The organism is Nostoc sp. MG11, assembly GCF_014904695.1.
Lineage (GTDB): Bacteria > Cyanobacteriota > Cyanobacteriia > Cyanobacteriales > Nostocaceae > Komarekiella.
Genome location: NZ_JACXXN010000015.1, coordinates 1 through 111,213, shown reverse-complemented (window position 1 = coordinate 111,213; position 111,213 = coordinate 1). Strand labels below are relative to the sequence as shown.

At 43.5% G+C, this 111,213-nt stretch carries 138 protein-coding genes and 7 pseudogenes (1 of these 145 only partly in view); 84 read left to right on the top strand and 61 right to left on the bottom strand.

Annotated features, from left to right (window positions below; translation table 11 throughout):
• Positions 1–1,262, top strand: partial view of a CHASE2 domain-containing protein gene (locus tag HCR01_RS21000; RefSeq protein ID WP_193198005.1) — the 3' portion only. 700 nt of this gene lie to the left of the window's left edge; 1,262 of the gene's 1,962 nt are visible here — the last part of the coding sequence; its start codon lies off the left edge, out of view; the stop codon is at positions 1,260–1,262.
• Positions 1,263–1,308: 46 nt separating this feature from the next.
• Positions 1,309–2,070 carry a DUF928 domain-containing protein gene (locus tag HCR01_RS20995; RefSeq protein WP_193198004.1) on the top strand — a complete coding sequence of 254 codons (762 nt, stop codon included), beginning with the start codon at positions 1,309–1,311 and terminating at the stop codon, positions 2,068–2,070.
• Between the two features lie 52 nt (positions 2,071–2,122).
• Here the strand turns inward: HCR01_RS20995 and HCR01_RS20990 are convergent, their stop codons facing one another.
• From HCR01_RS20990 to HCR01_RS20960, 7 genes are all read right to left on the bottom strand, one after another.
• Positions 2,123–4,831 (bottom strand): CHAT domain-containing protein, encoded by a 2,709-nt coding sequence (locus HCR01_RS20990; RefSeq protein ID WP_320073147.1) that lies wholly within the window; start codon positions 4,829–4,831, stop codon positions 2,123–2,125.
• A gap of 377 nt (positions 4,832–5,208) precedes the next feature.
• A complete protein-coding gene (locus HCR01_RS20985) occupies positions 5,209–5,577 on the bottom strand; it encodes a hypothetical protein (RefSeq protein ID WP_193198003.1) in 369 nt (122 codons plus the stop codon).
• 318 nt (positions 5,578–5,895) lie between these two features.
• Positions 5,896–6,288 (bottom strand): hypothetical protein, encoded by a 393-nt coding sequence (locus tag HCR01_RS20980; protein ID WP_193198002.1) that lies wholly within the window; start codon positions 6,286–6,288, stop codon positions 5,896–5,898.
• 607 nt (positions 6,289–6,895) lie between these two features.
• Positions 6,896–7,264 carry a hypothetical protein gene (locus tag HCR01_RS20975; RefSeq protein ID WP_193198001.1) on the bottom strand — a complete coding sequence of 123 codons (369 nt, stop codon included), beginning with the start codon at positions 7,262–7,264 and terminating at the stop codon, positions 6,896–6,898.
• Between the two features lie 259 nt (positions 7,265–7,523).
• Entirely contained in the window at positions 7,524–7,934 is a 411-nt protein-coding gene (locus HCR01_RS38930; RefSeq protein ID WP_226889506.1) for a hypothetical protein, read from the bottom strand.
• 111 nt (positions 7,935–8,045) lie between these two features.
• Positions 8,046–8,189 carry a hypothetical protein gene (locus tag HCR01_RS20965; protein WP_193198000.1) on the bottom strand — a complete coding sequence of 48 codons (144 nt, stop codon included), beginning with the start codon at positions 8,187–8,189 and terminating at the stop codon, positions 8,046–8,048.
• Positions 8,179–8,436: a hypothetical protein gene (locus HCR01_RS20960; protein ID WP_193197999.1), complete on the bottom strand. Its 258-nt coding sequence runs from the start codon at positions 8,434–8,436 to the stop codon at positions 8,179–8,181. The genes HCR01_RS20965 and HCR01_RS20960 overlap by 11 nt, the downstream gene beginning before the upstream one ends.
• 386 nt (positions 8,437–8,822) lie before the next feature.
• Here HCR01_RS20960 and HCR01_RS20955 point away from each other — a divergent pair, with 386 nt between their 5' ends.
• From HCR01_RS20955 to HCR01_RS20945, 3 genes are all read left to right on the top strand, one after another.
• Positions 8,823–12,881: a beta strand repeat-containing protein gene (locus HCR01_RS20955; RefSeq protein ID WP_193197998.1), complete on the top strand. Its 4,059-nt coding sequence runs from the start codon at positions 8,823–8,825 to the stop codon at positions 12,879–12,881.
• Between the two features lie 110 nt (positions 12,882–12,991).
• A complete protein-coding gene (locus tag HCR01_RS20950) occupies positions 12,992–13,657 on the top strand; it encodes a Uma2 family endonuclease (protein ID WP_193197997.1) in 666 nt (221 codons plus the stop codon).
• Complete coding sequence (locus tag HCR01_RS20945) at positions 13,654–14,136, top strand: DNA polymerase III subunit delta (RefSeq protein ID WP_226889505.1); 483 nt, start codon at positions 13,654–13,656, stop codon at positions 14,134–14,136. Before HCR01_RS20950 ends, HCR01_RS20945 begins: the two co-directional genes overlap by 4 nt.
• A 182-nt stretch (positions 14,137–14,318) precedes the next feature.
• Here HCR01_RS20945 and HCR01_RS20940 read toward each other — a convergent pair whose 3' ends face one another.
• The 3 genes from HCR01_RS20940 to HCR01_RS20930 form a co-directional block, all read right to left on the bottom strand.
• Positions 14,319–14,573 carry a hypothetical protein gene (locus HCR01_RS20940; protein WP_193197996.1) on the bottom strand — a complete coding sequence of 85 codons (255 nt, stop codon included), beginning with the start codon at positions 14,571–14,573 and terminating at the stop codon, positions 14,319–14,321.
• Between the two features lie 81 nt (positions 14,574–14,654).
• Complete coding sequence (locus HCR01_RS20935) at positions 14,655–14,936, bottom strand: type II toxin-antitoxin system YafQ family toxin (RefSeq protein ID WP_193197995.1); 282 nt, start codon at positions 14,934–14,936, stop codon at positions 14,655–14,657.
• Positions 14,917–15,147, bottom strand: a complete 231-nt coding sequence (locus HCR01_RS20930) for a hypothetical protein (protein WP_193197994.1) — start codon at positions 15,145–15,147, stop codon at positions 14,917–14,919. The genes HCR01_RS20935 and HCR01_RS20930 overlap by 20 nt, the downstream gene beginning before the upstream one ends.
• A 648-nt stretch (positions 15,148–15,795) precedes the next feature.
• On the opposite strand from HCR01_RS20930, the gene HCR01_RS20925 reads away from it, so the two are divergent.
• The 3 genes from HCR01_RS20925 (at position 15,796) to HCR01_RS20915 (ending at position 18,994) form a co-directional block, all read left to right on the top strand.
• The gene (locus HCR01_RS20925) at positions 15,796–16,806 is read left to right on the top strand and encodes a hypothetical protein (RefSeq protein WP_193197993.1); all 1,011 of its coding nucleotides are present in this window, start codon (positions 15,796–15,798) and stop codon (positions 16,804–16,806) included.
• Positions 16,807–17,251: 445 nt separating this feature from the next.
• Complete coding sequence (locus HCR01_RS20920; RefSeq protein ID WP_320073150.1) at positions 17,252–18,373, top strand: ParM/StbA family protein; 1,122 nt, start codon at positions 17,252–17,254, stop codon at positions 18,371–18,373.
• Positions 18,374–18,517: 144 nt separating this feature from the next.
• Positions 18,518–18,994, top strand: coding sequence for a GNAT family N-acetyltransferase (locus tag HCR01_RS20915; RefSeq protein ID WP_193197992.1), 477 nt, complete (start codon positions 18,518–18,520; stop codon positions 18,992–18,994).
• A gap of 157 nt (positions 18,995–19,151) precedes the next feature.
• Here HCR01_RS20915 and HCR01_RS20910 read toward each other — a convergent pair whose 3' ends face one another.
• Entirely contained in the window at positions 19,152–19,355 is a 204-nt protein-coding gene (locus HCR01_RS20910; RefSeq protein ID WP_193197991.1) for a hypothetical protein, read from the bottom strand.
• Between the two features lie 489 nt (positions 19,356–19,844).
• Between HCR01_RS20910 and HCR01_RS38925 the strand changes: the two genes are divergently transcribed.
• Both HCR01_RS38925 and HCR01_RS38920 read left to right on the top strand, forming a co-directional pair.
• A complete protein-coding gene (locus HCR01_RS38925) occupies positions 19,845–20,555 on the top strand; it encodes a DEAD/DEAH box helicase (RefSeq protein ID WP_226889503.1) in 711 nt (236 codons plus the stop codon).
• Complete coding sequence (locus HCR01_RS38920) at positions 20,515–21,156, top strand: Zn-binding domain-containing protein (protein ID WP_226889502.1); 642 nt, start codon at positions 20,515–20,517, stop codon at positions 21,154–21,156. Before HCR01_RS38925 ends, HCR01_RS38920 begins: the two co-directional genes overlap by 41 nt.
• A gap of 62 nt (positions 21,157–21,218) precedes the next feature.
• Here HCR01_RS38920 and HCR01_RS20900 read toward each other — a convergent pair whose 3' ends face one another.
• Genes HCR01_RS20900 through HCR01_RS20890 form a run of 3 tightly spaced genes read right to left on the bottom strand, consistent with a single transcriptional unit; the run spans position 21,219 to position 22,213 of the window.
• Positions 21,219–21,566, bottom strand: coding sequence for a hypothetical protein (locus HCR01_RS20900; protein ID WP_193197990.1), 348 nt, complete (start codon positions 21,564–21,566; stop codon positions 21,219–21,221).
• Positions 21,567–21,572: 6 nt separating this feature from the next.
• Positions 21,573–21,935 carry a hypothetical protein gene (locus HCR01_RS20895; RefSeq protein ID WP_193197989.1) on the bottom strand — a complete coding sequence of 121 codons (363 nt, stop codon included), beginning with the start codon at positions 21,933–21,935 and terminating at the stop codon, positions 21,573–21,575.
• Positions 21,932–22,213, bottom strand: a complete 282-nt coding sequence (locus tag HCR01_RS20890) for a DUF5674 family protein (protein WP_193198039.1) — start codon at positions 22,211–22,213, stop codon at positions 21,932–21,934. Before HCR01_RS20890 ends, HCR01_RS20895 begins: the two co-directional genes overlap by 4 nt.
• Between HCR01_RS20890 and HCR01_RS40070 the strand changes: the two genes are divergently transcribed.
• Positions 22,198–22,326: a hypothetical protein gene (locus HCR01_RS40070; protein WP_264299930.1), complete on the top strand. Its 129-nt coding sequence runs from the start codon at positions 22,198–22,200 to the stop codon at positions 22,324–22,326. The two genes, HCR01_RS20890 and HCR01_RS40070, sit on opposite strands and share 16 nt — an antisense overlap.
• A gap of 149 nt (positions 22,327–22,475) precedes the next feature.
• On the opposite strand, the gene HCR01_RS20885 is transcribed toward HCR01_RS40070, so the two are convergent.
• From HCR01_RS20885 to HCR01_RS20875, 3 genes are all read right to left on the bottom strand, one after another.
• Positions 22,476–24,206, bottom strand: coding sequence for a ShlB/FhaC/HecB family hemolysin secretion/activation protein (locus HCR01_RS20885; protein ID WP_193197988.1), 1,731 nt, complete (start codon positions 24,204–24,206; stop codon positions 22,476–22,478).
• Between the two features lie 105 nt (positions 24,207–24,311).
• A complete protein-coding gene (locus tag HCR01_RS20880; RefSeq protein WP_193197987.1) occupies positions 24,312–24,488 on the bottom strand; it encodes a hypothetical protein in 177 nt (58 codons plus the stop codon).
• Between the two features lie 49 nt (positions 24,489–24,537).
• Entirely contained in the window at positions 24,538–24,708 is a 171-nt protein-coding gene (locus tag HCR01_RS20875; protein ID WP_193197986.1) for a hypothetical protein, read from the bottom strand.
• Between the two features lie 148 nt (positions 24,709–24,856).
• Between HCR01_RS20875 and HCR01_RS20870 the strand changes: the two genes are divergently transcribed.
• The 3 genes from HCR01_RS20870 (at position 24,857) to HCR01_RS20860 (ending at position 26,296) form a co-directional block, all read left to right on the top strand.
• On the top strand, positions 24,857–25,336 hold the full coding sequence (locus HCR01_RS20870; RefSeq protein WP_193197985.1) for a DUF6985 domain-containing protein: 480 nt from the start codon (positions 24,857–24,859) through the stop codon (positions 25,334–25,336).
• Positions 25,337–25,461: 125 nt separating this feature from the next.
• Positions 25,462–25,647, top strand: a complete 186-nt coding sequence (locus HCR01_RS20865) for a hypothetical protein (RefSeq protein ID WP_193198044.1) — start codon at positions 25,462–25,464, stop codon at positions 25,645–25,647.
• 88 nt (positions 25,648–25,735) lie between these two features.
• A complete protein-coding gene (locus HCR01_RS20860; protein ID WP_193197984.1) occupies positions 25,736–26,296 on the top strand; it encodes a GNAT family N-acetyltransferase in 561 nt (186 codons plus the stop codon).
• Between the two features lie 147 nt (positions 26,297–26,443).
• Here HCR01_RS20860 and HCR01_RS20855 read toward each other — a convergent pair whose 3' ends face one another.
• Positions 26,444–26,656 carry a hypothetical protein gene (locus HCR01_RS20855; protein ID WP_193197983.1) on the bottom strand — a complete coding sequence of 71 codons (213 nt, stop codon included), beginning with the start codon at positions 26,654–26,656 and terminating at the stop codon, positions 26,444–26,446.
• A 309-nt stretch (positions 26,657–26,965) separates the two neighbouring features.
• Here HCR01_RS20855 and HCR01_RS20850 point away from each other — a divergent pair, with 309 nt between their 5' ends.
• Positions 26,966–27,964, top strand: coding sequence for an alpha/beta hydrolase (locus HCR01_RS20850; RefSeq protein WP_193197982.1), 999 nt, complete (start codon positions 26,966–26,968; stop codon positions 27,962–27,964).
• A 430-nt stretch (positions 27,965–28,394) separates the two neighbouring features.
• A complete protein-coding gene (locus tag HCR01_RS20845) occupies positions 28,395–28,547 on the top strand; it encodes a hypothetical protein (RefSeq protein WP_193197981.1) in 153 nt (50 codons plus the stop codon).
• Between the two features lie 150 nt (positions 28,548–28,697).
• On the opposite strand, the gene HCR01_RS20840 is transcribed toward HCR01_RS20845, so the two are convergent.
• On the bottom strand, positions 28,698–29,177 hold the full coding sequence (locus HCR01_RS20840; protein ID WP_193197980.1) for a GNAT family N-acetyltransferase: 480 nt from the start codon (positions 29,175–29,177) through the stop codon (positions 28,698–28,700).
• 148 nt (positions 29,178–29,325) lie between these two features.
• Here HCR01_RS20840 and HCR01_RS20835 point away from each other — a divergent pair, with 148 nt between their 5' ends.
• Positions 29,326–29,502, top strand: a complete 177-nt coding sequence (locus tag HCR01_RS20835; RefSeq protein ID WP_193197979.1) for a hypothetical protein — start codon at positions 29,326–29,328, stop codon at positions 29,500–29,502.
• Between the two features lie 10 nt (positions 29,503–29,512).
• Here the strand turns inward: HCR01_RS20835 and HCR01_RS20830 are convergent, their stop codons facing one another.
• The 3 genes from HCR01_RS20830 to HCR01_RS20820 form a co-directional block, all read right to left on the bottom strand.
• Entirely contained in the window at positions 29,513–29,785 is a 273-nt protein-coding gene (locus tag HCR01_RS20830) for a hypothetical protein (RefSeq protein WP_193197978.1), read from the bottom strand.
• 156 nt (positions 29,786–29,941) lie between these two features.
• Positions 29,942–30,235, bottom strand: a complete 294-nt coding sequence (locus tag HCR01_RS20825) for a type II toxin-antitoxin system VapC family toxin (protein ID WP_226889500.1) — start codon at positions 30,233–30,235, stop codon at positions 29,942–29,944.
• Positions 30,235–30,390, bottom strand: coding sequence for a hypothetical protein (locus HCR01_RS20820; protein WP_226889499.1), 156 nt, complete (start codon positions 30,388–30,390; stop codon positions 30,235–30,237). The genes HCR01_RS20825 and HCR01_RS20820 overlap by 1 nt, the downstream gene beginning before the upstream one ends.
• 821 nt (positions 30,391–31,211) lie before the next feature.
• Here HCR01_RS20820 and HCR01_RS20815 point away from each other — a divergent pair.
• A complete protein-coding gene (locus HCR01_RS20815; RefSeq protein ID WP_190944368.1) occupies positions 31,212–31,445 on the top strand; it encodes a hypothetical protein in 234 nt (77 codons plus the stop codon).
• A 91-nt stretch (positions 31,446–31,536) separates the two neighbouring features.
• On the opposite strand, the gene HCR01_RS20810 is transcribed toward HCR01_RS20815, so the two are convergent.
• From HCR01_RS20810 to HCR01_RS20795, 4 genes and pseudogenes are all read right to left on the bottom strand, one after another.
• Positions 31,537–31,887, bottom strand: coding sequence for a hypothetical protein (locus HCR01_RS20810; RefSeq protein ID WP_193197977.1), 351 nt, complete (start codon positions 31,885–31,887; stop codon positions 31,537–31,539).
• Between the two features lie 408 nt (positions 31,888–32,295).
• Positions 32,296–33,561 (bottom strand): annotated as a pseudogene (locus HCR01_RS20805) (IS701 family transposase).
• Between the two features lie 157 nt (positions 33,562–33,718).
• The gene (locus tag HCR01_RS20800; RefSeq protein ID WP_193197976.1) at positions 33,719–34,003 is read right to left on the bottom strand and encodes a hypothetical protein; all 285 of its coding nucleotides are present in this window, start codon (positions 34,001–34,003) and stop codon (positions 33,719–33,721) included.
• A 229-nt stretch (positions 34,004–34,232) separates the two neighbouring features.
• A complete protein-coding gene (locus HCR01_RS20795; RefSeq protein ID WP_193197975.1) occupies positions 34,233–34,373 on the bottom strand; it encodes a hypothetical protein in 141 nt (46 codons plus the stop codon).
• Between the two features lie 111 nt (positions 34,374–34,484).
• Here HCR01_RS20795 and HCR01_RS20790 point away from each other — a divergent pair, with 111 nt between their 5' ends.
• The 3 genes from HCR01_RS20790 (at position 34,485) to HCR01_RS38910 (ending at position 35,480) form a co-directional block, all read left to right on the top strand.
• Positions 34,485–34,700, top strand: a complete 216-nt coding sequence (locus tag HCR01_RS20790; RefSeq protein ID WP_193197974.1) for a hypothetical protein — start codon at positions 34,485–34,487, stop codon at positions 34,698–34,700.
• A 27-nt stretch (positions 34,701–34,727) separates the two neighbouring features.
• Complete coding sequence (locus tag HCR01_RS38915) at positions 34,728–34,970, top strand: transposase (protein WP_226889498.1); 243 nt, start codon at positions 34,728–34,730, stop codon at positions 34,968–34,970.
• 159 nt (positions 34,971–35,129) lie between these two features.
• The gene (locus HCR01_RS38910) at positions 35,130–35,480 is read left to right on the top strand and encodes a hypothetical protein (RefSeq protein WP_226889497.1); all 351 of its coding nucleotides are present in this window, start codon (positions 35,130–35,132) and stop codon (positions 35,478–35,480) included.
• On the opposite strand, the gene HCR01_RS20780 is transcribed toward HCR01_RS38910, so the two are convergent.
• From HCR01_RS20780 to HCR01_RS20770, 3 genes and pseudogenes are all read right to left on the bottom strand, one after another.
• Positions 35,445–35,750: a nuclear transport factor 2 family protein gene (locus HCR01_RS20780; RefSeq protein WP_193197973.1), complete on the bottom strand. Its 306-nt coding sequence runs from the start codon at positions 35,748–35,750 to the stop codon at positions 35,445–35,447. The two genes, HCR01_RS38910 and HCR01_RS20780, sit on opposite strands and share 36 nt — an antisense overlap.
• A gap of 169 nt (positions 35,751–35,919) precedes the next feature.
• On the bottom strand, positions 35,920–36,180 hold the full coding sequence (locus HCR01_RS20775; protein WP_193197972.1) for a hypothetical protein: 261 nt from the start codon (positions 36,178–36,180) through the stop codon (positions 35,920–35,922).
• A gap of 114 nt (positions 36,181–36,294) precedes the next feature.
• Positions 36,295–37,251 (bottom strand): annotated as a pseudogene (locus tag HCR01_RS20770) (ParM/StbA family protein).
• Positions 37,252–37,559: 308 nt separating this feature from the next.
• Here HCR01_RS20770 and HCR01_RS20765 point away from each other — a divergent pair.
• Positions 37,560–38,745: pseudogene (locus HCR01_RS20765) on the top strand (RNA-guided endonuclease InsQ/TnpB family protein).
• A 246-nt stretch (positions 38,746–38,991) separates the two neighbouring features.
• Here the strand turns inward: HCR01_RS20765 and HCR01_RS20760 are convergent.
• Positions 38,992–39,477, bottom strand: coding sequence for a hypothetical protein (locus HCR01_RS20760; protein WP_226889496.1), 486 nt, complete (start codon positions 39,475–39,477; stop codon positions 38,992–38,994).
• An 82-nt stretch (positions 39,478–39,559) separates the two neighbouring features.
• Positions 39,560–39,979 carry a hypothetical protein gene (locus HCR01_RS20755; RefSeq protein ID WP_193197970.1) on the bottom strand — a complete coding sequence of 140 codons (420 nt, stop codon included), beginning with the start codon at positions 39,977–39,979 and terminating at the stop codon, positions 39,560–39,562.
• A 287-nt stretch (positions 39,980–40,266) separates the two neighbouring features.
• On the opposite strand from HCR01_RS20755, the gene HCR01_RS20750 reads away from it, so the two are divergent.
• Positions 40,267–41,058, top strand: coding sequence for a ParA family protein (locus HCR01_RS20750; protein ID WP_193197969.1), 792 nt, complete (start codon positions 40,267–40,269; stop codon positions 41,056–41,058).
• Between the two features lie 2 nt (positions 41,059–41,060).
• Positions 41,061–42,179 carry a ParB/RepB/Spo0J family partition protein gene (locus HCR01_RS20745; protein WP_193197968.1) on the top strand — a complete coding sequence of 373 codons (1,119 nt, stop codon included), beginning with the start codon at positions 41,061–41,063 and terminating at the stop codon, positions 42,177–42,179.
• A 57-nt stretch (positions 42,180–42,236) separates the two neighbouring features.
• On the opposite strand, the gene HCR01_RS20740 is transcribed toward HCR01_RS20745, so the two are convergent.
• Entirely contained in the window at positions 42,237–42,419 is a 183-nt protein-coding gene (locus HCR01_RS20740) for a hypothetical protein (RefSeq protein WP_193197967.1), read from the bottom strand.
• A 358-nt stretch (positions 42,420–42,777) separates the two neighbouring features.
• Complete coding sequence (locus HCR01_RS20735) at positions 42,778–42,927, bottom strand: hypothetical protein (RefSeq protein ID WP_193197966.1); 150 nt, start codon at positions 42,925–42,927, stop codon at positions 42,778–42,780.
• Positions 42,928–43,021: 94 nt separating this feature from the next.
• Here HCR01_RS20735 and HCR01_RS20730 point away from each other — a divergent pair, with 94 nt between their 5' ends.
• On the top strand, positions 43,022–44,053 hold the full coding sequence (locus HCR01_RS20730; RefSeq protein ID WP_193197965.1) for an NADP-dependent oxidoreductase: 1,032 nt from the start codon (positions 43,022–43,024) through the stop codon (positions 44,051–44,053).
• A gap of 260 nt (positions 44,054–44,313) precedes the next feature.
• Here HCR01_RS20730 and HCR01_RS20725 read toward each other — a convergent pair whose 3' ends face one another.
• A complete protein-coding gene (locus tag HCR01_RS20725) occupies positions 44,314–44,451 on the bottom strand; it encodes a hypothetical protein (protein ID WP_193197964.1) in 138 nt (45 codons plus the stop codon).
• Between the two features lie 175 nt (positions 44,452–44,626).
• Here HCR01_RS20725 and HCR01_RS40815 point away from each other — a divergent pair, with 175 nt between their 5' ends.
• The 4 genes from HCR01_RS40815 (at position 44,627) to HCR01_RS20710 (ending at position 46,395) form a co-directional block, all read left to right on the top strand.
• The gene (locus HCR01_RS40815) at positions 44,627–44,725 is read left to right on the top strand and encodes a hypothetical protein (protein WP_413773957.1); all 99 of its coding nucleotides are present in this window, start codon (positions 44,627–44,629) and stop codon (positions 44,723–44,725) included.
• Positions 44,726–44,793: 68 nt separating this feature from the next.
• The gene (locus HCR01_RS20720) at positions 44,794–45,336 is read left to right on the top strand and encodes a GNAT family N-acetyltransferase (protein ID WP_193197963.1); all 543 of its coding nucleotides are present in this window, start codon (positions 44,794–44,796) and stop codon (positions 45,334–45,336) included.
• Positions 45,337–45,429: 93 nt separating this feature from the next.
• Positions 45,430–46,065 carry a DUF1579 domain-containing protein gene (locus HCR01_RS20715; protein WP_226889495.1) on the top strand — a complete coding sequence of 212 codons (636 nt, stop codon included), beginning with the start codon at positions 45,430–45,432 and terminating at the stop codon, positions 46,063–46,065.
• 33 nt (positions 46,066–46,098) lie between these two features.
• Positions 46,099–46,395, top strand: coding sequence for a cupin domain-containing protein (locus HCR01_RS20710; protein ID WP_193197962.1), 297 nt, complete (start codon positions 46,099–46,101; stop codon positions 46,393–46,395).
• Between the two features lie 189 nt (positions 46,396–46,584).
• On the opposite strand, the gene HCR01_RS20705 is transcribed toward HCR01_RS20710, so the two are convergent.
• The 20 genes from HCR01_RS20705 to HCR01_RS20645 form a co-directional block, all read right to left on the bottom strand.
• Positions 46,585–46,866, bottom strand: a complete 282-nt coding sequence (locus HCR01_RS20705; RefSeq protein WP_226889494.1) for a hypothetical protein — start codon at positions 46,864–46,866, stop codon at positions 46,585–46,587.
• A gap of 38 nt (positions 46,867–46,904) precedes the next feature.
• Entirely contained in the window at positions 46,905–47,606 is a 702-nt protein-coding gene (locus tag HCR01_RS38905) for a hypothetical protein (protein WP_226889493.1), read from the bottom strand.
• A gap of 28 nt (positions 47,607–47,634) precedes the next feature.
• The gene (locus HCR01_RS38900; RefSeq protein ID WP_226889492.1) at positions 47,635–47,994 is read right to left on the bottom strand and encodes a hypothetical protein; all 360 of its coding nucleotides are present in this window, start codon (positions 47,992–47,994) and stop codon (positions 47,635–47,637) included.
• Positions 47,995–48,291 carry a hypothetical protein gene (locus HCR01_RS38895; protein ID WP_226889491.1) on the bottom strand — a complete coding sequence of 99 codons (297 nt, stop codon included), beginning with the start codon at positions 48,289–48,291 and terminating at the stop codon, positions 47,995–47,997.
• Positions 48,292–48,293: 2 nt separating this feature from the next.
• Positions 48,294–49,733, bottom strand: coding sequence for a DUF3854 domain-containing protein (locus HCR01_RS38890; protein WP_226889490.1), 1,440 nt, complete (start codon positions 49,731–49,733; stop codon positions 48,294–48,296).
• Positions 49,734–49,861: 128 nt separating this feature from the next.
• Positions 49,862–50,176: an alpha-ketoglutarate-dependent dioxygenase AlkB family protein gene (locus HCR01_RS38885; RefSeq protein ID WP_226889489.1), complete on the bottom strand. Its 315-nt coding sequence runs from the start codon at positions 50,174–50,176 to the stop codon at positions 49,862–49,864.
• Positions 50,177–50,203: 27 nt separating this feature from the next.
• Positions 50,204–50,482, bottom strand: a complete 279-nt coding sequence (locus HCR01_RS38880) for an alpha-ketoglutarate-dependent dioxygenase AlkB (RefSeq protein WP_226889488.1) — start codon at positions 50,480–50,482, stop codon at positions 50,204–50,206.
• Between the two features lie 17 nt (positions 50,483–50,499).
• On the bottom strand, positions 50,500–51,357 hold the full coding sequence (locus HCR01_RS20690) for a hypothetical protein (protein WP_226889487.1): 858 nt from the start codon (positions 51,355–51,357) through the stop codon (positions 50,500–50,502).
• Positions 51,348–51,833: a hypothetical protein gene (locus tag HCR01_RS20685; protein ID WP_193197961.1), complete on the bottom strand. Its 486-nt coding sequence runs from the start codon at positions 51,831–51,833 to the stop codon at positions 51,348–51,350. The genes HCR01_RS20690 and HCR01_RS20685 overlap by 10 nt, the downstream gene beginning before the upstream one ends.
• A gap of 283 nt (positions 51,834–52,116) precedes the next feature.
• Positions 52,117–52,371, bottom strand: coding sequence for a hypothetical protein (locus tag HCR01_RS20680; RefSeq protein ID WP_193197960.1), 255 nt, complete (start codon positions 52,369–52,371; stop codon positions 52,117–52,119).
• Between the two features lie 38 nt (positions 52,372–52,409).
• Entirely contained in the window at positions 52,410–52,868 is a 459-nt protein-coding gene (locus tag HCR01_RS20675) for a DUF1392 family protein (RefSeq protein WP_193197959.1), read from the bottom strand.
• Positions 52,865–53,056, bottom strand: a complete 192-nt coding sequence (locus HCR01_RS20670) for a hypothetical protein (RefSeq protein WP_226889486.1) — start codon at positions 53,054–53,056, stop codon at positions 52,865–52,867. Before HCR01_RS20670 ends, HCR01_RS20675 begins: the two co-directional genes overlap by 4 nt.
• A gap of 224 nt (positions 53,057–53,280) precedes the next feature.
• Positions 53,281–53,496 (bottom strand): hypothetical protein, encoded by a 216-nt coding sequence (locus tag HCR01_RS20665; protein ID WP_193197958.1) that lies wholly within the window; start codon positions 53,494–53,496, stop codon positions 53,281–53,283.
• Positions 53,497–53,577: 81 nt separating this feature from the next.
• The gene (locus tag HCR01_RS40480; RefSeq protein WP_320073146.1) at positions 53,578–53,868 is read right to left on the bottom strand and encodes a hypothetical protein; all 291 of its coding nucleotides are present in this window, start codon (positions 53,866–53,868) and stop codon (positions 53,578–53,580) included.
• Between the two features lie 71 nt (positions 53,869–53,939).
• A complete protein-coding gene (locus tag HCR01_RS40475) occupies positions 53,940–54,119 on the bottom strand; it encodes a hypothetical protein (protein WP_320073145.1) in 180 nt (59 codons plus the stop codon).
• Between the two features lie 21 nt (positions 54,120–54,140).
• On the bottom strand, positions 54,141–54,407 hold the full coding sequence (locus tag HCR01_RS40470; protein WP_320073144.1) for a hypothetical protein: 267 nt from the start codon (positions 54,405–54,407) through the stop codon (positions 54,141–54,143).
• Positions 54,408–54,522: 115 nt separating this feature from the next.
• Positions 54,523–54,720 (bottom strand): hypothetical protein, encoded by a 198-nt coding sequence (locus tag HCR01_RS20655; protein WP_193197957.1) that lies wholly within the window; start codon positions 54,718–54,720, stop codon positions 54,523–54,525.
• The gene (locus HCR01_RS38875) at positions 54,713–54,886 is read right to left on the bottom strand and encodes a hypothetical protein (RefSeq protein WP_226889485.1); all 174 of its coding nucleotides are present in this window, start codon (positions 54,884–54,886) and stop codon (positions 54,713–54,715) included. Before HCR01_RS38875 ends, HCR01_RS20655 begins: the two co-directional genes overlap by 8 nt.
• 241 nt (positions 54,887–55,127) lie before the next feature.
• Positions 55,128–55,256: a hypothetical protein gene (locus tag HCR01_RS40065; protein WP_264299929.1), complete on the bottom strand. Its 129-nt coding sequence runs from the start codon at positions 55,254–55,256 to the stop codon at positions 55,128–55,130.
• Between the two features lie 11 nt (positions 55,257–55,267).
• On the bottom strand, positions 55,268–56,167 hold the full coding sequence (locus HCR01_RS20645; RefSeq protein WP_226889484.1) for a hypothetical protein: 900 nt from the start codon (positions 56,165–56,167) through the stop codon (positions 55,268–55,270).
• A gap of 200 nt (positions 56,168–56,367) precedes the next feature.
• On the opposite strand from HCR01_RS20645, the gene HCR01_RS20640 reads away from it, so the two are divergent.
• From HCR01_RS20640 to HCR01_RS20450, 44 genes and pseudogenes are all read left to right on the top strand, one after another.
• Positions 56,368–56,595 carry a hypothetical protein gene (locus HCR01_RS20640; protein WP_193197956.1) on the top strand — a complete coding sequence of 76 codons (228 nt, stop codon included), beginning with the start codon at positions 56,368–56,370 and terminating at the stop codon, positions 56,593–56,595.
• A gap of 266 nt (positions 56,596–56,861) precedes the next feature.
• A complete protein-coding gene (locus HCR01_RS38870; protein WP_226889483.1) occupies positions 56,862–57,086 on the top strand; it encodes a hypothetical protein in 225 nt (74 codons plus the stop codon).
• A 32-nt stretch (positions 57,087–57,118) separates the two neighbouring features.
• The gene (locus HCR01_RS20635; protein WP_226889482.1) at positions 57,119–57,850 is read left to right on the top strand and encodes a hypothetical protein; all 732 of its coding nucleotides are present in this window, start codon (positions 57,119–57,121) and stop codon (positions 57,848–57,850) included.
• A 319-nt stretch (positions 57,851–58,169) separates the two neighbouring features.
• Complete coding sequence (locus HCR01_RS20630) at positions 58,170–65,240, top strand: PAS domain S-box protein (protein WP_193197955.1); 7,071 nt, start codon at positions 58,170–58,172, stop codon at positions 65,238–65,240.
• A gap of 12 nt (positions 65,241–65,252) precedes the next feature.
• Positions 65,253–65,882, top strand: coding sequence for a response regulator (locus HCR01_RS20625; RefSeq protein WP_193197954.1), 630 nt, complete (start codon positions 65,253–65,255; stop codon positions 65,880–65,882).
• Between the two features lie 242 nt (positions 65,883–66,124).
• Positions 66,125–66,805 carry an isochorismatase family protein gene (locus HCR01_RS20620; protein WP_193197953.1) on the top strand — a complete coding sequence of 227 codons (681 nt, stop codon included), beginning with the start codon at positions 66,125–66,127 and terminating at the stop codon, positions 66,803–66,805.
• Positions 66,806–67,022: 217 nt separating this feature from the next.
• Positions 67,023–67,103, top strand: a pseudogene (locus HCR01_RS40810) (DNA-binding response regulator); the annotation flags it as partial.
• Between the two features lie 222 nt (positions 67,104–67,325).
• On the top strand, positions 67,326–67,883 hold the full coding sequence (locus tag HCR01_RS20615) for a DsbA family protein (RefSeq protein WP_193197952.1): 558 nt from the start codon (positions 67,326–67,328) through the stop codon (positions 67,881–67,883).
• 192 nt (positions 67,884–68,075) lie between these two features.
• Positions 68,076–68,270: a hypothetical protein gene (locus HCR01_RS20610; protein ID WP_193197951.1), complete on the top strand. Its 195-nt coding sequence runs from the start codon at positions 68,076–68,078 to the stop codon at positions 68,268–68,270.
• Positions 68,254–69,000: an SDR family oxidoreductase gene (locus HCR01_RS20605; RefSeq protein ID WP_193197950.1), complete on the top strand. Its 747-nt coding sequence runs from the start codon at positions 68,254–68,256 to the stop codon at positions 68,998–69,000. The genes HCR01_RS20610 and HCR01_RS20605 overlap by 17 nt, the downstream gene beginning before the upstream one ends.
• 107 nt (positions 69,001–69,107) lie before the next feature.
• Positions 69,108–70,004, top strand: coding sequence for an alpha/beta fold hydrolase (locus HCR01_RS20600; RefSeq protein WP_193197949.1), 897 nt, complete (start codon positions 69,108–69,110; stop codon positions 70,002–70,004).
• A gap of 57 nt (positions 70,005–70,061) precedes the next feature.
• On the top strand, positions 70,062–70,736 hold the full coding sequence (locus tag HCR01_RS20595) for a glutathione S-transferase family protein (protein ID WP_226889481.1): 675 nt from the start codon (positions 70,062–70,064) through the stop codon (positions 70,734–70,736).
• 82 nt (positions 70,737–70,818) lie between these two features.
• Entirely contained in the window at positions 70,819–71,679 is an 861-nt protein-coding gene (locus tag HCR01_RS20590; protein WP_193197948.1) for an alpha/beta fold hydrolase, read from the top strand.
• Between the two features lie 71 nt (positions 71,680–71,750).
• Positions 71,751–72,812 (top strand): zinc-dependent alcohol dehydrogenase family protein, encoded by a 1,062-nt coding sequence (locus HCR01_RS20585; RefSeq protein WP_320073143.1) that lies wholly within the window; start codon positions 71,751–71,753, stop codon positions 72,810–72,812.
• 276 nt (positions 72,813–73,088) lie between these two features.
• Complete coding sequence (locus HCR01_RS20580) at positions 73,089–73,982, top strand: pirin family protein (RefSeq protein ID WP_193197947.1); 894 nt, start codon at positions 73,089–73,091, stop codon at positions 73,980–73,982.
• Positions 73,975–74,388 carry a hypothetical protein gene (locus HCR01_RS20575; protein WP_193197946.1) on the top strand — a complete coding sequence of 138 codons (414 nt, stop codon included), beginning with the start codon at positions 73,975–73,977 and terminating at the stop codon, positions 74,386–74,388. Before HCR01_RS20580 ends, HCR01_RS20575 begins: the two co-directional genes overlap by 8 nt.
• 55 nt (positions 74,389–74,443) lie before the next feature.
• A complete protein-coding gene (locus HCR01_RS20570) occupies positions 74,444–74,812 on the top strand; it encodes a cupin domain-containing protein (protein ID WP_193197945.1) in 369 nt (122 codons plus the stop codon).
• Between the two features lie 205 nt (positions 74,813–75,017).
• Positions 75,018–75,365, top strand: a complete 348-nt coding sequence (locus tag HCR01_RS20565; protein ID WP_226889480.1) for an SDR family oxidoreductase — start codon at positions 75,018–75,020, stop codon at positions 75,363–75,365.
• 135 nt (positions 75,366–75,500) lie between these two features.
• Positions 75,501–75,845 (top strand): annotated as a pseudogene (locus HCR01_RS20560) (cupin domain-containing protein); the annotation flags it as partial.
• An 82-nt stretch (positions 75,846–75,927) separates the two neighbouring features.
• Entirely contained in the window at positions 75,928–76,674 is a 747-nt protein-coding gene (locus HCR01_RS20555) for an alpha/beta hydrolase (protein ID WP_193197944.1), read from the top strand.
• Positions 76,675–76,730: 56 nt separating this feature from the next.
• On the top strand, positions 76,731–77,126 hold the full coding sequence (locus HCR01_RS20550) for a RidA family protein (RefSeq protein ID WP_193197943.1): 396 nt from the start codon (positions 76,731–76,733) through the stop codon (positions 77,124–77,126).
• 17 nt (positions 77,127–77,143) lie between these two features.
• On the top strand, positions 77,144–77,299 hold the full coding sequence (locus HCR01_RS38865) for a hypothetical protein (RefSeq protein WP_226889479.1): 156 nt from the start codon (positions 77,144–77,146) through the stop codon (positions 77,297–77,299).
• 76 nt (positions 77,300–77,375) lie between these two features.
• Positions 77,376–77,966 (top strand): ester cyclase, encoded by a 591-nt coding sequence (locus HCR01_RS20540; RefSeq protein ID WP_193197942.1) that lies wholly within the window; start codon positions 77,376–77,378, stop codon positions 77,964–77,966.
• A 34-nt stretch (positions 77,967–78,000) separates the two neighbouring features.
• The gene (locus HCR01_RS20535; RefSeq protein ID WP_193197941.1) at positions 78,001–78,402 is read left to right on the top strand and encodes a RidA family protein; all 402 of its coding nucleotides are present in this window, start codon (positions 78,001–78,003) and stop codon (positions 78,400–78,402) included.
• Between the two features lie 130 nt (positions 78,403–78,532).
• Positions 78,533–78,808: a UBP-type zinc finger domain-containing protein gene (locus HCR01_RS20530; protein ID WP_193197940.1), complete on the top strand. Its 276-nt coding sequence runs from the start codon at positions 78,533–78,535 to the stop codon at positions 78,806–78,808.
• A gap of 70 nt (positions 78,809–78,878) precedes the next feature.
• Entirely contained in the window at positions 78,879–79,820 is a 942-nt protein-coding gene (locus HCR01_RS20525; RefSeq protein WP_193197939.1) for a DUF5996 family protein, read from the top strand.
• Between the two features lie 48 nt (positions 79,821–79,868).
• Complete coding sequence (locus tag HCR01_RS20520; protein WP_193197938.1) at positions 79,869–80,468, top strand: TMEM175 family protein; 600 nt, start codon at positions 79,869–79,871, stop codon at positions 80,466–80,468.
• Between the two features lie 58 nt (positions 80,469–80,526).
• Positions 80,527–81,624 carry an alpha/beta hydrolase family esterase gene (locus HCR01_RS20515; protein ID WP_193197937.1) on the top strand — a complete coding sequence of 366 codons (1,098 nt, stop codon included), beginning with the start codon at positions 80,527–80,529 and terminating at the stop codon, positions 81,622–81,624.
• 17 nt (positions 81,625–81,641) lie between these two features.
• Positions 81,642–82,379 carry a CPBP family intramembrane glutamic endopeptidase gene (locus HCR01_RS20510; protein ID WP_193197936.1) on the top strand — a complete coding sequence of 246 codons (738 nt, stop codon included), beginning with the start codon at positions 81,642–81,644 and terminating at the stop codon, positions 82,377–82,379.
• A gap of 28 nt (positions 82,380–82,407) precedes the next feature.
• The gene (locus HCR01_RS20505) at positions 82,408–83,199 is read left to right on the top strand and encodes a CPBP family intramembrane glutamic endopeptidase (RefSeq protein WP_193197935.1); all 792 of its coding nucleotides are present in this window, start codon (positions 82,408–82,410) and stop codon (positions 83,197–83,199) included.
• 162 nt (positions 83,200–83,361) lie between these two features.
• Positions 83,362–84,015, top strand: a complete 654-nt coding sequence (locus HCR01_RS20500; protein ID WP_226889478.1) for a zinc-binding dehydrogenase — start codon at positions 83,362–83,364, stop codon at positions 84,013–84,015.
• Between the two features lie 42 nt (positions 84,016–84,057).
• On the top strand, positions 84,058–84,306 hold the full coding sequence (locus HCR01_RS38860; RefSeq protein WP_226889477.1) for a hypothetical protein: 249 nt from the start codon (positions 84,058–84,060) through the stop codon (positions 84,304–84,306).
• A 69-nt stretch (positions 84,307–84,375) separates the two neighbouring features.
• Positions 84,376–84,753 (top strand): hypothetical protein, encoded by a 378-nt coding sequence (locus HCR01_RS20495; protein ID WP_193197934.1) that lies wholly within the window; start codon positions 84,376–84,378, stop codon positions 84,751–84,753.
• Positions 84,754–84,819: 66 nt separating this feature from the next.
• Positions 84,820–85,233, top strand: coding sequence for a RidA family protein (locus HCR01_RS20490; RefSeq protein ID WP_226889476.1), 414 nt, complete (start codon positions 84,820–84,822; stop codon positions 85,231–85,233).
• Complete coding sequence (locus tag HCR01_RS20485; RefSeq protein WP_320073142.1) at positions 85,230–85,853, top strand: SgcJ/EcaC family oxidoreductase; 624 nt, start codon at positions 85,230–85,232, stop codon at positions 85,851–85,853. Before HCR01_RS20490 ends, HCR01_RS20485 begins: the two co-directional genes overlap by 4 nt.
• 26 nt (positions 85,854–85,879) lie before the next feature.
• Positions 85,880–86,398, top strand: a complete 519-nt coding sequence (locus HCR01_RS20480; RefSeq protein WP_193197932.1) for a peptidoglycan-binding domain-containing protein — start codon at positions 85,880–85,882, stop codon at positions 86,396–86,398.
• Between the two features lie 17 nt (positions 86,399–86,415).
• Positions 86,416–86,715 (top strand): hypothetical protein, encoded by a 300-nt coding sequence (locus HCR01_RS20475; RefSeq protein ID WP_193197931.1) that lies wholly within the window; start codon positions 86,416–86,418, stop codon positions 86,713–86,715.
• Positions 86,716–86,766: 51 nt separating this feature from the next.
• The gene (locus tag HCR01_RS38855; protein ID WP_226889475.1) at positions 86,767–86,913 is read left to right on the top strand and encodes a hypothetical protein; all 147 of its coding nucleotides are present in this window, start codon (positions 86,767–86,769) and stop codon (positions 86,911–86,913) included.
• Complete coding sequence (locus HCR01_RS20470; RefSeq protein ID WP_226889474.1) at positions 86,886–87,155, top strand: nuclear transport factor 2 family protein; 270 nt, start codon at positions 86,886–86,888, stop codon at positions 87,153–87,155. Before HCR01_RS38855 ends, HCR01_RS20470 begins: the two co-directional genes overlap by 28 nt.
• Before the next feature lie 104 nt (positions 87,156–87,259).
• A complete protein-coding gene (locus HCR01_RS20465) occupies positions 87,260–87,880 on the top strand; it encodes a prolyl oligopeptidase family serine peptidase (RefSeq protein ID WP_413773956.1) in 621 nt (206 codons plus the stop codon).
• 304 nt (positions 87,881–88,184) lie between these two features.
• A complete protein-coding gene (locus HCR01_RS20460; RefSeq protein ID WP_193197930.1) occupies positions 88,185–88,403 on the top strand; it encodes a hypothetical protein in 219 nt (72 codons plus the stop codon).
• Positions 88,404–88,414: 11 nt separating this feature from the next.
• Entirely contained in the window at positions 88,415–89,173 is a 759-nt protein-coding gene (locus tag HCR01_RS20455) for a transposase (RefSeq protein ID WP_320073149.1), read from the top strand.
• Positions 89,173–89,544, top strand: a complete 372-nt coding sequence (locus HCR01_RS40465) for a hypothetical protein (protein ID WP_320073141.1) — start codon at positions 89,173–89,175, stop codon at positions 89,542–89,544. The genes HCR01_RS20455 and HCR01_RS40465 overlap by 1 nt, the downstream gene beginning before the upstream one ends.
• Positions 89,545–89,866: 322 nt before the next feature.
• Entirely contained in the window at positions 89,867–90,706 is an 840-nt protein-coding gene (locus HCR01_RS20450) for a CDP-diacylglycerol diphosphatase (RefSeq protein ID WP_193197929.1), read from the top strand.
• A 281-nt stretch (positions 90,707–90,987) separates the two neighbouring features.
• Here the strand turns inward: HCR01_RS20450 and HCR01_RS20445 are convergent.
• A pseudogene (locus HCR01_RS20445) lies at positions 90,988–91,810 on the bottom strand (alpha/beta fold hydrolase).
• A gap of 535 nt (positions 91,811–92,345) precedes the next feature.
• On the opposite strand from HCR01_RS20445, the gene HCR01_RS20440 reads away from it, so the two are divergent.
• The 6 genes from HCR01_RS20440 (at position 92,346) to HCR01_RS20420 (ending at position 99,912) form a co-directional block, all read left to right on the top strand.
• A complete protein-coding gene (locus tag HCR01_RS20440; protein ID WP_193197928.1) occupies positions 92,346–95,966 on the top strand; it encodes an NB-ARC domain-containing protein in 3,621 nt (1,206 codons plus the stop codon).
• Between the two features lie 69 nt (positions 95,967–96,035).
• Positions 96,036–96,635 carry a class I SAM-dependent methyltransferase gene (locus HCR01_RS20435; RefSeq protein WP_193197927.1) on the top strand — a complete coding sequence of 200 codons (600 nt, stop codon included), beginning with the start codon at positions 96,036–96,038 and terminating at the stop codon, positions 96,633–96,635.
• 272 nt (positions 96,636–96,907) lie between these two features.
• A complete protein-coding gene (gene ycaC / locus HCR01_RS20430) occupies positions 96,908–97,549 on the top strand; it encodes an isochorismate family cysteine hydrolase YcaC (protein WP_193197926.1) in 642 nt (213 codons plus the stop codon).
• A 150-nt stretch (positions 97,550–97,699) separates the two neighbouring features.
• Positions 97,700–98,926 carry an iron uptake porin gene (locus HCR01_RS20425; protein ID WP_264299926.1) on the top strand — a complete coding sequence of 409 codons (1,227 nt, stop codon included), beginning with the start codon at positions 97,700–97,702 and terminating at the stop codon, positions 98,924–98,926.
• Positions 98,830–99,261: an iron uptake porin gene (locus HCR01_RS40055; protein WP_320073148.1), complete on the top strand. Its 432-nt coding sequence runs from the start codon at positions 98,830–98,832 to the stop codon at positions 99,259–99,261. Before HCR01_RS20425 ends, HCR01_RS40055 begins: the two co-directional genes overlap by 97 nt.
• A 69-nt stretch (positions 99,262–99,330) precedes the next feature.
• Entirely contained in the window at positions 99,331–99,912 is a 582-nt protein-coding gene (locus tag HCR01_RS20420) for an antibiotic biosynthesis monooxygenase (protein ID WP_193197925.1), read from the top strand.
• Between the two features lie 346 nt (positions 99,913–100,258).
• Here the strand turns inward: HCR01_RS20420 and HCR01_RS20415 are convergent, their stop codons facing one another.
• From HCR01_RS20415 to HCR01_RS20395, 5 genes and pseudogenes are all read right to left on the bottom strand, one after another.
• The gene (locus HCR01_RS20415) at positions 100,259–100,570 is read right to left on the bottom strand and encodes a hypothetical protein (RefSeq protein WP_193198043.1); all 312 of its coding nucleotides are present in this window, start codon (positions 100,568–100,570) and stop codon (positions 100,259–100,261) included.
• 179 nt (positions 100,571–100,749) lie between these two features.
• Complete coding sequence (locus tag HCR01_RS20410; protein ID WP_193197924.1) at positions 100,750–101,949, bottom strand: IS4 family transposase; 1,200 nt, start codon at positions 101,947–101,949, stop codon at positions 100,750–100,752.
• 147 nt (positions 101,950–102,096) lie between these two features.
• Positions 102,097–102,941, bottom strand: a pseudogene (mgtE, locus tag HCR01_RS20405) (magnesium transporter); the annotation flags it as partial.
• Between the two features lie 295 nt (positions 102,942–103,236).
• Entirely contained in the window at positions 103,237–105,990 is a 2,754-nt protein-coding gene (locus HCR01_RS20400) for a cation-translocating P-type ATPase (protein WP_193197923.1), read from the bottom strand.
• Between the two features lie 42 nt (positions 105,991–106,032).
• Positions 106,033–106,575: a hypothetical protein gene (locus tag HCR01_RS20395; protein WP_193197922.1), complete on the bottom strand. Its 543-nt coding sequence runs from the start codon at positions 106,573–106,575 to the stop codon at positions 106,033–106,035.
• Positions 106,576–106,971: 396 nt separating this feature from the next.
• On the opposite strand from HCR01_RS20395, the gene HCR01_RS20390 reads away from it, so the two are divergent.
• Together HCR01_RS20390 and HCR01_RS20385 are read left to right on the top strand one after the other, a co-directional pair.
• On the top strand, positions 106,972–107,400 hold the full coding sequence (locus HCR01_RS20390; RefSeq protein WP_193197921.1) for a universal stress protein: 429 nt from the start codon (positions 106,972–106,974) through the stop codon (positions 107,398–107,400).
• 82 nt (positions 107,401–107,482) lie between these two features.
• On the top strand, positions 107,483–107,926 hold the full coding sequence (locus tag HCR01_RS20385) for an SRPBCC domain-containing protein (protein ID WP_193197920.1): 444 nt from the start codon (positions 107,483–107,485) through the stop codon (positions 107,924–107,926).
• Between the two features lie 85 nt (positions 107,927–108,011).
• Here HCR01_RS20385 and HCR01_RS20380 read toward each other — a convergent pair whose 3' ends face one another.
• A complete protein-coding gene (locus HCR01_RS20380; RefSeq protein WP_193197919.1) occupies positions 108,012–108,398 on the bottom strand; it encodes a hypothetical protein in 387 nt (128 codons plus the stop codon).
• A 140-nt stretch (positions 108,399–108,538) separates the two neighbouring features.
• Here HCR01_RS20380 and rppA point away from each other — a divergent pair, with 140 nt between their 5' ends.
• The 3 genes from rppA to HCR01_RS20365 form a co-directional block, all read left to right on the top strand.
• The gene (gene rppA / locus HCR01_RS20375) at positions 108,539–109,219 is read left to right on the top strand and encodes a two-component system response regulator RppA (RefSeq protein ID WP_193197918.1); all 681 of its coding nucleotides are present in this window, start codon (positions 108,539–108,541) and stop codon (positions 109,217–109,219) included.
• Positions 109,220–109,229: 10 nt separating this feature from the next.
• Positions 109,230–110,510, top strand: a complete 1,281-nt coding sequence (locus HCR01_RS20370; protein ID WP_193197917.1) for a sensor histidine kinase — start codon at positions 109,230–109,232, stop codon at positions 110,508–110,510.
• 150 nt (positions 110,511–110,660) lie between these two features.
• The coding region (locus HCR01_RS20365) for a potassium channel family protein (RefSeq protein WP_193197916.1) at positions 110,661–111,213 on the top strand (553 nt) is incomplete at its 3' end.

The window sequence follows — 111,213 nt, the reverse complement described above, 5'->3', positions numbered from 1 at the left end:
TACAAATATTAATCAATTTTCGGCACAGAAATCAGCCATTTCGCGTCTTCTCACTTAATGATATTAAAACAGGTCAGACTCAAGAAGGTAAGATTGACCCTAATTGGTTACGTGACAAGATTATTATTGTTGGTAATTTATCTCCCAGTGTCGGAGATAATTTGTATACATTAGCAATTCCTGGAAGGAAAATAACTGGTCAAATATATGGAGTTGAGTACCACGCACACGCAACTAGCCAAATTGTTAATGCTGTTTTAAACAATCGCCCGATGTTGAAGTCTTGGTCAGAACTTTGGGAATATATATGGATAATAATTTTGGGAATTATTCCGATCGCAATTGGACGCTTTACCCAATCTATTACAAAAAATCTGTTGGGTGTGACAGTAGTGGGTTTAGGCGTTGCTGGTAGTGGTTATATCAGTTTGCTATTGTGGGGAGTTTGGGTTCCCGTAGTTCCTAACTTGCTAATTTTGGCAATGAATGGCGTGGGATTAAGTGCATTCGCATTTTTTCAGCATGATAAACTGTTGCGTGAAAAAAATGACCAACAAAAGCGCACAATTGAATATACATTTAATCTGATTCACAATGGGCCATTGCAAACCCTTGCCAACGGATTACAACAATTAAGAAAGCAGAATTTACCCAACGAACAATTAATTTACCAGTTTGAAAAGCTCAATTCTGAGATTCGTGAAATTGGCGAGTATTTAAGGGTAGAAGCACTGACAAATCATGACAGTTTAAGGCTAGGAAGTGGATTAAAAATAGATTTAAATCGTCAGATACACGATTTATTTTACGAAGTATATTCCAGCACTCTCGAACGCAACGATCTAGAATATTTAAAAACTCTTAAAATAAAAACACGCACATTTGAGCCAATTAATGATAAATACTTAAGTATGGAACTCAAGAGGGAACTATGCTTATTTTTAGAAGAAAGTTTGTGTAATGTGGGTAAACATGCACGAGGAGTAAAATGTATAGAAGCATCTGGGACTTGCGTAGACGGTGAATACTCGCTTTGTATCAAAGATGATGGCTCTGGGTTAACTGCACTCAGCGAAAACAAGGGTACAAAACAGTCTCAAAACCTTGCCAGAAAATTGAATGGCAGGTTTAAACGCGAGACTGTGAAACCACGAGGTACAGTGTGTGAATTGATCTGGAAATTAAATACAAACTTCCAGCAAATAAATTTTCAAAAACCTGATTTTAAATCTCGGCTTTTAAAAAGTTTTCATGTTCCTTAGCTCGATAATTAACCAATATTAGTAAACAAAAAACTAAGAAATACCTATGAAACTTCGTAATTTTTCGTTGTTTCAATCGTTGTCTGCAAAAACTAACCAACGCAGACTGGTAAGTATTTTTACTTTGAGCTTGTTTCTGTTTGTTATACCAGAAGCGATCGCCAAATTTAAACCTCGCACTCGCAAACCTCCTAAAGAATACTCCCTTGGTGGTGGTTCACGAGGATGTCCTGGTGATGTCGGAATTCCTCTGACTTTACTAGCACCGCAGACTTATGTGGGTGAAACTGCATCCAAGCGTCCTACATTTGCATGGTTTATGTCAACAGCACGTACCGTTGATTTCATGTTGTTTGAGGTGAAACCAAATCAAAATCCGCAGGTAGTAGTGAAAATGGAAGAATTAAATTCATCACCAGGAGTGAATAAATTTGTAGTTCCTTCCACGCAACCGGAACTTACGATGGGAAAAGCGTATTTCTGGCAAATTTCGATGCTTTGTCCCAATGGTTTAGCTTATGAACGTGCAGAGTTTGAAGTTATGAACATACCTTTAGCACTCAAAGAAAGCATTAAACCTGCTAATAATTCAACTAAAAAAGTTACCCATCTGGCAGAGCAGGGACTTTGGTATGATGCGTTTGCGGAAGCACTTAAATATTCCAGTCAAGGCAAATTAGGAGAATTAGGTTCTAATTTAATTCAGGAACTAATTGAGCATGAAAATACAGGAAATAAACCCAATGATAGCGAAAAAATTAATAGTCGTATCAAGAATTTGCAATTGATTTATCATCAAAAGAATTGATAGCAATCACATTATTTGTAGAGAGACGTTGCATTGCAACGTCTCTACATAATTAAACCCAATTACCAATCAAAATAAACGGCGACCAAAAAGCCGGACTTGCAAACTCCGATTGCTCTCCAGTTAACTTTATCATCTTAATTTGTGCTTGACGTAAAGCTTCAACTTTCGTCATCCCTGGCTTTTTCAAATTACGATAAAATTCCTCGACTAAAAGCGCTGTTGATTTATCTTGGACTGACCATAATGAAGCTACTGCACTTTTAACACCAACTTGTAATGCAACTCCAGCTAAACCCAATGTAGCGCGATCGTCTCCAAGTGCTGTTTGACAGGCTGTGAGTACTAACAACTCTAATGCATTTTCTTGACCACGAACGTTACTTAAAGCAGCTTCGAGTTCGTTAATTGTAAGTTTGCTGTTATTTCCAGTGACAATAAATGTATCTTCAGGAATTGTGCCAAATTGCGCGTGACTGACTATATGAACAATAGGGAAAATGTTTTTGTTACCTAGTTCTGTTCTCAAAGTTTCTGAAGCAAATTTTGTATCAATAAAAAATCTGCTATTGGGAAAAACTTGTTTAACAGCTTCGATTTCTTTATCAGCATAATCTAATGCTCCAAACTCTTGCTTATCTATAATTGCTGCTTTCGTTAAACCCAAGATTAGAGCTTTTTCTAGGTGGCGATCGCTCGATTTTGGTGCAGTCAAGCGGATACTAGGAGTCGTTCCAACTGCGTATTGTTGTATTAAATATTCTTGTGTTTTAGCATCGTAAAGTGCAGCCATTGGAATGCTACGGAGAAAGCCATCTTGAACAAAGACTAATGTTTTGATTTTTGCTGCTTTTAAATCTTTTACAAAAGGACGAATTATTAAATCGTAGAGTTGAATTGCTAAAGTGCGATCATAGCCATCAGGACGACCTTGACCCAAGATTAGCGACTTTTGAAATGCTTTAATCTGCTTTTGTAATTCTGATTTTTGGAGGATTTTATTATCTGCTTGCACCCAATAAATCAGCGTTTCTCCTGATTGATTTACCTTTGGCGGTAAGGTGAGCAACAGTGCTATCTTATCATCAAAAATAATTGAACTCAAAACTGCGGTGTTATTATCTACTATTTCATCTACTCTCTTCGGATTGAGTACATTAACAATACAATCACCACCAAAATAGTTTTGTAATTCTGCCAACTTTAGAGAATCAATTGTTTCTAAAGCATCCGATACGCCAGATTTTGAGCTATCTGACTTTACCGATGCTTGCAATATTTGCTGAAGCTGAAATTCTGCTAGTTCGCGGTACAAAGGTTGAACAACATCACGAAAGTCAAATTGAACATCGCGTGTACTTGTAACAATGTCACTGCGAATTGTTTCTAAAATTTTAAATGCTCTTTGGTATGCTTCTAGTGATTCTTTTTCTTGATTCTGTTTTTTCAATATTCTTCCTGCTTGCCATTCCCACAAATACAAGCCATCTTTTGCTGCTAATTTTTGGTCTGCTGCTATCAGTGCTTGCTGAGTATACTTGAGTGCTTGTAATTCATCACCTCGACATTCCCAGAAATGTCCTAATGCACCGTAAGTATATGATTCAACACGAGAATTTTGAATTTTTTTACTGACAATAATTGCTTTATTTAAAATATCAATAGCTTCTGTATTTGATAGTTTACCTAATTCACCTGTTTTCGAGCATTGGGTGATGGGAGAAGTAATTTTGAAATCACTTGGTAACATAGCTAAATCAATTGCTCCGTAGGCTTTTGTGGAAGAATCGGGAACTCGATCGATTAAACTTATAGCTTCTTGAATTTTACTATTTATTGCTGCATTGGGTATAATATTTAAATCATGGCTTTTATAACTAACTTGAATTGTGTTGAGTAAAGCTTGCAGTTGACTAAGAGAATTATTTTGTTTGCGTGCCAATTCCAGACTAATCTTAAAATATTTGATTGCTTGAGTAAAATTTACTATAGCATTTTGTTGAAATTCTTCTGCTTTGTTACCATTAGTTTGTTCTGCGGACTTTGCCCGAATATACCAAAGTTGTCCTAGATTTACATGGACATTTCCTAAACTGTTATTAATGAGAATTGCGTATCCTGAATCTTTAACTTTTGCTGCATCTTCTAAATATTGAATTGCTAAATCATAATTACCCACTAAACGCAGTGCTTCACCCAAAATACCTAATGCTGCAACTTCTGTACGACTATCTTTATTTGTCAAAGCAATTTGTAATGCACTATTGCTTTCACAGGGTTGTTTTGTATCTGACTTAATATCAAATTTATTACTGCACAATAAGGAAATTGCTTTTCTGGCTTGTCCTTGGTTGTTGTATGTCTGCGCTAGATCCGTCAGCATTCGTCCTACCTGACGCAAATCCTTTGCCTCACTATAGTAGGTTATGGCTTCATTAAAGAATGCGATCGCCTCTTTTGTATCACCCAATTGCTGATATGCTCTAGCAAGATTTTCACTGACAACTGCTGCATTCTTGGCATTGTTAGCTTTTTTATAAGCATCTAAAGCTTTCTGCCAAGTCTCTATAGCACCCCAGATATCTCCTGCTTCATAACTTTTAACACCTTGTTCCACTTGTTGGCTAATATCAGTATTTTGTGATGTTACGATATTTGCCATCAAAGGTGCATGGTTCAACCAGGTAAAAAATATCAAGCTGCACAAGAAGAGAAATCCGAGAAATCGGCGCTTGTTCAATTGGCGATCGCGATTTGACACAGCTTAACTCCTGCAAAATCCGGATGTAATCGGTGTTGTTATAAGTGAATGGAAAAATTACGAACCCCAAATTTATAACGTTGAGTAGTTATTGAGATTGTTACAGGAATTACTTTTATTTGTAAAATAGTCTTAATATTTCTGTAATACAAATAGCGATTCAAAAGTAAATCTCTTAATTTATTTGGTTGCTTGATTACCAATAATTGGTTGAGTCTTAAACAATTGTGCAGTATTGCTGAATTGAGGTATTAATTTGAATGTAGAGACATTAAATATAACGCCTCTATAAGGATTTTGGTATTAGGTAAAATCCTGCATCATACATGGAATCAGCAACGTAATCAAATCTGCTCTGCTGAGAATAAACTACTTAGTCATCCTGTACATCCAGCATCAGAACGCATTTGCATAATCTTATCACGTATTTTGATGTACTCACTATCTTGGGGCGAAAGTGAACCCTGATTGATTAGATCTTGTAAAGCAGCAAAATATACTGTTGCAGTAGTGCAAGCGTTACTTTTAGCTCCATTGCAAGAAATCTCATTGTCCAACTTTTCAAAACTAGGCAATAAATCACACATGGCAATCTTATTACTTCCAGCTAGTGCTAAATTTAGCTGAATGGTATACAAGTATTCTTGAACTCGTGGATCTAGTGCATAAGCATTACTGGATGCAAGGGTTAACGAACCGACGAATGTAGTAATGATTAATGCAATTTTGGTGAATTTTTTACGCATTGGTATGTCTTTGAAAAGTTGTACATTTATCAGTAACTTAGGGGTCTAGCTACTACGCATTTCAGACCTATCATAGTTGCGTAGATAAGAGTGATGCCTCTGGCAAGCATTTCAGATGCTAGGATTTACAGATATGATCGCTTTTGGATACATAAATGAATTATCGTTTTGGCAGCTAATAGCAAGTAAAATCAGCGTAGGTTTCTTGCAGAATTTCTCAACATAATTTAGTATCTCAAAATGTCTCATTGCTATTACGCAAATAGCTATCTGCAAGTAGCGTATCTCCATTTTCTTAATCTGCAACCTATGTTCGCATCACTGCCCAATCTGAGAACATTTTTGAGCTACTAAAAAGCTTATTGGAGAATAGGGCGGAGCTACACCGTAACCAATCCTAGAAGCCGCATTGGAAAGTTCCTCTGCAAATGAGTAAGCCATACGTGCAGAGCGACAGTATTGATATGGCTGACTTAAAGCAAATGAATCAATCTGTCCTATATAACCCTGCACTACTGAGTACTGGACTGAAGCAAAGGGGCTTTTCTGTTCCAAAATCTCTAGATAGTCTCGTCCCGCTTTATTCATACTCCGAAAAGTAGAAGTTAAGTCAACTACTACCTGTGCATTACTCGGCTTGATATAGAGACACAGAATAGTCATAGCAGTTGCTAAATTTACAAGCATTAGTAAAAAACGACGTAATGACATTTTTATTCTCCTTGAGGCTGTAAAATCTCGGTTGTAGCAGCTTGATTAACTGTTGATCTGCGATAAATTTAATTACAAGTTGGTTACAAGCTTGATTCAACAGATCAACTATATCTAGATGAGACTTGGCGAAGTATGCAGTTGACGTAGAGAAAAATATAGACGAATGCTGAAAAGCGCTAAAAACCGTATATTGCTTGCTGTTTCTTCTGGAGTTGTCAACTAAAACCTATATGCACTTCAGGGCGGTCATGCTTGCCTAGATAAAAGCGATGCCTCTAGCAAGCCGTAGAGCGTTTACGTATTTTTGATACCGCAGGTGCGATCATCTAGCTGCCTAAATCTGTAGAAGAACAACTTATCAAATCGGCATTGCTGAATTGAGGTATGAGTTTGAATAGACCTCTTGCAAAAGTCGTTCTTTTCATTCTCTTCTTTGCGTCTTTGCGCCTTTGCGTGAGGTAAAAAAATATTTATGCAAGAGGTCTAATGTAGAAACGTTACATTTAACACCTCTACAAGGATTTTGGTATTAGGTAAAATTCTACATCATACATGGAATCAGCAACGCCATCAAATCTGCTCTGCTCCCGAAGAAACTACCTAATCATCCTGCACATCCATATTTAGAACGCACTCCCATAATCTGCTTGTGTATTCTGGTGTAAGCGTTATCTTGGCGCAAAAGTAAACGCTGATTAATTAAATCTTGTAAGGCAGCAAGATATACTATTGTAATGGTGCAAGCGTTACCTCTAGCTCCTATACAAGAAATGCCATTGTCCAACTTTTCAAAAGCACGTGATAAATCACATATGCTGTCGGTATTACTTTCAGTCAATGCCAAATCTTGCTCAATGGTATTCAAGTATATTTGAACTTGTGGATTTTGTGCATAAGCATTACTGGATGCAAGGGTTAACGAACCGACGAATGTAGTAGCGATTAATGCTATTTCGGTAAATTTTTTACGCATTGGTATGTCTCCGACAAGTTGTACATTTATCAGTAACTTAGGGATCTAACTACTACTACGCACTTTAGACCTATCATAGTTGCGTAGATAAGAGCGATCGCATTTCAGATGCTAGGATTTACAGGTGCGATCGCTTGAAAGATTAGCAAGATTAGGGTTGTCGCCACCAAAAAATAGTTGCAGCAGTCTCCTAACTACAAAGTATCTCGAATTTGAACACCGTTTGTCTTAGTTGGAAACTGTCTATAGATGTGGAAACTTAATTGGCTCTTACGTATCGATGGACACTTGCTTCTTTTCCATTCCCAGTGTTGATTAATTTATAGAAATAGAGTGAAGAGCCAGATCCTTGATATGTGAGCGTAATCACCGAACCAACCTTTGCTTCAATCAAATTGTAGTACCATACAAAATATTGGTTACCGCTTCTAGATTGAATCAACATTTTGTATCCACCTTGGGAGGAGTCCCAGCCAAATGCTTGAATAATCGTAACGGGCATAGATTCTACAGCATGTGCAACCTCGGCAGTAAGCAATGCAGAAGATGTCAGCAGTAGGACAACAGGAATCGAAGCTTGCCAAGTTCCTGCTGCAAGAAGCAGTGCGAACAAATTGCGAGCCTTTTTGGAAAAGCTACCCATCAGTGTATTGGAACTTAAGTTCATCATTTTTGCTCTCCTTAAGTAAGTTAGAGAAGTTTTCAGTTTGTAAAATTTCGGTTCTGGCAGCTTGGTTGACTTATATTGCTCGCTGTTTCTTCTGATGTTGTCAACTAAAACTTATATGCACTTCAGGGCGATCGTGGTTGCGTAGATAAAAGTGATACCTCTGGCAAGCCGCAGAGCGTCTACACATTTCAAATATTCAGAATAAAAAGTGCGATCGCCTTCAACTTCTTGACGATTAAAAATCTTACTCACCACCTATCAACGTCGAGATCAAACCTGCACCCACAGCTAATATCCCTAGAGAACGAGTGGTTCCCATCGTCGAATCAGAGATAATATTTCCCTCTGTATCTACTACCATATGTTGCTGACCATTCGTTCCTTGATAGTAGACTATGAATCCATTCTCTCCTTCTGCATAACCCTGATACTCTGCGAAAGGATGGTATTCATCAATAATTTTGCTAAAGATATTGTGCATCACATATTCAGAGGCAGACATCTTCAAAACTCCTGATTTGTTGCTGGATATATTGGGAGTATCCGTTGACATTATTGACATTCAAGTATTGAATGAAATCACAATCAAAGGAAAAATCCAAATAAATAGAGTAATTTAGAAACGATGAAATTCATTAACAATCAATATTTGACTTGGTGTTTTTGTTTATTTATCGTTCCTGATAGTTCTTACATTAAACTGATTTTCAAAATAAATCCTTCAACTCGTTGCTCATGTAATTGCAGATTTCAGCCAAGCAGACTGCATAAAACTGCAAGCACCAATGTGCAGAACATTTCTGTCATGAATGCTTCCTCAGAAAAATCATAAGTTTATTATCTAAATAGCGATATACTACAAATTAATTATTATTTTCATCACAGCTTATGATTTTGCGATCGCCACAGCATCAAGCTATTATTGTGCAACTATCCTCAACAACACAATCTCTTAAGAAAACTGCTGCGATCAACAAAAAATTCTGCAATCTGTGTTTGAAAATAGCAAGTGTGTGGAGTTTATTTGGAATAGTCGCATTTGTTCAAACTCCTGTTTTTGCTCAAAGTGCGATCGCCCCCGACAACACATTAGGGGCTGAAAATTCCAATGTTGTAACTAATTTTAATGGTTTGCCCGTTGAAGTAATTACTGGTGGTGCAACTCGCGGAGTTAACCTGTTTCATAGCTTTCGAGAGTTTAACGTCAGCGAGGGACGGGGAGCTTATTTTTTGAGTCCTGGTGCAGATATTCAGAATATTTTGGCACGGGTGACAGGAAGTAATCGCTCTGAGATATTGGGTAGATTGGGTACTTCCCAGATTATTAACGGTAATATAGCTGGTTCTAATGCCAATTTATTCTTAATTAATCCCAATAGTATTATTTTTGGGCAGAATGCAAGTTTAGATGTGCAGGGTTCATTTGTGGGAACAACTGCAAATGGGGTGCAGTTTGGCAATCAGGGAAATTTTAGTGCCACAAATCCCCAAGCAGCAACTTTGTTAACGGTGAATCCTTCGGCGTTGCTGTTTAATCAGATTAATCAAAGCGGAATAATTAACCGTAGTCGTCAAATTGCAACACTAGGAAGTCTTTACTTAATAGGTGGAAATATTACATTTGATAGTGGTGTTGCAACTTCAGTAGGAAATCGTTTGGAATTAGGTGCAGTTGCAGGAACAGGAACTATTGAGTTAATTGGTAGCGGTAATCAAATGCAGTTAGCCTTCCCAGAAGGTATACCAAAAGCGGATATTGTCTTGCAAAATAACGCCTTTGCTGTGACAACTGGAGGGGGTGCAATATCAGTTAATACTGGAAACTTGAGCCTTTTTGGAAATAGTCTGATCACAGCAACTCTTGCTGCTGGAGAAGGTACACCGGGTATTTCTGCTGGAGATGTCGTAGTTAATGCAACTGATGATGTCACGCTGGATAGTCTTAGTGGTATTTCAAGCTTGGGTTTGGAAAACTCTCTAGGTGATACTGGAAATATTGCAATTAATGCCCGATCGCTTACGCTTACTAACGGTGGAAACATTGGTACACAATCGTTAGAACGTGGTAATAGTGGAAATTTATTAGTCAACGCTTCAGACTCCGTTACTTTAAGCGGCATAACAACGTTTATCAATCCACAAACTGGAGAAACAATTACTACAGTAAGTAGGCTATCTACCAGTACTTTCGGTACTGGAAAGAGTGGGGAATTAACTATTAATACACAACGATTGAGTGTTAACGATGGTGGAGATATTACTACTCGTACTGAGCTTGGTAGTGGAGAAAATTTGACAATAAATGCCAAAGACTTAGTGGAGGTGGTGGGTCGCTCACCCAATGCTTCTAGTAATATCTCTACAAGTACTTTTGGGTCTGGAGATGCTGGAAGTCTAAATATTAATGCAGGTCGTTTAAGTATTCGTGATGGTGGAATAGTCACAACTTTGACATCTAGTACAGGCAAAGCAGGAAATTTGACCATAGATGCTAAAGACTCAGTAGAGGTTGTGGGTCGCTCACCCAGTTCACCCAATAGTCTCAGTACTATCTTTACTAGTACTTTTGGGTCTGGAGATGCAGGGAGTATAAACATTAGTGCGGGTAGTTTAAGTATTCGTGATGGGGCACGAGTCAATACTTCTACCCTTGGTAAAGGTAAGGCAGGAAATTTGATTATTAATGCTGACCGTAGTGTGGAACTTATTGGTACATCTGCTGACGGTCGTTTTTTTACTGGGTTGCTTTCTTCTGCTGAATCAGGTTCAACTGGAGATGCAGGAGATTTAACGATTACCAGCCAAGATTTTCTTGTGCAAAATGGAGCACAGGTTAATACTGGTACATCTGGTGTAGGTAAGGGAGGTAATTTAACCATCAATACCTCTAACAAGGTGCAAATAATTGGCACATCTGCTGACGGTCGTTTTTTTAGTGGTTTGGGTACTTCTACTAACCAAGGCTCAACTGGTGATGCAGGAGATTTAACCATTACCACCCAAGATTTACTTGTGAGAGATGGGGCAACAGTTATCACTGGTACATCTAGTGCAGGTAAGGGAGGTAATTTGACTGTCAATGCAAGCAGTAGCGTGGAAGTGATTGGTGTGTCTGCTAATGGTTTTCTTAATAGCAGTTTGAGTACATCCGCGAACCAAGGCTTAACAGGAAACGCGGGAGATTTAACAATTAACGCCCAAAATTTACTTGTGCGCGATGGTGGACAGGTGGGTGCAGCCACATCTGGTCAGGGTAAAGGGGGAAATTTGACTGTTAATGCCACAGATAAAGTAGAACTGATTGGCACATCACTGAATGGTAATACTCTTAGTGTTTTCTCTACTTCTGCTCTAGCAGGTTCGACTGGGAATGCAGGAGATTTAACAATTAACGCTCAAGATTTATTTGTACGAAATGGAGCACAGATAACTGCTGCAACATCTGGTAGAGGTAAAGCAGGTAATTTAAATGTAAACGCCTCTAAAAAAGTGGAACTAATTGGTACGTCTGCGGATGGTCGTATTATCAGTGGCTTAGGTGCTTCTGTTCAACAAGGTTCAACAGGAGATGCAGGAAGTTTAACAATTACCACCCAAGATTTACTTGTGCAAGATGGAGCACGAGTATTTACTGGTACATTAGGAGCGGGTAGAGCAGGGAATTTGACTGTCAATGCCTCGAATAAAGTAGAACTAATTGGTACATCTGTTAACGGTTCTCCTGGTGGTTTAATTGCTTCTGCTGAACAAGGTTCGACTGGAGATGCAGGAGATTTAAAGATTACTACCCAAAATTTATTAGTGCGGGATGGAGCGCAGGTCTTAGCGAGTACGTTTAGTTCTGGTCGAGGGGGAAATTTAACTGTTAATGCTTCACAAAACGTTCAACTGATTGGTCAGTCAGTTAATAGTAGTTTTCTCAGTGGCTTGTTCGCTTCTTCTGAAAAAGGTGCAACTGGGGATGCGGGAAATATAGCTGTAAATACGCAAAATTTACTTGCACAAGATGGGGCACAAGTTATAGCTTCTACGTTTAACTCAGGTAAAGGAGGAAGTTTAACTGTAAATGCTTCAGAAAGCGTGCAACTTATTGGTAAGTCAGCTAATAACGAATTTTTCAGTGGTTTATTTGCTTCTGCTGAAAGTAACTCAACTGGGGATGCAGGAGATTTGAAGGTTAACACCCAAAATTTACTTGTAAGTAATGGTGCTGGGATATTTGTAAATAGTGAGGGTACAGGCAACGCAGGTATTATGACCATCAACACCGATCACATCCGTCTAAACAACAATGCTTCCATCAACGCTAATACCCGTAGCCCCAATAAAGACCCCAACCGCGAACAAGCAACCATCAACCTCAACACCCAAAATTTAACCCTCCGTCGCAACAGCAAGATTACCACCAACGCTACAGGCGAAAACGTCATCGGTGGTAACATTAACATCGACACTGATTTATTAATCGCACTCGAAAATAGCCGTATTAGTGCTAACTCAGATAACTCTCGCGGTGGTCAAGTTCAAATCAACGCCCAAGGTGTATTTGTCGGTACTCAACCTAGCGATGTGTCGAAATACATCACAGCCACTTCGGGAGTTGGTTTATCGGGAAATGTTAATGTTAACTCTCCCGACAACAGCACAATTCAAAATAGTCTCAGCGAACTTCCCACAAATGCGATTGACACCAACGCGCTCATTGCTAATAGCTGCATAGCCCGTGGAAATAAGAAACAAGAAAGTAGCTTCATCATTACAGGTGGAGGTGCTTTACCCAACCGTCCCGGTGATGTATCAATGTCCAACTATTCCACAGATAGAGTGCGTGGTGTCAATAATGAAAATACATCGCGTCCTTGGAAAAAAGGCGATCGCATTATTGAACCAACTGGTGTATATCGACTCTCCGACGGACGACTGGTAATGAGTCGTCCATGCGAATAATTGCGATCGCCAGTCAGAAAACTGTTTGGTGATTGGCTAAAATAAAGCGCAAGCCAAACAAACGAAAGCATTATGGCTGCTATTTCGAGCGACTTCTAATCAGGTGCTACATGACTCAAGCATTACCCAAACCCATAACCTACGAAGAATTTATTGAGTGGTATCCCAATGATGGAAAGCGCTACGAACTGTATAAAGGAATAATTATTGAAATGCCACCTCATACAGGAAAACACGAAAATGTTACCGGGTTTCTCACGGTACAAATCGGTTTTCAACTTTTGCAAATAGGACTACCTTATCGCATACCCAAAACTGCGTTTGTCAAAACAAGAGATTCTACCTATTCCCCTGATATTTTATTATTAAATCACGATAATTTTGTCAATGAACCTTTGTGGGAGAAACAATCAACTGTAATTCAACCCGAATCTATCCCTCTGGTAATTGAAGTTGTTAGTACTAATTGGCGTGATGACTATCATGATAAATTCGGGGATTATGAAGAGATGGGTATTCCCGAATACTGGATTTTGGATTACGCTGCATTGGGAGGTAAAAAGTTTATTGGTAATCCCAAACAACCTACTATTTTTGTATGTGAATTAATAGATGAGGAATATCAAATGACTGCATTTACTGGTAATAATTTAATTATCTCGCCGACCTTACCCCAACTCAATTTAACCGCACAGCAAGTTTTGATTCGGCTTTGTAAATTACTATTGCCTAATGAAAAGCGATCGCATTTAATTATGTCAAAAACCTGCGAATGACCCGTGCAGCGACTGAGTTACGCAAACTGTATATTTATGGTAATGGCAGACAACTTGAGCTTGCAGAAGTAAAAGAATTAGTGCCATGTCAGACTCAGAATAGCCTACAACTGGCATCTGCTATTCGTCAAGGAGAAAGTAATCAAGTTTTGCACCTGCTGGATGATTTACTGTCACGCTCGGAACCATTAATGGTAATTGTTGCTACTCTCCTAACGCAGTTTAGAACTTGGCTGTGGATTAAGTCTGCGATTGTTTCTGGGATTAAGAAAGATAGTGAATTAGCTCAAATGTGCAGTATCAGCAATCCTAATCGCATTTACTATTTGCGTCAGGAGGTAGCAAATACAAGCATCAATGCTTTAGCTAAGGCAGTAACTATGATGCTAGATTTGGAGATGTCTGTTAAGAGAGGTGCTGAAAGTAAGGATTTACTGCTAATAATTCTTAGTGTTAGCAGGTTATTTAAGTTAACTTAATCAACATAAAGTTGACTGAGAGTTTTGGATTTTGGATTGTATATTTGATTTAAATCTAAAATCCAAATTAACTAATAATGATATTAGTATATAACAAAACTTTCACATGTTATGTTTCTCATTTTAGGAATAGGACGTGCTGGCTCTCTTGAGAATATTGGTATCAAGTAAGTATTTCAAGCTCATAGTTCAATATCTCTGACCACACTGTGATGTCTGCCGACAAGCCGCTTTGTGTCTACTCGTAAGTCAGCGAAATCATCATCAGTAAAGATAATCCCCTCGCTTTGGATTACGCTTCTAAATTTTTGTAATCCCTCCCAAAAATTATCCCCTCTAGATTCCTCCTTTTTTTTACGGAGAAACTCAAACAAATAGTCCCGTTCTTCTGTGGGTAAACTTTCAATATAATTAATAGTTTCTTGTAAATTCATCATAGAACCTCCTCGAAAGTAAGCCCTAACTTTGCTGACTCATTTTCATCTCTACATCCAAAGCTTGAGCCTCTATTTTACCATTTAATAAACTTCATCATGGCTGCCAATATCAATCAACAAAATAACCATTTCTAACAACTTCTCATCCTCAGACAAATTAAAGATAATTCTACAATCATAAGCAACAGAACAAGACCACAGCCCCGCTAAATTTCCTGTTAACTTATGAGACTTCAAAGACGGTGTAAATGGATCATCTGCCAAAAGCCTTAATACATTAACGATTTGATTCTTTAATTGCGGGTTTTTCTTTGTAATCTTCCTAAAAGACCGCTTAAATCCACTACTCCAGACAACTTCCATCATCATCTCCTAGTAAATCAGCGATCAAATCATCAACGTTTCCCCTATGAGCTGTCCCATCCTTAAAAGCCTGCATCACTTCCTGAGCATTAGCCAAAATTTCAACCCGCCGATTCTCAATTCGTTGCTGGCGAAGAAACTCAAATAAATACTCTCGATCTTCTGTGGGCAAACTTTCAATAGAATTAATAATTTCTTGTAAAGTCATCATAGAACCTCCCAATCAAGTAAACTCTACCTTTACTAACTCTATTTTAATCTTTATTTCCATTGCCTCAGCCTCTTACATTTAGCCAATTTTCGCAAAAATATGATATGATATGCGGCGCAGTGGGGGCAAATGTTTCTGGAGGACAGAAACAGCGATTAGCGTAGGCGTAGCCCGCCGCAGGCATCGCTAGATGATTTACTGTCACGCTCGGAACCATTAATGGTGATTGCTGCTACTCTCCTAACGCAGTTTAGAACTTGCCTGTGGGTTAAGTCTGCGATGTCTGCGACGGGCTACGCCTACATTTTTGTGGTTCAGAAAGATAGTGAATTAGCTTAACTGTCCAGTATCAGTAATCCTAATCGCATTTACTACTTGCGTTAGGAGGTAGCAAATACAAGCATTAACGCTTTAGCTAAAGCAGTGATTATGGTGTTGGATTTAGAGATGTCTATCAAGAAAGGTGTTGATAGCGCAACCTCTTCAAGTAATAGAGCGTCAGGTAAAAATTTACTGCCAAGAATTCTCGGTATTAGTAGAATCTTTCAGTCTTGAGTATAATTTATGTTATGAAATGCTTCCGTCAAATTGGATGAAAGCGTATTAGCAAATTTCAAAGAATAAACTAGATACGAAAGGTAATCACTCATGTCTGACGATTCCCATCTTAATTCTGCTGTCAACGCTGCTGCTACAACCAACATTCACCACGCTAATTTACAGGATTTACCTTTAAGTGCGGCGCGTAGATTATATAAAGGTGGGATTCGACCTGGTGAACCGACAAGAAGCAGGGTGCAAGCCCAGGAAATGTTAGAGAAGATTCCCCCATCTCAACGCGCAGGTGTTGACGGCAAATCTGCGGTTAGTAATGCCGAACAATATCTATCTGATAAACACGCTAGTCATATCAAACCCCACAGCAAAGGAGGGTCTAATAACCCCAACAATATCAAATGGGAGAATGCCAAAGACAACATCACTCGTGGTGATAAAATCATGAGTTGGCAGGAACAAATGAGACTGAATGCCAAATTGCAGTTTGACAACTTGGCTGGTGCTGTCAAAGCGGGTCTTCAAGCTGCGCCTTTGGGGGCTGCTGTTGGTGCAGTGACAGCCGCACCTTTTTCGCTTCTAACTAATGCACTGCATGTAGTCCGAGGCGAAATTTCTGCACAGGAAGCGACTACAGCAACATTAAAAGATACCGTCATGGGTGGTGCAGTTGGGGGTGCAACGGCATTTGCAACTACAGCAGTAGTAGCAGCTTGTCCACCAATTGCGATCGCATTAACCACAGTAGCACCTGCATTAGCTGTTGTTGGTGCTGCGGGTATGGTTTACGAGTTTTTCAAAATCCTTGATGACCATAAACAGGATGTAAGAGTATATTACGAGTCTTTAACTCAGCTAGAACTAGCGAATTTGCAAGCAATTGAAGATGAACTGATTTATGAACATCAGAAAAATCTAGAATTTTTGTCCGAAGCAGAAGCAATTAATCAAGAAATTAGCAATCGTCCAATTGCACCGGGGATAGAAGGGGCTATGCAACGGTTACGTGAATCAGTGGCTATTGCTCAATCTTTAGGACTCACATCAGCAGATAGTAAGTTGTTGCCTAATTCTCAACTTCCTTGCCTTCCCCCTCATTTCTAGATAATTAGTCAAAAATTATATGATTTTTATAATTCCTCTTCTATTCGGTGCTTTAGGGGCGGCGGTTGGTGCTGTTGCAGGTGCTTTTACTGCTCATGCTACTGGCGAAAAGGACAGACAAGCAGCCAAGCATCACAGACAAGTTGCAAATGAATTAACGGACAAATACGCAAATTTAGAGAAAAAATATTATGAATTTGCTGATGAAAGCAAAAGGCAGATTAATGATTTAACTCGTCAACACGCATTAAATGAAGTTGAAAAAGACTGTTTGCGTTTGGCAGTGCGATTGCAACAAAATCTCATTTACTTAATGTGGGAGATTGATAGAGAATCAACAGCAGATGCTTTAAATATATTTCAAATAGCAGTGGAACAAACTAACCAAGTTTTCTACCAATTAAAAGAGGAGTTAATTATTGTTCCTGATGACTACTATGCACGTATTTTAAAAGCAATAGAAGCAAATACACCAATCAACAAGGTGAAACCAAATGATATTAGTAGTAAAATTATTCTCAGTGTTGATTTAGGTAGAACTTATACTAAAACCTGCATTAGCCGAGATCCTAATGGTGTAGTTTTCATTCCAGCCAATGTCAAGCACATCCCATTTGAACAAATTTTTACTGGTGCTATATACAAATATAGTAGTATACCTACTGATCCCTTGATGAATCTATGGTTGGAATATAAAGGTAATGGTTATGCTGTTGGTCAATTAGGGGCTAAATTTGGTGCAAATCTCGGTGTTGGTCAATCTAAAGTAGAAGATGCGCTAGTAAAAGTATTAGCTGCAATTGGCTACTTTAAACTCAAAGATGAAATATCCGTAGTGATAGGTTTACCTTTCTTATCCTCAGAACAATTTGAGATAGAGAAAAGACAGTTAATTAGTATGATTGCTAGCCCTCATATAATTAAATTCCGTGGCGAATCCGTATATTTGAATATTACTAAGGTATTGGTAATGCCAGAAGGTTATGGTAGTTTACTCTGGAAGGAAGCTCAACCTAAAAAAAGATGGGATGTTCCTGATTTTACCAAAAATACCGTGACTATTATTGATATTGGTTATGAAAACATTAATATGCTCATGCTAAATAATTTTCGCTTTGTTAGAGATGCTTCTAAGAGTGAATCCTTTGGTATGAACCGATTATATGAATTGATGGCTGCTGAAATTGAAGGTGCAGATAGTCAGTCGTTAGCATTAATTTCTGCTATCACCAAACCCAAGGGAGAACGCTTCTATCGTCCTAAAGGTGCTAGTAAAGCCACCAACCTAGATGATTTTCTCCCCAACCTCATAGAGCAGTTTTCTCGCGAAATTTGCTCTCGTATCCTTGCTTGGTTAGATGAGCAAGAAGATTGGATAATTAACAGGGTAACAAATGTAATCATTACAGGTGGGGGCGGAGATTTTTTTTGGGAAGATGTGCAACGTCTGCTAAAAGAAGCCAATATCAATGCCTATTTAGCTGCACCTTCTCGCCAAGCTAATGCTTTAGGGCAGTATATTTATGGAGAGGCGCAATTATCTACTGTTCGCGCCGCTAGGTCATAAAGATGATGAAAAATCAATGATTTTCAGTCAAGAGTTTTGTTCTCATACGGTTCTCGGCTTAATGCCCTTAGTGTCGTACAAAATTCCTATTTCGGAACAGTGACCCCTAAAACTTTAGAAAATACTAGAAAGGATAAGTAACTTATGAATAGAAAAATCAAAGAATATGAAGATAAAGATTTGAGCTTTCTTTTACGTATTTCAGAAGAAGAAATTCAAAAATCTCATACCTTTCTATCACAAAAAGAACTTAGAAAATTTAAGGATGATACTAAAAAAGAATTATGTGAACGTCAAAATACAGAATATACTATTAAAGTATGGGTTATTTATAAAGACGACAAGATAGTGGGTTTTACATCTGTCCGTGAATTTTCCACCGAAACGAAAATAGTTTCTATTTATGTTTTAGAAGCATATCAAAAGAAAGGCTACGGTACAGAATTATTCAACCAAGTATTTTCTGAATGTAAACCACCATACAGGCTAGCAGTTTTTAAGGAAAATCAAAATGCTTATAATTTCTATATAAATCTTGGTTTTAAATTACAGAAAGAAGATATCCAGGACAATCATAAATATTGCGTAATGATTAAATATGATGACAACGTTAAGAGGTAAGGTTTTGAAAAAACAGGTAAGCAAGAAAATAGTCCGGTAATGTCATATATATCATGACAGGAAAATCCACTTAAAAATACCTCGATATCAAGGGCATATCGGGGTATTTTTTTTACTAAGAATTAATTAACAGTATTGTGTCAACTTGCAGCCTGTTTCAGCACTGTTCATTTTCTTCTTCTTCTTTGAACTTTCCACAATAGTGGCAAGAATTCCCAAGCACTGGGTCAAAATCGTCACTATGTATTATCCTTTCACTGTCACTGCACTCTGCAAAACAATCATCACACACAGGTACGGTAGGATAGTTCTCACTCGATAAATCAGACGATAAATCTCCTAGAACAACGCAAGTTTTCATTTTTTATATTTTTAATCCTATAGATTGGGTTGCTAATATAACGAAGTTTTAATACTTAATTGCTGATAGATACCAGTGTAACTTAAATACCAGGGTCTTCCGTTTTAATAAGGGAATCAATAACTTCACGAGCATCTCTGATCAGTATATCTTGGTGATCTCGTCGGTAATTCATGTTTGTAAAACCGCTTATATAATGCTCGATAGTTTGACCTTTGGCGTTTATAAGTTCATATGTTAAACGCAAATTACTACCAATGGCCTCTTGGTATATTTCGATTCTTACGTTTTTGTAATTATTCGTATTCAAATGGATTTTATTCATATATTGCTATGTGTATTTTTGTTTTCTCCAGTCTAAATAATACATAATCAACTTGTGTACGGTTAGCCGCAATTTTTTTATCGAAAATTCCGTACCACCTATCCTAATTTAATATCACTCCCCCAATGGGGGATTTTTTAGGGCAATGAGCGAAAAACACCGCCATGAACACGCCCAATTATAGTGCCTTACTACAAAGCTTTTGGACACCACCTCGTACACCCATTACAGAAAATTCCAACTCAAATAACCATCCTACTGAACCAACAGATATTGCTGAATTTCTAGGTGAAGATTTACTATGGCAACAGACTATCTCTGCCAAAGAACCTAATCTGAAAAATATCCCTAATGACCTACCAAATAAATTAATTAAAGCACTTCACTCATTAGGAATCACCCAACTTTACTCTCACCAACTTCAAGCCTTACAAGCAATTAGACAAGGTAAAAGTTTAATCCTCACCTCTCCCACAGCCAGTGGCAAAACTCTCAGCACATACCCCGCCATTCTGGAAGGTTGTATCAATGAAGAACATCGAGCATTAGCATTTTATGGACTACGAGCATTAGCACTAGACCAGTTCCACAAAATCTCTGAACTACTCTCTACCATACCCACACAATCCAGACCTATACTGGCAATGATCACTGGAGATGTCAAATCAGAAAAACGAGAACAAATCCTCAAGAGTGAACCGCATATTTTAGGTGTCACACCAGAATTAATCCACTTTCAACTCAAGCAAGCCTGGAAATCCGCGCATTGGGCAAACTTTTATCAGCGATTACGCTATGTGCTGATTGACGAAGCTCACACCCTTTCAGGTAGCTATGGCGCAAATATGTTCTGGCTACAAAGAACTGCTACCTAAAGAACGTCGTTGTCCACTTTGTAGCAAACTCACACGCAAAGCTGTAATTGTGAAAACCCTGTCAGAAGAAAAGTTTGAGCAGCCTTTCCGTACTCAATTTTCAGCACCAATGGTCAAAGTAGCGATTAACTCAAGTGCGCGGGAATACCTCCAGCATAATACCTTGGAAACTAGAACCAATTTAACCCGCAGTGGAGAACCGATTCCACCAGGCTATCAACAGCTATGGGAATATTCCAGTACCTTGATTGCTATCCATAGCTTTGGGCATCAAATTATGAGAGCGTTACAGCTGGTGGCTAGAGTTGACCCAAAACAGGTAAATTTTACAGTAGTGAAGGAGTTAGGGGAAAATAACAATTACACAGGCTATTTCTATGATACCAGTGATGGTGGTAATGGTGCGGCTGAAGCTGTGTTTAAGCATTTGCCAAAACTTGCTAGTGCTGCTAGAGCGATGCCTGCGGCGGGCTACGCCTACGCACTAGATTGCAATTGCAATACTGGCTGTGCAAAGTGCCTAATTCAACATGGTTGCCCTGATGGTAACATTGCTTTATTGAAGCAAATGGGATTACTGTTGTTAGATGCGATCGCGTAGCCCATCGCTACACCTGATGTTTGACACGAGCATCGTCGTAGACATCGCTCAACTTCCAGATTTTATTGTCCCAGATACTCAATCACTGCCTCCAAGTCTGCGATCGCCCGATTAAATCGATTGAGCATTGCTTCTGCTACTTCTGGTTGGGCGTTGACAGTCGGTAGTTTTTCCCTTACTACACCTTTGAGCGCTTCTAGCCACAGTGACAAATTTGTATATCGAACTGCTGTCAACAATCCCATGTTGGTGAGAACAGACAAATGAAACCCAAGTTGGTCTTGTCCACCATAATCCAAATATCCGTTACTCAGTTCTAGTTTTTCTGGAGTAAATTCAAAATACTGGTCAGAGGTAATACCAGCTCCTTCGAGTTTGGGTTGTGGTAATGGAGGTTGGGATTGAGTCATTATCAGTTAGGATTGTTGTACAGCAGGTAATTTTGACATTTGCAAAACACTGTCTGACCAAATACCAAGTTCTTGAATAATCTGGTTTTTAGCTTCTATATTATTCCAGGCTTGTTCCCAGTTAAACAGCCAGCGTGTGAGAAACCTTCCTAAGTTTGCTAACTCAAAAGCATTGTCAATATCTATATCTGGGCCTATCCACTCAATAAAATACATAGTCTCTCTAATCAGGCTTTTGACCACATCATCATGCGTATAATCACTGAAAAGTTGACTTATCTGTGCTAAATTAGTTGCCAATTTTCCCAATCTAACAGGGATACTATCTTGCACAAAGGCTTCTTGCTCATAAGTTAAGCCACTATTCATCCCAAAAACTCCATAATAATTGCGGCAACCTGTTCTCTAATCTTAACGTCGATAATTTCCATTGAACGATTCTGTCGGGGACGCAGATTAACCATAGACTCATAGATTATCTGTTGTGTATCAGGTCTAAAACGATGCGACCTAATATTGCTCTGCTGACTGCCATCTTCTAGCAACGCCTGTTCACAGTAAAAGTGCATTTCACCTCCCCCAGCCAGAATCCGACGCAAGATTAAATGTACGCTGGAATAAAAAGGAGCAGATGCAGACTGAAAAATGGTTAATTAAACTACTGACTCAATCTCCAGATAACAAATCACAATCAAACATACTCATTCCTGAGTTATCGTCAATGGTCAATTTAGAAGCTATTCCAGAAGTCAAGATTTAAGAGGCTAATGCCTCTGCCATTGGCAAATGTTTATTAAAGATAACCCCAATGGTACTCAAATCAACTTTTGAACATGGATGGCTATTATCAAAACTACTGAAATTAGATGACAATAAATAGTCTGGCAATTTTTTGAAGACTTTAAACACTTAAAACGGCTGATATCGCAACGAAAAGTAAAGACCATTATCTTGCAGCGTGTTTCCAGGATTATCAACTCCGATCAAGGGAATACCATAATCTAAACGTAAGTTCAAATCACGACTCGGCTGCCAGAGCAAACCTAAACCTAAAGAAGCAATAGTTTGCGGATCTGGATTTGTTTGGCGGTTATTCCAAGCCGTACCAATATCAAAAAAAGGTGCTAGCTGTAAGGTATTAGAGTTAGATGTCAATGGAATCCGAACTTCAGCTGAAGCGGTGATGCCATTATCAGCAACAGACTGATTTTGGCGATATCCCCGCACCGTATCTACTCCCCCAAGACTAAATCTTTCCAGCGATAGCAACAAATCTGGGGTTAATTGTGCATTGACTCGCGTTAGCAGTAAAGTTCGTGGTGATAAGCGCTGCACCCATTGAAATTGTCCTAACCATGCAAAAAATCTACCGTCAGTACCTGAAGAGTTCACCGTAGCATCAAACGCACCAATACCCAGACTAAATTGCGATCGCGCTGCTAAAACTCTAGTGGCATTACGGTCTACCCAATCTTGAGAAAATCGAATTACTGTAACCTTTGATTCGCCATTTTCTGGGCCTTGGGAAAAAGAGAAGGGAATATCATCAAGTAGAAAAGTTTGACTGCGACGTAAATCTAAAGCTAAACCAACAGCGAATTCCGTTTGAGGCGACCTATATAAAGGCTGACGCAACGCTACTGAATAAGTTTGTGTTTCGCTTCTAATATCTAAGTCGCGGAATTCAGGTTCTATGATGCGACTGTCGCCATTATTGACTCTCAGGCTGACAGTTCCATTGAGACTATTCACGGGAACAGTGTAGTTAATATCATATAGATTGAGTCCAGAAGTAATACTATATTCAGCACTGAAGCGATCGCCAAAACCCAACAAGTTATCATGGGCAATAAATACTCCAGCTTCAGTAGAACCAATGCTGGGAGATTGATTATTATCTACAAACACTCCAGCATAAAAGGCGGGTGCTTGGGTAATTTTCACCTGTAAGATATTCTGTCCGGGACTGCTACCCGCAATTAACTCTGCGTTGACTCGTTGAATTAAAGGGTCGAGTTGTAATAGTTGTAGCGCTTCTTCCAAACGTTTCTGGTTTAATGGTGTAGTGGCTGCTCTTTGTAGACGCGAGCGCACATATCCTGGTTGTAAACTAGTTAAACCGCTGATTACAATATCCTCTAGTTCTCCTTCGACTATCTGGATTTGCACCACAGCACCATTTTTGTCGATAATTTGATTACTTGGCAAAAATGCGCCGCTGTTGATGTAACCGTTTTTGATGTATAGTTCTGTGATTTGCGATCGCAGTTGAATCAAGTCTGCAAAAGTTACTTGTTTATTCTCCAGTGAGTGTTTTAATTTAGTAATTTCTTCAATTAAAACAGTATTTCCCAGAACTTCGATTTTTTTGACTAAAAAACTTTCACCCAATGGAAAAGTAGTATCAGGAGGATTTTGAGGAGGAGTCAGGATACGTGGAGGAGATGGTTTGATAGAGGGAGGAGTTGGTGATTGTGTTGGCTTGGGAGTGGTTTGGTCAACCGTGTCTGGTGTCTGAGGGGGAATTGTAACTCCTGCTGGTGGCGTAGACTGAGCTAATGCAGTAAAAGATAGACAAGGTAAAGTAAAAATACAAAAAGTGAAAACTGCAATGTATCTTAGTCCCAGAGACGCAACCATGAAATCTCCAACAATGTTACGATATAAAGTATTATTTATTCTGTGTAAAATTATTTATGCAAATACTATCACCATGAGTGTTGCTAACTAAAAACAATATATTCTTTATACACAATCTTCATCTTGGAAATACAGTCCGCATTCAGAGCATTTACCCTTTTGTTTCTTCAGAAGTATAGCTATTTCTGGTTTAACTTCTGGATGTCTGCCCATTCTCGTACTCCAGTAAACCAAATCTCCATCATAAGGACTGCGTTCTGCTTGCACCTTGATATGTCTCACTATCCGAGTTTTCTCGTGTTTGATGAGATGCTGGATATTGCCCGACTGTTTATTGGTAAAAACCCAATGGTCGTGGTGTTTTAGGTATGCGGGGATAGCCGGGGATTTTCGGAGGTGTTGCTGTAGGGCTAAGGCACTGTGGCAAAGTTCCCACAGGCAGAATCGTCAAAGATGTTGTGCAAAGGTAATGGAAAGGACGAAAGTACCAAACACTTGCCAATCCTTGCTAGATTATTATAAAGCCGTCCTCAACTTCGTGTGTATGACGGGGTTTCTAATCCAATTTTCTGATGACCAATAATATGTAACTATGAACAAAAATCAACATATTTTTTCATGATTTTGATGAATAAAGGTAGTAGCTGGAGATGATGAAACCCCCAAGAAGTTACTACGATGCTGAGTTTGGACAGATGAGGATCGAAGAGAACCGCTGGACTTTAGCACAATGTGCTGTTTTGGGCGATCGCTGTGTACCGATTTGCGTGGATTTTGAACAGGGGCAGATTGGGGAACTTTCATCGCTCCAGCGTGAAGCTATTCAGCAAGCTCTAGCCTTGTCACCCAATGTGTTACGCATCACGGCTCCTGTTGTGCTGCAAAATTATGATGTATATCGTGACATGATTGGAGATGAGTCAATGCCGCCGTTGGTTAATCCCATTCAGGTCTGGGATCAGGTCACTTTCTCATATATCTATGTGCCGCCTCACGTTGAGTATGACCTGCATATTCCTACCTTTGAGTTGATAGCTGAGTGTGACTGGGAGCCAGAACACGGATTAGAAGTGCGCTTTCGCAATGGAGTAGCAGACGATGCAGATCAAATAGGTGAAACAGGACGGTAAAAACTATCTCGTTTGCGATCTGATGCATTTATGATGGTAGCACATTGCAGAAATAACAAGGACGGCTTGATTGTCATGCATAGCATCGTTGTAACTTGCCTCCAAAAATTACCTTGAGCCGAAACATGGCAGTTTCAGACAAAGAACGTCGATGTTTCATTTTGAAGGTGCGCCTTACCTATGGACTGCTGGGAGTTGACCCCCAAAAGGCACGCGATCGCTTAACTCTAGAACGCAAGGTAGAACGAGCGTTTTTTGTGGCAGGGAAGGCGCTTATGGAATTGAGGGACAGACGTACCTGGGGGAGTTGAAGCAGCCGTATTTGACTGCGGTCGAGGAGATGAGGCTATACTTTGGCGATTAGGTGATGAGTAATTTTCGGATGAAGTAAAAAATTCAGTGAACTGTTTTCCAACTTTAGAAACACAACGACTGTTTTTGCGCCAAGAAATACCAGAAGATGCTGGGGCAGTTTTGGCAGTGTTTTGTGATCCAAAAGTAACTCGATTTCATAACCTTGATACCTTTACCAAAATTGAGGAAGCAGTTGTGCTAATTGAGCGCCAGATAAAACGATTTGAAACTGGGCAGGGAATACGATGGGGAATTGCACGTCAGCTTGACAACATCGTAATTGGTTCGTGTGGCTTGACATGGGATAAACAAGCACACTCTGCTGAAATAGGTTACGAACTCAAGAGCGCTTATTGGCGACAAGGGATCATGACAGAAGCATTGCAAGCAATTTTGCAATTTGGATTTTTTGAGTGTGACTTGCAGTTTGTGATTGCCCAAGTCATGTTGAATAATACCGCATCAAAAAAGCTACTGTGCAAATTAGGATTTCAAAGTCAGGGCGTACTTAAACAGCGTGGATTTTGGAAAGGGCAGTATCACGATTTGGAGCAGTTTATACTAACTCAGTATTGTCAGACAAGAGTAAGTGCGACCCCTCACTAGGATACAACGTCAACAACAGCAACAGGCAGTGCAGCAGGCGAGTGGTCAAACCGACTGGTAGAATCGTCAAAGATGTTGTGCAGCCCATAATGGAACGGACTCAAGTACCAAACACCTACCAGATACGAGAGAGAAGTATGCCAAATCTTAGCCAAGGACAATCCCGCACTCAGGGGCAAGGGTGGGTGTTGGGCGATTGTTAGCGTAGTAAATGATTTCAGTTGCACCGTAAAACTTTGGGATGGCGAGTACGCCGTTGGGATGCAGCACCTCAAATCTTACAATTACTTGCCTGCCGAATGTGAGCAGATGCAGTCCTTGAGCGATGGTGCAAGCGCCCACCGTAGGTGATCGCATCATTAGAATATATTCCGATTCGTTGCAAGAGACAGTCAAAAATCTGTTGCAGTCCTTGGGGAAGCTGAATCGACCTTATCTTACTGCTATGGAAGAGAAATTGTTGAATGTTGTGGAGTCCAAATATGGAGATGGAATAATCCCTTGAACACTTTTTCTGACAAAGAATTGAGTAATTGGCTGTGTAGTTGTACCTTTTAGGTAATCACTTTGAGGCGTTGTGAAACAGTGGAAGCGCTCATTGTCAAGTTAACTGGCTTGACAGTGCCACTTCAACAAATTATCCACCATCTATAAATCCAAGTGGGGCTTATGATTAGTCGAGCAAACTCGCAAGCAGTGAAAGTTTTGGAAGTCGCGGACGATCCGCGTCTTTCCAGGGAAGTGAAGGCGTTTTTGAAATTATTGAATTCAGGAAATGGTTCGCCTTTAGAGACATTACCTCCACTCGAAGTGCGTCAAGTGCTAGTGAATGCACAGGCTGCCGTTAAAGTGAATGTTTCAGGCATTGACGAATCTGAGAAGACGATTACCGTTGGCGGTAATCCGATCAAGCTAAACATTGTGCGACCTGAAGGTGTCAAAGGCACATTGCCTGTTTTCATGTTTATTCATGGCGGCGGTTGGGTGCTGGGCGATTATCCAACGCACAAGCGCATGGTTCGCGATCTCGTCGTACTTTCAGGGTTTGTGGCGGTCTTTGTCAACTACACGCGCACGCCAGATGCTCAGTATCCACAAGCGATCAATGAGATATATGCTGCTACCAAATGGGTTGCTGAACACGGTGAAGAGATTAATGTTGATGGCAAAAATCTAGCAGTCGTTGGCAACAGTGTTGGTGGCAACATGACGGCTGTTACCACCTTGATGGCGAAAGCGAAAGGAGGACCACACATTAAGCTGCAAATCATGATGTGGCCAATCGTAGACGCTGATTTTGAAACGGATTCCTACCATCAATTTGGCGAGAAGCGTTTTCTGACTACACCTTTGATGAAGTGGATGTATGATATGTACATCGCTGACCCAGAAAAGCGTAAAGATATTTATGCTTCTCCCCTACAGGCGACGGTTGAGCAATTGAAAGGATTGCCAAGAGCGTTAATTCAGGTTGCAGAAAGCGATATTTTGAGGGATGAAGGCGAAGCCTATGGACGTAAGCTAGATGAAGCAGGGGTAAAAGTAACAACTGTGCGTTACAACGGTATGATTCATGACTTCGGACTGCTGAATGGTTTAGCCGAGATTCCGGCAACCCGTTCTCTTTTTGTTCAGGCCGCCGCTGAACTGAAGAAATATCTACAATAGGAAACTCTCGTTTCTTTTACTGCCAGTTGCGTAAGTCCTGAAACCTACAAGTTTGTGGCAGTTTTGCCTTTCAATGGCTTGTTTTGTCGGGGATATCAATTATTCACTCCAGGTCGCCTGAATATTTCAACTCAGTTAATTTCTGAGATCGCTTGTGCTTAAGCACAAGATAAATTACAGATTTCGGCAATTTGGCATCCAATTATTTGCTGTTGCAGTTTCAATGGAGATATCAACAGCGCGGGATACAGTTAAAGCCCCTGTATAACTTGTTCCGCTCTATGCCAGTTGTAGAAAGAGTGCTGTAGAAACGCTCTACATAATTGATACAGCGCTCAATAGAGTTCAGTTAAGGCTCTACAACTGACTAGAAATGACGCAAAACCAAATAAAACTTCACAAGATGTAGATAGCTGGCACTTCTCTCGGAGTGATTGCTCGTCTGCGACCGCATCAGTCGAGTTTATTCGAGTGCGTTAGAGGAATCAGTGCAGAAGTTTTTGGAGTCGTTGGGGAAGCTGAAGCGGTCTTATTTGACTGCGTTGGAAGAGAAATTGCTGAAGGTTCTGGAGTCGGAAATTAGAGATTAATGTAACAAAGAAGCAATGCCACAATGCTGTAAGTGATTCTACAAAATAAAATTTTGACTAAAAAGCCTTGTTTGGTAACAAGAAATAAAGCATTAGTGAGACCCAAAATCCAGGTTTTTACAAACATCCTGTCTCAATACCTTTTACAGTTTCTTAAAGTACCTGGCAATTGGTAACAACCCGAAACCCAGCTTTTCATAGGTACAACGTGCTGGTGCATGGCCAGGGTCGCCTCCGGTCTCGACCATAGCAACGGACATACCAGCAGCTTTCATCCAATTAAGAGCGAACTCGACCAGAGCGGCTCCAATGCCTTGACGTTGATAATCTGGATCAACAGCAATCATGTAGATTTCTCCCATACTACTCTCTGAATGGAGTTTCACGGCTACAAAGCCCAGGGTTGAATCAGAGTCGATGGCAACCCACACCTTGATGTCTGCTGTAGTACAGACGGACTCGACAGCATTAAGCTGGCTTACATGCCAACCATCAGGATAGAATGAACGGTACACCTCAATATCCATCGCTTTTTGAATCGAATCAAAGACCGGACTCCATGCCCGAAGTGAAAAACTTTTGATGGTATCAAGTTGGCTATCTTCGTATGGTTCAATTCGCATAGAGATATTATGTGGTTATAGTATGTTACATAAACACTACCAGCAAATCTTTTATTTTTTTGGTATAGGGAGTACACTGTGAGAATCGACCACCTCAAGCCGCTCAATTACCTAGAATCGGAATGTTGGCAGATGCAGATGATTAGCGATGGCGCAAGCGCCCACCGTAGGTGATCGCATCAGTAGGCTGCGAGACAATGAAAACTTGGAAGAAGCTGCGCGTGCTGTGCTGAAGCACTTGGGGGAACTGAAGCGACCGTATTTGACGGCTGTGGAAGAGAAACTTTTGGGTTTAATAGGGAAAGAGTACGGTATTGAGAACTGAAACTAATAGATTACTCCTTATTAGTACGATTGCTGAGTCCAAATTTACTTACATACATAATAAAAGTTGTTTGAGCTACTAGGATTCCGAGCGCTGTACCTCCAAGTGCTACCCGACCTTGAAAACTTCCAAGCTCATCAAGCTTTCGGGTTTCAATACTTAGTGGCTTTTGTACATTGAATTGCCATCTTGCTGCTTCTGAGTTAACGATAAAACTCAGAGGTAGACTTAAAATATAGCCAAGAACCGTAAATACTAAAGCTGTAGGAATGGTCAGCTTCAAGTTTTGAAATAGTAATAAGCGCATGGAAAAAATTATCTAACTTTAAAATTTTTACAACTATTTTGATAGTTAGAAATACTACCTGAAGGTTGACATTCATACAGCTTGATTCGCCAAAGCAATACTAGCAATCAACAGATCGGCTCGTCCGATTTTTTACAGTTTGGAGACGGTACGCAATCGGTCAAACTGCTGTGATGCTCTTTGAGTAACTGGCACAATTAACAGTTGATTCAGCAGTTCTTCGGTACGAAATAAAAGCGACTGTGCTTTAAGTAAATCTGTACCTGTTTGAGCTTTTATGAGATAGTCAATACGTCCGCGTAAAACTTCACCTTTGGTAATGATAGTAACACCAACGTCTGAATCATCCACAGACCTCAACCGCTCAACTACAGTTGACTGTCCAGCATAAAGATGAGTCAGAGTGTCGGTATCAAGCAAATACATTAATCAATAGACTCCTCTTCCACTTCAGAGCGTTCCCTATTGTGGTAGATTGTTGCTCTCAATTGTGCCAGAGTATTATCATCTGCTAAAGCGCCTGCCTGTTGAAGAAGAATAGCTCGACCGCTTTTTGAACGTAGCCAATCGTCAATTGCCACTTTTAAAAATCTCCAGTCGGATTCAATTTTGCGACCTGGGATATTCCCAAGGAAAGCTTTGGAACTTTGGATGAGTTAAGACAATTTATCTGGAAGCGTTTGGAGAAATTAAACACATCAATCGTTGCTTCTATTACAGATTGGGATTTTATTCTTGATGCTTTATTTGAATCAGATTTTCGTGAATTGGTATTACAGCACTTTTTGTTTATTTAAACCATACTTTTAGGTTTTCCTTTATGCTTATGCACCTTTGTGTGAGGTAAAAACGTGGTTTATTTACTTAAAAATGGTTGTAAATCAAATTATTAAACAGGAGCATCTTTATCAGCTTATACATCAGAACTCTAAGTGAAACTTTGTTTGAATATAAGGAGTTAAGAATATGTCACAGTTGGACAACACATCGGAGATTAAACTCCCCTCATATCAAGGCGAACGCATCTTAATTGCTAATAAGAATGGGGAAGTAAATTCCAATATCTAAAATCAAGCCAGATCACTGAGATAAATAGTGAGGGCAAATCAAAGTATAAACTCAGATATTAAAAACTTATGATTTTTCATGAAGATGTAATTTTAAATCAACAATTAGCAGAAAGTGGGCAACATTAGTTAACTGACTACAATCCTAAATCTAAAAGTAGTTACAGCCTAATTAAATGCCCTGACTTGAGTTTACACTTCAGCGTCATCGCTTTTATTGCCTAAGTAATTTCATATTTTTTACTATAGCAAGTTGGCATTGAGCCGAGATATCTGCAAGTGCGATTCGTTCTGGAGAAACCCAATATTTGGGTGGATTCCAGTCTAGCTGAACCATGCAACATAACTTTTCACTGTCGAAAAAGGAGAAAGAAAAAATATTTCACACAGAACTAGTCAAATTTGGTGTGAAGTACGACAGAGCGGCAAAAGCAGCCTATATTTTAGCCTCTGGAAAATCGGATGAGCTTTTGACAGAACAAGAGAAGAGATTTGTTATAGAAGTTTGCGAAGAGTGGTCAAAAAATCACAAGCGCTATAAAGAGTTACAGCAGATTGCAGGTTCATAACGTACAGTCAAACGCTGTTTATGGATCTGGCACATACTTTTCACTCATGCGATCGCCTGATAATTTGACAGCCCGTCCGTTTCAATTGTGATTATTTGGATACATCCTGTGAACCAGATGACTCCTGACTTCGGCTTCTGTTGTACTGCCGCTGCTGTTCCTCTCTCAAGCATGGGTTGTAGGACAAGAAGTCGATTCGGCAGTAATCCTCATTAGATGGCCATTCGAGTGGCGACTTCCCTATTATTCTACCAAAATAGGTTTTTTGGTCTTCTCCTGCTCGTCGTCGGGTGTTTTGCGTCGGCACGGGTGTAGGCCATACTTCCTGTCTGTCTGTTGACAACTGCTGCTCCCTTTGTTTCGACTCTGCCCTTGCAGTAGTTGCAAAGATGCAAGAGGCAGTTAATAAGGAAACTGTAGCTAACAAAAAACGATTAAACATAATATTTAAGTCACCCTGCTCATGTCCATGAGAAAATAATTATGATATACCAGCTTCGCTAGCGATCACAAATTTCTGAACCTGATGCAAGCCGCGACCGAGCAATGATCTTGCGCGGTCGCACCCCACTAAACTCTTATAAATCAAGCTTTCTAAGCAATTAAGAAAATTTATTGCTTCCTTTTTTTCTTAACTTATATTCATTATCATCAGTAAATGCCTTATAAATTTACAAAATCATTGATTTACATATATATCTGCGTTTGACAAAAAATCAACCTATTGTAATACACCGTCGCTTCGCCATTTTAATCTTAAGCAATATTTCGCCAACGGTATCCTCGCTACTTTGAACCCGAACTGAAGTATACCTTAATATCTATCGAACTAACGGGACTTAGACAAAAATTAAGCCCAAATAAAGCCCAAACTGGCTTTGTAAGCAGCAAATACGTCACGGTTAAAGGTCAACCAATCGAAAAATCGAAAAGACATAGCTGTTCTAAAAGCATCTATTGCTTCAGTAAAAGTGTTCAAAGGTATATTTGCCCACCTACGTCTTAAACCGCCTGTCATCTGATGCCAAAGAATAAAAGTATAGGCACAGAACACCAAGATAAAATGCCGAATTAGGCTTCTTTTCTCTCGGACTTGATATTCCTTTAGCCCTAACCATCCCTTGGCTTCTCGATAGAAAACTTCCACCCAATTCCGTTGAGAATATGTGTCAACTATCCATTGCGGTGTGACAATTGATGAAGAGATATTCGTAATAAAATAGTCAATTTCAGTGGCATCTGTAAAAGTTGCAGCATTCATGACGATAGCAATATTTCGCTTTCCACTTAGACCAGATATCTCTACTTCTTTAGTTATCACCCATAATGTCTTCGGTTTATCTAAGTTAAGTTGAATTTCTGTAAAAGCCTCTTGGGGTAAACTCTGCGCTCATTCATCTAGTCTAATTGTTTGTTGAATATTATTTTGTTCACTAACAATAACTTTGCGATTTTTAGCTAATCCTCCTAAATACCTAAGTTGACGATTTTCTAACTTTAATAAGAAGGATGTGTTGTTACCATATCCAGAATCTACAATTACTATTCCTGGATGATAACCACGGCTTAAAGTCAAGTCTATTAACTTAATTGCTAATTCTGGTTTTTTCTCACAATTAGGGTCTTGTTTCCCTTGTGGTAGTGAATCAGCGTGCTGGTATAATTCGATATCTAATGGTAAGCTTTTTCGTCCATCATATAGATGTGTTGTTACCACCACTATTCCATTCTCTGTTTTGCCTATTTCTCCGATATACTGCCTCCCCACTCCAGCAGTAAAATTACCACTCTTTCTATGTCCAGAATCATCAATTATTAGGCTAAAGCCTCTACTAATTCTCGTCTGACTACACTTATTCATAATTTCTAACCGACGCTCATTCACCTGTAAACTAGACCAAGGTGCTTCGGTTAAAAAGTGGTGTAAACGGTGATAAGTAACCTCTACAGCGTTAGAAGCCATTTGAAATAGTTTTTTTCTCTCACTTTCACCTAGTAATCCCCCTAAATAGTGTCTAAACTCTCTTTTCTGAGCTTTATGAGTAAACACATCATTAAATCTTTGACACCATCTTTCAAAGCACGGGGGCATGGCTGCGGTAGTGGTTTCTTTCATGAGCTTCTTTCAATGTGAAACCTATGCTAATTAAGCATTATATCCTTTTTAGTCCTTCAGTTTTGTTTAAGTCCCGCTAAAGCGATCAAGGATTTACAGACACGACATTAAAATCTCGATAGAAAACTCGCCAGTTATCTTGAGCGCGTAGCTGTTCCTACACTTGTTCTAAATCCTTACCTTGCCATTTCAGAACAGGTTCTTCTGGGTAGGGATTCAGCCAAGGTAAATTTAATGGATTATCGATTACAATCCCGATATATTCTTCTTTACCCTCTCCATCAAATTCAATACCATCTTCATAGAGTATTGCATCCTGTTGAGGTATTAAGATAGTTTTCTCGTAGCCATTCAGGGGGGTTTTGTTAGCCAGGTTTTCAAGTATTTTTTGTACCGCTCTGTGCTGCACTCCGCAAAGTCGAGACAACCCCCGTTGACTCATTCCCGATTCCCCCGTGCTGGCAACGGTAAAGTATTCAATACCGTCTATTTCTTAACGTAGAATATCAGCAGACATGATTGGCTTGTTCTAAAAGTTTGTAATTGTGGTTAGTTCAAATTTTTAAGAGAGCGTCGAGCAGGTATAAAACCTGTCTAGTCTTGATTCAATGCGCTCTCTATGCGGTTTGAGTCCCCGGAAATTATTGGGGGCTATAGTTGATTAGTCGTCGCTATTTCTTAATAGCTTCCTCGTCTTGTCGCAATTCCTTTTCAAGTCGAGTGGTTGCAATATCTACTTGCTGCTTCCATTCCTGGTATTCTTTTTCTTCCCCGTTTTTTCTAAGTTTTTCTTGGATAGCAATCGACAACAAATTAGTACATCTGCGGGTAACTTCTCTGTATGTGCATAGCAATTCCCAATCGTTGCTATCTAGACAAGCCGTACCATCTTTATGAACATGAACTGTAAGGCTGTCATTTTGATGATTAGCGTAAGTCGCTTTGACGTAATCAACTACTTCTTGCAGAAAGCTGGGGGAGCTAGCCGCCTGATAGAAAAAACTTTATCTTCCTCTCAGGAATCACAGCTAGACTTTCAAGCAATCCGCGATCGCATCCTTACTAAACTCAAGCTAGGTAGGCAGTCCTCAGCAGCTAAAGCGATTGATGCTTTTATCAAAGACCTATGCGATAAATAAACTTTAATATTTAGTAGATGCAGTAATTTGAGCGAGCAGAAAAGATTAATCCGCCCATTGCTACGGTTGTTCAAAGGATATCGAATTCTTGTACTGGCAGACAGAGAATTTCATAGTATAAAACTGGCTCATTGGTTACACAGTAAGGGAATTGACTTTGTGCTGCGTCAAAAACAAGGCACCTATATTCGCCAAGAAAATGAATCATATCAAAGCTTACAATCTTTGGGATTAAATCCTGGTATCTCGTTCTTTCTAAACGGTATTTAATCTACCAAGCAGAAAGGTTTTGGAAAATTCAATTTAGCCGGATATTACAAGCGCAAATATCGTGGCAAGCTAGAGCCTGCGGGCTGGTTTTTACTCACTAACCTTGACAGCCTCAAAGATGCAATTAAAGCATTTAAGTCGCGAAGTGGTATTGAGGTGATGTTCGGTGATTGCAAGACTGGGGGCTATAATCTCGAATCTACTTATGCTGATGGCCAACGCTTGATAGCATTGATTTTATTAATTGCTATTGCCTATACTTGTGCTATTTTAGCTGGTCGTAATTCTCGCTCTTTGGGACTACAAAACTATGTTGGTCGTCTGAAAGAATTAAAGCGATTACACCGCCGACATAGCGCATTTTGGGTCGGTTTGTATGGTCAATTATGGGTAGGCGCAATGGAATTTTGGGCTGATTTAGCCCATGAATTCATGCGTTTAAAGCCTGGTAAACTACCTTATTTTCATCGAGGTTTACGTGCTATGGCTCTTATTCAGTCTGCTTTCTAGCTTCTTTGTCACCCTTTCAGTCTCCATTTTTACCGTCACCACAGCTGTATTACCGTAGAGTTGCACTCGCTGTTGTTGACCTTGGAGTAAAACAAGTTTTTGAATATTAGAGCGATGTGCTTCTAAGTCCGTCTGCTTATCAATTAATTCACCGATATGCGTCGTGAATACAACTTCATCGGCAATCAGTTCTTCTAAGGCTAAAACATCATTTTTAAGCATAGCCTGCCGGAGTCTTTCTTCTAATTGTTCAATCAAAGTGATTTTCATATTGCGGGGAGAATACTTTTAACTATTTTTTCTGCGAAACTTTTCTATATAAATGTTTGAAAACGGCAATTATATAGAACATTTATGCATTAATCCAAACAAAGCTAAGAACTTGATATTACTGTTACAAATCAAAATCAAGGTCGAATGTTTGGCTTTCCGTATTCTCTTAGGTTTCGTGTGTAGATGGTTGGGGAGTCGGCTCTGTAAGGTTGTTTTGCTCAGGAGTCATCGGGGTAAAAGCTGCTTGTTGCGTAAGTACTTGTTGCATAGGGAATGCACCCCTTTTGAAAGCAAAATAGCAATCAATGATAAAGTAAAGCGTCTCCAGGTAACTTTTACCTAGTTGTTGTGATTCTGCAAATATGCGTTCACGGTAGCTATCTTTGATCCGAACCTTTTCTGCGGGCAAGTCTTGTTTCTCAGTCATTGTGATTAATATAGAATTCAGTTCTCAATCATCATTAGCCAGAATTGGGCTGTAGTGCGAACAATGGTTAGTAGATTCAGAATTGCTCTTTGCATGAGTATTCTTCTGGCTCACTTACTTAGAGGCGGTTACTGGATTCTTACTAATAATGACTTTCGCCATTTGTAGGAGTCCATTGGCATTAGCTTCCACGGGATTGTCCCGTATTTTGAAACCATTCTTTTCCAAGAGCTTCTTAAACCCAGGTAACAAACAGCCTCCACCAATCGCCCAAATCTCATCTCCAGTGTGTTTGGCATCAAGTGTCATATTCACTGGTTTCTTTAAATATTTTTCATACCAATCTTTCAAAGCGGTGCTGTAGACATCTTTGATATCAATGTCACGGCTGTACTTGGTATGCCCCATTTCTAAACAAAATCGAATCTTCGATACATCGCCAACTTTACCCCCATTTATATGTTTCATTTTTTGGGCAATATCTTCGATGAGAACTTCAACACCTGCGGGGAAGGGTGTATGTACTTCTCGCTTACCCTGGTTGTAACGAGAATACAGAGTCGTACCATTGCCAAAATCTAAAACAGTTAATTTTGGCGGGAGTTGCTGCCCGAACAATGCACCCATTCCCTCTGGCACAACTTTAAGGACTTCTATCTTCACGTCTGATTGTTTGCCAGCAAGAATTGGCTGATATTCTCCGTTTAAAATTTGTTGCAACTGTGATGCCAGACCAACATCATGTAAGCTGACGACCAGCTTTAAATGCCAGGCCTTACGGTGTGGTAGATGTGCTAATGCACCTAATAATGTCAACAGCGCATTGTTGATTTTGTTTTCATTGCTATCTGTGTTACGGTCAAAATGATGACCTGTACGGAAAGCCGATTCTCCAACGGTGTAAGCATTGCCGTTAAAAACTACTCATCCGGGGACATCTTCCATATCTGCCGTAGAAATATAGCTGGGGACACGAACGACTTCAAAGCCATCGACTAAAAGTTTCAGGCTACCGTAACCGTTATCAAAGCCAGCAGCAAAAATTTTTTGCAAGGTGTGAATGTTCGACATAAGGCGAAAGGCAATACGATTTGATTTGTGAAAGTTATCTGTTTAGGTGAGATGAGAGAACAGGGTTAGAGGAAAATGACTTACGGAGCCGTGATGCGTAAAGCCCCCGTGCTTCTAGCCGGGGGATATAAGCGAATAGGACAAATTTATTTGTCCGTCAAGCTTCTGATGAATTCTCTAAAAACATCATTTAAGCTACGTTCTTTCTTGTGGCAATATTTCACAAGAACCTCATACTCTTCATCTGAACATCGCACAGTTAATTTTTTCATGCCGTCATAGTGCCGTCGTCATGGGACAATATTAGCATGAAGACACTAAAGTTTAAGTTGTACGAACACAAGCGGAATAGATACCTCAAGCGAATGATTAACGCGAGTGGGGTTATTTATAACCATTGTATTGCTCTCCATAAACGCTACTACCGAATGTGGGGCAAGCATTTAAGTTGTGCAAAACTTCAGTCTCATATTGCCAAACTGAGGAAACATAACCCATTTTGGCAATCAGTAGGTTCTCAAGCAGTGCAAGATATTTGTCAACGCATTGAGAAAGCCTACCAACTATTTTTTAAACACAATAAAAAGGGGGTTAGACCAGGGGGTTAGACCACCGGGGTTTAAAAAGGTCAAAAAATACAAGTCATTCACCTCAAAGCAAGCCGGATATAAATTCTTAGGTGGCAATCGAGTTAAAATTGGGAGTCGGATTTATCAATTTTGGAAATCTAGAGAGATTGCGGAAAGTCAGAGCGAAGGTTTCCTACGATCTGAACTTCCCAAGACAGAGGGAAAAATCAAGACTCTGACTATTAAGCGCACCCCATTGGGTGAATTGTTTATGGTCGTTGTCGTTGATAGCATTGATGAGCCAGAAATCAAACTCACGACTGGTAGAATAGCGGGCTTTGATTTTGGCTTAAAGACATTCCTAACCTGCTCGGACGGCTCTAAAATTGAGTCTCCCCAATTTTTTAAGCAATCACTCAACGCCATAAAGATTGCGAATCGGCATCACTCTAAGAAGTTAAAAGGTTCGTCTAACAGGGAACGGGCAAGAAAGAACTTGGTACGTGCTCATGAAGACATAACCAACCGCAGAAGTGATTGGTTTTGGAAACTAGCGCATAATTTGACCAATAGGTTTGATGTGCTATGTTTTGAGACGCTAAACATCAAGGGTATGAAGCGTTTATGGGGAAGAAAAGTTAGTGATTTAGCGCTTCGAGATTTTCTAGATATCTTGGAATGGGTAGCGCTGAAAAAGGGTAAACAAGTAGTCTATATTGACCAATGGTATCCAAGCAGTAAAACTTGTTCTTGCTGTGGCCATGTTTTAGAATCGCTGGATTTATCGGTTAGGCGTTGGCGTTGCCCTTCGTGTCAATCAGAAAATGACCGAGATGAAAACGCCAGTTTAAATATAAAAAAGGTTGGGAGTTCAACCTTGGGTGTAGGAGATGTTAGACAGTCTCAGACTGCAATCTCTGTCTGATGCCTGAATCCCCCGAATTGAATTCGGGGGAGTGGCTGAAAGCAAGTTTCTCTTCATTCCTTTATGTATATTGGGGGTCAAGTAGGGTACAAAGTGAAAGTCAACAAAAAAATACCCTAAGCATTACCTATATATACCCTATACAGGTGTTAAATTGTCACTAAATTTCTAAATAGTATTTGGGACGTACATAGCCCAGATGTATACTCCATAAAGATTTTTGAAGAACGAGACAAAAATAACTTATTACTTGCTTACAGGTTCAGCTTTCTCAACTGAATTATCATTCACACCCAAAGTCAATTGCAAAGGAGTTCGTGTTGGGTATGCTTTAACTACTTGTCGATAAACATCATAGTTAGTAGGTAGCGTCTTCTGTGCATTACCCACTCCATAGCTTATTTGGTACTCGACATCTTTCAACAATTCGGGTTTACCTGCTTCTTCTTGAGGCTTTTTGCGTTGTTCAACTTTATCAACACTTGGTTTCGGTGGTAAAGTAGGCCACCACAATCCCCTGTCGTCTGGCCCAATCACTTTTCCTAATGGTTGTGCTCCATTTCGATTCAATACTGAAGTCTTAGCAAAGGTTTCAATACGAGGTTGTGACTCACTAGTTAGGTTATTGGCATACTTAATCTGCCAGGTGTAACTAGTGAGTGCTGTAGCTTCATACTGTTCAGTAGTAGCAGTGCTGCAACTAGTAATTGTGAGCGCTGTTAGTGCAGTCATCAAAGATGGTGAAAATTTCAACTTTTGCATTATCCCTAAGTTAATCTCGCTCAGCAATCACTTTTGATATTGGCGTGTACAATCATTGCTGCCAAAGTGAAGGTATTGCTGTTACCGAAAGTATTTTTCCTGTAGTCAGCCTGATAGCCGTCTGCTCACAATTGGGGCATTGGATTTTCACCTGAATTGCTGAAGGACGACCTTTATATTCTCCCATTGCTGGAGAGCCAGTAAACTCACTCAGTATTCCTTGCTGGCAATGGTAGCATTCAAAGATAATTTGTACCACTGGTTTATCACAGTCCAAGAATTGAATATGCTGACAGTTCTTAAGCGGTAACTCTTCTTCATTGCGGGGTGTATATTGGTGTTGCTTAGATTGAAGCGTGGAATCTGATTTGCGATCGCCTACAGTAGGGAGTAGCCCATCGCGCGTATCGACTTTATCTTTCTCTAAATGTTGCTCTTTATCAACAGCTTTTCTTGACGTTGCTAAAGGCATCGGTTGCGGCTCATTACTGGGGATAGGCTGAGATGTTACTTGCTGTTGCTCTACAAGTTTATAAGCAACAAGTTCAAGCTTTGGCCTTGGGGTGCTGTTTTTTAGTTGCTGTTGGGTTGGATGGGCGCTGTGTAGATTTCATTTTTTACTCACTATAATAGTTCTCTCTTATCAAGAGATATGTCGTATTTTAAGATTCGACATCAAATGATGACAAATTGAACTGCATAATGTACATTTTTTCAAAGCTCTATGTCGGATTTTGAAATCCGACACGGAAAATCAATATGAAGCAGATAGTTCTCTCACTTATAGCTAACGCAGGTGGAGTAGGTAAAACGACACTTAGTGTACACCTTGCATATGAAATGGGTCAGCGTGGTTTTTCCGTGGCAATAATTGACTTAGATCCACAACGTTCTCTGGATGTATTTTGTGGATTGCCACCTGCTGAAGTCTCAAATACTCTAGTCAAAGTATTATCTAAAGATTTTAAGGGTGATTGGAAATTACTTTCGGTTTGGGAAGAATCAAAAATTCAAGTTTGCCAAGGGCATCCATTAATGGCTGAGATCGCTAATGAATTAGTAATTAGGAAACGGGGAGAGTACGCACTTAGCGATCGCTTAAAAAATTACCCTTTACCTCATAACTTGGTGATTTTAGATTGCCCTGCGACACTAGGAATGTTAAATGTTAATGCTTTAGCTGCTTCGACTCATGTACTAGTGCCGGTGCAATTGGAAATGAAGGCTATTTCTGGTTCAGCAGAATTGGTGGAATGGTGTATTTCAACAGGTGATGAGTTACAGTTAGAACCTCGTCCACCAATTTTGGGATTTGTACCAAGTATGTATGATGATACGGTGGCAATGCACAGGCAATATTTAGAGCAATTACCGGAGATCGCCAAGCATTTACATTTGAAGCTTTACCCCAAAATTCGTAACTCAAATGAATTCAAAAATGCTAGTGCCCACGGCTTACCTTTACAAAAATACCGACCAAAACATGCTGCTTGTAAGGATTTTAAACAAATTACGGATGATTTAGTCGCATTGATTAAGGAGAAAAAATAATTATGGCTTTGCCTAAAATTGCTAGTAAATTTAGCAGCGCAATTCAAAAAACTGAGCAAGAACAAAAAATTACTGAACTTCAAGTAGAGATAGAAAGACTTAGAGCCGCACAATCTCCTGAATTAGAGAGTGAACTGCAAAAGCTACGAGAACAACTTCAAAATCAATCAGGAGAAGTACAAATTGATTTAAATCTCATTGACCCAAATCCTAATCAGCCTCGGCAGACAATTACACCAGAATTAATACAGGCAAAAGCACGACTACTTAAAAAACATGGGCAGATTTCAGCAGTAATCTTAGTACGGCAGAGTAATAGTCGTTACATACTGTTAGATGGGCAACTACGTACTGAAGGCGCAAAATTACTTGGTTGGAAATCTATTCGGGCTGTAGTAGTTTCAATGCCTGATGACTTAGATCAATCTGCACTGTTAACATTTCTTGGTTTTGAAGATTTGAACCCTTTAGATAAAGCTGAAGCAGTCTTCAAAGAAGTAACGAAGTCTCTTGAGTTAGAAATTGATGAAGTTTCTACAATATTGAGAACAGTAATTAAAAGAATAGAGAGAGATAACAACAGTAAAGAATTAGCAAAGTTAGTAAATTATAGTGCTGAGGAACAGGAACAAAGACTAGAACTACTCAAGGTTACAGATATAGAAAAGAAGTTATTGTTAGTACTGTTAGAGCTAGGTTTAAATCCCAGTTCTGTAAAAGCTAATCTTATACCAATGCTGTACTTGCCTCTAGATTTGAAACAGGCTATTCGGCAACAGGGGCTTAAGGGCGCTCATGCTCTAGCCTTAGCAACACTTTCAGTTAAGGCATTAGATATATCAGAAAATCAAGCTACTGATGAACGAGTTACAGCAACTAATGAAGTTTTAAAGAAAAATCTTACTGTTCCAGAAACTCGTGAATTAATTAGACAAATTAAAACTAAATACTTGAAGTCTCAAAAACCAGATTTGAAGCAGCTAAAAGGCATACTTGAGAAAGTAAATGAAATATCATCAGATTTGCTATCAAAAAGTAGTAGTGAACAACTTCACCAGATGCGCTCTCTTTTACAACAAAAATTAGTAGAAATTGACAAAGTTATTGCTAGTACAAAATAACTAAATATCTTAGCTATGTTAGGAAACTTGTTTTAGATCTGATTCGTAAACAAAAGCTTAAGATGCTATTCGCTTTACCGTATAGCTTGAGGATGCCCTTAACAGCCTCAACCCCATGCTTAATGCCATCCCCAAGTATTTGGGCATAGTTTGTGATGAGAGAGCTTTCCCTGTTAAAGTCTTCGCCATCGCTACTTGAGAATTCATTAACCGCCGCCACAGTCTTATAGAGATCGCCACAATTCACGCCATCCATTCCACACAATCGGGAGTAAATGCAATCAACTAGCCAAATTTCTCCGATTCAACCTCCTCAAACTCTACCATCACCTCTCAACGCTCGTCACTTGTGAGGGTGATGAGTATTACTTGTACCATCTCCATCCCGCACTCTACTCTTTGGGCTACTAACTGAGCATAATATTTAACTCGTTATCACCACGTATTACTGAGTTGTTCATCTGTGTCCATACCCCCCAATTATTACTCTCATCTTCATTATTGGGGAGGTAGACGAAAGATTAGATGAGGGCCTAATCATCTCTAGTCTTTGCTGAGTCTGCATCCTAGCTGCATAAGCCTCTTGATGCTCCCGCTTTTATTGGCGCTGCCGTTGTCGATACTCCAGTCCCTTCTGTGCAAACAATATATCCTCAGTATTCAACCGATAGTACTGAACCCATTGGCCATTCTCAACGGGACGACGAAACTCGGTAGATAATCCAAGTTGCTCTAAATACTGCCCCAAGATTCACCATTAATGAATCTTTCTAAAGAAATTAGCTAACACAACTAAACTAAGATTTGATTAAACATATTCTGTTTATAAATTTATTAAACCTATGAACACAGGCAAAAATCGACAGTTTCGCTTGGCATCACGTCCGGTTGGTGATATTACAGCTAGTAATTTTGAGTACCGAGAAGAACCGATTCCTCAGCCTAGCGATGGTGAAGTTTTGGTACGTACTATCTATCTTTCCCTAGATCCTACCAATCGCATTTGGATGAGCGATCGCCCACAATATATGCCGCCAGTTGAAATTGGGCAAGTCATGCGCGGTGTTGTAATTGGCGTAGTGGAAGAGTCAAAAAATCCCGATTTTCAGAAAGGGGATTTAGTTTCTGGGGTACTTGGTTGGCAAGATTATGCTCTGGCTTTGGGTAACACTGGTTTAGGTATTACTAAACTACCTCATCCTTTACCCTGCCCACTCTCTGCATTTGTCGGGTCTTTAGGTGCTACAGGTTTTACAGCATATTTTGGACTTTTAGATATCGGACAACCCAAATCTGGTGAGACTATAGTTGTATCAGCCGCAGCCGGAGCCGTTGGTTCTGTCGTGGGACAAATTGCCAAAATTAAGGGTTGTCGTGTAGTTGGGATAACTGGCAGTAATGAAAAATGCCGTTGGCTTGTAGAAGAACTCGGCTTTGATGACGCTATCAACTATAAAACAGCAGATTTAGAAACAGCATTAGCTAAATCATGTCCTAATGGCATTGATGTCTATTTTGATAATGTCGGCGGTGCAATTTTGGATGCTGTGCTAACCAAAATTAATTTGCACGCACGTATTCCTCTGTGTGGTTTGATTTCAACTTATAATGCCACTGAGCCTGTACCTGGGCCTTACAACTATAGCCAAATTCTCATGCAGCGAGCGCGAGTACAAGGGTTTATTATTCTGGATTATTCTTCAAGATTTGGCGAAGCAATCAAGGATATTGGGCAATGGGTTAACGAAGGAAAAATTAAATATGCATTAGAGATTGTTGAAGGTTTAGAAAATGCACCATCGGCTATTCTTAAACTATTTAACGGTAACAAAATAGGAAAACTAGCTGTTAAAGTTTCAGAAGAACCTGTTTAAGTGATTGATAAATTCTCCTATATTTTTATACCGTTTCTTTGCACGGCAGTCACTACCCTACCCTACGGGTTCTGCCAAGGAGTACGGAAAGCTACACAGAGCGGGTATGTCTTAGCTCGACTTTATGCCATTAAGCGGCATAAACAGCAATAAGTAGAACGGCGTGAATATTTGTAGTTAAGATGAGGCAGAATACAGGAGAGGAAGAGGGTTTTAGCTTTGTTTATCTTTCTTAACATGATTGTGTTTTTTCCCACCAACTAACTTAGCGTAAGTGCGTTAATCCCAGCGTCGCCCAAGGCACTCGACCCAATCGCACACCACAGACCTACACCCGCTTCCAAAGTTAACCCAAACCTGCCACCGCCCCACGCAGGCATTCCAGTAAGGCTCACCATCAGCGATCCCAACAGCCTCACCGACTTTGGCAACAAGTTCTTGTTAGAACCGACCTGCGCTTTCCAGTCCTTGCTGCAATCTCAGCTTTAGCCCCTTCCAGCCCTGAACAGCCTCATCTAATGTTTGGGGAATATCGTGTGTGTCAGTAACTGATCCGGTGATCGTGCCATTGTTGTGGATGATATCGATCAGGAATATGCGCGAAGTCAATCAGAAGGTGTGAAGATTACAACCGCGATCAAGACTGAACCTTGGGGTGAAAGATTCTTTTAAGTCACAGACCCCAACGGTGTCGTGATTCAACTCGTCCAGTGGGTTACTGAAAAAATAGGAGAAACAGCATGAACTATACCGTACCACCTCCGATGAGGATAAACCTCCGCCCTGCTACCTTGGCTGATTTGGATCTGCTGCGACATTGGGATGAGCAACCTCACGTGGTTAACTCTGATCCTAACGATGACTGGGGCTGGGAGGTAGAACTTGACCGCTCCCCCGAATGGAGGGAGCAATTGATTGCTGAAATTGATGGTCGTCCCATCGGATTTATCCAGATCATCGATCCGGCACGTGAGGATAGTCACTACTGGGGTGATGTTCCGGCGAATCTTCGCGCTATTGATATCTGGATTGGGGAAGAGACTGATTTGGGCAAAGGTTATGGAACCCAAATGATGCAGCTTGCACTTGCTCGATGTTTTGCTGACCCGCTTGTGACGGCTGTACTCGTAGATCCACTTGCCAGCAATACCCGCGTTCACCGCTTCTATGAACGTTTTGGTTTCCAATTTGTTGAGTCTCGACGATTTGGTAACGATGACTGCTTAGTTTATAGCGTGAACCGAGGAGATTGGCATCATGAAAGTGTGATCGCATCGCGGTAGGGCAGAGCCAGCAGAAGCAGAACGTTTTCGTCAATCTGCCAGTCAAAAACCTCAATTAGCCAATCTATGATAGTATTTATGTACTATTAAATCTTGAGTTTCCATCATTTTACGACGTTTCTAGCCACTTGGGGCGGCTTTGCTTACGGTGTTGCAATTCGCGCTAATCGCATTCCTCAATTTCTCAATAATTCATCAAAAGGAGCTAAAGCAATGGAGACAACCAAAACACAACAGGAGCCAACAATGAATACTGGGCCACAAAAGGAACATCAGTGGTTACAGAAACTCGTCGGTGAGTGGACTTATGAAACAGAGGCAATGATGAGTCCAGATCAGCCGTCTGAAAGAGCAACAGGAACGGAAAGTGTGCGATCAATTGGTGGACTCTGGGTTATAGCTGAAGGACAGGGCGAAATACCCTGTGGTGGTGCGGCAACAATGATAATAACGCTCGGATATGACCCGCAGAAGCAACGCTATGTAGGCACTTGGGTTGGGTCAATGATGACTTATCTGTGGTTGTACGACGGCGAATTGGACGCGGCTAAAAACATGCTAACGCTTAATTCTGACGGGCCCTCGATGACGGGCGATGAGAAGATGGCAAGTTACAGAGATGTAATCGAGTTCAAGAATGATAATCATCGGGCGATGACATCTCATGTGCTGGGCGATGACGGGCAATGGCATCAGTTTATGACTGTAAACTATCGACGCAAGTATTAGTAAAATGCCAAGTCGGAACGGAGGCAATAGCCAATGACTAGTAAACTTGCTCAATTTACCATCGGTTCTACCTATCTTGTTCTTGGAGAAGACGGTGATACCATTCCAATCCCAGTAAGCGATCGCTTTTTTGCAGAGATGGAAAACAAATTTGGTGACTTTAAGGGAAAGCGGCTCGTTTCACAGTTTACGTTCGATCAAGACTGGGATACCTGGGAAATGCACCCTGCCGGAGAAGAGTTTGTTTGTCTGTTTTCAGGTCAGGTCGATTTAATCCTGGAGCAAGACGGAGCGGAAAATAGGGTATGCTTGAGTACTCCAGGTGCTTAGTGCTTATGTTCTTGTCCCTCGTGGGATATGGCATACAGCTAAAGTTCATACACCAAGTTCGATGTTATTCATCACTCCTGGTGAAGGAACGCAGAATCGACCGAGAAGACAGTAGGTGCGCGAAATTCAAACGAACGCTAATTTCAATGTGAAGTTTGTCAACGAATACGAAGTTCTGTGACTCGAACATTACCTGTATCCGGTCGCATCAGCAGGTTTACCCACTTCCTGCACTTCACGAATATAGCGCCACGCATCTGGCTGAGAGCCATCGAGATCGGTAAAGCCATAAACCTGCGCCAGTTGCCCACTGGAAAGCGATTGTCCATTCCAGCACACCACTTGTGGATCACCAGCCAGATAGGCAACTGCACGCCCAACATAATGCGGCGTTTCAGAAATGATGAAGTGCGGTTCCTTTGCCGTTGCGCCCTGCCAGTTGGCTTCACTCACTCCAAAATGATCGAGCATGAGTTCCGAGTTTGTTGTGCCATCGTAAGCAACACAACTCACCCCATCCACTCCACCCAATCGGGCGCAGATGCCATCAGTTGACCAAACTTTTCCACGTTAGCTTCCTCAAACTCGACCATCACTCCCCACCTTTCATCGCTCGTCAGCGTACTGAGTAGTTCTTGTACCATGCCGACTCCTGATTCTACCTTTTGGACAACTAACTGAGCATAATATTTAACTCTCTCCCTCCACTTATTACTGAGGCTTTCATCTGTGTCCATACCCCCCCATTTATTATTCTCATCTCCATTATTAGGGGGTGTGGACGGAAGATTAGATGAAGGTCTAATCGCATTAACTCCATATTGTGTCTGTATTCTAGCTGCGTAAGTCGCGTTTCTTTCCTGTTCCTCCTGTCGTCTTCGTTCCTTTTCTTCACGCTGCTGTTGCCGATAATCCAGCACCTTTCGAGCAAATGCAACATCATCAGTATTAAGACTGTAATACCGAACCCGTTTCCCATCCTCTAACGGTCGCCGCGATTCTGTAGACAATCCAAGTTGAGCAAGATACTGCCCCAAAATCCACGAGGGGGATTCGTCAGGAGGAATAGTGAGATTGAGTATCCCCTTGACGTGAGGTGCATTGCGCTTGGAAAAATCCGCTAGAGCTTCAACCATAGCCTCATTCCCAGTAACCTCAGCCCCTGCTATCAAATCCATCAGTACTGCCCTTAGTCCTAATCGATGACGCATAAGCCACGCGGTAGAATGATTACTCCAGTCAGTACAAACAAATAGCCAAGCGAGCGCGTTCTGACTTATCCCGTTCCACCACAACAGCAGGCGGTGTTACAAACTCCCGTCCCTGGTCATCAGCGATCGCCTCCCCTGGCTTGGCCAAGATTGCCTCTAATGCCACAATCTTTTTAATCAACTTCCCGCCGTCGTCCTTCTCCACAAGTTCCGGCGTTACGCTCATCCCGTAGGTATCCTGAATGCGGAACTTCTCACACTCCAAAACCTCCTCCGGCTTTAAATAATCCTGATGCTGTCTGCTGGTGTAAGTCCTACTGTCAATATCTTTGGCATCGGCTACCTTACGATAATGCTCCTCATCGATGGCAATATCCGCTGCCTTCATCTACCGAGCAGCTCCAACATCTGCCCCGTCACCCATTGGAATAATTGCGTTGCCCATTTCCTCCAGGAGCGATCGCAAATCAGAGCGAAGATTTGTCCCATCATTCAAAGCGCGTTCCAACTTTTTGATAAAGCGCTTGCTGTCACTGACCATCATCAGTTTCTTACCCAACATCAGTTGAGCATGAAATTCGGCAACGAGCGCGCTGCTGTTTTTACCCTCGTACCAATGAACCTGACGGCCACCAGAACGATACTCGTTTTTGATGATGAATGGTTTTTCGCCAGCCGGACGCATTCTCAAAAAAACTCGATAGTAAGATCATCCAAGTGAGCATCAGCCAAAACAACCAGTTTGGCGTTGTAAACCAGATACTCCAACACCTCCAGAATATCCCCCCGGTGTGACTTGCAGGTTTTGGATTTTAGTAGGTGAGCAAGATATTGGCAGGCCTCATCAATAAATAGAACATCGTAAACCTGCAAATCACTCGCCATTTTATACAGTGAGTCAACAGTAATGCTGAGGGCTTTAGCTTTAGCCCAGTCACCGCAAGAAATCGCAGAGTACATGGCAGTTGGCAGGCGTTCGCTAAGATTCTTCAGTAAGTTGACACAATGCCCATTGTTCAAAAAGCTCAAGCCTGGGTTATCTCTTCTGATTATCGCCAAGATTTCAGTTTTACCGGTTCCCATATCGGACGCTAAACCAACCAAGCCAGATTGGGGTAAAGAGTAAATTGCTTGGGAAAGATAACGGGTATTGACTGTCACATTAGGCTTGAACTTACGCAGTCCTCTAACGCGATTGATGAAAAATCTTTGTTGGTACTCGTTTAAAGTAAGAGCATCAGCAATCATCGTGGTGACAGCTTTATCTGCTTTCTTGCCCAGTGCAAGAACCCAATCGTCAATCCCTTTTTCCGGCCCAGGCAATAACGCTACTTCACAAACACAGCCTTGTTGTAGGATAGCTTGACAAGTACGGTGAGTGGCTTGGAAAACCTGCCATTTGGTTTTGGGCTTGGTTTCGTAGTCGAATAATACAATGTATTTCCGCCCTGGTTGGGCCATTGGGACTAAATCAGGGTGCAGGCGTTCTAAATCTTCCTTGCCAATCCGACCATTCCAAATGCCGGGAAGTGCGCTCGCTGCAAATCCCAACGACAACAAACAACCTGCCTTCTTCTCGCCTTCGGTAAGGATTACAGAGATTTCGGGGTGTGCCATCACCCAAACCCAAAACCCTAACGCTTCCCCTGATTCGGTAACGGTAATCAGTTCTGGCATCGGCAAATCATACCGCAGAGCTACCAGCTTCCAGATATGCAGCGGTACTCGCAGATAGGTGAGGCGGTTCGGGGTTTTGGGTGGTGACTCGTACTTGATAGGCTTTTCGGTGTACTGTTGGGCTTCGTTGTCCCATTCCAAGCGCGGGGAATCTGGTTTCATCCTTTCCCAGCGCATTGGTAGCCAGTTGTTCAAGGGGTCAAGTCCGCTTACCCACCATGCACTCTCTGTGGCGTGGGCATATCTTCTTAAGTATCCGTCTCGTAATCGTAGATCGTTGCGTCGGGCGGTTTGAGGTAGGGCGTACAACAAATACTCGTATACTTCATTCCTACTTAGGGAACGGACATTTATTGCAGTGAGTACAGGGTCAACGGCGGAACCCTTCACCCATTGCTGGTAATGGTTTTGTGCTAAATCGTTGTTATTATTATTTGCAATTGCAGGCATATCCCCTCCAATATTTTTACGCATGAAAATGGGGCGGCACTATGGGGAATGCCGCTTTGAAAGCTTTTTAGGCTGGGGAAAAGTTAAAGGGAAAGGGTTAAAATTCTTCCTCCTTTCCCCTTACCCTCTTATTTCCCTCCGGTGTGTGGTCGGAAAGTGAGATTAATACGTGTTTTAACTACTTTGTTGGTTTTGGGAACTTGATGAAGGTGCGTTGATTGGCAACCAGGATGCATCACAAGCAAGCTGCCGTGTTCTAACCACAAATCAGTAGATTTGCCATTCCTGGGTTTGATTTGAAACTTGCGAACACTACCAAGACTCACAGATGCGATGGCTGGGTTAAGCCCCATTGATTCCTCGTTATCTGCGTGCCACCCAATCGAATCTTGCCCTGTGCGATACTGGTTGCCGATGACGATACGGAAGTTATAACCAGTCAATGCGGTGATGCGATGCCTGCGGCAACGTCAAGGACGAACGCGTAACCTAGACAGGGCTTCTGTCCAATTCAGGGGTTTCAAAAACACGCTGTTGGAGTACAGGTAATCACAGCCTGCATCACCGTAGATGCATTCCAGGCGAGGCACAGGGATAATTTTCCCCACCATTTTGATTTGGTTTTGCCGCCATTCCAGTTGTAGGCAGTGTTGGTAGAGTTCGTTTGCTTGTTCAGGAGTCAAGAAGTCGGGGTAGTAGGTGACGGGTAAAATTGGTGAGGATTCTTGAAATAGATTAAGTTGTTGCATGATATTTTCTCCATTCGTTAATTTTGGTTGGCACAGAAAACTTCGATCAGCACACTTTCGGGGTACAGCCCAACTCGTCCAAAGCGTGGGTCATGTATGCGCTCGATTTCGATATTTTGTTTGCGACACAAAGCACTTGCTTTGCGTCCCTTCGTACTCGCTTCCTTCACTGATATTTCTAATCCTTGTAGAGTAGTAAAACCGACAATGCTATACTTATGACCGCATGGAGTATTGAAACGATCTTGTTCAATTTCTAGTGCTTTCAGCCTTGCAAGTACTTCAGTTTGTTGCTGTTGTTGCTCTAATAAGCGCTGTTCTTGTTCTGCCAAATGTTTAGCGATCGCAGCGAGTAACTGTATTTGGGTCATTGCTGTCTCGGCAGGTGCGGCAGGTTTAGTCCAGCCCGTGATATCTTGCATCCAAGCGCGAACACCAATGGTGTTGAATGAACGGCATACCAGTCTGGCTTGTTTAGTGCAGTATCTCCCAGCATCGTAGGCGTAGTATTCTAAGATGATTGCGATTCCTTTGTCGGGGATACCATTAGTGCGCCACTGATTTTGGTTTGTGGCATCAAACCCTTGTTCCATCAGGATTTTAGACAATTTAGATGGTTCCAGCTTTGCACTATCTAACGCTTTGATAATAGCCATATCACTTACCCCAGCTAGTCTTGCTGTTGCTCTAATACTGGCCTTACCCCGACCGTCTGGGTCAACCTCTATCTCTTGTTTTATTTGTTCAATGATTTGGGCAATTTCGATTTGCGATATAGTACTCGCTCTGGCTTTTTCAAAAAATGGATCAGTGTAGTAATAATAAATAAAGGTAAAACTGCACTTAGTGAGCTTGTGCAATGAAGCTATTGCCAAGTAACCTGAATATTGAATTGGTCACAATGAAGCTGAATAAGTTGCTTTATGTTAGGGCTACATTTTCCAAATAAATGAATCCTTTTTTGGTGATTTGGATAGTAATGGCCATAGATTAATATTTGCCCCACAGCACTTTTCCATCCAGAGACTCTTTTAACTTCTATAATCTCCTTATCAGTCAAAATGTCTATTTTTTCAACAGGAGTATTTACTTCAACGACAGGATGAGACATTTTATTAATCTTTGTAAGAAGAGAAACTTTAACTCTCTTTTCTGGAGAATGCTGTCCTGATTGAAAATCTGAATAAACTAAACCATCAAAACTTTTGTATTGGCTAAAATGCTTAATAGCTTGCCTTGCCCTTTGAGTACAGCGTTTACCAGCTTCAAACGCATAATATTCAAGTATTAAGTAAACACCCTCATCTGGTATTTCATTAGTACGCCAAGAATCAACGTTTATCCCTTGCAATCGTATTTTTATTGCCAGTTTTGATGGTTCAGAATTAATTGTGTTTAAAGTTTTAAAGACTGTCCCATTACTTACTCCAGCTATTCTTTCTATGGCTCTAATACTAATTTTATTTCGACGGTTATAATCAACTGAAATTTCTTCTCTAATCTGTTTGATGATTTAGATAATTTCGATTTGATACATAATTTTTACTTGTGTGATTGGAGAGTACTTGCAGGGAGTAATTGGAAAATGTAAGGAGAGATGTTGCGCGCTTTCTCTCTGATGTGTGCGGTCGTTTTTACTTTTTGACTATTAGCCGTGGCTTCTTTGTGACAAACTCGCTTGCATATTGTCGATTATGTTCAGCTAAGAGATTAGCGGCACAGTCGAGAAAATGCTGTTCGAGGTCAGGGTTGAGCCTACCACCTGTAAGTTCAGCCAAAGTCTTCATTGCCTCGACCAAAGTTTGCAGTCGCTCCTCGACAGGAGAGAAAGCTGGGGCAATGGAATGATCTTTGGTGATTAAGACATTTTGGTTGAATGAGAAACTCATATAGCAGTCCTAATAAAACGTCAGACAGAGAGCGATTGCTAAAAAAGCACCCGCACCAAATTCTTTTGGGGTACAAAAGCTAATCGGTCATTCAAACTGGTGGTTTCTTTGAGTGCAGGGGGCATTGATTCGACGTAATAAAACCAAGACTTGTTAAGTAAGTAAATCCCCAGAACTATACGTTGTTTTGTCCATTGGTCATCGGAACGGAGCATGACGCGATCACCCAATACAAAAGCAGGTAATTCTTGGGTAGCGAGTTGCATTTCACCAGTGCCAATGATTTGATGTTCTGTGGTGTAGATAATATCCTCGTTGCAAATAACCGCATAAATCCATCGGTCTTGTTCCCAGCGAATACCGCAGCAATAACCGAATGTTCTCGTGGTGCAGATATAGACTTTCTCTAGTAAATTGACTTCAACAAGTGGGATTTCTTGACACCAGGGAGGAGAAAGATACCAGCACAGATAAAGTGTGTGATGAAAGTCAATCATGCTCGTCCCCCCAACAAGTAGTTAATGGCTTCTTTATCAAGAGAGGCAATGCGTTTTTTGAGATGTTGTGGTGGATTAGAGAGAAATTGTTTGAGATGCCAAGTTCTAACTTGATAATGTTTAGCAGAACGCTTTGTTGCTTTAAGCCAACCTCGTCTTACCCAAAAACAAACGGTTGACAAACTCAAACAAAGAACTTTAGCTATTTCTTTGCAAGAGTAGTTATCGAGAGTAGGGCGAACTGAGTAACCTAAACTGTTTAATTTCAAAGCGATGGCATTAGTTGACCGATGATATCCTCGTCTTTTTAAACTAGAGGCGATTTGTTTGACGGTATAAACTTCAGCCTTAGCCTCGATAATTGCTAGTTCTTCCGGTGTCTATTTGATAGTCATATTTGGCTCTCCAATTATTATACAGATATAGAATTGATGTCAGATTGATTTGGGAGAATCCGGGCGCTGATAGATTCAAAATCCACTTGAAATATATTCAAATTAGTCAGCATTTCCCCACTGTTATATAAGTCAGTGATGTGTTGTCTGATGGCAGATTCATCAAGCCCATCAGTAATATCTAAGTAGGCTTCACTGGTAATTTTTTCAATAACTGTAATGATGACTCTCATATTGGTAGTTCCTGTGTAATTATTAGAATGTTATAGAAGTCAGAAGTGATAGTTTTACTGACTCCTATATTCAGAAACGCGTTACATTGCCCCAGCTTTTGATGTTTGCAAGTGTTGCGTCCATGTCTTGATTGCTGTTAGCTCATCAGTACTATTGGCTACTGCATCAACTACTTGCTTTTGATACGAAGATTCAGCATGATTAGGATGCTCACACTTATCAGATGCCCAAGCTAAACACATAGTTTTGATAAGTTCATCAATCTTTTCTTCAAGTAATGAGCTAGGAAGTTCAACGTCTTGAAATCGCAACCACTCTTTGACCAAATCAAGTGGATAATCAAGTAGAGTGCGAATGTTTTTTACTCGCAAATCTTGTGGGTGGATTGGTTGAAGAACTACACTAAGTTTTGGTGTTGGTGGAATAGTTGAGGATGTGCCACCTAAAAGACATTGGATATCATGAATAATGCCTCCCCAGTCTGCATCTTTATTCCATTCCCTCTAATCTTGGTTTTTGTTGCAGCATCATAAAGATTGCAGAATACCGTGTTTTCTTCTCCACCAGTAGCAGCAATAATTAGTGGTTTATCAAAGTCTTGGAATAATGATGCAGCTAACAAAAAGCTTTTAGCAAAGTTGGTTTATAGACCAGTTTTGATAATATAAAGCTCATCGGCACTGACAACAATATCAAGTTTCAGGTTGTCTTTCCCCTTGAATTCTTTTGTCGTCAATCGCAGTGATGACAAATACCCAGTTAATGCACGTTGAGAAACTGGGATTTTCTTATCCTGTTCAATATTGAACTTATACCAGACAAAAGACTCCCCATTTATTTCACCCTGATTGACATATAAGTAAACAGGTTCAGGAGGATTGCAAAGACCGAGTTTAATTTCAGTGTTCATATTTCCTAAAGTGTGCGACAATAAAAGGCTCATAGTATGTAAGTAACTTTCAATACTTTGCAATCGTCTGAATAAACGGCACATATCCAGGCGATTGCTTTCTCATTGACGCTAGTTAAAAACGCTCCATAACAGCCAGTAAAAAGCCGTATCCAGTGTTCTGCACTTGGACTAGTTTTTTATCAAGCAGATATTGAACAATGGTTTGGGAAAACTGAATGCGATGTAAAGGAATAGAACCACCACTCCGACGTCGAGAACGCAACAATCTAGCTGAAGTTCGTTCCACATAGTTATCAACAACATTAGCCATTGGTAAAGCCTCCGGTTAATATTGATAACTGTTGTTGCAGTATTGCTATTTGACGTTGGTAGAAGTCAATTTCTGCGGTGATTTGTGTGAATAATTCCTGTGGAGATAGGGGTTGAATTTGATTCTCTTGCAAGTACAATATTTCGTCGGAGTTTTTGTCAGGCATCAGCGCATAACGCCAACCATCACCGAACTGTTCAGCCAGTTCTGTACCATTTGGGCAGTATTCAAGCCCCAGAATGATGCCCTATTGTGTGCGCTGTTCCAAGGTAAAACGAGGGTAGTCCCAATCAGATGGGATAGATATTGTCGGTTGCATAGATGAATTGGTGGTTAGTGAGGATGTGGTGAGAGGCGATCGCCCTGGATGTGAATAGAAGTGCGATCGCGCTTCGTATGTGTGAGAATTACGCCGCTACCAAATCCAAATTCGGCTCATATTCCCTCAGAAGTTGCCATTGGTCAGAATTGAGCATCTCAAACGGTCGATCTAACAATTCTTCGCAGTCAACTTCTGCATGGGGTAATGCTGGCATCGATAACCACCCTACTGCATCCAATGCAGAGTTACACGGTACTCTCTGTAAGACTCTCTTGTACGTATCACCCACCAACAACTATCAGTACAGCCAACCTCGCCCAGTTTCACGTCATTCTGGTAAATCCCATCGTCCAGTATTTCAAACCCGTACTTTTCGCACTCGTTGAAAACCTGCGCCATGATTTCGTTCCCAGTGGTGCAAACTTCTTCTGGTAACTGTTCCTGTACTGGTAGCGTACCTTGCTGATACTGTTGTTTGATGTAGCTGTGGCATCTGGCGGCTGAGAGGTCGCGGAAAATCTTAACGTTGTTTACCAGTACGCGCCAGTAAAGGTTTTGGTAGTTGCCGTGGTCGTAGCTAATGCTGGCTACGAGTTTGTCCCCTACAAACGCTTCCTGGTCATAAAACGAGATTTCCACAATGGTGGGAGCTTCTGCGATTTCAATTGGTGTTGGTAGTGTTTCTCTAAGAGTTCCATCCTTGTGATGCCAAGAAATGAAGCGCTGGCATCGGGCAACTGTGGTATCGCGGAATTTCTCTTTACCATTGACCATCACTAGCCAAGGCTGGGTTGCGAATTCGTCGTGGTCATACGCGATGTAGGCGATGAGTTGTTTACCACAGTAAACCTCGTAGTGGTTGGAGTTGATTTCTATAGTTGTCAGTGGTTCAGGAGCTACAGCTTGGGCTTGGTCAGCGATGTAGTTGTCGAGTTCGGCTTGGGCGAGGGCTTGATTGTCAACCTTCTGAAGCTGGTTGGATTGGTGAGTGATGATTGCGTTTATCCAGGTTTCAGCCGCTCTTTTGTCCCCGGTGGGTGTTACGCCTAGTTCTGCGGCAATTTTTTTAAGGCGCGGGAGGGTGTAGCGAGAAAGGGATTGCTGTGTGTAGATGAGATAAGTCATAATTGAAATCTCCATGTATTTGGAAAAAAAGGTGATCGCACAGTTTCTCAGGCTAGGGCGGTCGCCTTTTGTTTTTGAGACTTTAGTTTTAGCCGTTAGCCCCATGCACACTATCTTATGACATCAATATATTGATATCAATATGTACATATCAATATATTGGTGATAGTCTAGAGTTGTTAATCTATTGAGGTAAACAGATGCATATATTCGTTTCAATGGCGAGAGCTAAAAAAGCTGTGCCGTCAGCACATGGTGAAAAGAAAACACAGTATCAATTCATGTTGACTCCATCTGCATCGGAGATGCTTGATCAATTAGCAGAGGCGGCAGGTATTACTCGCTCCGAATGTATGGAGAGATTGATCCGTACAGCAGATTTCTTAAAAATAAAGGACTTTGATATTAAAGAAATCGATGCTAGTTAATGAGTGCATTTTTATTGACCCGACGGAATTTTCATTGCGCCTCATTGATTGACAGAAAGTTTTTGTATCTTTACTTTGTATCTGTATTTTGGCTATGACCTAAGACAGTTCAAGCAGACTAGACCAGATTAAAGCAACATTAGAGCGTGTATTGCAACAACTTGACAATCAGACGGTGGTAATGGCGCAATCAGTTAACTAGTCTGCAATCAAGCAATTAACTTAAAACCTAGAGCAAATACCACTGAACCAAAAGAGGTGGAATCATGAACAAACCACCCCGCAAGCGCAACAAAACCACCTCTGCCGCATCTACCGATTCAACTTCAGCAACTAGCTCTGCAAATGAGGATATCTCCCTTCAGGACAACCTAGCCTTAGTAACAATTAACGTTACTGCTGTTGAAGTTCCAGAATTAACTGAGCAAGAGCAAAGCGATAAGCCTAACGGCATGGCTACGCTTACCGCTTGCACTTGGAGAGGAAAGTAGAAAGAGCAGTTTTTGAAGCAGGTAAAGCGTTAATGGAATTGAGGAACAGAAGGCTTTACCGTTCCACGCACAGCACTTTTGAGGAGTATTGCAAGGATAGGTTTGGATTTCAACGCCGTCATCCTTACAGATTAATCGAAGCTTCGGCTGTATTTGATAACCTGATGAAAATGTGTCCAAATTGGACACAAAATGAAATTGAAGATGATCCTGCTACAGTCCACTCCGATCAGCTACAAATCTTACCTACCAGCGAAGGACAAATTCGTCCAATGACTAAACTTGAACCTCAGCAACAGCGACAGGTCTGGCAACAGGCAGTAGAACAAGCTGGTAATAAAATTCCATCCGCTAGGATTGTCAGCGATGTAGTACAGCGTATTATAGAACGGACAAAAGTACCAAACACCTACCAAATTGACGAAGTTTGCCAGATCTTAGTCAAAGATAATCCTGAACTAAGGGGCAAGGGTGGTTGCTGGGCGATTGTCACCACAGCAAATGAGTTCAGTTGCACCGTGAAACTTTGGGATGGAGAACTGACAGTTGGGCTGAAGCACCTCAAGTCATTTGACTATTTGCCGCAGGAGTGTCAGCAGGTTCAGGAGCTTAGCGATCGCCTTGCGCGAATATATTCCGATTCTCTGGAGGAGACAGTCAAAAATCTGTTGCAGTCGTTGGGGAAGCTGAATCGGCCTTATCTTACTGCTATGGAAGAGAAATTATTGACGCTTCTGGAGTCGGAGTATGGGAAAATACCCTGAACAATTTTGGCAATTTGGCATCCAATGTCTTTGGCTTACAGTTTCAATGGAGTTAGTAACACAACGGGACAGCCAAGAAGTTGTACGAAGGATAAGATACAACTTTCCGCTTCTAGTGTCCCGTGCTACGCCAGTTGTAAGCGTGAGTGCTGTAGAATAGCTCTACATAATTGATACAGCGCTCGTAAGTGAACGCCATCACTCTGCAACTGGCTAGAAATGAACAAAACCAAATAGGATTTCAGAAGATGAAAAATCTAGATAGCTGGATTGCTGTATAGTTTGAGGTGTACCAGATTATCCTCTCAAGAGTTGCTCTATGATCGCTCTACCTGGTATTGTTATCCAAAACAAAATATACGAAAGTTCCAATTCTCTAGTGTACCGGGGCATCAGAGACGATGGAGTAGGGATCATCGTAAAAATGCTAAAGCTTGATTATCCCTCTCCCCAAGAACTAACCCGCTACAGACAGGAATATAAAATTACCCGCTCCCTAAATCTGGAAGGAGTTATCAAGGCATACAGCCAGCAGGACTATCAACGCACTCTGGTGATTATCTTAGAAGATTTTGGGGGAGAGTCCCTAGAGCAATGGATGCACAAGCGTCCAGATATCTTTTGCCCCATACCTTTATCCACTTTTCTAGGTCTTGCGATCGCTCTGAGCGACATTCTTGGCAGAATCCATGCAGCCAATATCATTCATAAAGATATCAACCCTGGAAACATAGTCTTTAATCTGGATACTGGCGTTGTCAAAATTATTGATTTTGGGATTGCGACCCAATTTAACCGCACCAATCCGACGTTCAAAAGTCCCCATGTGTTAGAAGGCACGCTTGCCTATCTGTCGCCAGAGCAAACCGGGCGGATGAACCGGATGCTCGACTATCGCACCGATTTCTACTCGCTAGGCGTAACCTTCTACGAACTGTTAACTGGACAGCTACCGTTCCCCACTCAAGACATCCTGGAGCTAGTTCATTGCCATATTGCCAAACCGCCGATTCCTGTGCATAAATTGAACGCCACGATTCCCAAACCCATTTCAGGCATAATTTTGAAGTTGATGGCGAAAAATGCGGAGGATCGCTATCAAAGTGCCTGGGGCATCAAAGCGGATCTAGAACGCTGCGCTCAACAACTGGCAGAAATGGGTCAGATCAACGCCATGTCGTTGGGACTACAAGATGTTTCAGAACAGTTTTGCATTCCTCAGAAACTGTATGGACGAGAAGCGGAGACTAAAGCATTATTGGCGGCGTTTGACAGAGTGGCTAGAAAAGAGACGTTTGGCGAAATTTGTCAACTAGAGTCAGGCATAGAAAATGCTCAATTCAATGTCGAACTCATGCTCGTTGCTGGTTACGCTGGCGTTGGCAAAACAGCATTGGTGCAAGAACTCTATAAACCCATCACAGCAAAACACGGCTATTTCATATCGGGTAAATTTGACCAATTCAGGCGCAATATTCCCTACAGCGCCATTGTGGATGCCCTGCAAAAGTTGGTGCAGCAACTTCTGGGGGAACCGGATGAGCAAGTGCAACAGTGGCGATCGCGTCTGCTCTCAGCTTTAGGAAGCAATGGGCAAATCATCATTGATGTCATTCCTGAAGTTGAATTAATTATTGGCAAACAGCCACCCGTACCCGAAGTTGGAGCAACGGAAGCTCAAAATCGCTTCAATCGAATCTTTCAAAATTTTGTGCGGGTGTTTTGTTCAAAAGAACATCCCCTGGTCATCTTCTTAGACGATTTACAATGGTTCGACTCCGCGACGCTGAAGTTAATCGAGTTAATATTACTCGACGAGCAAACCCAATATCTATTTTTGATTGGAGCCTACCGAGACTCGGAAGTGCATCCAACGCATCCACTAGTATTAACGCTCTCAGAACTACGAAACCAAGGGGCAGTACTTCAGGAGATTACCTTAGCACCCTTAACGCTCGAACCCTTGAGTCAACTGATTGCCGAGACGCTAGGTCGCAATATTGACACCGTTCGTTCTTTAGCCCAATTAGTGTTACGTAAAACCGAAGGCAACCCTTTCTTTGTCGGTGAATTTTTGCGAATGCTGTATAGCGAAAATCTGTTAATCTTTAATGCGAAACAGTTAAGCTGGCAGTGGGATATTGCTCAAATTCAAGCCCAAAATATTACCGATAATGTGGTGGAGTTGCTGCTGATCCAGTTGAATAAATTGCCAAATGAAACACGGCGAATTCTTCGCTTAGCCGCTTGTGTTGGAGCTGAATTTGATTTAGAAACGTTAGCGATCGCTTGTGAAAAATCGCCGAAAGTAATTTCTCTAGATTTACTAGCAGCCATCCAAGCTGGATTAATTCAACCTCTATCTGAATTAGACGAAAACTTGTTAGTTCAAGACTACAAGTTTTTGCACGATCGCGTCCAGCAAGCTGCTTATGCCTTAATTGATGAGCCGCAAAAACAAGTTGTTCATCTCCAAATTGGTCGCAATTTACTCGAAAAAACTTCACTAGAGCAGCGATCGGAGCGACTGTTTGAAATCGTCGATCATCTAGATCGGGGAATTGAGTTTGTCACCGCTCGAGTAGAACGAAATGAAATTGCCAAATTGAATTTAATGGCAGGTCAGAAAGCAAAAGGTGCAACGGCTTATGAAGCAGCTCTTCAGTATTTCAATATAGGACTGAAACTCCTAGATACAGACAGTTGGGTCAGTGAGTATGACCTTACCTTAGCACTGTACTCAGAAGCAGCAGCGGCAGCGTATCTTCACGGCCGCTTTGATGAGATGGAACAATTGGTAGAAGTGGTACTCAATCGCGCCAAAACAGCGCTCGACAAAGTGCAGGTTTACGATAGCAAAATTCAAGGATATTTATCACAGGGCAACCTGAAATCAGCACTCAAAATTGGCTTGGAAGTGTTGAAGCTCCTGGGAGTAATCTTACCAGAAAATCCAAGTGAGTTAGATGTTCGAGGCGGATTGGAGTCAACGGCTGCACGATTAGCTGAACAAGAAATTGAAGACTTGGTTAATTTACCAGAGATGACTGCACCAGAACCGCTAGCAGCAATGTCAATCCTAGCGAATATAGGGGCTGCTGCATTCATAGTATCACCAGCACTGGTGATACTGATTACTTGCAAAACGGTAAATTTATCAATCAACTACGGTAATGCTATCTGGTCACCACTGTATTATGCTGCCTACGGATTTGTTCTATGTGGAGTTGTTCAAGACATTGAACTCGGCTATAAATTTGGTCAATTGGCTCTTAGCTTGGCAGAACGATTGAATACCAAAAAAGGCAAGGCTAAAGCATTACAGTTATTTAGTGACCATGTTATGCAATGGAAAGTACATCTTAAGGAGACGATACCACTGCTGGTTGAGGCTTATCAGGAAGGAGTGGAAACCGGAGACTTTGAAACCGCTGGTTATGCTGCATATGACGTGTGCTACAACTCGTTTTTCGTCGGTGAGGAACTCACCCAACTGGAACAGAAAACGGCAACATACAGCAAAGCAGTTGATCGAATCAGACGGGAAAGCCCCTCGACTTGGATCGCAATAGTGTGGCAGACCATTCTTAATTTGTTAGATAGGTCTCTTAATCCCAGTCGCTTAGTTGGTCGGGTGTGTAATGAAGAGGAGGCGTTATCACACGCCCTTGCAGTTAAAGATGGAACTGCAATTCAAATGCTATATCTGCACAAAGTTATACTGTGTTATCTATTTGAAGAATATCATCAAGCTGTACAGACTGCTATTTTGGCAAGGAAACATTTTGAAGAAGCGACGGCAATAAAGGTTTTACCTGTATTCTGTTTCTATCATTCTCTGGCGCTTTTGAGCCTATTGCTCGATGCTTCAAACTCTGAAAAATTAGCTTTGCTAAACTGTGTTAACACCAACCAAGAAAAGATGCAGAAATGGGCAGAACATGCTCCAATGAATTATCTACATGAATTTTATCTAGTCGAGGCAGAGAAAGCACGAGTCTTAGGGCAATTTCTTGAGGCTGAAGAGTTTTATGAACGGGCGATCGCAGGTGCTGCTGAAAATGAGTATATCCAGGAAGAAGCATTAGCTTATGAATTAGCGGCTAAACATTATCTAGCGCGAGGTCGGTCAAAAATTGCTCAAACCTACATGAAAGAGGCGTACTATTGCTACGATCGCTGGGGCGCAACTGCTAAAGTTAAAGACTTAGAAACTCGCTATCCACAGTTCTTTCCTCAGTCGTCTAGAGCCGCTTCCACATCAATTCCTATTACTGCTGAAACTATCACTAATCCCTTCCATACCGCTTTCGATTTAGCAGCAGTGATGAAAGCTTCACAGGCGATTTCTCGTGAAATTGAACTGAAGCAATTGCTGCGATCACTGATGCAAACTTTAATTGAGAATGCTGGCGCACAAACCGGATATCTGATTTTAGAAAACTCAGGAGAATGGTCGATTGAAGCGGCTTGTGAACTCAATACCGATGAGAATGCTTGTGCGACTCAGGTGTTACAGTCTATTCCAATTGCCGATCAATTGCCAGAATCAATCATTCAATATGTGATTCGGACTCTGAAGCCTGTCACCTTAAATGATGCGACTCGTGAAGGTGCTTTTATTAATGAGCCATACATTCAACAGAACCAGCCTCAATCTATTTTCTGTTTGCCGCTGCTGAATCAAGCCAAGCTGGTCGGTGTATTGTATTTAGAAAATCGGTTAGCAGCTGGAGTATTTACACCAGAGCGATCGCAGGTCTTGCAGCTATTATCGACTCAAGCAGCGATCGCCATCGAAAATGCCAACCTTTACTCAGAACTGCGGGCTAAGGAAAGCAAGATCACCCAGTTCCTCGAAGCGATTCCGGTGGGAATTGCGATCATGGATGCGACGGGTTGCCCTTACTATACCAACCAATGCGGCAATCAACTCATGGGCAAAGAAACTGATACTTCCATAGCACCGGAGCAGATCTCAGAGGCTTATCAGCTTTATGTAGCGGGAACGGATCAAATCTATCCAGCGGAGAGCTTGCCTGCTGTGCGGGCATTAAGGGGCGAACGCATCAGGACTGAAGATATAGAAATTCGTCGAGATCATGTCACAATTCTAGTTGAGGCACGGGGAACACCAGTTTTTGATCAACAGGGCAATATCACTTATGCGATCGCTACCTTTCAGGACATTACAGAGCGCAAACAGGCCGAGAAACTCCTAGCCGACTACAACTGCACTTTAGAGCAACAGGTCGCAGAACGAACTGCTGCGTTACGACAAAGTGAAGCCAATTACCGCAACCTGCTACAAACCGCGAATTCCGTCATCATTTGCTATGACACGCAAGGACGAATTCGATACATCAACGATTATGGGGTGAAACTCCTGGGCTATGAAGAACATCAGATTGTAGGGCGAACCTTATTTGAAACCATCATTCCAGACATCGAAACCTCTGGGCGGGATGTCAAACCCTTTGTCCGTGATTTACTTCGTAATCCTCAATCGTACCCGCAAGGTGAGGGTGAAAACCTGTGTCGAGATGGTCGGCGAGTTTGGATGGTCTGGTCGAATCAAGCCATCTTCAATGACCAGGGAGAGGTCGTTGAAATCTTATCGGTGGGCAACGACACCACCCAGCGTAGGCAAGCAGAAGAGGCATTACAACGCAGTGAAGCCAAGTTCCGAACTATCTTTGAAAACTCGCAGGTCGGCATCTTCCGAACCCGCCTCTCGGATGGATTACTTCTCGATGCCAATCAACGCCATGCCAATCTGTTTGGCTTTGATTCACCAGAGGAGAGCATTGGGCTTGAACACGCCACAGACTACTATGTAAATCCCAGCGATCGCCAACAATTCCTTGAGTTGCTGAAGCGTGATGGGGAAGTGCGAAGCTATGAAGCACAGATGCGAAAACGAGATGGGACAGTGTTTTGGGTACTTTTTTCTTCTTATCTGAATGCAGCCGATGGATACATCGAAGGCGTGATTGCGGATATTAGCGATCGCAAACAAGCAGAAGCCGCTCTACAAACGAGTGAAGAACGACTACGCTTAGCATTAACCGCTTCAAATCAAGGACTCTACGATCTTGATTTAAAAACTGAAGAAAGAATTGTTAACCCAGAATACGCTTTAATGCTGGGCTACAATCCAGCAACATTCCACGAAACCATTTCTGAATGGATTGCTCGTTTGCATCCTGATGACAGAGAATCAGTTGTCGCAACCTACCGTGCTTACATTGCTGGAGAAATCCCCAGCTATCAAGCAGAGTATCGCCAGCGTACCCAGGATGGTCAGTGGAAATGGACTCTTTCTGTTGGCAAAATTGTTGCCTGGGACGAATCAGGTCAACCCATGCGGATGTTGGGAACCCACGTTGACATTAACGATCGCAAGCAAGCAGAAGAAGCCCTACAAGCCTCAGAGTCAAAGCTACGGACTCTAATTGAGGCAATTCCCGATCCATTATTTGTACTGACTGCTGAAGGGCGATTCCTTGAAATAATCGTACTGGAACAAAATCTGCTATGGCAACCCTTTGAGGAGATGATTGGTAAAACCATGCATCAACTCGGAGAGGAACAAGCCGATGAATTTCTAGGTTATATTCAGCAGGTGCTGAGAACCCAACAAATCCTCACGGTCGAGTACAGTGCGTTTCTAAGTGGACGAGAAGCCTGGTTTTCGGCTCGCATTGCACCAATCGACCACGATCAGGTGATTTGGCTAACGCGAGATATTACGGCGCTGAAGCAAGCAGAAGAAGCCTCAATTTTAGAGGAGCGCAACCGCATGGCACGCGAAATTCATGACACACTCGCTCAGGCGTTTACAGGGATTCTAGCTCAGGTGGGAGCGGCAAAACAGGTGCTAACGGATGATGTAGAAGCAACTGGGGCACACCTAGACCTGATTAAAGAATTGGCACGAACTGGACTGACTGAAGCGCGGCGATCAGTTGTCGCGCTCCGTCCTCAGCTTTTGGAGGAGGGCAGTTTACAGAGCGCTCTACATCGTCTCGTCGCTCAAATCAGGGCTGCCGCAATGGATGTCACTCTATATTATGGGATTGAGGGTGCAGTGTATGCTTTACCGACTGAAGTCGAGAGTAACCTACTGCGGATTGGGCAGGAATCATTAACTAATGCAATTAGACACGCCAATGCTGATGAAATCCGAGTGCAGCTAGTCTACGATCGCGATCAGTTTTGCTTGCGCGTGAAAGACAATGGACAGGGCTTTGGAGTTGGGAGTATTCCATCCTCTGAGGGTTTTGGCTTACTCGGCATGAGCGAACGGGCAGAGCGCATCGGCGCACAACTAACGATTAGGAGTCAACCTGGACAAGGAACAGAAATTATTGTCACCGTCAACCCTTGAGTGAGCATCACGATGAGCCAAGCCACGACCATTCGGGTTCTAATTGCGGACGATCACGCCATTTTTCGGCAAGGATTAGCCACGATTATTAACCGTGACCCAGAGATGCAGGTGATTGCACAAGCCGAAAATGGGGAACAAGCGATCGCCGCCTTTCGGGAACACCAACCAGATGTAACGCTAATGGATCTGCGAATGCCTGAAGTGGAAGGAGTTGCCGCCATTGGTGCAATTTGTGCGATCGTTAAATCTGCTCGGATTATTGTACTGACCACGTATGATAGTGACGAAGATATTTACCGGGGATTGCAGGCAGGCGCAAAAGGATACCTGTTGAAAGAAACTGAACCGGACAAGCTTCTGAATGCCATTCGTACCGTTCATCGGGGTCAGAAGTACATTCCGCCCGATGTGGGAGCAAAGTTGGTACAGCGGCTCAGCAATCCAGAACTGAGTGAACGAGAACTGGCGGTACTCCGTTCACTGGCACAGGGGATGAGTAATGCTGATATTGCGGCTGCTTTGAGCATCGGTGAAGGCACGGTTAAATCTCATGTTAATCGGATTTTGAATAAGCTAGATGTCAGCGATCGTACTCAAGCGGTGATTGTTGCCGTTAAACGCGGCATTGTCAGTTTGTAGGGTGTACTTTCGATCAGATTCGGATTCTAACTTAAGTTATAGCTAGCCTTCTACTTTGCGATGGCACGGTTACTCTATCAATTTGTACTGTAAAAATTTTAACTTGCTATAGACGACAGCTTGAAGACGATCTCCTATATTGAACTTATTCCGAAAGAAGCTGAGTACTAGAACTGGACACGCCCCAGATAGCTAGGAAAAAATGACATTGATTGAATTTGAATGAAACAGGAGACAAACCCATGAGCAACACCATTGACACAATGATCGATCCCAATGACAGCGTGCTGCTGCTGATTGATCATCAAAGCGGACTCTTCCAACTTGTGCGTGACATCGAACTCTCAGTCCTCCGCTCCAATGTCACGGCGCTCGCCAAGATTTCCCAACTCGCCAAGATTCCGACCTTCACGACTGCTTCGGTGCCCGATGGTCCCAATGGTCCCCTGATTCCCGAAATCCACCAGCACAATCCTGACGCGGTTTACATTCCGCGCACAGGACAGATTAACGCCTGGGATAACCCAGCTTGGGTCGATGCTATCGAGAAGACCGGGCGAAAGACTCTCCTCATCGCCGGAACTCTCACCAGTGTGTGCATGGCGTTTCCGACTCTGAGCGCACTGGCCGCTGGTTACAAGGTCTTCACAATCATTGACGCTTCCGGCAACTGGAGCCAGATGGCGACCGACCTCACTCTGGCCCGCGTCGTCCAAGCGGGAGCCATGCCCATCGACACTTACGCAGTAATCAGCGAACTCATGAACACGTGGAACCGTCCGGACTTAATGGAGTTTGCCACTGTCATAGTTGACCACATCGTGCCATCTTACCGTGCCCTGATGGAGAGCTATGACAAAGCTCAATCTGTGCAACGAGATGGACGGGAGACCAAGCTCGATCAGCAAATGGCACATGTGTAAAAGCACCTGATTACAACGCACACGCACAAAATAAAAAAAGTGAAGGCGAGGAGTTGGTTATCAGTTCCTCGCCCCGCATTTCCGATAAGAGTGTCCGTAACGCCCCAACAAGCAGGCTAATCGGGTCGAGGCAGGTGTTTCTCCTGCCCACACCCACCCATCGTGCGGGTTGCAATGGGCGGTTTATGAAGACGTGCAAACAACCTTGATCAACTAACGGATTTTGGATAAGTTGGATGTGAGCGATCGCACCCAAGCTGTAATTGTTGCCGTTAAACGCGGCATTGTCAGTCTGTAGGGTGTACTTTCGATCAAATTTGGATTCTAACTTAAGTTAAAACCAGCTTTCTACTCCACGATGGTGTGGTTGTTCTATCAATTTGTACGGTAAAAATTTTAACTCGCTATAGACGACGGCTTGAAGGCGATCGCCTATATTGAACTTATGCAAACAGTCATGCAGTCAATGGATTGAGCAAGTAAATTGCAAGGTTCCATGCTGTGATGCAGATGTAAAAAGATGAACGATGATCGTAGTCACAGTTCCTTACTTGTACCCCCTTCAACCCAGGATTGGATTCAAGGTGTGCTGAGTGCAAAGGTCGTGCTGGTGATGTATGGAGACTATCAATGCCCTAGAAGTGCAGACGTTTACAAGCTGATTAAAGTGATTCGGCGACAGCTTACTGTTTCTTGTGGAGAGAATTATTTGTGCTTTATCTTCCGTCATTTTCCGCAAACACAGATTCATTCTCAGGCTCAACGGGCCGCCCAAGCTGCCCAAGCTGCTGCCGCCCAAGGTCAATTTTGGCAAATGCATAACATTTTATTCACCCATCAGCAGGAGTTGGGGAACGGTTATCTTGTCGAGTATGCCAATGATTTAGGGCTTGATATTCCTCAGTTTCTTAAAGAGTTGTCTAAGCAGGTGCATATCGATCATATCAATGAAGACATCGAAGGCGGAATACAGAGTGGAGTGACGACTACCCCAGCCCTGTTTATCAATGGAATTCGGTATACCGGGCACTGGAACACGACGGAGTTGATGGCAGCCATGATTGCTGCAAGTCATTAAGTTCCCCGCCCAATTCATATCTGACTTGTCTGTAAGTGCTGTAAGCCATCTAATTTTGATGGCTAGATTTTGCCTGTTTCACTGAACAAAATTGCCGCTTTTTGAACCATGACAACAGTTACCATGCCAACAATTGAATTCCTGCGTATTGATTTAGTCGATTACAAATCAGTATTTCATTGAGATAGTTCTATGACGCATTCACTAGTACAAGGCAAGAATAATTCTTGGCATGAAGGTACACCTCAGACTGATTCTCTTCGCGACTCCTCAGTTAATCATGCTCTGATTGCGATCGCGCAAGAAGTCACTAATTTACTGAGACAAACTTACCCGATACAAACTGATGAAATTAAAACAGGAGAACAGAATGATACTGCAAGATAAAGTGGCGTTAGTCACTGGAGGCACATCGGGAATCGGTAGAGCAACGGCGATCGCTTATGCCCAACAACAAGCAAAGGTAGTGGTAGTGGGTCGTCGAATTGATAAAGGTGAAAAAACGGTTCGATTGATTAAGGAAGCTGGCGGAGAGGCTATTTTTGTGCAATCAGATGTCACCAAAGAAGCCGATGTTAAAGCAATGGTTGATAAAGCGGTTGACGTTTTTGGTCGGTTAGATATTGCCTTTAATAATGCAGGAACAGTCGGCGAAAATCCCTCATTGATTGAGCAAACAGAAGCTGAATATGACCGCACTATGAACGTCAATGTCAAAGGCGTTTGGTTGTCGATGAGATATGAAGTTGCTCAGATGTTGAAACAGGGAAGGGGTTCGATCGTCAATACGGCATCTGCGCTTGGAGTCGTTGCACTTCCTAACTTACCCCTCTACACCGCGAGTAAACATGCAGTCGTAGGCTTAACAAAAGCCGCTGCGCTCCAATATGCCAAAGCGGGTATTCGCATCAATGTCGTTGCACCAGGATCAATCGCGACAGAGATGTTTGAAGCATCTACAGATGAAGTCAAAGCTTACTTGGCAGGACTTCACCCAATCGGACGAGCTGGCACACCTCTTGAAGTTGCAAATGCAGTCCTGTTTTTATCATCTGACATGGCATCGTTCGTAACAGGTGAAACATTGATGATAGATGGTGGGTATCTAGCGCAGTAGGCGATCGACAGTGCAAAATGTTGCGACCAAGTAGCGATCGTCGGGTATGCGAAAGGTGTTCAGCCAGGAACACACTAGGTTTCTTTGAAAGAAGAGAGGATTGTACGATGAAAATACGCTACGGGTTTCGACAGGTCGGCGGTGTTGAAGTGTTCTACCGCGAGGCGGGGGCAAGCGATGCGCCAGTGATACTGCTGTTGCATGGCTTTCCGACCGCTAGCCACATGTTCCGCGACCTGATCCCTCTCCTTGCCGATCGCTTTCGGCTCGTCGCGCCGGATCTGCCCGGTTTCGGACAGACCAAGGCACCGCCACGCGGGACGTTCGACTACACCTTCGATCGCCTTGCCAACGTGATCGAGGGCTTCACCGATGCTTTGTCGCTCGATCAATACGTGCTCTACATCTTCGACTACGGTGCGCCAGTAGGTCTGCGTCTGGCGATGCGCCATCCTGAACGGATATCTGCGATCGTCTCGCAGAACGGCAACGCCTACCTTGAGGGGTTCAGTGACGAATGGGGATCGTGGGAAACCTATTGGCGCGAACCGAGCGCAGCGAACCGGGAAGCCTGCCGACTCTCGATCACGCCAGACACAATCCGGAACTGGCAGTATGGTACCGGAGCCGATCCAACCCTTTTGTCACCCGACGGCTACGAACTCGACATCGCCTACATGGCGTGGCCAGACGCGGAGGAGATCCAACTTGATCTGATCCTCGACTACCGCAGCAACGTCGCGCTCTATCCGGCCTTCCAGTCCTACTTTCGCGAGCACCGTCCGCCGCTTCTCGCCGTCTGGGGTCGTCATGATCCGGCATTTCTGCCCGCTGGTGCCGCTGCTTATCAGCGCGATCTCCCGGATGCAAAGATTCATCTGCTTGATGCTGGCCATTTCGCGCTGGAGACCCATGCGGAGGAGGTAGCAACGTTGATCCGCGCGTTCCTCGACAGCACGATCGGTTCCACGCTGCGTCTTGAAGGTGATTGCACAAAAATCTGACAAAACACCCTAAGAATCTGAAAGAAACCGAGCATTAGGAGTCATTACACCCAAACTATGAAAATAGCAGGTAGGAAGCAAAAACACATTCTTCGCGATCAGGGACATTCCATGAAACTCTATCATATGCCCGGTGCTTGTTCGCTGGCTGATCTCATCGTTCTCGAATGGATTGGTGTGCCGCACGAAATCGTCAGGATGAGCCTTGAAAGCATTAAGTCACCAGACTACCTCAACATCAACGCGGATGGCACGGTACCGTTGCTGGAGCACGGCGACTTTTCACTCACCGAAAACGTCGCTATCCTCGGTTATCTCGCCGACCTATATCCGGAGGCGCGGCTGCTTGGCGACGGCACACCGCATGATCGGGCTGAGGTAATGCGCTGGCTCGGCTTCCTCAATTCCGACGTGCACATGACGTTCAAGCCGATCTTCACGCCAACCCGTTTTCTGCAAGACCAAGCTTTCGCAGGCGCGATCGCAGATACCGCACGCATCCGCGTGCGTACATACCTTGAACGGCTCGATGCCCGACTCGACGGACGAAACTGGCTCACTGGCGAACGATCGATTGCCGATCCTTACCTGTTCGTTATTCTGCGCTGGGCGATCAACACTCAGGTCGGACTACAAGGCTTTGAGAACCTGTCACGATTTGTAAACCGCATGAATCTCGATGCTGGTGTGCGTACCGCGCTGGCTACCGAAGCAGAATTAAAGCCATCTTAGAGGCGGCAAACGCGGCGATCGCTGCATGACAATTGTGATGCAACAGACAAAAACACATCAATTTACAACGGAGAAACCTCTCATGCCTTACATTACCGTTGGTCAAGAAAATTCTGCAACGATTGATCTCTACTACGAAGATCTGGGGACAGGTCAACCGATTGTTCTGATTCATGGATTTCCATTGAACGGACATTCCTGGGAGAAGCAGGTTTTAGTTTTACTGAACGCAGGATATCGAGTAATTACCTACGATCGCAGAGGATTCGGCGCTTCTAGCCAACCCTCGTTTGGCTACGACTACGATACCTTCGCCGCCGATTTGAATACACTCATGACCAAGCTTGACTTGCAAAATACCGTGTTGGTTGGCTTCTCAATGGGAACAGGCGAAGTCACGCGCTATCTTGGCAAATACGGCTCAGAACGAGTACAAAAAGCGGTGCTGATGGCTCCCGTTCCACCCTTTCTGTTAAAGACGGACGACAATCCAGAAGGGGTTGATCAAAGTGTCTTCGATGGCATTATGAAAGCAATTGTGGACGATCGCCCAGCCTATTTCTCTACGTTCTTCAAAGAGTTTTTCAATGTAGATGTGTTGCTGGGCGATTCTCGTTCCGAGAGGCTACGCCAACGCATCAGCAACGATGCCATTCAAGCTAGTTGGAATGTTGCCGTAGGTGCGTCTGCCAAGGGAACGTTGGACTGTGTACCGTCCTGGCTGACTGATTTCCGCGATGATCTGCCTCGCATTGATGTACCGACTCTGATCATTCATGGAGATAGCGATCGCATTTTGCCACTTGAGTCCACCGCAGCAAGACTTCCAAAGCTGATTAAAAACAGTCAACTTGTTGTCATTCCCGGCGGACCTCACGCCATCAACTGGACTCATGCCGATCAAGTGAATCCTGTCTTGCTTGACTTCCTCAAGAAAAACTAATCCAAAACTGGTTCAGATCCAGAGGTGGGAGGAAAAACCTTTTCCCTAAACGGTAACTACCTTACCAAATCGTGCTGACTTGCGAAGTTGGGGAGAACTTGCCGACGCTGAGTGGTATCGAAATCCTGTCACTGTTTATTCTAAATCAAGGAGAGTTGGCATATATGGAATCTATGAAAGCAGCCGTATTAACTGCGTTTGGTGATGCTGAGAAGTTTGAGATTCAAACTGTTCCCATACCAACACTGAAGGCGAATCAGGTGTTAGTCAGAGTTTGTGCAACCTCGATTAACCCGGTCGATTACCAAACTCGTCGTGGTGATTACAAGGAACTGGTTCGATTACCCGCCATCCTTGGAGTCGATGTTTCAGGGGTGATTGAGGCAATTGGCGAAGCTGTGACTGATTTCAAGGTGGGAGACAACGTATATTACTCGCCGCAAATTTTTGGAGAATTCGGTAGCTACGCTCAGTATCATGTGGCTGATGCAGCGATTGTTGCATTGAAGCCTGCAAATCTATCGCACATTGAAGCAGCTTCTTTTCCGCTTGCAGGCGGAACTGCTTGGGATTGTCTAGTGACTAGGGGCAATCTACAAGTTGGTGAAACAGTTCTCATCCATGCGGGTGCGGGTGGAGTTGGTTCAATCGCAGTTCAACTCGCCAAAGCGATAGGGGCATACGTTTTTGCGACGTGTAGTTCTAGAAACCGAGATTTCGTGACAGAACTGGGCGCAGATCGGGTGATTGATTACAAAAATGAAGATTACGTAGAAGTCATTCGTCAAGAAACAAATGGACTGGGTGTGGATTTAGTTCTAGATACGATCGGCAAAGAAACAATTCAGCGTAGTCTAGAAATCATTCGTCCCTTTGGTAGGCTTATAAGCATTGTAGACATTGCAATACCGCAATCGCTTCTTGAAGCATGGGGTAAGAATCTGACGATTCATTTTGTTTTTTCACCCCAGTACCGAGCAAAATTAGAGGCTTTGACAAAACTCATCGAGCGTCATCAGCTTCGCCCAGTGATTGATTCAGTATTTTCTTGGGATCAGGTCGTTCTGGCACATCAGCGTCTAGAGCAGGGAGGAACACGGGGCAAAATTGTGCTGAAGTTTACAGAAAATTAGACCAGCTTTACGGCGTTGGTAATTGCTAAACGGATCGGAGTTTGATTGTGTGCTGAAGGTCAATTTTGATTGAAACAGGAGAAAACCGACCTAATCCTTGGGGCATTCTCACAATCTTGCACAGACACATCAGCCAGTAGGGTGCATTAGCGACAGCGTAATGCACCGAACACAAGACCTGCCGCATTTCTAACTTGTGAAACAACTCTGTGATTCACCTCGTTGAATCAGGCTCAAATGATCCATGTATTTGTCTAGTTCTGAAGAGGCAATTCTATGACTGTCCCCACCCAAATATCTCGAACCGTTGCCGGAGTAATCAACAGCGTTGAAACACTCGAAGGGGCCGGATTTCTTGTCCGTCGGCCCTTTCCCAAAAGTAGCTTCTCTGAATTTGACCCGTTTCTCCTCCTCGACGAGTTGGGTCCGATTAATCTAAAGCCAGGTCAGGCAAAAGGTGCACCCGATCATCCGCACCGGGGCTTTGAAATCGTCAGCTATGTCTTGGATGGACGGTTAGAATACAAAGATTCTGCGGGACACACCGGGCTACTAAATCCGGGTGATGTCCAGTGGATGACAGCAGGTGCCGGGGTCGTGCATTCCGAGATGCCGGAGTCAATGTTTACCCAAACTGGTGGACGGCTCCACGGCATTCAACTATGGGTCAATCTGCCACAACGAGACAAAATGATGCCACCCCGCTATCAGGAAATTCCAGCGGCTCATATTCCGGTAGCTCAAACTGAAGATAGGTCTGTGACGGTGCGGGTGATTACGGGAGAAGCGTTAGGGGCAAAAGCCGTCATTCAGACGCGCACGCCGATCACTTACCTCCACTTCACACTGCAACCAGGGGCAACGATGATCCAGCCTGTACCCAAAGAGTACAACGCCTTTGTCTATGTACTGGAGGGGTCTGGGTTATTTGGGACAGAGCTAGCGCCTGGTGATGATGGGCAGATGGTGCTCTTTTCTCAAGATGGAGAAGATGTGGTGATCTCTAACCCTGCTGATGCTCAGCGTCCTCTAGATCTTCTGCTGATTGCAGGTGTGCCCCTTAACGAACCAGTCGTGCGCTACGGTCCGTTTGTAATGAACACTGAAGCTGAAATTACCCAGGCGATCGACGACTACCAAGCAGGAAGGATGGGACGGATTTATGCTTAACACACTTCAATATCAGATGAGTCAACATCAACGCTTGAGTGAGTTACGAATCAAACTACTGCGTCTGCACAAGCTTTTACTAGAGACTGAGCGTTTTACCTATGAGCAAGTTCGAGGGCAAGTTTCTAGAGGTGAATTGCTACAACTGGTGATTAATCATGAGCAGTTTGCCTGGTTGCATCGACTCTCAGCATTGATTCTCCAAATCGATGAGTTGCTTCATGACGGTGAACCTGTTACGCAAGAGGCAATGGAAGCGATCGACGGTGACATTCGTACACTGCTCAGCCCCGACGAATTGGGCGATGAGTTTGCCATGAAGTATAATACGGCGTTTCAACGCCACCCCGATGTCGTGTTAGCTCATGCAGATGTCGTGATGTTGCTGACCTCTGACAGTATTTAACCCGCCTAACCACACTCTGGAATTGCTCCGATTGTGTAATTGCAAGCCTAAACTTATGCTGATCCAAAAACTAAACGACTGTGAAGAAATTATCGCTGGAGATGGAACTGTTCTGCGCGAACTGCTTCATCCTGACAAACAAGACATCAACTTGCGTTACAGTTTGGCGTATGCGATCTTGCCGGTTGGCAAAACTTCGATTCCCCATTCCCTAAAGACTTCTGAGGTTTATTACATCATTAGCGGTGTTGGGGAAATGGCGATCGACAGTGAAGTTCGTCGCATTGAATCAGGTGATGCGGTTTACATTCCTCCAAATGCAATCCAGTTCCTTCACAACTACGGCAACAAACCCATTATTTTCGTTTGTCTAGTTGATCCAGCTTGGCGCAAAGAAGACGAAACGATTTATGCACCAGTCTGATTCATGCAAATCTCACTGCTAGGGATGATTGATCACGATCTTAGGAAACCTAGCCATCGTTCTAGATACAGATCAAAAGAAACATTGGTTGAAATTGAGGCAACCGCATCGCTCTAATTTAGTCGCCCAAAACTATGAATTCACAAACAGATCTTGTGCATGAAATATGAAATCCAACAAATGCTGAATCAAGGAGTGGGTGCGATTGTCAATACTTCGTCAATCGCTGGTTTGTTTGGAGTTCCGGGGGCAATCTGCCCACACTGCCAGCAAACATGCAGTCATGGGGTTGACGCGCGCTGCTGCCCTCGATTATGCCAAACAGGGGATTCGGATTAATGCCGTCAATCCTGCTTCTATTGCGACTGAGGCATTGTATCGTCTCTTTGACCAAATGGGGATCACGGCTGATAATTTAGCGTCTATGGTTCCCATGGGGTGCACGGGTCAGGTAGAAGAAGTTGCTCAAGTGGTCGTTTTTCCGTGTTCTGATGCTGCCAGCTACATCACAGGACAACCTTTGGTGATCGATGGTGGATACACAGTAAAGTAATCTGCGATCGGTTGCTGTACTTCTGAAAAAACAAGGAAACAACTCATGATACAACACCATCAACTCACCATCATTGCCGATCACACCATGACCGGAGGGCAGTACGATCTAATCGAGGGATAATTTCCCCCTGGCGCACAGACTCCTCTCCATCGCCACACCCGCTATTCCGAGCAGCTATACGTGCTGGAAGGAGAGTTCACCGTCTGGGCAGGCAAACAAAAGTTGGTACTCAGCACAGGTAAAAGCTTCCTGATTCCCGTTGGCACACCCCACGTCATTGCTGCACTCAGTGATCAGCCAGCGCGTGGATTGGTGACTGCTGCGCCCAGTGGCTTTGCCCGGTTAATTGAAGCAATAGGTACGTTGGACAAGACAGAAACATCAGACATAGCGCTGGTTGATCGGATTTCTGCCGAGATTGGCGACGAAATTTTAGGGCCACCTGGAACTTTACCTTCCGCTGCTACAGAAACGTAATGAATTCGTTGCAGACAGCAAAGGAGAAACTTTCAATGTCATTAGAACAGAATATTCATCCCGCATTGCAAGGAGTCATCCAATGTCAACCTTTGTCTTAGTTCACGGCTCATGGCATGATGGTTCTGCTTGGAACGCGGTCATCCAACATCTAGAAGCGAAAGGTCATCAGGCTTTTGCTCCCACCATTGCCGGACATGGAAAAGGCGTAAATAAAAACGTCAACCATGCTCAATGTGTGCAATCGATCGTCGATTACATTGTCGATAAAGACTTAACCGATATCGTCCTACTTGGACATAGCTTTGGTGGCAGCATTATTGCGAAAGTTGCTGAAGCAATTAGCGATGGCTTCGCCGGCCAAAGGCAACGGATTCGACGGCTAATCTTCTTCAATGCCTTTGTCCTCAATGATGGTGAGAGCCTCAGAGACAACATCCCACCTGACACTCAAGCGTTATTCGACAAGCTAGCGAGAGAATCGGACGATAATACGATAACGATGCCTTTTGAGATTTGGCGAGAAGCGTTTCTCAACGATGCTGACCTCGACCTGGCGAAATCGAGCTACGCGCAATTATCGCCTGAACCGTATCAACCGTTTATTGACAAATTAGACCTGAAGCAGTTTTACTCGCTGCCCATTCCCAAAAGCTACCTCTACTGTACAGAAGACAATGTCTTACCTCAAGGGGAGGAGGGTTGGCATCCCAGGATGTCTAGCCGCTTGGGGCTATTTCGGCTCGTGCAAATGCCGGGTAGTCATGAGGTGATGTTTTCTAATCCTATCGGTCTAGTAGAAAAGATTATTGTCGCAGGGCGCGACTAGCCGCGAAAGCTCATCACAGGCATCTGAACAAATCATCGTCCAAGGACTTAGACACCATGAGAAAGCAACTGATCAATCCGCCACAACGTTATGATGGCAGACCGCACGGACTGTCCCACGCTGTTGTCGATACCGCATCGGGTACTGTTTACGTTTCTGGTCAAGTGGATTGGGATATGAACTATCAAGTTTCATCCCATACCGTCGAGGGGCAGCTCAAGAATGCGCTGACTAACCTAACCATCGTCCTGGATGCAGCGGGAAGCTCCCTAGAGAATTTGCTTCACCTTCGCATCTATGTCCGGGGCGAACTTGGAGAACATATGGAGGCGATCGCACCGATTCTCGCACAATTTCTGGAAGATTCTCGCCCCGCTATAACTGGTATCAGTGTTGCCTCACTTGCTTCTCCAGAAACATTGGTTGAAATTGAGGCAACCGCATCACTCTAATCCGATCGCTCAAAACTATGAATTCACAAACAGCTCAAACCACCACTACTGCTGACGAGTCCGCAATCCGTACTTTCCATCACCATCGCATAGCGTCTTGGACTCACCGCATCCAGCGGACAGGCACCCTGGGTGTGATGTGTCGGATAGACGCGCAACTCGTAAGAATCTGACGAATCATTGTAAGAATCTGAAAGAAGTCAAGCATTGGAATCAATACAGTTTAGATAGAACTTAGGAGAATTCAACATGGTCAAAGAGCAAACAGCAAACAAACAGGCAGTACAGGCAACTCCAAGCCTGACACCCGCTCAGGAAGCCTTGCAAGCGGTCTGGGAAGAGCATATCGGGCACGAGTTTGGTACTCACAGCCCTGAAGATGCTCTCGCTACGATGGTTGAGGACGCTTATGTGAATCACATTCCAGTGATGACTGGGGGAGTCGGAAAAGCAGCATTGGGTGAGTTTTATTCCAAAGACTTCATTCCCCAGATTCCGCCAGATCTCGAGCTAGTTCCGATTTCGCGCACGATCGGGACGGATCGACTCGTCGATGAAATGCTGGCTAAGTTCACTCATACCATCCAGATGGAGTGGATGCTACCTGGTATTGCTCCGACCGGGAAACGGGTTGAAGTGGCAGTGGTAGCGATTGTCCAGTTCCGTGATGGCAAGCTAGCCCACGAACACCTCTATTGGGATCAGGCGAGTGTATTGGTTCAACTCGGCATGCTCGATCCGAGCACGCTGCCCGTTGTAGGGGCTGACAGTGCGCGCAAGGTACTCAATCCGAGCTTGCCCTCAAACGCACTGATCGAACGTGCTAGTCATAGCAACTAAATGTTAGAGCAAGCTTTTCATCAATAGGAACACCATGAAAAAGCCAGAGTTTTTTGTCACCCCTGGTTATGGGGAAAACATGCTGAGTAGATTGCACTACTCGCAAGCGGTAAAAATTGACAATCGAGTGGAGATATCCGGACAAGGTGGCATTGATGACAATCTGCAAATTCCCGAAGCGATCGCGGACGAGATTGCTCAGGCATTTCGGAACGTAGAGCGAACCTTAGCAACGGCTGGTGCAAGTTGGGAGGATGTTATCCACGTCAATTCTTACCATGTTGGCGGGTTCCCCCCGGAGGTTAACGATGCGATGGTCAAGCTATTTCGTCATTACATGCCCAACCATGCCCCCATTTGGACAGAGGTAGGAGTTGCAGCTCTTGCACTTCCAAAAATGCGTGTTGAAATTCGCGTTACTGCAATTGTTCCGTGAATTTTGCACAAGCGGCAACGGGGTGATTCGGCGACTACACTGAGGAGAAGGACACGCCCTAATTTCGGATTTCACATCAGCCTCAATCATTCTGTTCACTGTTATTTTCTACCAGGGATACCAAAAAACTATGACCTGCGAACATCTCAACAATCTAACTGCGGAAAACCTGATTTCTAAAGCAGCCTATCCCGTATTTCGTTGTGAAGAGTGCATTAAAATAAATAGCCGCTGGGTACACCTCCGGATTTGCCAAACCTGTGGCAAAATGCTGTGCTGTGATTCTTCTAAGCATCAACATGCTCGTCGTCATTATGAAGCAACCAGTCATACAGTGGTTAGTTCGGCTGAATTGGGGGAGCAGTGGTTATGGTGTTTTGCAGATGAACAGGGAAAAGACTATTGATAGCGATTCTGATTTCATCTAGATTTCCTTCTCATTGCTTCAACATGTTCTCCTCATGTGGGTGATTTTCATGGCTGTTTCTAATCAAAGTACTCCCATTGACATCGTTTGGCCCAGTTTGCCCTTAGCAGCTTGGCAGGATACCTGTGCAACTCTCCATCTATGGACGCAAGTCATCGGTAAAATCCGGTTGGCACTGGCACCTAAACTCAATCACTGGTGGCAATCTACTCTTTATGTCACACCGCGTGGACTAACAACCGCTTCAATCCCTTGCGGAACTCGTAACTTTCAAATTAGCTTTGATTTTCTCGACCATCAACTACAAATCGACACTAGCGACGGCATTGCTAAAAGAATTGCACTGGCTCCTCGCTCTGTTGCAGATTTTTACCAAACGGTGCTGACCACCTTGAGCGACATCGGCATCGAAGTCCGAATCTGGACAATGCCGCAAGAAGTGTCAGAACCAATCCCGTTCGATCAGGACTATCAACACGCAGCTTATGATCCAGAATATGCACAACGATTCTGGCGAATTCTTGTGCAAGTCGATCGCATCATGACCGTCTTCCGTTCACAGTTTACTGGTAAATCCAGCCCTGTGCATTTCTTTTGGGGCAGCTTTGACTTGGCTGTGACCCGTTTCTCTGGTCGTCGTGCGCCAGAACATCCCGGTGGGGTTCCGAATATGGCAGATTGGGTCACGCGCGAAGCCTATTCACACGAAGTTAGTAGTTGCGGCTTTTGGCCAGGGGGTGGGTCAATTGTGGAGCCTGTTTTTTACGCTTACGCTTACCCTACGCCGGAAGGTTTCCGTGATTACCCGATCCAACCCAGAGAAGCTTTTTACAGCTCAGAGATGCAAGAGTTTATCCTACCCTATGAAGCAGTGAGACAAGCTGACGATCCAGATGCAATGCTCCTTGCTTTTCTCCAAAGCACCTATGAAGCAGCAGCCAACTTAGGACATTGGGATCGAGTAGCCTTGGAGCGTTCCCCAACTGTGTAAGGCTAACAAATTGCAAATTGCTGAAGCAGACAAGGAGCATACCCAAAAATGGTTAAAGGTAGGTTAGAAGCATTCAGTGATGGGGTAATTGCTATTATCATCACCATTATGGTACTGGAGTTGAAAATACCTCATGAGTCAGATTTAGCTGCGCTACGTCTGCTGATTCCAACCTTTCTAAGCTATGTGTTGAGTTTCGTGCATATTGGTATCTACTGGAACAATCACCATCACCTGTTTCAAGCAGTCCGACAAGTGAATGGTTCAACTTTGTGGGCAAACCTACATTTGTTGTTCTGGTTATCATTATTTCCCTTTGTCACCGCATGGATGGGTGAAAATCACTTTGCTGCGTTGCCTGTGGCGCTTTATGGTGTGGTTCTATTGCTGGCTGCGATCCGAAGGAATCCCGTCAGGGTTATCGCCTACTTCACTCTGACCCGCACACTTATTTTTCACCACGGTCAAGGTTCCACACTTGCGAACGCTCTGGGTCGGGATTTTAAAGGCAAGTTATCGGTATTGATTTATGCAGTTACAATTCCACTTGCTTTTGCAACCCCTTGGCTTGCATGTGCATTATACGTTCTGGTTGCAGTCCTGTGGCTCATTCCCGATCGCCGTATTGAAAAGACGTTGAACTCATAAATGGTATTTGCTGGCACGGGCTGAAAATTCAGCACAAGGATGAAAGGAATTGATCGCTATGAAAATTTTTTCTGATCACCCGCAAGAACGAAATCTGGACGAAGTGTTCGAGTCCGATCAATCGCGGTCAGACCTTCCTCGTAGGCGATGGCGATCGCTCTGGATCACCTCTAGTATCCTCGTCACAGGTGCGATCGCCATCGGCATCGTCACTGCGGCTTTCCAGTTTGGGCTGCCCTGGTGGATGCAGGCAGGAGACCACAATCATGTGTACGAAAGCGATATCGGTTCTCTGCGTTACCAGGTTCACCTTCCGCCTCAGTTTGATGGCGCAATCAAACTGCCAGTGATCATGGCGATTCACGGCTGCGGAATGACGGGTTACGGATGGAACTCAATGAAGTCCACAACGCAGTTCAACCGCTTGGCTGACAGCGAAGGCTTCATCGTTGTCTACCCGACACAACGGATGTTTCGCAACATGATCAATTGCTGGAACTCGACTGACCCACGAGAGCAGCACCGCTACAGCGGAGAACCGGCGCTTCTCGCTGGCGTTGCCCAACAGGTGGTCGAGGCGTACAACGCAGATCCAGCACAAGTGCATGTCGCCGGTGCCTCGTCGGGTGCGGGTGCTGCCGTTATTCTCGCCGTGACCTACCCCGATGTCTTCGCAACGGTGACATCGGTTGCAGGGGGCGAGTACGGACTGAACCAGGTGAACCCGGACAACCCTAATTCCACGCCACCAGACTACACTGCACGTCAGGCGTGGTCGCAGATGGGCGATCGGGCGCGGCAGGTGCCACTACTCGTCATCCAAGGTGAGGAGGATGCCGTCGTTCCGCCCCTCGTTGCCACTCGGCTGGTTGCACACTGGACTGCGGTAAGTGATTTTGTTGATGACGATCTGCTCAACGACAGCCTGAACCTACTCGAAAAGACGACAACGGTGCCTTCAGAACAGGGCAAGCATTCGTACACCCACACTACCATCACTGCGCCGGACGGTTCATCTCTCATTGAGTCGTACCTCGTCCAGGATATGGGACACGTCTGGCCGGGACCTGCTGGAAACGGCATTTATATCGATCATGCTGGTCCCGATGCCAGTGCCATTATCTGGAATTTCGCTAAGCGCCATCCGAAGTCGTAGTCAGTCGGGGCAACGTTTTGAAAGAAGTTCATCATTCTAACCACCCGCCGGACTTAGGAAAGACTGCCGCATCCTCGTCTCAACCTAACAAGGTTCCCCGTCCAGGTTTGCCCGAATGCATTGTTGGCCTTGTCGTCCTTTTCGTTGGGTTTGTGGGCGGCTCGCAACTCTCGCGGCTCGGACTCGATCCTGTGGTTTACGGACTGGTCTTCAGCGCTCTGTCTGGTATCGCTGGCATTGCAGGGTTTGCAGCCGCTGTGCTGCTACGCATTCGTTCCCTCAGACCCTTCGGCGTTCGTCGAACCTCCCGGCGGTGGCTCCTCATTGGAGTCGGAGTCGGACTGGTTGCTTTCGTCCTCAAAGGACTGGCGATTCTGGTCTGGATTCAGATTACTGGGAACACCGAAAATATTCAGGGGGTGTACGCTCAGGGTGGCAGTGGCGGGGTGCTATCTCTGGTTCTGGCTACGGTGTTTTTTGGTTTTCTCACCCCCCTTGGCGAGGAGTTGCTCTTCCGGGGTGTGATCACTACTGTTCTGCTCCGCTACAGTTGTCCGATTATCGCAGTCGTGGGCAGCACCTTGATCTTCGCGATCACTCACGGCATCAATATTGTCTTTCCTGCGGCTGTGGTAGCGGGTCTTGCCACTGCCGAAATCTACCGCCGTAGTGGATCAGTCTGGACTGCTGTTGTCGTTCACGTCGTTTTCAACTTGCCCACAATTCAGGTGATGATAGCTGCTGGCATGGGCTGATAGGACGGATCATCTGGAGATTAAGCCAATGGCAATTTTGAAACAATTCGGCATTTTATTTGTATTGGGTAGTGTGGGAATTGTGATGTCTACGATCGCGTCTATTCCTTTAGTCGAGCAACAGTTAGCGAAACTGTCTCCAGAAACACTGGAAAAAGTGCCTCCATTGTGGATTTTAATGCTTCTGCAAGGACTACAGTATTCAATTCTACTGGCAATCAGCATTCTAATCGGAATTGGTTGTGCCTATCGTGTTGGATTACGTTCCCATTTGATTGATCATTGGGTGTTTCACATCGCTAAGTCTCCATCTTTTGCCGTTGAGATGCAATGGAGCTTGGGTGTAGGTGTAGCGGCGACGATCGTTCTCTTGTTGCTCGATCGGTTGATGCAACCTGTCCTACCTGAAGCGCTACAGGCATCCAATAACACAGAACCAAATTGGCTGAGTTCACTTACAGCAATGCTTTATGGCGGCATCACTGAGGAAATTTTGATGCGCTGGGGTTTAATGTCGCTGCTTGTTTGGATTGCGTGGAAAGGTCTAAAACAAGGCGTTACGTTGCCAGGTCAAGGGATTTACCAGGGTGCGATCGTTCTAGCCGCGTTGGTATTTGGACTACTACACCTGCCCGCAACTGCCGCGATCGTTTCCCTCACTCCAGTTGTGATTATTCGGGCGTTGTTACTGAATGGAATTGTGGGGATTGCGTTTGGCTGGCTCTTTTGGAAATATTCGCTAGAAGCTGCAATGTTAGCCCATATCAGCTTTCATGCCTTTTCCTTTGCTCTTAGTCTTTTGCTGGCAAGATTTGTCTAAGTTTTTTTCTAAAGTGATTTCACGATTGCTTCACCCTAAACCGATCCACTAGCTATATCACGGGACAACCCTTAGCGATCAATGGTGGATATACAGCGAGTTGATTGAAACAGTTCTATCTAGAACATGAAACCATAGCCCTCTACACACAAGGATATTGCGATGCGTAGACTCGTGAGTTCACCAGATGCCGTTGGCAACCTCACCTTTCAAGACACTGAAGTTCCTACTCCGAAGGCTAACGAGTGCTTGATTCGCGTCAAGGCATTTTCGATGAATCGGGGCGAACTTAAGCGATCGCAAAATGACCCACTTGGCACTCCAATTGGCTGGGATGTCGTTGGCGTTGTTGAACAAACAGCACAGGACGGCAGCGGTCCACCCACAGGGACAAACATTGTCGCCCTCTCCATCCGCTCGGAGGGCTGGGCAGAATATGTAGCAATTTCGACTCGCTTTCTGGCTATTATTCCCCAGAGCATATCACATACCGATGCCGCCACACTGCCCGTCGCGGGGTTAACAGCACTGTATGCAGTGGAAAAGGGATCTCGTTTACTAGGAAGTCGGGTGCTGATCACAGGGGCAACAGGGGGAGTGGGACTCTTCGCCATGCAGCTTGCTCGGATGATGGGAGCCAGCGTCGTTGCCCAAATTCGTCAGCCAGCGCAAGAAGCATTTGTCGGAGATTACGGCGCGGATGAAGTGGTGGTGACCGAGACCGGGCAAGAAGCCGAGCAGTTCGCGCCTTATCGACTGATTGTCGATGGAGTAGGAGGTGAATTGGTCAGGAAGCTAACTGCGTTTTTGGCTTAAGGAGGCACCTGCGTTTGTTATGGCAGTAGCAGCGGCAACGAGATGAAGCTGTCCCTGGCAGACTTCTATTCCGAGAATGGAGGACAGCGCACGCTTTACGGGTTCACGCTGTACACCGAAGTAGAGATGGAAAGTGCTAGTTCTGGGCTGGCTCGTCTGCTGAGGTTAGTTGAGCAGGGGCGGCTCAAAACGCATATTGATCGAGCAGTTTCGTGGCGTGAAGCAGACGTAACGTCGGCTGATTTGATCGGGCGCAGATTTTCAGGTAAGGCTGTGCTGCATGTGGACTAATTGTTGTTCATCGGCTGAGTCATGTCAGCCACATAGGAATAGATTATCGTTGAGCTTTATTTGCAAAGAATGAAACAATTTACCTTGTTTACTTTCCTGTATCTCGCGCTGGGAGTTTGTCTGACAGCGATCGCGCTTGGATACCCAAACCTGCCTTCGAGTCTTCAAACAAGCTTTTTCATTAGTGCAGGAGCGTCCTACATCGCTTGTATTCTCAGTACCTTTCCATTTTGGCGTGAGACAGCGATTCGCTTCTATCGCAGGCGGAATTCAGCGGTAATTCTACCCTGGTTGGTGATTGGATTCAATATTGTTTGGATGCTCTGGGAAGTTCAGAGTCAGAACTGGGCAATGGAAGCCATTTTACAAGCGTTTTCGCGGCTAATAGTTGTCTTACTGTTTGCAGAAATCATTGTGATTACATGGCAAGTGAATTCTGAACATTAGGGTCTAAATCGGATGATGCCGAAACAAACTCGTTTCAGCAACGCGAGATAGAGTCAAACGTACTACATGAGGAACACCATGAATAAGCCCAAGTTTTTTGTTACCCCTGGTTATGGGGAATATCTGTTAAATCAATTGCATTACTCGCAAGCGGTAAAAATTGACAATCGAGTGGAGATATCAGGGCAAGGCGGCTGGGATGACAATCTGCAAATTACCGAATCGCTTGCAGACGAGATTGCTCAGGCGTTCCGGAACGTCGAGCGAATCTTGGCGACGGCTGGTGCGGGTTGGGAGCATGTGGTTCACGTTAATTCTTACCATGTTGGCGGGTTCCCCCCGGAGGTTAACGAAGTGATGTCCAAGCTATTTCGTCATTATATGCCCAAGCACGCTCCAATCTGGACACAGGTAGGAGTCGCGGCGCTTGGACTACCCACGATGCGGATTGAAATTCGCGTGACTGCAATTGTTCCGTGAGTTTTGCAAGCGTTAATAACACAATTTATGCTGCTCGAAAACTGGTCTATCACTTAAAAGGAGAACTCAAGACTGTGAATTCACAAACAGCTCAAACCACCACTAATGCTGACGAGTCGGCAATCCGTGCTTTCCTTCACCAGATGATTGATGCTTGGAATCGAGGTAGCGGGGAAGGCTTTGCTGCCCCGTTCAGCAAAACTGCCGATTTCCTCACGTTCGAGGGCACACATCTCAAGGGTCGAAAAGAAATCGCTGCATTTCATCAGCAAGCGTTCGACACGGTTATCAAAGGAACATGCCTGGAGGGTGAGGTGAATTTTGTCCGCTTCGTGAACTCGCAACTCGCGCTCATGCACGTAATTATCAGGGTAATACTGCCCGGACAAACTGAAACTTCACCGTCACGAGATTCGCTGCCGCTATACGTCGTAACGAAATGCGACGAAGGTTGGCAGATCGAAGGGTTGCTCAATACCCGGAAGTTAACGCTAGAACGTCAATTCTTCTTAGACGACTTTGACTCCCTGAGTGCAGAGGCTCAACGTCAAGTGACCGACCTCGTTGCAGGTCTCAAAGCGAGTGGAGTAATCACTCCGACGCAAATTGATGCGAAATAAAACCAATCTCCATCAGGAGGACAATCATGAAACCTCAACTCATTTTCGGAGTACTAACGATCGCAACAGGATTGCTCGGAGGTTCATTCACTCATCCCGCGATCGCGACGAAGCGCTGCTGCGTTTGCGAAGCATTAGCGAGTCTTGTCTACGACACGCTACGCGAACGAGCGTCAGCGCAGATCGCACACAGCATTCCACCACAACAAACCTCCCCCATTCTGATCGCCACTGCCTACACTGATTTAACCTTACCTACCTTACGCCAAGGCGATCGCGGCAGAAACGTGCAATTGTTACAGCGCATCCTTCAAGACAATGGCTTTTTAGGAGCCGCAGGTGTGAGGTTAGGCAATCCAAAAGGGGCGCTCGTCGATGGCATCTTTGGTGCGGTCACAGCGTCTGCGGTACGCGATCTCCAGAGACGATACAGAATCCCAGTTACAGGGCGAGTCAATCCAACCACCTGGGAAGTCCTGGATATGCACGAAAACCCCTATCGATCCCCGCTTCCCTGGAAACAACAGAACATTACACAACCATAAGCTACAGAAGATTTCTAATGAACCGAAAGATTCTTTCAACCAAAATCACAACTACAACTACAATCACAATCGCAATCACAATTCTGTTCGGCGTACTCCTACTGTTCAATTTTCCATCCCTGGCTCAAGTCAGTTCACAAGTGATTCCCAGAATCGAAGTGATCGAAAGTTCTGAAGGGATTCCACCCAGCTACCGTTTAGTCATTAGCCGATCTCAGGACAATGTTTATGTCTTCTGTCCGACTGACTTCGAGCCACAGTTGGACTATCTGCGAAATGTGAAGGCGATTCAATGTAAGCCGTTTACCAGTCCCTAGAAGTAAACCAGTGAGGGGCAACAGCATAACAACTCACACCACTTTGTTGCTTTGAACAGAGGAGAGATTCAGATGTCAGAGAACAATAAAGCAATTTTAGAAGCGGCAAACGCGGCGATCGCCCAAGGCAACTATGAAGGATTCTTGTCGTTCTGCGCCGACGACACGGAATGGACATTTGTCGGCGACAAGCCCTGAACGGAAAAGAAGCCGTTCGTCAATGGATGGTAACAGAGTATGTGGAACCGCCTTTAAATATCGTTGCGAACTTAATCGCTGAGGGGGATTTCGTCACGGCACTGGGCGACCTCACCCTGAAGGACAAAGACGGGAGGGCGACTCATTACTCGTACTGCGATGTCTGGCGCTTTCGCGGCGGCAAGATGGTCGAATTAAAAGCATTCACCGAAGTCAAGGATGAAACCAGCAATGCAGCGTAAAAGGAATCGATTACTGTGAAATTTTTTTCTGATCACCTACGAGAACAAAACCTGAACAAGGTAATCGAATCCGATCGGTTGCGGTCAGACCTTCCTTTTAGGCGATGGCGATCGCCAACATTCGCGGCGGCTCCGAATATGGCAAGGCATGGCACGAAGCAGGTCGTCGTCAGAACAAGCAGAATGTCTTCGACGATTTCATCGCAGCAGGCGAGTACCTGAAGGCGCAGGGAATCACGCCCCAAGACGGCTTGGCGATTCAGGGTGGATCGAATGGCGGACTCCTGATCGGCGCTGTGGTCAATCAGCGACCGGATTTGTTCGCCGCCTCGCTGCCCCAGGTCGGTGTCATGGACATGCTCGGCTTCGATCAATTCACGAGCGGGAAAACATGGGTAGACGAGTTTGGGCCTCCGGCACACGAAGCGGATTTCCGTAATTTCTTGAAATATTCGCCTTATCACAACATCCAATCTGGCAAGGCATATCCCGCAATCCTCGCCACCACTGCCGACACGGACGATCGCGTGGTGCCGGGTCATAGCTTCAAATATGTCGCCGCGCTCCAGGCAGCGGGTATCGGACTCAAGCCGCACTTTGTCCGCATCGAGACACGCGCGGGACATGGAGCGGGCAAGCCCACGGACAAGATCATTGAGGAAACGGCGGATATGTGGGCTTTTGCCGCTCATTGGACGGGGCTGGATGTGAAGCCAGTGAAGTGATCGCGTCAAACAAATCAACATACGTCGAACTAATCGAGGAAGCGTAACGCCTCACACCACTCTATTTCCGTCAAGGCGTAAGTCCTAACAAATTAATTTACAGTCCGCGCTTTGGTGGGGTCATCGATGACCCCGTTGATATGTGAACCCATCAAAAACTAGCTCGAAGGAGTTTATCCCCATGTCTCACATTTCTTCTAACCACAAGCGAGATCGTGGTCTACCCACGCACGGCTCAGAGCCAACGGTTCCCGCTAAGAGGAGAACCATGCTTACTCACAAGCCCCACGTCCGAAGCTCGCTAATGATTGGGGCGGTGATATTGGTTCTTAGTGCCTGCGGCCAGCCCACATTCGGGCACCCGTCAGAGCCAGGAGGAAAGATCCCTGCAAAGTTGAAACGCTTCTACGACCAGAAGCTGACCTTCGGCTCGTGCGAGGGCTATGCCACCACGGATGACGACGCTAAGGCCTTCGCCAACGACACCTTCAAATGCGCCCGGCTTGAGGTGCCGTTCGACTAGATGGTCGGGCAATTACATTAGTAATAGATGAAACAGGAGATAGGAAAAAAGGTAAAAAAACTGATTATGTAGCTAGACAATATTTAGGAAGCGTGGGGAAAGTAGATAATGGAATAGTTTCAGTCAATGCTTATGGAGTTTATGCTAATATAACTTTTCCATTAATCGTCAAAATATTTAAACCAAAAGGAACATTAAAAGAGTCAGATAAATATAAAACTAAAATAGAGTTAGCATCAGAGATAATTACAGAATTAATGGAGTCAGGGTTCAATATTGAATTAGTGCTGGCTGATAGTTTGTATGGTGAGCAGCGCGTTGGGCAGCTTTGCCGACTTGAAGCGACTGCGAACCCGGAGGGTGAAAGTAGTCAATTTATTAGAAAAGTAGCTGAATATAAATTAAGTTATGTAGTATCAATTAGAAGTAATCATGGAGTCTGGTTACCAGCAGGGCAAAGCGTTAGGGCAAATAAGTGGTGTAAATTTGAGAGAACATTTAGTAATCAAAAATCAGAAACAAGATATATTAGGGAAATAATTTATGGTAAAAAAAGAGCCATAACTTACTGGGAAATAACTACTGACCCAGAAACCATGCCAGAAAATTCTACCTCCTTTGTGATGACGAATCTGCAAGGTAATCTCAAGAAAATCTTAGGTGACTTATATGGATTAAGAACCTGGGTCGAATATGGATTTCGACAGTGTAAACAGGAACTAGGTTGGACAGATTACCGTTTTACTAATTTCCAACATATTGAGAGGTGATGAGCCAGCGCGTTGCGGGGGTTCCCCCCGTTGTAGCGACTGGCGAACCCGAAGGGTGGGAGATTATTTTTTGTGTTTACACGTTGATCACTTTAAATTCTCCAGTCTTCTTAAGCTTAAATAAATCTCATCAACTTGAGACTGAGGTACAAGAAAATAGTGAGGTGGATTTTTCTAACCATCCGCAATGGAACCATGAATCTGGATGGAAGAACACTTTAAACAATCTGCGTCTCATTATCCAACCACTTTTACTATTTTGGTTAATTTATCCCTGGTTAAGTATTTTCCCTAATTCACATTTATTGCTGGGATTCAATCATTTAATTGCCGCAATGAATCAATATAAACCCTGTTATGCTTCTGGATGATTTAGCTCCTAAACTACTTGCTTATTCCGGAGAGTGACAGAAGAGGGATATGCTATCATGGATGGAATTCAAACAAGAGGAGAAAAGGAAAAATACAGTACACAACGTGTAAAATTTAGTTCTGATCCTTCTCCTTAATTATTCATTACATACTTATAAATTTTTTCCACGATTTACTTATGTCTAAATATTTAAATATCTAAACTTGAATTTTCAATTTTATTTAGGCAAAATAAATTCATCTGGCAGCCATTGAAAATTAGTTGTCAATAATTTTTGATGCCTACATAGAAGATATGTCTAAATCCTTACAGGAGGTATAATGAATATTTTTTTAATATCAAAATCAACTTTTATTAACTTATTTAATAATTCATTTTTGCAGAATCAAGACAAATGTAAATCAATAAAATATAAAAATAAATATTTATTGAACATATTGTTAACTACTTTAACAGGACTCAGTTTAGATACTATTTTTAATTCTCAGGTATTAGGTAGTAACGGGAGAGATTTTCTTTGGGAAAAAGTTCAAAAATGTGTAGCAAACCAGCAAGGCAATCCTCCTAAGCCAGACCCATGCTTATATGTGGATCTTAACAATAGATATGTTGTGGCAAATGGAAGTCATTCAGTTGAATATTTATTACTCCCAACTGATAAAATCACAGGTATAGAAAATCTTAGTATATCCACGCTAAACAAACCATATTATTGGCAATATGCATGGGAAGCTGCTAAAACTTACATACCACAAGTAAAACCTAAGATAAAAAACCCAGATCAATATGGATTGGCTATTAATTCCAAACAAGCGCGTGGTCAGGATCAATTACACATTCATATTTCTTGCATTAATAAAAAAGTGAGTAAAAAACTTGAGCAAAATGATAATAATATTCCTAGTGGAAGTTTTAAAAATTTCATTTTAACTTTAGATAATAATAAATATAATATAATGAAGTTAACTAATAATTCTCTCGAAGCGAGTAATAATCCTTTTTATCTGGTAAAAAAATCCTTGCATTCATCACAAAATATGGCTGATCAAAGTATTGCTGTAGCCAAAAGAAGCAAGGGAGGATTTTATATTATGAACACAGAAAGTAGTGGTGGTTATCAAGCGGCTGCTGAGAAGTTACTTGACGAAGATTGTAAGTAAGTCGTGGATAAAATTTATAAGTATGTAACAAACAATTAAGCAGAAGAATTAGAGTTAAATTTTACACGTTGTGTACTATGTGGATGCCTAAGCCAGAAAGTCACCTCTCTGACTTAGGCATCCACATAACTGTTGAAGAATTAATTGGTGGCAATGAGTATTTTGAGAGAAACGGCTTCAAAAACGAAATTTCGGTAGATAAAAATGCTGTAATAGAAACTTTATCTAAAGGGTTTTTCACACGCTACTCTAATGATTCTGCTGACATTAGCGTGAGCGTGTCAGTCTTTGAGGAACGACAGCAGGTCGGCGTTGAGTTGATCTTTGTGCGTGTTTGTCAGTCCGTGGGGTGCGCCGGGATAGATTTTTAAAGTGGCATTCTTCACAAGTTTCGAGGAGGCGATCGCAGCAGCACCGATCGGCACGATCTGGTCATCATCACCGTGGATCATCAACGTTGGTACGTCAAACTTTTTGAGATCCTGGGTGAAGTCCGTTTCAGAGAATGCCTTGATGCAGTCGAAGGCGTTTTTGTGACCCGCCTGCATCCCCTGGAACCAAAACCAGTCGATCATACCTTGGGAGACTTTAGCACCCGGACGGTTGAAGCCGAAGAATGGGCCGCTAGCGAGATCCTTGTAGAGTTGCGATCGGTCAGCTATGGAATCAGTGCGAAGCCCGTCAAACACTTCGATGGGTAGCCCATTGGGATTATTCTCTGTCTTCAGCATCAGTGGCGGAACGGCAGAGATTAAGGCAGCTTTGGCGACTCGTGCTGTACCGTGGCGACCGATATAACGAGCAACTTCACCGCCACCCGTCGAGAAGCCGATCAGAGCAGCCCCATTTAGGTCTAGCGTTTCCATCAGCGTGGCGAGGTCGTCGGCATAGGTATCCCTCATTCCCTTCCCAGGGTTGGCTTGAGCGCCCATGACCCCGACGATCATGAGCAATGCAGCGAAATCCGTGGTCTGCGAGAAAAAGCATCTGAGCTTCCCAACTATCAGCGTTCAACGGCCAGCCATGACTGAAAACAACAGGCTGTCCTGCACCCCAGTCTTTGTAATAAATATTTGTACCGTCTTGGATTGTGATTGTACTCATAAGACTCCTATGGATCTTGGGTTGAACAGAGAGATTTCTTGGCATTCAAGCCGTTGTTCTCATTTTTCAACTTGTATCCAATTCAGACCACTCAACTTCTTTGAGTTAAGCTGCAAGTTAGCAATTTTCACTATGGCTCAAATTCAACATTTTCATAGATATCCGCTAAACGCATTTCAAAGCGAATAAAAGCTTTAAGTTGCTGCTTCATCAGTTTCAATCGCCCTTTCTACTCCTGTTTTAGCCATTCAACTCAAACATGGGAAAAGTCGATATTTTCGTAAAGTTCTGCAATTTGAATTTACAACTCAAAGGTACTCAAAGAAATGGTTTAGCGTCATTGTGGTAACTGCCTGATAAATTTTTTTATTCCTTAATCGCGATCGCTTCTTCTATACCTAAAGACATATTTTTGTCCAGAGTTACAGTGAGATCCAGGCTACATTCCATAAAAATGGTATATTCCTGGTGAATATATCACCAATCACAGTTCCCTAGAATACTTACACCACCGTTTTCTACTGCTCACTTGCCAATGGATGCTAACGCAACCAAACCCAAGCGTGATCGCTCCACTCATGGACGGGTGAGAGGAATTGTTCTTTCCCCCCACGGATGGCAGAGGTTTCAGACAGCAAAGCAGCAAGCAGAATCTGAGGAAACTTGGGATAAACGGTTTACGCAGGAAGATTTAAGCGATCGCACTGGACTCTCTCTTAATACCCTCGCCCGTATTTTTAAGCGCGAACTGGGAGTAGATCGGCAGTCATTAGAGCTTCTGTTCCGGGCGTTTGGGCTGGAATTAACGAAAACTGATTATGTATCCCCAATTACATCAGAGGAAACGTCGGCTTTCCCAAAGGCAAATCCGCAGCATGACTGGGATAACGCAGTTGATGCCTCGGTTTTTTATGGTCGTGAGGCGGAGTTAGCACAACTGTGGCAGTGGGTTGTGACTGAACGCTGCCGCATGGTTGGGATACTGGGGATCGGGGGGATTGGCAAAAGTACGATCGCCGTCAAAGCAGCACTGCAAATGCAGCCAGAGTTTGAGATCGTAGTCTGGAGATCGCTTGCCAATGCACCTTCATTAGACGAACTCCTGACCAGCCTGCTAAAATTTCTCATGCCAATTCAGGGAGACGATCCCATCATCCCTAGCACGCTCGACGAAAAGCTGATTTTATTAATGCAGTATTGGAGATCGCAGCGATGTCTGTTGATTTTGGATAATGCGGAAACGATTTTGCACAGTGAGCAAGCCGGTCAATGGCGATCGGGTTATGAAGCTTATGGGCAGTGGCTCAGAACGATTGGCGAAACGCACCACCAAAGCTGTTGCTTGCTGACCAGTCGCGAGAAACCACAGGAAATCGCGTTCATGGAAGGCACACAAAGCAGAGTGCGATCGCTACCTCTAAGTGGACTCACGCTCGATGATGGCCGCGCCATCTTTCGAGAAAAGGGAGTATTTACAGCTTCAGAAGCCCAGTGGCAAAACCTGATCAATCACTATGGTGGTAATCCCCTGGCACTGAAGATGGTGGCCGCCGCTACCCAAGATGTATTCAACGGCAGCATTGCTGAGTTTATAGCCTACATCAGTCAGGGGACTTTCATTTTTGAGGATATCCGCGATTTGCTGGCTCGTCAGTTCAATCGCCTATCGGCAGGAGAACAGAAAATCCTGTACTGGTTTGCCATTCATCGGGAGCCAGTGGCGATCGCAGAGATTCGCCAAAATGTGATTGGTTCAGTCGATCAACAAAGCGTCCCCCAACAGGTAAACTCGCTGATCCGGCGATCTCTACTCGAAAAAATAGATGGGTTATTTTTCTTGCAGCCCGTTGTCATGGAATATGTCACAGAACGATTGATTCAACAGGTCTGCACAGAATTTGCAACTCGGCAGCTTGATGTATTGCAAAGCCACTCGTTGATTCGGGTACAGGCAAAAGATTATATCCGAGAGATTCAACTGCGATTAATCGTGCAACCTGTGATGGAATGGCTGTTATCTTGTTACACAAATGTATCAGAGGTTGAGTACAGAGCAAGGCAACTACTGGCACAGCAGCGACAGTCATCAAAATATGGGGCAGGATATGCCGCAGGTAATCTGATCAATCTTCTGGTGCAGCTCAAAGTAGATTTGCGCGGTTCCGATTTTTCTGAACTCGTGGTTCAGCAAGCTGACCTCCGGCAGGTAAACTTAGCAGGAGTCAATTTTCAAAATGCAGATTTAAGCAAGTCCATTTTTTCAGAGAGCTTAAATAGTGCGATGTCTATCGATATTAGCCCAGACGGTGAGATTGTTGCTGTTGGTGATTCAAGTGGACTGGTATATCTCTGGCAGATCGTTACAACTAAACTATTAGCTACCTTTGAAGGTCATACAAGCTGGGTATGGTGCGTTGCCTTTAGTCCCGATGGTCACAGGTTAGCCAGTAGCGGTAGTGATACTTCGGTGCGGTTGTGGGATGTACAGAGCGGCCAGTGCTTACAGGTTTTAACGGAGCATACAGGCTGTGTTTGGTCAGTGAACTTTAGTCCCGATGGTCAACGGTTGGCGAGTGGTAGTGACGATCAAACGGTGAGAGTGTGGAATTTACAAGGAGACTGTCTCCAAGTTTTGAAGGGACATACGAAAAACGTTTACTCAGTTCATTTCTCGCCTGACAATCAAACCTTAGCGAGTGGCAGTAAAGACGAGTCCGTTCGGATTTGGGATGTGATGAATGGTAAATGTCTCAATGTGTTGCAGGGACATACTGAGGGAGTTCATTGTGTCCGTTACAGCCCCGATGGTCAACTGCTAGCTAGTGGAAGTTTTGCTGGGTCGGTTCGACTCTGGAGTGGGCAACTCCACGCCAACGCCTATCAATCAAAGGTGCTGCACGGACACACCAATTGGGTCTGGAGCATGGCATTTAGCCCAGATGGTAGCATTTTGGCGAGTGGAAGTGATGATGGGACTCTCCGCCTGTGGAATGTCCAAGATGCTCAGTGCATCAATGTTTTGGAAGGTCACACCGATGATGTTCTGGCAATAGCCATTCGGGGACAGCTAATGGTGAGTGCCAGTCAAGATCAAACGGTGCGGCTGTGGAATCTGCATGGGCAAAGCCTGAAAACATTGCGCGGGTATACCAGTGGAATTCGTTCTCTCAGCCTCAGTCCCAATGGTAAAACCCTTGCTAGTAGGGGTCAGGATGAAACAATTCACTTGTGGCATTTGCCGTTCGATGACAACTTGTCACCCCTTCGCCCTTACAAAACTTTGCACAGAGAGACTGATGCGATTTCTTGTTTAACCAGTTGGACTTCATATTTAAGCGTTAGCTCTGATAGCCAAACAGTTGCAACTAATGGACAGGATGGCTCGATTTTGATGTGGAATCTGGAAACGGGGTCTCTGAGTGAGTGGTCAGGACATGATGCGCCCGTGTGGACAGTAATGTTCAATCCTTGCGGGAAAATTTTGGCAAGCGGTAGCCACGATCAAACTGTGCGGCTATGGAATGTAGACACTCATCAGTGTTTGCGGGTGCTGCGCGGTCATCAGGATGGTGTGAGAGCGATCGCATTTAATACCGATGGTCAACATCTGGCAAGTGGCAGTTCCGATCAAACTATTCGGCTTTGGGACGTGCAAACCGGGGCATGTCTGCACGTGTTGCAGGGTCACACTGGCGGAGTGTTTACGCTGGCATTTGCTGCCAATGCTCAACAGTTAATTAGCGGTAGTTTTGACCAAACTATTCGGCTGTGGGATCTCCAGACGGGCGAAAGTATAAAAGTTTTGCGGGGGCATACAGGTGGAGTCTGGACTGTTGCCATCAGTCCCGACGGTAAAACGTTAGCAAGTGGCAGTGGCGATCAAACCGTTCGGCTGTGGAATCTGCAAACAGGGTATTGTTTGCAAGTGTTGCATGAGGATACGAGTTGGGTAACTTCGGTGAGTTTTAGCTTCAATGGTCAATTTTTACTGAGTGGTAGTGACGATCGCACAATTAAACTGTGGGATATAGCAACCGGACGCTGTATTAAAACGTTGATGAGCGATCGGCTGTATGAGGGCATGAATATTCAAGGGACAAGGGGATTGACGAACGCTCAAAAAGCGACATTGAAAGCGTTAGGGGCGATTGTGTAGTCTGTGTGTAGCGTAGGGAAAGATGTTAATTGCTCTGAAAATCTTGATCAACACTTTTGAGGTCACTCTATGGAGCCAAATGATACATCTGCCCGCTACGACCAAATTGCCCAATGGTGGCAAACTCAGCATCAAGATTCAACCTACGGGATTGCCCAATTAGAACGGGCGATCAAATTTACTTTTAAGCAGCACGCAGCACTTGATGTTGGGTGTGGAAGTAGTGGGCGTTTTATTAACAGCTTATCCCAGCATGGATTTCAGCCTGAAGGACTGGATATTTCTAGGGAAATGATCAATTTAGCCCAGCGCCTACATCCAGAAATCACGTTTTACCGGGAAGATATTTGTGATTGGCAGCCGCCGAAACTTTATAGCCTGATTGCCGCGTGGGACAGCACTTTTCATCTGCCACTCAACAGGCAAGCGCCTACAATAAAAAAGCTATGCGATGCGCTTGAACCCGATGGAGTGCTTCTATTTACCTGTGGCGGTGGATATACAAGCAGCGAGATTTCGGGGGCGTTTCAAGGTCAGGAATTTGAGTACAGCACTTTGGGCGTAGATACTTTCCTGCAAATTCTGGCGGAGCATCATTGCACCTGTCGCCATCTCGAATATGACCAATATCCTGAAAATCATGTTTATATCATTGCCCAAAAGACCTAACTTATCATTCGCACGGTTAAGCCGTGGGATGTTGCAACCGGATGCTGTATTCGGTCATTGATGGGCGATCGCCTTAACTTGGTGCTTAACTAGCGGATCTTGAGTGGTGCAATTTGGTGAGATGCGAGCAAACTGAGTTCGTGTCACAACAGCTTACGTCATCAGCCATTTAGAGGAAATAGACGTTTCGCTTTTAAGGTAAAGCACATTTAATTTTCTTGACTGATTCTGCAATTCCTCATTCCCAATAACTCAAATAGGAGAAATACCTCATGTCTACATTTAAGTACAACCGTCTAGACAAAAATAATGCTGCGGTTCTGCTGGTCGATCACCAAACTGGACTGTTCTCACTTGTGGGTGATTTTGGTGCCGCTGACTTCAAAAATAATGTGTTAGCGCTAGCAAGTGCAGCCAAGTTTTTCAATCTACCTACAGTTTTGACAACTAGCTTTGAGCAAGGCCCCAATGGCGTTATCATGCCTGAACTGAAGGAGAAGTTTCCCGATGCTCCCTTTATTCCCCGCCCCGGACAGATCAATGCTTGGGACAACGAGGACTTTGTGAAAGCAGTAGAAGCCACAGGCAAAAAGCAATTAATCATTGCCGGGATTGTCACCGATGTATGTGTTACTTTTTGTGCGCTTTCGGCATTGGAGGCAGGTTATGACGTTTTTGTTGTCACCGATGCCTCTGGAACCTTTGATGAAGCCTGTCGCTATGCAGCTTGGGATCGAATGTCTCGTGCTGGAGTTCAATTGGTCAATTGGTTTAGCGTTGTGGGTGAATTGCACCGTGACTGGCGTAACGATATTGAAGGGCTAGGTAGTCTTTTAGCAGGGTTTATTCCTGACTACAAAAACCTGATGACCAGCTATGCAGCAAACTCAAGTGCTGGATCTCCCAGTAAATAATGAATGAGAAAGCGTCTATTTTAGCTCGTGTGTAACTGAGTTGGTATTGTCATCGCTAGGTTATCAACTTTACTTGAAACATAGCGGTGACAACTACTTCTTGGTAAAAAATTGCCGAACAATCTGGTGTCTCTAAGGTGGTTGTTCTCAATGAAACTTTTTTCTCAATTAATTCTCTTGTCATCTCTGATCTTTGGAGTATGCCTTACTCAGCAATGCTTTTCTAGGTCTGCTACTGCCGAAGATACGTTGCCCGAGCAAGTCACATCTGTGAATCAGCTTACTGATGTGCAGCCTACAGATTGGGCATTTCAAGCATTACAAGCATTAGTCGATCGCTACGACTGCATTGTTGGTTATCCCGATCAAAAATTTCAAGGCAATCGCTCAATCACTCGCTATGAATTTGCTGTCGGGTTGAATGCTTGTCTCGCTCGGCTCAATCAGCTACTAGAAAGTACGACAGCAGATGTGATTAAGAGAGAAGATTTACAAACTTTGCAAAGACTTCAAAAGGAATTTGCAGCAGAACTCTCAATATTGCGTGGACGGGTAGATTCCTTAGCAACACGCACAGATCAACTCGAGTCTCAGCAATTCTCGACGACGACAAAATTTACTGGAGAAGTAGTTTTTGCGGTGAGTGGTGCATTTGGCGATGATAAAGCTGTACCAGCAGGAGAAACACCTGGCTCCAGGGGTAAGGTCGGTGATAATATCATTTTTAGCGATCGCGTGCGGTTGATATTTAACACCAGTTTTACGGGGCAAGATTTACTGAGAATTCGATTTCAGGCTGGCAATATTCCCAACTTTAGGGAAGCCACAGGCACAAATATGGCTCGCCTCAGTTTTGATAGTGATACAGGCAATCAGTTAATTTTAAATCAACTCTATTATCAATTTCCCATCGGGTCTGCTGCTAAGGTGACTGCGATCGCTCAGGGTACATTGTTTGATGTGGTTGATACCATTAACCCTCTATTAGGAAGTGATGGCAGAGGTTCGATCTCTGCATTTGGGATTCGCAGCCCCATCTACCGTGAAGAAACAGGTGGGACAGGCATTGGTATCAGTTATAACTTCAACTCAGCCATCAATTTGGCACTGGTTTATCTTGCTAGTGAAGCCAACAACCCGACTGCGGGATCTGGATTATTTGATGGTTCCTACTCTGCCCTAGCACAACTGACATTAAAACCTACGAAATCCTTAAGTTTTGGCTTAACCTATGCTCGTTCTTTGAATGCGATCAATATCAGTACAAGTAGTATCATTTCATTACCAATGACCCCTTCAATGGAGCCAGTAAAAACATTGTTGGGAATAGCTATAGTCTTGCAGCTTCCTGGCTCGTCAACCCTGCCTTCAGATTAGGGGGCTGGGTAGGATATCTCCAAGCATCGGCACAAGATATCCCCAATGATCCCAGCGCTGAGATTTTTTACTATGCTGTTAATTTTGGATTCCCAGATTTGGGCAAAAAAGGCAATCTATTGGGCTTTGTCTTTGGACAACCCCCCAAAGTAATCAGCAATGAGTTTGGGGTAATAGATCGCAACACCTCATTGCATTTTGAAGCCTTATATCGATTGCAAGTGAACGATAATGTCTCAATTACTCCTGGTGCGATCGCCATTATCAACCCCGATCACAACAGCAATAATGACACGATTTTTGTTGGCACCATTCGGACGACGTTTCAGTTTTAGGATCTGTACAGGCACGGTAAGAGCCGTTTTTCTTTTTTAAACATCAAATTACCCATAACGTTAAATTCTATGTTGGATGAACCGTTGGCGAGCAATATCAGTGAAGAAAACTATCCAGTCACAGCTGTGATCTGTCATGTAGTGAGACCGGGGCGCGAGGAAGGTTACAAAGCATGGTTTCATAGCATCGCGGCAGATGCACGAAAATTCAAGGGACATCTGGGTGTCAGCACTATTCGACCCCAGGATCACGCCCATCCTGAGTACGTGGTCATTCTCAAATTCGATTGCTACGACAATCTCAAGACCTGGCTAGAATCTGATGTTCGGCGAGAGTGGATTGAGCGATTGCAGCCCTTAATTGAAAAGCCGGAAGCAGTTCAAACCCTGACCGGATTGGAAACCTGGTTTACTCTCTCACAAAAGCCGATGAAGTCTCCACCACCCCGCTACAAAATGATGTTAATGACGTGGTTGGGAGTGTTCTTTACTCTTCCTCAGCTCAATCGTTTGCTAGTACCGTTGTTGTCTGGGTTGCCTGTATTGCTTAGTCAACTGATTATTACAGGACTCGGTGTCGCCCTGCTCACCTACTTAATCATGCCGCGCTTAACACAATTATTTCGCAAATGGCTGTATCCCATTCCATAAAACTATATCATTTGAAAAGTTTCTACTTTCAAAAGGCTTTGTTGCTCCATTTATTTTGATTATTAATATCAATTAGTCCATTAGGATACAGTTGATAAATTGATATTTCAAGGACAGTTAAGACAGTTAAGACAAGTCAGAAAAATATGTAATTATTACTTGACTAATTTATTGTTCAGTTCGCTTTAAAACCATTGTTGTTGATTTGCCCCCTCATTTACAACTGCATTGAAAAGCTTGCATCATCTCCAGTAACTCCACAGTTCCCCCAAAGGGCGTATACATAATTCCCTGCGACCAAAACAATTGTCAATTCGCAAGCAAAATCTTCTGTTTCTTCGTTTACTTACCACACTTCAACCAACACCCCATCCACACACGCAACCCCCCACTGCGGAAACCTCATCAGCAGCTTCCTGATCACAATCTGCAAAGCGGGATCATCGTTCCAACATTCCTGCAAAAACTCAACCCCTGGATTTTCCCCCAGTATCCCTGCCAACTTCAGCTTCTCCATACGCAGAGGTCGCGCTTTTGACCGTGCTGCGATGCCTTCAGCGGTAAACAACGCTTCATTTGACCATTTTTCATCATTTGGGGCAGGCACGGCGGAACTTTGGTCAACGTTATCTGCCTTGATTCCTACACGAGAAACCAATACGGTTCAGTTAAGCCCAGAAAGCTGATTAGTGATGTGAAATTTCGGAGCTTCTACTCGTTGTCCAGTACCTCTGTGTTGCAGTTTTTTAGAGCGAAACTTTGATACAGGTTTTTTCACGACTCTGGGATTAATACGGTGAACACGTTCAGGTAACAACGTATCTAAAATCTCGACAATTAACCAATCGAAAAAAAAGGTAAGTCTTGGGTCTCTCCGTCTTGAAATTTAGGAATAGCACGACGAATGACTCGTAATGTACCTGTAAAACTCAAGCGTAATGGTGGAACCCCAGCAGCAGTTGCAGCTTTAAACATTAACATTCGTACTGACCAGTGACCTAACAACCAACCATAAATTTCTTGCACAACTTCTCGTGGTTTTTGAGAACGAACGTGAGTTTTACGCCCCAAAAGATGTATTTTAAATTCATCAATGATATTTTCTACTTCCCATCGTTGATGATATTCTTTCGCTAATAATTCTGCTGGAAATTTATTAATATCTAATAAACTCGTAATTAAGCGATAAGTAAGTTGTTCAGCCGGATGGGGATGCTCAATTGTGTACTCAATAACTCTCACCATGATTGTCTGACAGCCTTTTGAGCGTAATTTTCCTGAAGGATTGAGCCACGATAAATAGGAGCCGTCTTCTAACGGTTTTTCTGCTAAGAATTTCACATTAGCAGGGATTCTTCCTAAATAATCACAGCCCTTGGATACTGTTTTCTGTACCATTTCATAGGAATGTAATCCTCTATCCCACATCAACAACATTCCTGATTGTACACAGCGTAATAATTTTAAAGCTCGAACCCGTTCTCCCATACGATAAGGACACATTAAGGCATCAAATATAATATGCGTTCCTGCTTCTACCAAAATGACTAATCTCACTTTTGGCAATGCTGCAATTGTTCCTGGACGACTACTTGGGCGACCAAAAACTCTGGCATTTTCTTCGCTATCTGGAACATCAAAACAGCTCCCATCAATTACTACTATTCGTAGCCCATTTAAAAATGCTCCCAATGTTTCACCCGTTGCCATTGGTTTTACTAGCTGATGAAACAATTGGCTCATCACCCTAGATCCTAATCTTTGCCGAGCTTGCGTAATTGCTGATTTACAGGGTACTCGCCAATATTTCCCAACTTTTACCCATGCCTGCGATAATCCATCAACTAAGTTTTTGAGTACATCTCGCATCGAATCTCTTGACCACAGGCTCATTGCTATTACTAGGCAGACCACCAAATGTGCGGGTAAAGAACGATTTCTTTCTTCATTGGCTTTGGTCGTTGAGATCGCTTGCTCTACAGCAGTTGCAGGTATTGCTGCCTCTATTGCTTTTAGCAATTCCCCGCTTTGTGTCATTGGAGACAACAGGGAGAAATCTTTGAGATGCACTGCAGTTGACTTTCAGTGTTGATTACAACCCTTAATTTACACCACCTTGAGCCTTAACTGAACCGTATTGGCTTCTACACCACCCAAAGCATAAATATCCTCGGTAGTTTCTTGCTCCATAACACCCAAAGCATAAATATCTCGGTAGTTTCTTGCTCCATAACATCAAGCACGTCATCAACGGTGACAATGCCAACTAGACGCTGTTCTGTATCCACCACAGGCACAGCTACTAAATCGTAGTGTTGAATGATTCGTGCTACTTCTTCTTGGTCTGTATCTGTGTGAACAAACACTACATCGCGGGTCATAATTTCACCCAGCATTTGTTCTGGCTGAGCAATCACCAAATCTTTAAAAGAAACAGTTCCTTTAAGACGGCGCTTTCCATCAGTCACATAAAGATAATAGATGATTTCGGCGGCACTAGCTAAAACGCGAACCCGCTCGATGGCTTGGCTAATCGTTAAACCCTCTTTCACAGAAAGATATTCTGTAGTCATGATCCGCCCAGCAGTACCCTCTTTGTAGCCTAGAAGTAGGGCGGTGACTTCGCGCTCAGCTGGACTGAGTTGTTACAGTAGTCGGCGGACGATTTTAGCAGGTAATTCGTCAAATAGTCGCGCTCGGTCATCAGGCGACATCTGCTCGACAATATCGAGAACCTTTTGATGCCTCAATTCTGCAATCAAAGACTGCTGGACACTAGAGTCGAGATATCCATAGACTTCGATGGCTTCTTGTTTTGAAAGTAAGCGGAAAGCTATAGCTTGCATAGCTTTTGGCAAACCCTCAATAGCTTGAGCAATATCTACAGGTTGTACAGGTACTAACAGAGCTTTTGCTCCCTGGAAGTTTTCTTGTTGTAGCAATGCTTCGAGTTGCGATCGCCCTAACTCCACAAGTTCTTGCCGAGACGCATTCTGTTGCCGTGAAGAGGAAGGTGGATTCTCAGTCAAAGACACCTCCTTGATGAAGATTTATACTGAACAATGTTAAGTTACATTTTTGACTAAAAGCCTTAGCACTAAATGGCACGCTCGTTTTCGGCAAATCCATAAGTCACAAGGCTTTTGGGTGTAAGGGTATAAGGAGGGTAGGGTTTGCACGGTCAAGAATTAGATTTAAAATCAAGAAGTGAGCCAGTCAGTAGGGAAAAGATTTTCTCCTACACCCAGCCTTAGCGAGGGTTCCACCCTTTCTTAGTGCCATTCGGTTCTGGGTCGAAGTCTGGCGAGAAAGCGGACTTGATACCTAGTTGAGCGGATCGAAGCGTTGCAAGATGAGAGTTAGAAGTACCATTGGCAAACCTACACTTATACAAATGAGTGCTTGAGCAAACGTCAAAGGTGTTGTATTAAACAATTGATTCATGATACTCCACTGACTAAACAAACATTGTAAAATTACTACACTCACAATTCCGATCACAGGAGCGTAAGCCACAGAGGTGCTTTTACCTTGAATCCTGGCAAACAGGGAGGGTAAAAACTGGGTGATACTTAGGAGGTAAAAGACTTCTGCTGCTACCAGTGCATTAATCGCCATCGTTCGCGCCAATGCTTCATTACCTGTAGTTTGAAGTGTCCATTGAAACATTCCAAAAATCACCACCCAATTAAAAACGGAAATCGCCAAGATGCGCTGAAGTAGACTACCCGATAAAAGTTTTTCGTTGGGGTTACGTGGTGGTTGCTGCATCACCTGTCCAGATTTTGGCTCAAAAGCGAGGGGAGCAATCAACGCTACTGAACTGACCATGTTGAGCCAGAGAATTTGTATCGGCAAGATGGGAAGAACAGTTGCTAGTAAAATGGCAATCAAAATTGTCATAGATTCTCCAACATTGATCGGCAGCATGAAAGCGATCGCCTTCCTCAAGTTTCGGTAAACGGCACGTCCTTCTTCCACAGCAGCCTCAATTGAGGCAAAATTGTCATCAGTTAGCAGCATGTCAGCCGATTCTTTAGCAACGTCTGATCCTGCTATGCCCATAGCTACACCAATATCTGCTTGCTTGAGAGCCGGAGCATCGTTTACTCCATCTCCAGTCATGGCGACGATTTCACCCTTTGACTGCAAGGCTTTCACCAAACGCAACTTTTGTTCTGGAGCAACTCGCGCAAATACCATGTTTTGCTCAGCCGCTTGTGCTAGTTCCTGCTCATCCATCTGAGCTAATTGCTGTCCAGTGAATACCTGTTCTTGTGCCGAGCAAATTCCGATCTGGCGGGCGATCGCAAATGCTGTTAATGCATGGTCGCCAGTGATCATCTTCACCTGAATTCCTGCGGATTGGCAAGCACGGATGGCGGCGATCGCTTCTTGGCGTGGTGGATCAATCATCCCTTGGAGTCCCAGAAACACCAGCGAATCCTCAATATCAGTGTGAGCCAAAGATTGTCGATTTCCTGCCACCTCAATTCTTGCAAATGCCAATACCCGTAACCCTTGCTCTGCCATGTGTTCAACTTCTTGTTCTACTGCCGCAGGATTGAGAGGAGTAAGCTGTCCTTGGGTATCGAGCATTTGATCTGCGCGCTTGAGAACCGCCTCCACAGAACCTTTGATATAAATAACATTCAGCCTTCGTTTTGCATCCAATTCATGCAAAGTCGCCATGTACTGATATTGCGACTCAAACGGAATGGTGTCTATTCTGGGCATCTCCTGCTCAAGGGTAGCTTGCGTTAACCTTGCTTTTTGGGCGACTGCAATCAACGCTCCCTCGGTTGGGGTTCCTACCACGCTCCATTGTCCGTCTCGCCATTCTATGTGAGAATCATTGCAGAGTAGTCCTGCTTCTAGGCATTCTCGTAGAGCAACATGTCCATCTGCATTGGGATCAACGAGCTGTTGATCCATTAAGATTTCACCATCTGGAGCATAACCAATACCGTTGACACTGTATTTTTGCTCACCCGCATAAATCGCCTGAACCGTCATTTGATTCTCGGTTAAAGTTCCAGTTTTGTCAGAACAGATAACAGTTGTACTTCCCAAGGCTTCAACAGCAGGCAGCTTGCGAATAATCGCGTGACGCCGCGCCATCCGGGAAACTCCAATTGCCAAAGTAACTGTAACGATCGCAGGCAATCCTTCTGGAATCGCGCTGACAACCAGAGCTACAGCCGCTTTAAAAACATTAATCCAAGAGCCACCCTGTCCTAATCCGACTGCAAATGTCAGGGCTGCCAAACCTAAGATGACGTAAAGTAAGGTTTTGCTGAACTTGTCAATTTTTCGCGTCAGCGGTGTTTTCAGACCTGTGCTGCCTTCAAGTAATTGCGAGATGCGACCGGTTTCAGTGGCATTTGCGATCGCCACTACCATACCTTCTCCCTGTCCAAACGTGACGAGACTTCCTGCATACGCCATATTGGTTCGTTCAGCTAACGGTGTCTCCATATCCAGCAATCCTGTTGCTTTCTCGACCGCAACAGATTCTCCTGTTAACGCAGACTCGTCAACTTGCAACTCACGCAAACTTAACAGCCGTAGATCCGCAGGCACTTTATCTCCAGATGCTAGCTGCACCAAATCACCGGGAACTAGCCCAATCGAAGCCAGACGAGTTTTTTCACCCCCACGAATCACAGTTGCTTCGGTAGTGACAACTTCAGACAGAGCAGCGATCGCGTCTTCTGCTTTAGATTCTTGAATATAGCCAATGATGACGTTAATTAGGATGACAGCAAAAATTACTCCCGCATCTATCCAATCTTGAAGCAGCAGCGTCACTACTCCCGCCGCTAGCAAAATATACAGCAGTGGTTCATTAAATTGCTCTAGAAATCGTAGCCAAGGACTTTTACCACCTTTACTAGTCAGTTGATTTGGGCCCATCTGCTGGTGTCGCTTGGCAGCTTCTTCATGAGTCAAACCTGCTTCAGAATGGCTGGCTAAGGTTTGCACAACTTGTTGTTCAGCGAGAGTATGCCATTGATAATTCTGTAAATCTTTTGTTGACTCAGGAAAAGTATTTTTAGCGATCGCATTTGCTGTCATCTCTGGCTCCAAATTAAAATAACCGTTTTCCTGAAAGCGTTATTATGAAAATCTTTTTTTAAGTTCACAAACATGCCACTCTCGCACACCCCGGTAACGTAGAATGTATTTTGCTTGCCGGATTTCATCCGCTGTTCCCTCTAGCGTTACTAAAAATTCTTCTTGAGATGTGGATGGGTGATTGAGTCTAACTAGCCTTTCTGGAGCAAACCAACCTAGAAATGCACCATAAAGACCACCAAATGTTGCACTTGCCCCACCTGCTAGCAGGGTAGCCAGTACAGATTCAACCGCTAATACAGGCCCAACACCAGGAATCACTAATGCACCAAGTCCGGCTGTTAGTGCAAGGACGCCTCCGGCTGTTCCTCCTGTAACTGCGCCTGTTTTAGCACCCTCGATAGGAGTAATAGTATGATTACTCGCATCAGCATACTTGCGTGACTTTTCGTGTTCAGAGTTCATATTGAACACAGAAATTTTCTTTATGGGAAAGTCAATTTCTCTAAGTTCATCAAGCACCTGTGTTACAGCCTGACGGGTAGAAATGATGCCGAGCGCATGTTTAACTGGACTGGAATTCATAACAACGTCTCCTATAAAAATGAGTAAGTTTAAAAGGAAGGATTAATAATCTCGAAGTAGTAAGAAACTATAGTTTCGTAGTGTGAGCCTGAACCGTGCATTTAGAATGACTGCCATAAATAACAGCAATAAGATCTGTCGAACTTCTTGCTACAGGTAAAGGGTAATGGCACGCCAGTTTTGCTTTGTCGTTTCAGTGAACATCCTTCTATTCCAGGATTGCTCATGAATGTGAATGAAAAGTGAATAATTTTTTTACTAGGAATTCACTCCTATTGCTTATCTCCTTGTGAGCGGGAAACTTCAATCTACTCACATTTCACTTTTAAATCACATTTATCCTTCAAGCTCAAAGACAACGTATGGGAATGAAGTAATTAATTATTGGAGGTGTGTATGAGCTTTAAAAAGATTTTGGTGGCGCTTGATGATTCGCCTGCTACTGCAACAGTGTTTGCAAAAGCACTTGAGTTAGCCCAAAAAGACGCTGCTCATTTGATGATTGGTCACAGCATTAACCTGACAGCTTCTAGTCAAGCCACTTTGAACTTAGCAGAACTAGAAGAAATACAAACACAACAGGCACAAGGTTTACTCCAGTTTTACTGTCAGAAGGCGAAAAACCAGGGTGTTACCGCAGAATTCAGCTATCACACAGGTGATCCTGGAACTAACATCTGTAATTTAGCTCGGACTTGGGGAGCGGATTTGATTGTGCTTGGTCGCAGAGGGCTTAAAGGATTTGCTGAACTTATAGTTGGAAGTGTGAGCAATCACGTTGTTCATCATGCTCCATGTTCTGTCCTGGTGGTTCAAGGTCAGTAGTTTTTTTACAGGGGCTTTATACATCAGCTTCTTATTGGCAGGAATAGCCGTTTTATTCTGGTTTTCCTATTAAGCCACACCCATGAAAATTTACACTGAAATTGAAATTCAAGCACCGGATAGTCGGGTTTGGAACTTACTCACTGACTTTGCCAGTTTTCCAAAATGGAATTTGTTTATTCGTCAAATTAGTGGCTCACTGAGTGAGGGGGCGAAGCTTACCGTTCACTTTCAGCCTCCGGGTACAGATGGCATAACCTTTCGACCTACAATTCTTACGGTAGAACCAAATCGCAAATTACGCTGGTTAGGGCATTTCTTGATACCAGGGCTATTTGACGGAGAACACAGCTTTATCATTGAGCCGTTAGCAAGCGATCGCGTTCGCTTCATTCAGCAAGAATCTTTCAAGGGCTTACTTGTACCTCTGCTGGCTCGCCGATTAAATACCGATGTTCGCCAAGGGTTTGAAGCCATGAACCAAACATTGAAAACCAAGGCTGAACACATTGAAGATAGGAGGTAAGAAAGTTTATATAGTCAGCTTTTATAACTTTTTTCAACTATAGTCAATCTCCGCTGTACTGTACTAGCCTGAAATCGGCTCAATGTTATTCCACAATTTCATATCGCACTAACTTCCTCACATCCTGACTGGGTAGCCCTAGTTCTTGGGCAATTGTCGCTTCTATCTGGCTGAATTCTATCGTTGGTAGTTCTAATTCCAATCGCTTCAGAATGGGGTCTGCTGTTTCCACTTCAACCTGAGTAATCTTCTTAGTTCGGTTGACGACGGCGTTAATAAGCAACACGTTAACTGATAGACGTGCTTCAAGTTGGGTATCTGACTGAAGTTTTTTTTCGGTAGAGTAAGATTGGCTTAACTCTTGAGCAGCCAAGAAACTACAGCCAAGCCAAAACACAACCGCTACCAATGGTAGAGGCAACCAAAACTCTAATCCCAGCCCTTGCAGCCAACGTTTGCTAAGACGCCACACACTACACCCACCTCTGTTTTTGTGTTTGTCATGCTTTATCTATATCGTAAAAGGTAGACAATTCTCTAAAATCTCACTGATGAAAGACGTTCAAATTGCTTCAATGCATTATTCTTAATAAGCTCAAGTGCATAAAGGTAATGAAAATCTTACTAGCGGAGGATGATCCAAAGCAATTAATGCCACTGCAAACGCTTCTCTCCCAGGCAGGACATAACGTCGATGGCGTCAAGGATGGAGAAACTGCTCAATGGCTTTTGGCTGAAAAAGAATATGACCTGTTGATCTTGGATTGGATGTTACCTCGGATTAGTGGGGTAAGTCTGTGTCAACAGTATCGGGCTGCGGGGAAAACCGCTCCAGTATTAATGATCACCGCAAAAGATACTACACCCGATAAGGTAACGGGATTAGATGCAGGAGCAGATGACTATCTAGTTAAACCGATTGATATTGTGGAGTTCATGGCACGAGTACGAGCATTGAGGAGGCGATCGCCCCTCTGGCAAGGAGACACCCTATGCTTGGCAGACCTGCAACTTCATCTCGATACACTACTTTTGGAGCGACAAGGGGCGATTGTCTCCCTTTCCACCCAGGAATTTCAGTTGCTAGAGTACTTCATGCGTCATCCCCGACAAGTCCTGACTCGTAACCAAATTGAGCAAGCCGTATGGGAGTGGGGTACTGAACCAGAGAGTAATGCGATCACTGTTCTAGTTCGTAAACTTCGCCAACGTTTGCAGACAGTAGCAGCAGCCGATTGGATTGAAACCATGTATGGTATGGGCTATCGCCTCAACCCTCCAGAATCATCTTGAAATTTAAGTTGTGTTTAACAGCAGTCGTCGTAACTTAGCTCGTTGGTTTACCCTTTCGATGGGGTGCATTCTCGTTCTCTTTGCTGGGGTGATTTATAACCTTGAGGTTAAAGACAAATTCAAAGCATTAGACCAACTGCTTTATAAAAGAGCAGAGATAATGGCAGCAAGTTCCCAGTATCGGCTCTACCAAAGACGCAAACAAGTCGATCTGAGCAATATACCGCTATTGGGTAGTGGTTCTCACCCCGCTGATGTCGAACTGGTCTATGCTCGCTGGTATGACCCAAATGGCAAACTCAAGCGGTTTTTTGGTACTCCACCTTCAGAGCAGTTACAAACATCATCTGAGTTTCTTACAATTAAGTCCGTTGACCCCTTTACAAACCAAACGCTTTGGCTTCGTCAAGTCACGCTGCCTGTTCAAGGAGGAAATTCGGTAATCGGCTATCTTCAGGTGGCTATTCCACTTACAGAAACTCAAAACGATCTCAGAGAATTTCGGTTAATGTTGACGCTGGCTGTGCCTGTAGCACTGGGGTTTATTGGACTTACAGGTTGGGTACTTGGTGGCATAGCGATGCAGCCAGTTCAGGAAGCTTATAACCAGCTGCAACGCTTTACATCAGATGCCTCCCATGAATTGCGATCGCCTCTTTCTGCGATTTTGACTAATGCTCAAGTCGGGCGACTAATGGCGGCAGATCGTCCCCAAATCCATCCCTCACTAGAAAATATCATTGATAGTGCCAAGTCGATGAGTACCTTAGTCAATAACCTACTGCTGTTGGCTCGGCATCAGGGAAAATTAACTCCCGAATCTCTCAAAAAGGTTAATCTTAATAGCTTGCTAGAGAATTTAGCTGTTTATTACAATACTCAAGCTGCAAAAGTCTCGCTCCAATTGATCAGCCATTTACCAGAACAACCCATTGAGTTGTGGGCTGACCCCGATTTGCTGCGGCAAGCTGTTGAAAACTTGCTCAACAACGCCTGCAAATACACTCCGTCTGGTGGAACTGTCTGGTTACGCTTAGAACCTCACCCAGATCGGGTAATAATTCAGGTCATCGATACTGGAATTGGAATTCCAGAGGCAGATTTACCTTACATTTTCAATCGCTTCTACCGAGTTGATACAGAACGGGCAATAGAAAGCGGCGGATTTGGGTTGGGATTAGCGATCGCTCAACAAATTGTCCAAGCTCATGGCGGTCACATTCATGTGATGAGCAATGAGGATAAAGGCTCGACGTTCCAGATTAAATTACCGCTTATGAGCCATTCCTAAATCACCTTGGAGGTGTAACCTCCGCGTTTAACGTAAGTTTATGTATTTTCCTCGAAATGAATCGTGTGCTTACCCGAATGGCACTCAGCTATTCAATCTTTTGCTAACCTGTAAACTGAAGTAGCAAGTCAAAGAGCATTAAGAATAGCCATGTACGTACTCATAGGTGGAGCAGGTTTAGTGGGCTTAAGTTTAGCGCAAAAACTGATAGAACTAGGGCATACTGTTACCGTAATTGATATCGATCCTACCGCTTGCCGCTATGCCCGTGAACAAGTGGGGGCAATGGCTTTTGAAGGCAGTGCTGTGAGTACAGAAGTATTGTTAGAAGCTGGGATTCGCAAAGCAGGCTCTTTGGCAGCTGTCCTGAGAAGTGATGCTTTAAACTTGGCAATGGTAACTCTTGCTAAGCACTACGGCGTTCCCCATCTTCTGACTCGGATGCGCCACCCCGATTTTGCTGAACCGCTGCGTATAGCTGGAGCTAACCATATCATCAGTACCGTTGAACTAGCAGTTTCAACAATGGTAAATGCCATTGAGTATCCTCAAGTAGAATCAATGATGCATTTTGAGCAGGGACAGATTGAGGTACTAAAACTTGCTATCCCAAACAATTGCTATGTTGCTGGTCGTAGCGTTGCCGAAATCGCTCAGGATTATCGATTTCCGACTGGTTCTTTAATTATTGGCTATCAACCCC

Excerpts from the sequence above, each read along its gene's own strand:
- HCR01_RS20995 (WP_193198004.1), top strand. The coding sequence starts at position 1,309 with ATGAAACTTCGTAATTTTTCGTTGTTTCAATCGTTGTCTGCAAAAACT.
- HCR01_RS20985 (WP_193198003.1), bottom strand. The coding sequence starts at position 5,577 with ATGCGTAAAAAATTCACCAAAATTGCATTAATCATTACTACATTCGTC.
- HCR01_RS20980 (WP_193198002.1), bottom strand. The coding sequence starts at position 6,288 with ATGTCATTACGTCGTTTTTTACTAATGCTTGTAAATTTAGCAACTGCT.
- HCR01_RS20975 (WP_193198001.1), bottom strand. The coding sequence starts at position 7,264 with ATGCGTAAAAAATTTACCGAAATAGCATTAATCGCTACTACATTCGTC.
- HCR01_RS38930 (WP_226889506.1), bottom strand. The coding sequence starts at position 7,934 with ATGATGAACTTAAGTTCCAATACACTGATGGGTAGCTTTTCCAAAAAG.
- HCR01_RS20960 (WP_193197999.1), bottom strand. The coding sequence starts at position 8,436 with ATGTCTGCCTCTGAATATGTGATGCACAATATCTTTAGCAAAATTATT.
- HCR01_RS20955 (WP_193197998.1), top strand. The coding sequence starts at position 8,823 with ATGATTTTGCGATCGCCACAGCATCAAGCTATTATTGTGCAACTATCC.
- HCR01_RS20950 (WP_193197997.1), top strand. The coding sequence starts at position 12,992 with ATGACTCAAGCATTACCCAAACCCATAACCTACGAAGAATTTATTGAG.
- HCR01_RS20945 (WP_226889505.1), top strand. The coding sequence starts at position 13,654 with ATGACCCGTGCAGCGACTGAGTTACGCAAACTGTATATTTATGGTAAT.
- HCR01_RS20940 (WP_193197996.1), bottom strand. The coding sequence starts at position 14,573 with ATGATGAATTTACAAGAAACTATTAATTATATTGAAAGTTTACCCACA.
- HCR01_RS20935 (WP_193197995.1), bottom strand. The coding sequence starts at position 14,936 with ATGGAAGTTGTCTGGAGTAGTGGATTTAAGCGGTCTTTTAGGAAGATT.
- HCR01_RS20930 (WP_193197994.1), bottom strand. The coding sequence starts at position 15,147 with ATGATGACTTTACAAGAAATTATTAATTCTATTGAAAGTTTGCCCACA.
- HCR01_RS20925 (WP_193197993.1), top strand. The coding sequence starts at position 15,796 with ATGTCTGACGATTCCCATCTTAATTCTGCTGTCAACGCTGCTGCTACA.
- HCR01_RS20915 (WP_193197992.1), top strand. The coding sequence starts at position 18,518 with ATGAATAGAAAAATCAAAGAATATGAAGATAAAGATTTGAGCTTTCTT.
- HCR01_RS20910 (WP_193197991.1), bottom strand. The coding sequence starts at position 19,355 with ATGAAAACTTGCGTTGTTCTAGGAGATTTATCGTCTGATTTATCGAGT.
- HCR01_RS38925 (WP_226889503.1), top strand. The coding sequence starts at position 19,845 with ATGAACACGCCCAATTATAGTGCCTTACTACAAAGCTTTTGGACACCA.
- HCR01_RS38920 (WP_226889502.1), top strand. The coding sequence starts at position 20,515 with ATGGCGCAAATATGTTCTGGCTACAAAGAACTGCTACCTAAAGAACGT.
- HCR01_RS20900 (WP_193197990.1), bottom strand. The coding sequence starts at position 21,566 with ATGACTCAATCCCAACCTCCATTACCACAACCCAAACTCGAAGGAGCT.
- HCR01_RS20895 (WP_193197989.1), bottom strand. The coding sequence starts at position 21,935 with ATGAATAGTGGCTTAACTTATGAGCAAGAAGCCTTTGTGCAAGATAGT.
- HCR01_RS40070 (WP_264299930.1), top strand. The coding sequence starts at position 22,198 with ATGCAGACTGAAAAATGGTTAATTAAACTACTGACTCAATCTCCAGAT.
- HCR01_RS20885 (WP_193197988.1), bottom strand. The coding sequence starts at position 24,206 with ATGGTTGCGTCTCTGGGACTAAGATACATTGCAGTTTTCACTTTTTGT.
- HCR01_RS20870 (WP_193197985.1), top strand. The coding sequence starts at position 24,857 with ATGATGAAACCCCCAAGAAGTTACTACGATGCTGAGTTTGGACAGATG.
- HCR01_RS20865 (WP_193198044.1), top strand. The coding sequence starts at position 25,462 with ATGGCAGTTTCAGACAAAGAACGTCGATGTTTCATTTTGAAGGTGCGC.
- HCR01_RS20855 (WP_193197983.1), bottom strand. The coding sequence starts at position 26,656 with ATGATGCGATCACCTACGGTGGGCGCTTGCACCATCGCTCAAGGACTG.
- HCR01_RS20850 (WP_193197982.1), top strand. The coding sequence starts at position 26,966 with ATGATTAGTCGAGCAAACTCGCAAGCAGTGAAAGTTTTGGAAGTCGCG.
- HCR01_RS20840 (WP_193197980.1), bottom strand. The coding sequence starts at position 29,177 with ATGCGAATTGAACCATACGAAGATAGCCAACTTGATACCATCAAAAGT.
- HCR01_RS20835 (WP_193197979.1), top strand. The coding sequence starts at position 29,326 with ATGGCGCAAGCGCCCACCGTAGGTGATCGCATCAGTAGGCTGCGAGAC.
- HCR01_RS20825 (WP_226889500.1), bottom strand. The coding sequence starts at position 30,235 with ATGTATTTGCTTGATACCGACACTCTGACTCATCTTTATGCTGGACAG.
- HCR01_RS20815 (WP_190944368.1), top strand. The coding sequence starts at position 31,212 with ATGCAACATAACTTTTCACTGTCGAAAAAGGAGAAAGAAAAAATATTT.
- HCR01_RS20810 (WP_193197977.1), bottom strand. The coding sequence starts at position 31,887 with ATGTTTAATCGTTTTTTGTTAGCTACAGTTTCCTTATTAACTGCCTCT.
- HCR01_RS20800 (WP_193197976.1), bottom strand. The coding sequence starts at position 34,003 with ATGAGTCAACGGGGGTTGTCTCGACTTTGCGGAGTGCAGCACAGAGCG.
- HCR01_RS20790 (WP_193197974.1), top strand. The coding sequence starts at position 34,485 with ATGATTAGCGTAAGTCGCTTTGACGTAATCAACTACTTCTTGCAGAAA.
- HCR01_RS38910 (WP_226889497.1), top strand. The coding sequence starts at position 35,130 with ATGTTCGGTGATTGCAAGACTGGGGGCTATAATCTCGAATCTACTTAT.
- HCR01_RS20780 (WP_193197973.1), bottom strand. The coding sequence starts at position 35,750 with ATGAAAATCACTTTGATTGAACAATTAGAAGAAAGACTCCGGCAGGCT.
- HCR01_RS20775 (WP_193197972.1), bottom strand. The coding sequence starts at position 36,180 with ATGACTGAGAAACAAGACTTGCCCGCAGAAAAGGTTCGGATCAAAGAT.
- HCR01_RS20760 (WP_226889496.1), bottom strand. The coding sequence starts at position 39,477 with ATGACTGCACTAACAGCGCTCACAATTACTAGTTGCAGCACTGCTACT.
- HCR01_RS20755 (WP_193197970.1), bottom strand. The coding sequence starts at position 39,979 with ATGCCTTTAGCAACGTCAAGAAAAGCTGTTGATAAAGAGCAACATTTA.
- HCR01_RS20750 (WP_193197969.1), top strand. The coding sequence starts at position 40,267 with ATGAAGCAGATAGTTCTCTCACTTATAGCTAACGCAGGTGGAGTAGGT.
- HCR01_RS20745 (WP_193197968.1), top strand. The coding sequence starts at position 41,061 with ATGGCTTTGCCTAAAATTGCTAGTAAATTTAGCAGCGCAATTCAAAAA.
- HCR01_RS20730 (WP_193197965.1), top strand. The coding sequence starts at position 43,022 with ATGAACACAGGCAAAAATCGACAGTTTCGCTTGGCATCACGTCCGGTT.
- HCR01_RS20725 (WP_193197964.1), bottom strand. The coding sequence starts at position 44,451 with ATGGTGAGCCTTACTGGAATGCCTGCGTGGGGCGGTGGCAGGTTTGGG.
- HCR01_RS20720 (WP_193197963.1), top strand. The coding sequence starts at position 44,794 with ATGAACTATACCGTACCACCTCCGATGAGGATAAACCTCCGCCCTGCT.
- HCR01_RS20710 (WP_193197962.1), top strand. The coding sequence starts at position 46,099 with ATGACTAGTAAACTTGCTCAATTTACCATCGGTTCTACCTATCTTGTT.
- HCR01_RS20705 (WP_226889494.1), bottom strand. The coding sequence starts at position 46,866 with ATGCTCGATCATTTTGGAGTGAGTGAAGCCAACTGGCAGGGCGCAACG.
- HCR01_RS38905 (WP_226889493.1), bottom strand. The coding sequence starts at position 47,606 with ATGCGTCATCGATTAGGACTAAGGGCAGTACTGATGGATTTGATAGCA.
- HCR01_RS38900 (WP_226889492.1), bottom strand. The coding sequence starts at position 47,994 with ATGAAGGCAGCGGATATTGCCATCGATGAGGAGCATTATCGTAAGGTA.
- HCR01_RS38895 (WP_226889491.1), bottom strand. The coding sequence starts at position 48,291 with ATGCGTCCGGCTGGCGAAAAACCATTCATCATCAAAAACGAGTATCGT.
- HCR01_RS38890 (WP_226889490.1), bottom strand. The coding sequence starts at position 49,733 with ATGCCTGCAATTGCAAATAATAATAACAACGATTTAGCACAAAACCAT.
- HCR01_RS38880 (WP_226889488.1), bottom strand. The coding sequence starts at position 50,482 with ATGCAACAACTTAATCTATTTCAAGAATCCTCACCAATTTTACCCGTC.
- HCR01_RS20680 (WP_193197960.1), bottom strand. The coding sequence starts at position 52,371 with ATGAGTTTCTCATTCAACCAAAATGTCTTAATCACCAAAGATCATTCC.
- HCR01_RS20675 (WP_193197959.1), bottom strand. The coding sequence starts at position 52,868 with ATGATTGACTTTCATCACACACTTTATCTGTGCTGGTATCTTTCTCCT.
- HCR01_RS20665 (WP_193197958.1), bottom strand. The coding sequence starts at position 53,496 with ATGAGAGTCATCATTACAGTTATTGAAAAAATTACCAGTGAAGCCTAC.
- HCR01_RS40470 (WP_320073144.1), bottom strand. The coding sequence starts at position 54,407 with ATGAACACTGAAATTAAACTCGGTCTTTGCAATCCTCCTGAACCTGTT.
- HCR01_RS20655 (WP_193197957.1), bottom strand. The coding sequence starts at position 54,720 with ATGGCTAATGTTGTTGATAACTATGTGGAACGAACTTCAGCTAGATTG.
- HCR01_RS38875 (WP_226889485.1), bottom strand. The coding sequence starts at position 54,886 with ATGCCTGACAAAAACTCCGACGAAATATTGTACTTGCAAGAGAATCAA.
- HCR01_RS40065 (WP_264299929.1), bottom strand. The coding sequence starts at position 55,256 with ATGCCAGCATTACCCCATGCAGAAGTTGACTGCGAAGAATTGTTAGAT.
- HCR01_RS20645 (WP_226889484.1), bottom strand. The coding sequence starts at position 56,167 with ATGACTTATCTCATCTACACACAGCAATCCCTTTCTCGCTACACCCTC.
- HCR01_RS20640 (WP_193197956.1), top strand. The coding sequence starts at position 56,368 with ATGCATATATTCGTTTCAATGGCGAGAGCTAAAAAAGCTGTGCCGTCA.
- HCR01_RS38870 (WP_226889483.1), top strand. The coding sequence starts at position 56,862 with ATGAACAAACCACCCCGCAAGCGCAACAAAACCACCTCTGCCGCATCT.
- HCR01_RS20635 (WP_226889482.1), top strand. The coding sequence starts at position 57,119 with ATGGAATTGAGGAACAGAAGGCTTTACCGTTCCACGCACAGCACTTTT.
- HCR01_RS20630 (WP_193197955.1), top strand. The coding sequence starts at position 58,170 with ATGATCGCTCTACCTGGTATTGTTATCCAAAACAAAATATACGAAAGT.
- HCR01_RS20625 (WP_193197954.1), top strand. The coding sequence starts at position 65,253 with ATGAGCCAAGCCACGACCATTCGGGTTCTAATTGCGGACGATCACGCC.
- HCR01_RS20620 (WP_193197953.1), top strand. The coding sequence starts at position 66,125 with ATGAGCAACACCATTGACACAATGATCGATCCCAATGACAGCGTGCTG.
- HCR01_RS20615 (WP_193197952.1), top strand. The coding sequence starts at position 67,326 with ATGAACGATGATCGTAGTCACAGTTCCTTACTTGTACCCCCTTCAACC.
- HCR01_RS20610 (WP_193197951.1), top strand. The coding sequence starts at position 68,076 with ATGACGCATTCACTAGTACAAGGCAAGAATAATTCTTGGCATGAAGGT.
- HCR01_RS20605 (WP_193197950.1), top strand. The coding sequence starts at position 68,254 with ATGATACTGCAAGATAAAGTGGCGTTAGTCACTGGAGGCACATCGGGA.
- HCR01_RS20600 (WP_193197949.1), top strand. The coding sequence starts at position 69,108 with ATGAAAATACGCTACGGGTTTCGACAGGTCGGCGGTGTTGAAGTGTTC.
- HCR01_RS20595 (WP_226889481.1), top strand. The coding sequence starts at position 70,062 with ATGAAAATAGCAGGTAGGAAGCAAAAACACATTCTTCGCGATCAGGGA.
- HCR01_RS20590 (WP_193197948.1), top strand. The coding sequence starts at position 70,819 with ATGCCTTACATTACCGTTGGTCAAGAAAATTCTGCAACGATTGATCTC.
- HCR01_RS20580 (WP_193197947.1), top strand. The coding sequence starts at position 73,089 with ATGACTGTCCCCACCCAAATATCTCGAACCGTTGCCGGAGTAATCAAC.
- HCR01_RS20575 (WP_193197946.1), top strand. The coding sequence starts at position 73,975 with ATGCTTAACACACTTCAATATCAGATGAGTCAACATCAACGCTTGAGT.
- HCR01_RS20570 (WP_193197945.1), top strand. The coding sequence starts at position 74,444 with ATGCTGATCCAAAAACTAAACGACTGTGAAGAAATTATCGCTGGAGAT.
- HCR01_RS20555 (WP_193197944.1), top strand. The coding sequence starts at position 75,928 with ATGTCAACCTTTGTCTTAGTTCACGGCTCATGGCATGATGGTTCTGCT.
- HCR01_RS20550 (WP_193197943.1), top strand. The coding sequence starts at position 76,731 with ATGAGAAAGCAACTGATCAATCCGCCACAACGTTATGATGGCAGACCG.
- HCR01_RS38865 (WP_226889479.1), top strand. The coding sequence starts at position 77,144 with ATGAATTCACAAACAGCTCAAACCACCACTACTGCTGACGAGTCCGCA.
- HCR01_RS20540 (WP_193197942.1), top strand. The coding sequence starts at position 77,376 with ATGGTCAAAGAGCAAACAGCAAACAAACAGGCAGTACAGGCAACTCCA.
- HCR01_RS20535 (WP_193197941.1), top strand. The coding sequence starts at position 78,001 with ATGAAAAAGCCAGAGTTTTTTGTCACCCCTGGTTATGGGGAAAACATG.
- HCR01_RS20530 (WP_193197940.1), top strand. The coding sequence starts at position 78,533 with ATGACCTGCGAACATCTCAACAATCTAACTGCGGAAAACCTGATTTCT.
- HCR01_RS20525 (WP_193197939.1), top strand. The coding sequence starts at position 78,879 with ATGGCTGTTTCTAATCAAAGTACTCCCATTGACATCGTTTGGCCCAGT.
- HCR01_RS20520 (WP_193197938.1), top strand. The coding sequence starts at position 79,869 with ATGGTTAAAGGTAGGTTAGAAGCATTCAGTGATGGGGTAATTGCTATT.
- HCR01_RS20515 (WP_193197937.1), top strand. The coding sequence starts at position 80,527 with ATGAAAATTTTTTCTGATCACCCGCAAGAACGAAATCTGGACGAAGTG.
- HCR01_RS20505 (WP_193197935.1), top strand. The coding sequence starts at position 82,408 with ATGGCAATTTTGAAACAATTCGGCATTTTATTTGTATTGGGTAGTGTG.
- HCR01_RS20500 (WP_226889478.1), top strand. The coding sequence starts at position 83,362 with ATGCGTAGACTCGTGAGTTCACCAGATGCCGTTGGCAACCTCACCTTT.
- HCR01_RS38860 (WP_226889477.1), top strand. The coding sequence starts at position 84,058 with ATGAAGCTGTCCCTGGCAGACTTCTATTCCGAGAATGGAGGACAGCGC.
- HCR01_RS20495 (WP_193197934.1), top strand. The coding sequence starts at position 84,376 with ATGAAACAATTTACCTTGTTTACTTTCCTGTATCTCGCGCTGGGAGTT.
- HCR01_RS20490 (WP_226889476.1), top strand. The coding sequence starts at position 84,820 with ATGAGGAACACCATGAATAAGCCCAAGTTTTTTGTTACCCCTGGTTAT.
- HCR01_RS20480 (WP_193197932.1), top strand. The coding sequence starts at position 85,880 with ATGAAACCTCAACTCATTTTCGGAGTACTAACGATCGCAACAGGATTG.
- HCR01_RS20475 (WP_193197931.1), top strand. The coding sequence starts at position 86,416 with ATGAACCGAAAGATTCTTTCAACCAAAATCACAACTACAACTACAATC.
- HCR01_RS20470 (WP_226889474.1), top strand. The coding sequence starts at position 86,886 with ATGGACATTTGTCGGCGACAAGCCCTGAACGGAAAAGAAGCCGTTCGT.
- HCR01_RS20465 (WP_413773956.1), top strand. The coding sequence starts at position 87,260 with ATGGCGATCGCCAACATTCGCGGCGGCTCCGAATATGGCAAGGCATGG.
- HCR01_RS20460 (WP_193197930.1), top strand. The coding sequence starts at position 88,185 with ATGATTGGGGCGGTGATATTGGTTCTTAGTGCCTGCGGCCAGCCCACA.
- HCR01_RS40465 (WP_320073141.1), top strand. The coding sequence starts at position 89,173 with ATGAGCCAGCGCGTTGCGGGGGTTCCCCCCGTTGTAGCGACTGGCGAA.
- HCR01_RS20450 (WP_193197929.1), top strand. The coding sequence starts at position 89,867 with ATGAATATTTTTTTAATATCAAAATCAACTTTTATTAACTTATTTAAT.
- HCR01_RS20440 (WP_193197928.1), top strand. The coding sequence starts at position 92,346 with ATGGATGCTAACGCAACCAAACCCAAGCGTGATCGCTCCACTCATGGA.
- HCR01_RS20435 (WP_193197927.1), top strand. The coding sequence starts at position 96,036 with ATGGAGCCAAATGATACATCTGCCCGCTACGACCAAATTGCCCAATGG.
- ycaC (WP_193197926.1), top strand. The coding sequence starts at position 96,908 with ATGTCTACATTTAAGTACAACCGTCTAGACAAAAATAATGCTGCGGTT.
- HCR01_RS20425 (WP_264299926.1), top strand. The coding sequence starts at position 97,700 with ATGAAACTTTTTTCTCAATTAATTCTCTTGTCATCTCTGATCTTTGGA.
- HCR01_RS20420 (WP_193197925.1), top strand. The coding sequence starts at position 99,331 with ATGTTGGATGAACCGTTGGCGAGCAATATCAGTGAAGAAAACTATCCA.
- HCR01_RS20410 (WP_193197924.1), bottom strand. The coding sequence starts at position 101,949 with ATGACACAAAGCGGGGAATTGCTAAAAGCAATAGAGGCAGCAATACCT.
- HCR01_RS20400 (WP_193197923.1), bottom strand. The coding sequence starts at position 105,990 with ATGACAGCAAATGCGATCGCTAAAAATACTTTTCCTGAGTCAACAAAA.
- HCR01_RS20395 (WP_193197922.1), bottom strand. The coding sequence starts at position 106,575 with ATGAATTCCAGTCCAGTTAAACATGCGCTCGGCATCATTTCTACCCGT.
- HCR01_RS20390 (WP_193197921.1), top strand. The coding sequence starts at position 106,972 with ATGAGCTTTAAAAAGATTTTGGTGGCGCTTGATGATTCGCCTGCTACT.
- HCR01_RS20385 (WP_193197920.1), top strand. The coding sequence starts at position 107,483 with ATGAAAATTTACACTGAAATTGAAATTCAAGCACCGGATAGTCGGGTT.
- rppA (WP_193197918.1), top strand. The coding sequence starts at position 108,539 with ATGAAAATCTTACTAGCGGAGGATGATCCAAAGCAATTAATGCCACTG.